Raw genomic sequence first — 113,501 nt, forward strand, 5'->3', positions numbered from 1 at the left:
GCGCGGCAGCTCTTGGGGAAGGGACGCTGCCCGTCCGCCAGAAGCTTCTCGACCAGCGGAAGGCCGAACGCAGCGGTCTTTCCGGTGCCGGTCTGTGCGAGACCCATGATGTCATGGCCTTCAAGAACGGCCGGTATGGCCGCTTTCTGGATTGGAGTGGGCGTATCGAAGCCTGACGCCGCGATGGATTTGAGGACACGGTCGGATAGGCCGAGGGCCTGAAACTGAGTCAATGGATATGCCTTTCATGGCATCGGCGCGCGGATTGTCCGGCGCAAATGAACGTACGAACGCCGCCGGCACGAAATGCAGGCAGACGCACAATGCGGTTGCGACCGAGATGCTCTCCGGGACCGAATTGTCCTGCGGATCATCTGATCGTCAGCACCCCGCGTGAATTGGGAACTTTTGGGAAAACCGAAGCGGAAAGGCTTCGGGAAGACACGCCTCCTGCACCATGCGAACTCATATCGCCAAAGAACTGGTGCGGGCTGCTCACGCGGCAGCCAATGCGTTGTCGTGAGCCGCATATCTGCGTTGTGCAGTGCAATGTCAACCCACGATGATGAGAGGATTGAGAAAATCGGGCGAATCAAATATTCAACCCACGAGTTGACAGTTTCGCCTTCGCGCTATATTCAACCAAATGGGTGAACAATTGCAGGACCACGATCTCTCGGAGATTCTGAAGGCGGTCAGCGATCCCACCCGCAGGTCTCTCCTGACGACCCTCGTCCAGGAAGGACCGCTGCGGGTGACGGAACTGGCCGGCCGGTACGCGATGTCGTTGAACGCGGTGTCAAAGCACATCAAGGTGCTTGAGGCCGCTGGCCTCGCCACGCGCCGGACCATGGGCCGCGTCCATTTGATCGAGGCGAACCTTGATCCGGTGCGATCCGTCGACGCGTGGTTCGGGGAACTCCGCTCGATATGGGAACTGCGGCTTGATCGCCTTGGTGAGGTCTTTTCAGAAGGAACGAGAAACAATGAGCGATCTGTCACTGACGCTAAGAAAGACGATCCCGGCGCCGGTTGAAACCGTATTCAACGCCTGGCTCGATGCGAAAATGCTTTCGAAGTTCATGATGCCCGGCAAAGACATGACCGTGCCACGCGCGGAAAGCGACGGTCGCGAGGGCGGACGCTTCATGGTGGTCATGGCGGCGGGCGAAAACGAGATCCCGCATGCCGGAACCTACCTCGAGGTCACGCCGCACGAGCGTATCGTTTTCACGTGGGAATCGCCGCATTCCGTCGACGGAAGCACCGTGACGCTCAACTTCAAGCCGGCCGGCCCTTCAGCCACCGACCTGACCCTGACGCATGTTAAATTCGCCAGCGAGGAGGCGCGCACCAACCATCAGGGCGGATGGGCCGGAATCCTCGAGAAGCTGGCGGAAGTCGCCGGCTGAGTTCAGCCGAACCCGGCGAAACGAATGCCGACGACGACCAGCACGCCGAGCGAGAAGCCGAAGGCGATTCGCAGCGCTGTGTACTTCCTGAGCAGCAGGCGGGCGACCGCCATGTTACTCAGTGAAAGCGACTGGATCATCTGGGAAACTTCGACTGTTCGCATGAAATCGGCGTAGTCCGCTGGACCGAGGCCGCCCGACGCCAGCGACGGCCATGACCAGCGGTCGCGCGCGACCAGCCAACGCCGGTCCGCCGAGGCGGGATAGCGCGGGAACACCGCCCAGAAACAGCAGAGCACGCTGGCCGCGCTGAAGCCGAGCAGCAGGTAGCCGAGGGTATCCGACACACTCCCCGTTTTTCCGAGAGACGGGTCGCCGAACACCGCCAGTCCGAGGATCGTCACCAGCGCCACGGCCTTGGCATCGGAGAATTGCGCCTGCGTCAACAGCACCTGATGCTGGTCGATTAGGTACTGGATGCGCGCCCGGGTGACATGATTGATGTCATGCCCCTCCGAGCCTGCAAGCGGCAGCGATAGATCGACATCTTCGAGCTTTTCCGGTTCGCGCATCCATCCAGCCTTTCGCCGCGAAAAATGTGCCGTACCCCGAAAGCGGCGTCAAATCGCCGGGTGGCGGCTTGCCGGTCCGCCTTCCGTTCATAGTTTCGTGAACTCCCCCGCTCCGCTTGACAGTCCGTTCCGTCCGGGACACCAAGCGTTCGCACATCGGGAAAGGACGCGCGCGTGACGCAAGCGATCGATTACTATTTCTACTCGGCCTCGCCATTCACCTACCTCGGCCACAAGGCGATCACCGAAGTCGCGGCCAGGCACGGCGCCAGGTTGAACTACAAGCCCGTCAACCTGATGGGCCTGTGGGAGGTGTCAGGCGCCGTCCCGCCGGCGAAGCGGCCTCCGGTACGCCAGCGCTACCGGCTGGTCGAACTCGCGCGGGTTGCCGACTTCCGTGGCCTCCCGATCAACATCAAACCGGCGCATTTTCCGGTCGACGCTACGCTTGCCGACCTGACGGTTGCAGCGATCGCCGATCCCGGCGGCGATCCGAACGGCTACATGGCCACACTCTTCTCTGCCTGCTGGGCCGAGGACAAAAACCTTGCGGATGAGGCCGTGCTGCGTGAACTGCTTTCGGCGGCTGGGCATGACGCCGACGGCGTGATCGAGCACGCAAAGACGGACAAGATCGCCGCGATCCGCGCAAGGAACACCGAAGAGGCAATTGCGGCCGACGCTGTCGGGGTTCCGGCTTTCGTTCTGAACGGCGAGGTATTCTGGGGCCAGGACAGGATCGAATATATCGACCAAGCGCTGACGAGCGGCCGCGGACCGTTCATTGTCACCGCCGAGTAAGAGGCTTGTGAAACGGCCGCCGCAGAGGTATTTATTCCTCATTGAGTTTCGGTCAGGACAATTATGCTTTCACACGCGCGCATTTGGGCGGCCATCGACGCGCTAGCCGCGCGTCACGACCTGTCGGCTTCCGGCCTTGCCAAGCGTGCGGGGCTGGACTCCACCACCTTCAACAAGTCGAAGCGCTTTGCCGCAGACGGACGTCCGCGCTGGCCGTCGACGGAATCGCTCGCCAAGATCATGGAAGCCACGGGCTCCTCGCTCGACGACTTCCTTGCGTTGGTCCGTCCACGGCGCTCGGCCGGGTCCATCGGGCGCCCCAACGGATCGCCCTCAGTTCAACCCGTGAACTTGCGGGAAGTCCCGCTGCTCGGACTCGCGCAGGCCGGCGATGGCGGCTTCTTCGACGACGCCGGGTTTCCCGCAGGACAGGGCTGGGACACCGTCTCCTTCCCGGGGAAGGATTTCGAGGACGGATGTTACGCGCTCGAGATATCGGGCGACAGCATGCTTCCGCTGTACCGCGAGGGCGACAAGATCATCGTCGCTCCGAGCGAGCAATTGCGCCGGGGCGACCGCGTCGTGGTCAAGACGCGCGACGGCGAGGTGATGGCGAAAACCCTGCTGCGGCGCACGCCCGAGCTCGTCGAACTTCAGTCCGCCAATCCCGATCACCCCGACCGGACGTTTCCGGCCGGCGAGATCGAGTGGATCGCCCGCATCGTCTGGGCAAGCCAGTAGAAGCCGTCGGCCGGGGATTTGCACGGCGCCCTGACAGCCCCCATATCGTCGCCGGAAACGCTTGATCACCATTCGGAGAAGACATGGCAAAGCCCGTTACCGTCACGATTTCACATGAACTGGGCCGCGCCGAGGCCGCGCAACGCATCCGCAACGGCTTCGACAAGGTCGGCGACGGGCTTGGCTTCGCCGTCAAGCTGAACCAGCGCTGGGAGGACGACACGCTGCATTTCGGCGCACGCACCATGGGCCAGGCGATCGACGGAACCGTGGTGGTCGAGGACGAACAGGTTACGATCACGGTCGTGCTGCCCGGCCTGCTCGCCGGTATGGCGGACAAGATCATGGGCAGCATCAGGAAGCAGAGCACCATCCTTCTGGAGAAGAAGTAGCACCCTAAATTCGGCTACACGATCAGTTCGCCCGCGAGCGCCTTGTTGATCAGCGCGACGGTTTCGCTCAGGCCATAAAGCGCGACGAACGAGCCGAAGCGGGGACCTCGATCCTGCCCGAGCAGGACTTGGTACAGCATTTGGAACCAGTCGCCCGTCACAGCGGGACCGCCGTCAGGTCCCTTCTTGACGGGATCCTGATACCGTTCGAAGCTGCGGCCGACGTCGAGCATGGCATCCTGGATCACGGCGCCGTCGCTGCCGTCGGGAAGCGCGTCGAGTGCGGCGGCGAGCTGGGCCAACGCGTCGCGTTCGACATCGTCGGGTGCACGGAAGGTCTTTGACGGCTTCACGAAGTCGTCGAAATACCGGATCGCATAGCCGACAAGTTCGTCGAGCTTTGGATGGCTCGCCGCCGTAACTCCGGGCGCGTAGCGCGAGATGAAGCCCCACAGCACGTTCTTGTCATGCGCGTTCGACGCGCTGACCAGATTCAGCAGCATCGCGAACGGCACCGGCATGTCGCCGGCAGGCGGGTTGCCGGAATGGAGGTGCCAGACAGGATTGTTGAGGCGTCCCGCCCAGTCCTGCCGCTCATAGGCGCTAAGGAAAGTGAAATACTCGTCGACGGCCTTGGGAATGACGTCGAAATAAAGGCGTTTGGCCGTGCGCGGCTTCTGGAACATGTAAAGCGAGAGGCTCTCGGTGGGTGCGTAGGTCAGCCACTCGTCGATGGTCAGGCCGTTGCCCTTCGACTTGGAGATCTTTTCGCCATTTTGGTCGAGGAAAAGTTCGTAGACATAGTGCTCGGGCGGACGGCCGCCGAGCGCCGCGCAGATGCGGTCATAGACCGGCATGTTCGGACCGTGATCCTTGCCGAACATCTCGAAATCGACGCCGAGCGCTGCCCAGCGCGCCCCGAAGTCCGGCTTCCACTGCAGCTTCACCTGGCCCCCTGTGACCGGCTGTGTGACTTCCTCGCCGTCTTCCACATAGGTGACGGTTCCCGCCTTCGCATCGACCGACTGCATCGGCACGTAGAGCACGCGACCGGTCTTCGGCGAGATCGGCAGAAACGGCGAATAGGTCGCGCGGCGTTCCTCGCCCAGGGTGGGCAGCATGATGTCCATGATCGCGTCGTAGCGTTCCGCCACGCGCAGCAGGATTTCGTCGAACCGGCCCGACTTGTAATAGTCCGTCGCACTGGCGAATTCGTAATCGAAACCGAACGTGTCGAGGAACCGGCGCAGCATCGCGTTGTTGTGATGGCCGAAACTCTCGTAACCACCGCCGAACGGATTCGGCACGACGGTCAGAGGCTTGTGCAGATGCGGTTCCAGAAAGGCTCTGTCCGGAACGTTGTCCGGAATCTTGCGCATGCCGTCCATGTCGTCGGAAAAGCAGAGAAGCTTCGTCGCCACCTTACCTTCCGTCAGCACGCGGAACGCGTTGCGCACCATGGTCGTGCGGGCGACCTCGCCGAACGTGCCGATATGCGGCAGCCCGGATGGGCCGTATCCGGTTTCGAAGAGCACCGTTTTGGGAAAGCCGCTCTTCTCGTAACGCTTGACGATCTTGCGCGCCTCCTCAAACGGCCACGCCTTCGATTTGGCGGCCGCCTCCAGCATTTCCGGATGGAGGTCGAGTTCGGGCAGGGGCGCGCTGGCGCTCATCGTCATGACTTTCTGGATTTCAGGATCGTTGAAACGCCGCTTTCTAGGTCAAGAACCTTCGCTTGAGAAGTCCCGCGGACATGCAGGCGCGATGCGTTGTTCCGCCGCGCCTGCTTGCGTGGCGGCATGGGCGGCATTACGTACGGACCAGCAAAACGAGAGGGGACCAATGAGCACCGTTTCGCAGCAGGAAGCGCTGGTATTCGTCATGGTGACGATGGCGGCGGCAGACTCCAACCTTTCCGAGCGCGAATTGTCGCGGATCGGCAATCTCGTCGACACGCTTCCGGTGTTCGATGGCTACAGCCGGGACCAGCTGGTCGACACCGCCAATCGCTGCACTGCGATTCTGAACGAGCCGAACGGCCTCGACAAGATTCTCGGCATCATCCGCGAAGGCGTTCCGGAGCGGCTCCACGACACGGCCTATGCCGTCGGAACCGAGATCGCCGCCGCAGATCTCCATGTCGAGCAGGAAGAGTTGCGTTTCCTGCAGATGCTGCGCGACGAACTCGACCTTGACAAGCTGGTCGTCGCGGCGATCGAGCGCTCCGCGCGTGCGCGTTTCCGGCTTCCCTGACCTGCCTGCGGCTGACGCAATCGTGAATTGCACGGTCATGCGGGCGGTCCGACATACCGGCTGTGATGATTGAATTTTCCGAAGCCACCATCCGGCTCGCTGCCTTTCTCGCGATCTTCGCGGCGATGGCGGCCTATGAGCTATGGTCGCCGCGCCTCGAACGGGCGGAGATGACGGGTGCGATGAAATCGAAACGCTGGTTCACGAATTTGTCCATGGTGGTGATCTCGTCGATATGCCTCAGGCTGCTGTTCCCGGCTGCCGCTGTGGGCACCGCGCTCTATGCGGAAAGCCGGGGCTGGGGCCTGTTTCGCCAGCTCGGTGCTCCCGCCGCGCTCGCCGGCATCGTCTCGTTCTTCATCCTCGACCTCGCTGTCTGGCTCGAACACCTTGCGAGCCACAAGATCCCGATCCTTTGGCGGATTCACAGGATGCATCACTCCGACAACGGCTTCGACGTGACGACAGCGTTGCGGTTCCACCCGCTGGAAATCGTGCTCTCGATGTTCTGGAAAGCGGCCGTGGTCATCGCGCTCGGCGCTCCGGTCGCGGCGGTTCTGGTTTTCGAGATCGTCCTCAACGGCACCTCGATGTTCAATCACTCGAACATCGACCTGCCGCAGCCGATAGACAAAGCCGTGCGCAAGATCATCGTGACGCCCGACATGCACCGCGTGCACCACTCCAGCGAAAGACGCGAAACCGATTCAAACTATGGCTTCAACTTCTCCTTCTGGGACCGGATTTTCCGCACCTATTTGCCGCAGCCGAAGCTTGGTCACAAAGACATGGAAATCGGCCTCAAGGACTACCGCGGAGCTTTCTCATCCGGTCTCGTCTGGACGCTCGGCCTTCCCTTCCGCCGGCGCTGAGCCGACGGGTCCATCGGAAAACGGATTGAGCGGGAAGTAGCGGGTGAAAATCTCACGATACGTCCCGTCCTCTTCGAGAGACTTCAGTGCCGAGTCGATTGCCTCCGCGAGGCTGGCGCTGTCCTGCCGCATGACGATGACCATGCCCCTGCCCAGGAAATGCTCCGACAGGAACGGGCCGGAGACGAAGTCGCAGCAGTCCTGCGAGGCGGTCGAGCCCAACCAGAACGCCAGGCCGACGCCGTCGGCAAAGATGAAATCGGCGTCGCCGGATAGAAGCGCCGCATGGGCATCCTCGATCGTGTCGACAGGAACCGCCGTCGCCTTGGGAAACCATGCGGCAAGCATCGCCGCATGGGCGCTCTGCGCGACAACGGCCACCTTCTTGCCAGCGGTCAGCGGCGTCATGTCGTCGGCGTCAGCGGCCCCGGCGTCCCTGCGTGCCGCAAACCGCGCGGGAAATCGGAAATAGGGCGCGGAAACCTCGCGCGTGGCGCGCAGCTCCGCCGTCACGCGATGTCCGGCGATGATCGCTTCGCCGCGCTTTCCCTCGAGGGTCGCATCGAGTTCGTCCCAGGGCATTGCCTGGATTTCGCACTTGTCCACGATATCCAGTTCCACGCACAACGCCCGGGCGAGATCGACATTGAACCCCGCCACACGGCCTTGCGCATCGGCGAAATTGAACGGCGGAAAATCGAGCGAGGTCAAAAAGCGCAAACGCGGAAGCCCAGCCAGGCTGGGCCGTGCGAGGCGTTCGTTCGGATCGAAAAACCGCGGTACGTCCTGAGCCGATGCGACACGGACATAGGGCGTCGCCGCGAGGGCAAGCGCGATCGCAAGGCCGGCGATTAACAGGGAGGGTCGATGGGTCATGATGTCGAGTAGCGCAGATTGGCGGCCCGATCCAGATCGAAGAAGGGTGTGAACCGTCACGCTGCAACCTCTGCTTGCATTTCTCTGCTTTCCTCATACACTTCTCCGCAGTATTTTTTGATGTTTGTGTGGGGATACGTTTCCGGGGGGTAGTAATTCCGGATCGAGCTGCAAGTCTGGCGCGGCGCAAGCCAAACGTCCTGATGCGTCATGAACCCATCACGGAGCGGTTGAAATCCGTGCCGCGGGCGGCTCCGCCCGACAATTCGGTTCCAGCGGCCAACCAGAATCGGCTCTGTCCCTCGGTCGCCTTTCTCCAGGAGTACAAGTTTCCCTATCGCTATCTTTCTACCGCGAACAGCGCCGCCATCAGGAACGGAACCACGGCGGCCACAGAGCTTCTGACGCGCGGCTTGATCTCCGAGGACGCGTATTATCGCACTTGGGCGGGACATCACGGACTCGACTATGTTGACCCCGAACTGGTCGGCGAGGCGCTTACGAGACGCGACCCCTCCGCTGCTCCTGCCCTCGCCCGCAGGGCGGCCTGGTGCGGGGTGGCCAACCGCGGAGTGCTGCCCCTACAGGCGCCGGCCCCGGGATCATACCATCCGGAAGCCTTCCGTTTCGGGGGAGGTCACGCGTGCGCTTCCCAAACCTCGATCACATCGCCATCGGCCCTGCGCAGCGCGCTGATCCGCAGAACCCGCCACGATCTTGCCGAGAGGGCGAGCGAGGAGCTGGCGACGAACATGCCCGAACACTCGGCAAAGTTCGGTGCGGGCGCGTGGCACGGATTTGCCATCGGCGGAGCCCTCGTCGCGACCCTTTCAGGACTGCTGATCGCGCCCGGAGGCACGCTGCTTACGGTCCATGCGGCCTTGTCGATCTTCTTCCTTTCCTGCGTACTCCTGCGCGTGGTCGCCGCGCTCGCCTATCGCCCGAGGGCCGTGTGTGAACTGCGGAAGATCCCCAACCACCGACGGCCCGTCTATTCCGTCATCGTCGCTCTTCACGAGGAAGCGCCGGTCGTTCCGGACCTTGTGCAATCGCTGAAAAGCCTTCGTTGGCCGGCATCGAAACTCGAGATCAAGCTGGTCTGCGAGGATGGAGACGCCGCCACGGCCAAGGCTCTCGTGGCCCAACGGCTGGATCGACGGTTCGAGGTCATCACCACGCCGCTTACCGGACCGCAGACCAAGCCTAAGGCCCTCAATTTCGCGATGCCGTTCTGCACCGGGGAATTCATCACGCTCTTCGACGCGGAGGACCGCCCGCATCCCGACCAACTCGAGGAGGCCTGGCAAATATTCCGAGAAAGCGACGCGGCGCTCGGCGCGCTGCAGGCGCCCCTGGTTATCGCCAACCCGCGCCACAATCTGCTGACCACCATGTTCCATCTCGAATTCGCGGCGCTGTTCCGCGGCATTTTGCAGTGGCTCGCGGATCGCGACCTTCCGATTCCCCTCGGCGGCACCTCCACCCATTTTCGGCGCGAGGCGATCGAGCGGGTCGGCGGGTGGGACGCCTACAACGTCACCGAAGACGCCGATCTCGGCTTTCGGCTTTGGCGATCGGGTTATCGTATCGGCGTCCTTACCCGGCCGACCTATGAAGACGCTCCGGAAACCGTTGCGGTGTGGCTCAGGCAACGCACGCGCTGGATCAAGGGATGGTTGCAGACCTGGATCGTCCGCACGCGCCGCGCAACGCTGCGGTGCCGCGGACAAAGGCTTTCCGCAAACCTGGTCATGCACACGCTTCTGGCGGGCACGGTGGTCTCGGCGCTGTTCTATCCCTTCACCATCGTGACGGTCGCAGCCGTGGCGCTGATTTCGGCGGCGAACGAAGGAATACGGCCCGCCTACGGATATCTGGCCATGCTCGACCTCGGCAACATCGTGCTCAGCTTCGGCGCATTCACCGCATTGTCTTTTCGCACTCTGGATCGCCGGCTGCGTGGCGTTGCGCTGAAGAGGCTGCCTGCCCTGCCCCTCTACTGGCTGCTCGGGTCGCTGGCCGGCTGGAGAGCGGTACGTCAGTATTTCTCGGAGCCGTTCCTGTGGGAAAAAACCCCGCACAAGGCGCACGACCCGGATGGCGATTTCCATCATATGTGCTAATCGAAAGCCCTGCGGGCGGGGTCATCCCGTTCCGGCCGATCCAGTTCCTGCCGTAATCCGGACCTAGCGCTACCGGCAATGTCCCGTCTCAAAGCACTTATCGAATCCCCGAAATTCGAACAGGCGATCGTTACGCTGATCATAATCAACGCCGTGACCCTTGGCTTGGAAACGTCGCCCGCCGTGATGAACGCCGCGGGGACGCTGATCGTCGCGTTGGATCGCGCGATTCTTGCCGTCTTCGTTGTCGAACTGCTCGCCAAATTCATCGTCTACCGGCTCGATTTCTTCCGCAGCCCCTGGCGGATCTTCGACCTTCTCGTCGTCAGCATCGCGCTGATGCCGGCCACCGGCGCGTTCTCGGTGTTGCGTGCGCTGCGCATCCTGCGCGTCATGCGCCTCGTCAGCGTCGTACCGTCGCTGCGGCGGGTCATCGGCGGCCTCCTCGCCGCACTTCCCGGCATGGGCTCGATCCTGCTGCTGCTCGGCCTGTTCTTCTACGTCTTCTCGGTGATGGCGACGAAGCTCTTCGGCGCCGCTTTCCCGGAATGGTTCGGCACCATCCCCGCGTCGGCCTATTCGCTTTTCCAGGTCATGACGCTGGAGAGCTGGTCGATGGGTATCGTCCGGCCGGTCATGGAGGTGTTCCCGTGGGCATGGGCATTCTTCATCCCGTTCATCCTCTGCACCACCTTCACCGTGCTCAACCTGTTCATCGGTGTCGTGGTGTCGGCGATGCAGAAGGAGCACGACGAGGAGGCTGCCAGCGATCGCGCGTCACTGCATGACGAACAGGCGGTCATTCTGGAGGAAATCGGCAAGCTGCGTACCGAGATACGGGCGCTGCGCGGCCGCGACCTTGCGGACTAGCGGAAGTGCTTTGACAGCTTCAGGCCCTGGGCCTGGTAGTTCGACTTGAGATCGACGCCATACAGCGCGTCGGGCCGCTTCTCCATCCTTTCATAGACGAGGCGCCCGACGGTCTGGCCGTCCTCCAGAACGAACGGTACCTCGTGACTGCGCACCTCGAGGACGGCGCGGCTTCCCGACCCTCCGGCGGCGGTGTGGCCGAATCCGGGATCGAAAAAGCCGGCATAGTGGACGCGGAATTCGCCGACCAGTGGATCGAACGGGGTCATCTCGGCGGCATAGAACGGTGGTACATGCACCGCCTCGCGCGACACAAGAATATAGAACTCATCTGGATCGAGGATCAGTTCCTTGCGGTCGCGCACATGCAGCGGCTCCCAGAAATCGAGCACGTCGTGGGCGCCGCGCTTGTCGACATCGACGACCGCCGTATGATGCTTTCCCCGGTAGCCGACAAGGCCGTTCTCGTCGCCGGTCAGATCGACCGAAACTGCGATCCCGGCATCGGTGATGATCGGATCGTCGCCGGCGACCAGCGTCTCGGCGGCGTGCAACTCGCCGAGCGCCGCAGCGCCGAGGATCGTTGCCGCCGATCGGAACCGCACCTGGGAAAGCCGCGAACCCGCCCGTACGACGATCGGGAAGGTGCGCGGGCTGACCTCGAGATAGAGCGGGCCGTGATAGCCGGCCGGAATCTTGTCGAACTCAATCCCGTGGTCGGTCATGACCCGGGTGAAGATGTCGAGCCTCCCGGTGGAACTCTTCGGGTTCGCCGAGGCGGCGATGCCGTCCGGCAGGGCCAGCGCCTCGAGCAGCGGCACGATGTAGACACAGCCGGTCTCGAGCACCGCTCCCCGGCGCAGGTCGATCTCGTGCAACTTCAGCTGGTCGAGCTTGTCGGTGACCTTGCACCCGCGGCCCGGCATGAAACTCGCTCGGACGCGATAAGCCGTCTCGCCCAGACGCAGGTCGAGGCTCGCCGGCTGAATCTGGTCGGCGTCGAGGGGCCGATCCGCCGTCAGCGCGGATGCGTCAAAAAGCGCCCGGATGGCGCTGTCCGGCAGGATGCCGCCAGAATGTTCCACACACAGGTCCTCCGTCGCGGCGCACCATCAGCGAGTGCATTTGTTGACGCAAGCGCCGCCAAGCCTTATGGACAGGTAAGTTTCGTGGTGATTTGGCCGGTCGGCTTGCAGCCACGTAAAACAACTCGCTAAAAGGCCGCGGACCATGCCATGGGGTATGTATCAACCGGTTTTGCGGCGACGCGAGGCCGGTTTTTTGTATGGAGAAGCGACATGGGAACTGATTGGCGCACACGGGGGCCGGCGACGCAAATGGTCCATGGCGGCACGCTTCGCTCGCAGTTCGGCGAGACGTCGGAGGCGATGTTCCTGACCCAGGGTTTCGTCTATGACAGCGCCGAGGCAGCCGAGGCACGCTTCAAGGGCGACGATGACGGCTTCATCTATTCGCGCTACGCCAATCCCACCAACGAGATGTTCGAGCAGCGCATGTGCGTGCTCGAAGGTGCGGAAGCCGCCCGCTCCACCTCTTCCGGCATGGCCGCCGTCGCCGCGTCTCTCCTCTGTCAGCTTTCCGCCGGCGACCATGTGGTCGCGGCCCGCGCGCTGTTCGGCTCCTGCCGCTGGATCGTCGAGACGCTGCTGCCGCGCTACGGCATCGAGACGACGCTAGTCGACGGCACCGATCCGGCCACATGGGAGCGCGCGGTGCGCATGAACACCAAGGTGTTCTTCTTCGAAAGCCCGACCAACCCGACCCTCGAGGTCATCGATATCGGTCATGTCGTGGCCGTCGCACGTTCGATCGGCGCCAAGGTGGTGCTCGACAATGTGTTCGCAACGCCGATTCTGCAGAAGCCGCTGGAACTTGGTGTCGACATCGTCGTCTATTCGACCACCAAGCATATCGACGGCCAGGGCCGGTGTCTCGGCGGCGTGGTTCTGGCGGACCAGGAATGGATAGACGAGAAACTCCACGACTATTACCGCCACACCGGACCGTCGATGAGCCCCTTCAATGCGTGGGTCATGCTGAAGGGCCTGGAAACGCTGCCGCTGCGGGTGAAGGCCCAGACCGAGACCGCCGGCAGGATCGCCGACTTTCTCGCCGAACGTAACGAGGTCTCGCGCGTTCTCTATCCCGGGCGGCCGGACCACCCGCAGGCCAACATCATTCCCAAACAGATGAAGGGTGGGTCGACCTTGGTCGCCTTCGAGCTGAAAGGCGGCAAGAAGGCGGCATTCGCGTTCGAGAACGCGCTGCGGATCGTCCGCATCTCCAACAATCTCGGTGACGCCAAGAGCCTCGTCACGCATCCGGCGACGACGACTCACAAGAACCTCGCCGAAGACGCCCGCGCCGATCTCGGCATCAGCGACGGACTGGTGCGGCTGTCGATTGGGCTGGAGGATACGGAGGATCTGCTGGCCGATTTCGACCAGGCGCTGGAAGCGGCGCGCTAGTCAGGAGCAGTGCATCCGCACGAGTTGCTCGAAGATCGCCAGGCCGGAGGGGATGATCGCGTCGGGGAAGTCGTAATCCGGATTGTGCAGTTGCGGGCATGTCTCGCCGGCCCCCAGCACGAAGAACGCTGACGGCGCAACCCCTGAAAACACGCCGAAATCCTCCGACCAGCGGAACGGCTTCCGGTTTTCGGTCGAGGGGGTGCCGGTCGCGTCGAGGGCGGTGCGCACCATGGCCGTCGCCGCAGCATCGTTGAAACAGGCCGCGAACCGCTCGGATCTCTCCATCGCAAACTTCAGGCAGGCGTCGGCAGCGACTGACCCGGCCAGGTCCTCGGCAGCCTCCATGAGCCGTTCCTGCAAGGCATCGGTTTCCGATCGCAGCGTCGCCATGATCCGCGCCTCGCCCGGCGCGATACCGAAGGCGGGATCGCCGAGACGGGCATGGGACAGCGTCACGAGCCCCTCGCCCGGCCGCATGCCGAGCTTCGCCGGAAGGTTCGGCAGGCCGGTCACAAGCTCGGTCATCGCCCGCGCCGGGCTGCGGCCGTCCTCCGGATGGGCCGCGTGCGACGTCCATCCCGTTAAGTCGACCGCCAGGCCTTCGGACGCGAAACAGAAGGCCCCGTCGCGAATGGCCGCATGGCCGAGCGGCATGCCGGGCAGATTGTGCAGGCCGAAGGCGAAATCCGGTCTGATGCCCGCAAAGCGAGCGTCATCGACCACCGCACGCGCGCCCGCCCCGGTTTCCTCTGCAGGTTGAAACAGAAGCACGACCCGTCCGCACTTGGGACGGTCGGCCTGCAACCGTTTCGCCAACCCGCACAGGATCGCCATGTGCCCGTCATGGCCGCACATATGTCCCTTTCCTGGAAGGTTGGAGCGCCATTCGGGCGTCCCGGTCTCGTGGATCGGCAGGGCATCGAGCTCGCAGCGAAACAGAACAGCCGGGCCGGGCGCCCCACTGTCGAAAATCCCTGCGACGCCATGGCCCCCGAGGCCTTCGACGATCTCGTCCGCTCCGCATCCGCGCAGCCAGTCCGCCATGCGGCGGGCCGTCGCCTTCTCCTCGCCGGAAATTTCCGGCGCGCGGTGCAGACTGTGCCGAAGCGCTGTCAGTTCCGCAATGAAATCGGCTTCATATTGCAGGGTCAGGGTCCCGGTCATGGTTCAACCCAACAGCCGTCCGGTCATCACGATGCGCGACAAGGCGGTGTAGAAGCATATCGCCGCGAAAAGATAGGCCAGCGCCGGAAACCATTCCGGAACGAGGCAGGCCAGCACGAACACCGCAAGCGTCTCGGTCGCCTCGGCGAGGCCGGTGCTGAAAAAGAAGGACTTCGCCGACTTCTCGCGCGAGGCGAGGTCGTTCTTCTCCGCCATGATCGCGAAGGCGAGAAAGCTCGCGCCGTTCACGTAGAACGAGAAGATCAGCACCGCGCCGGGGATCGCGTTGGCCTGCGGGTCGGCGAGAACGAAGCCGAGCGGAATCGCACCGTAGAAGGCGAAATCGAGGACGATGTCGAGATACCCGCCGAAATCCGTCTTGCCCTTGACCCGCGCCACCGCGCCGTCAAGGCCGTCGAAAAGGCGGCTGGCGAGCACCAGCGCCAGCCCGGCGAGATAGGCTTGTGCGGCGATCGAGGCGGCCGCCGCCAATCCGAGGACAAGGCCGGCGACCGTCACCGTGTTGGCGGTGACGCCTGCTGCGGCAACGCGTCTGGCGATAGGATCGATCAACAGGTCGATCTTGGGGCGCAGTCTGTCGTCCAGCATCTCGTCTGCTCCTAGCGCGATTGAACGGCCATACGCCGGGCGGCGGCAAATGTCATGCCCACCCTCCGCGTCACGCGCAAATCAGCAACGTGTGAGGGAGCGCCGTGTTGCCTTCTCATCCACCGGTCGATGGGCTAAGTCAGAAAAATGTACCGCGCCCAAACAGACGGGATCGAGATCACGGTCGAACCGCATTATCTGGACGAGCAGTCGGAACCGGAGGCGCATCGATATGTCTGGGCCTATACGATCGTGATCGTCAATGAATCCAACAGCACCGTGGAACTCGAGACCCGTTTCTGGCGGATCACGAACGCCGTCGGACAGGTCGAGGAAGTCGAGGGACCGGGCGTTGTCGGCGAACATCCCGTTCTCGCACCGGGGGACAGCTACCAGTACACGTCGGGATGCCCGCTCAACACGCCGTCCGGAACGATGGTCGGCTATTACGTGATGCGCCGCGACGACGGCACACGCTTCACCGTGAACATTCCCGCGTTCTCCCTCGATCTCCCCGACCCGATGCGGACGCTAAATTGATCTCTGCAATCGACGTCAGGCCGGTCATTCTGGTGACGGGCATCCTGCTGACCACGCTTGGGGCGGCGATGCTCATACCGGCCCTCGTCGACGCCATTGCCGGAAATCCGGATTGGCAGGTCTTTGCCGCCTCGTCCGCCGCGACGACGCTTGTCGGCGTGACGTTCTATGCGGCCACGCGCGGCCTGTCGCGAAGCCTTTCTACCCGCCAGGCCATGCTTATGACGGTCGTGGTGTGGGTGGCGCTCGTCACGGCCGGGGCGCTTCCGTTCCGCTGGTCTGGCATTGTCCCCACTTATACCGATGCTTTCTTCGAGGCGATGTCGGGGCTGACAACGACCGGGGCGACAGTCATTGTGGGTCTTGACGAAGCGCCTCCGGGCATCCTGCTCTGGCGCGGCATGCTGCAATGGCTGGGGGGGCTAGGCATCATCGTCATGGCGGTCGCCGTCCTGCCTATGCTGCAGATCGGCGGCATGCAGGTCTTCAAGGCCGAAGCGTTCGACACGCCGGAAAAGATCCTCCCCCGCGCAACACAGATTTCCGGCTCGATGACCCTCATCTTTGTGGCTTTCACGGCCGCCTGCGCCATTTCCTACATCGTCGCCGGGATGCAGCCGGGCGAAGCGCTCATCCACGCGATGACGACTGTTGCGACCGGCGGATTTTCTACCCGCGATTCCTCTATCGGTTTCTACCAGGCGCCCGCAATCGAATGGATTGCGATCGTGTTCATGCTGGCAGGCTCGATCCCCTTCCTGATCTATGTGCAGGTGCTCCAGGGGCGGCCCATCGCTCTGTGGCGGGATCAGCAGGTTCGAACCTTTCTTGCGGCGGTGCTGCTGCTCACACTTATCGGCTGGCTGATTGCAGTCGCCAGCCGGTTCTATCCGTCGCAAGGCGAGGCTTTCCGGACCGCCGCCTTCAACGTGGTGTCGATCATGACAGGCACCGGCTACGCCTCTGCGGATTACGGAAGCTGGAGCACGCAAGCGATCGCCTTCTTCTTCATCATCATGTTCATCGGCGGCTGCGCCGGCTCGACCTCGTGCGGCATCAAGATCTTTCGTTTCCAGGTCCTGTTTGGCGAAGTGCGCGAGCGGCTCGCCCGCGTGCTGTACCCCCACGGCGTGTTTGTGAAGCGTTTCAACGGGCGCGCGCTGGACGATCGCGTTCCGCTCGCCGTCACGACCTTCGTGTTTCTCTACCTGGCGGCCTTCGCCGTGATATCCGTAGCGTTGCGGGCAACAGGACTCGATCTTCTGACGGCCGTGTCGGGAGCGGGATCGGCGATCTCGAATGTCGGGCCTGGCCTCGGTCCGATCATCGGCCCGACCGGCACCTATCAGCCGCTGAACGACACGGCCAAGTGGCTGCTTTCCTTCGCCATGCTTCTCGGCAGGCTCGAATTGTTCACCGTGCTTGTGCTTTTCCTGCCGCGCTTCTGGCGGACATAGCGCGTCGGCTTTGGGTGGATAAGTTTTTTGCTTGTTTTTCTCTAACTCGTTGGCCCGTCTCGTTATTTTATTTTTTCCGCCCGGGTTCCATCCACACCTCTGACACCTCGTGCATACTTGCCGGACGTCCCTCCACGGGAAGCCGGGTTCATGGACCGGATGGCCAGGCGGAGGGATGCGGTGCCGGCTGGGGCGTGCGGTTCACGCCTGGCAAGAGCTTACGGCCGGGCCCTAGCCTTCAGCTTTTCGGCCGGTCCTACGGGACCGCGAGCCGTGGCCGGGAGGCGGGTGAGCAGCCGGCGGGCGGTCGATCCGATCGCACCAAACCATTCATAGAAGCGTGACGACGACCGCCCGCTTCCCATCCCGCCATGACGCCCCGGTTGGCGAAGCCGATCCGGGATAGCGAGTCATGGCCAGCAGGAAAATTTCAATGGCCAGACTGGAGACGGGGCGTGGCAATGGAGAGGCACGCCCTAAGGGGCCTGCCAGCAAGCGAAGCGAAGCTTAAGGGCGGGACAGATAACGGCCCATCAGCGAGGGCGTGGCCCGAAGCTTAAGGATGGGACAGACTCGGCCCGCCAGCGACGAATGGAATGAGGAGCTTAAGGGCGGGAAAAAGAACCGGTGTGGCAACGGAGCGGCGTGCGTCACTCCCCGGCGGACAGCGCCTTTTGGCCCTCGCGCCGGCCGTAGAGCGCGATCAGCGCAAGCCGGATGTCATAGCCGATGCCGATCAGGGCGGGCACCAGGAAGAGGACCAGCAATGTCGCCATCGCCAGGCCGAACACCATGGTTATCGCCATCGGCATCAGGAACTGCGCCTGCAGGCTCTTCTCGAAGAGCAGCGGAATCAGGCCGCCGATCGTCGTCAGCGATGTCAGCAGAACCGCACGCAACCGGTCGCGGCTTGCCCCGATACAGGCCTCGTCGACCTCCTCGCCCGATCGAAGCCGCTCGTCGTAGCGCGAGACGAGAATGATAGAGTCGTTCACGAGGATGCCGGCCAGCCCCAAAAGGCCGATCATCGAAAGGATCGTGAGTTGATAGCCGAGCAGCCAATGTCCGATGACGGCTCCAACCACGCCAAACGGGATGATCAGCATTACCGCGAAGGGACGGAAGTAACTGCCGAACACCCACGCCAAGATGATGTAAACCACCGAAAGCGCGACGAGCGTGCCCACGCCGAGGTCTTGGAAGGCCTCGCGCTGCTCTCGGCTGCGGCCGCCGAATTCGTACTCGATGCCATATTTGCGGGCGATCGCCTCGAGAGCCCCCCTCGCTTCGAGTTGCTCGACCACGCCGTCGGTGGTGTTGACGTCGTTGTCGATATCCCCGGTTACCGAGATCGTCGTCTTGCCCTCACGCCGCTGGATTGCCGCGAAGCCCTGTGTCTCGCGCAGATTCACGATCTCCGTCAGCGGCACGTATTCACCGCCCGGGCTCTTCAGCTGCATGCTGCGCAGCGCCGCCGTGCCCTCCTCGCGCATCACCTGATCGACGCGGATCGCCACCTCGTCGTCGCCGCGCGCGAAACGGTGCGGAACGACACCTTCGAATGCCGCTCGGATCTGCGACCCCACCGCGTCGAGGCTGAATCCGAGCGCAGCGCCGCGCGGCTTGAGGGTCATCACCAGTTCCGGCTTGCCGTAGGGCAGGTCATCCTCGACGCCGGACACTCCGCGAATCGCGCCGACCAGCGGAACGACCTCCGCCGCAGCCTGCTTGAGCACGCCGATCGACGTTCCCTTGAGCTCGACATCGATGTCGGCTCCGGGAGGCCCCCCGCGCGTCTGCTGGATCGAGAACCGCTGAACACCCGGGATCTGCGGCGCGGCCCTGCGCCAGGCACGCACGATATCGGGCGTACGCACCGTGCGTTCCTCCGATGTCGTCAACTGGACCTTGATGCGGCCGAGATTGTCGCCCTGCTGGCGGCCCGAAGAGCCCAATGTCGCGAAAGTCGCCCGGATGAGGCTCGGCCCTTCGCCCCGCAATTCCTCATCGGCCTGCCACAGCGCATCCTCGATCCGGTTCAGCGCCGCGACCGCATCGTCTTCCGGAATACCCGCATTGAAGATCACGCTGCCGCGAATGTTCTCCGACTCCGGCGAAGGGAAGAAGACGAAGCCGACATGTCCGCCGCCATAGAGGCCGCGCGCGAATATTAGAACCAGACCGACGGCGATCGCCACCGTGACGTAACGCCAGCGGAAGGAAAGCGTCACAAGGGCGTTGAACAGTCCGTTGCGGAACCGATCGAACCCGCGATCGAACCTGCGCCGGAACCAGCTTTCCTGCTCATCGGAATCTCCCCGGCTGCGTCCGAACGCCGCAAGTGCGTAGAACAACGCCTCGATCACCGTCGCGAGAACGAGCGCTCCGGCAGCCACGGCCAGCGACGCGGCAAACGGAGTCAGGCTCTGGCGCCATGCGTCCAGCTCCGCCAGAAGCGGCAGGCCAGCAAGCGCGCCACCTTCCCCACCCGCGCGAGTCACGAAGGCGACGGCAAAGGTCGTCAGAATGAGCGCAACGATGAACTGCCGCCAGTACGACCAGCGCAAACCGCGGCGTCCGTTCATCGAATGCGACAAATGCCCGGGAAGGATCAGGAAACACTCGATCAGGCTTGCCAGCGCGACGGCGATGACGACGAAGGGCATGGCCCCCATGATCTGACCGATATGGCCGGTGACGAGCAGGATGGGCGAAAAGGTCGCGATTGTCGTCGTTACTGCCGCCGTCACCGGGATCAGCATATGCCCCACGCCGTTTTCGGCGGCCGTCACCGGATCTTCCCCGAGACGTAGACGCGTGTCGGTATGCTCTCCGACAACGATCGCGTCATCGACGATGACCCCGAGCATCATGATCAGCGCGAAAAGCGAGATCATGTTGATGGACTGGCCGCTCACATACATCAGGCCAATCGTCGCCAGCAGCGCGACGGGGATTCCCGCCGCTACCCAGAATGCGATACGCGCATTCAGGAAGATGAAGAGGACGATGACCACCAGCACCAGACCGCCCATGCCGTTCTTGACGAGAAGCATGATGCGCTCGCCAAGCGCATCGGCGCGCACCTCGTAGATCTGGAGTTCAAGCCCGTCCGGCAATTGCGGCCGCAGTTCCGCAATGTAATCCTGAAGGATGCGGTTGGCGGTCAAAGTGTCGGTCTGGTCCGATCGCATGATGTCGAGTTCGATTGCGCCGCCGGACCGCGAGAGCCCGCGCACGCCACCGTCCTCGAAACCCGCGCGGATGCGCGCGATATCGGACAGGAGAACCTTCTCTCCGCCGGCGAAGGATTTGACCTCCACCAAGCCAAGACTTCGCGGGGATTCAACATCCGCGAGCGTACGCAGTTGGCGGTCGATCCGACCCTGGAGATTTCCGGATGGGCGGTCGCGGCTGTTCGAGCGAATTGCCTGCCCGACGTCCTCGACCGTGATCCCCAAGCGCCGCAGTTCACGTTCCGGAACCGATACCTGCAGTTCCGGATCGCGCAACCCGGTAAAGGTCACGCGGTCGACGCCGCGGGCGAGCAGATCGTCGCGGATCTTCTTCCCCCAGAAGCGTAGATCTTCCTCGGGAATATCGCCGCTGATCGACGCGGATGCGATGCGGTCGAACCACCGCGAGCGCGTAATTGTGGCGTCTTCGGCCTCTTCGGGAAGAGTCGCGAGAGCCTTCACGGCTGTCTCCACGTCGGCAACAGCCTTTTGCATGTCGTGGCCCTCGACGAAGGTCAGCGTGATCGACGCCGCTCCTTCCCGGGCATAGGAATTCATCTCCTTGACGCCGTCGAGATACCGGACTGCCGGCTCGGTCAGGGCAAGGATGTTGGTTTCCACATCCTCGGCGCTCGCGCCCGACCATGGAATGGAAATCGAAACGGTCGAGGTTTCGACGGTGGGAAAGAACTGCGTGTCGATGCGCGCCAATGCGAAGGCGCCGAACACGACCATCAGCACCATCAGCAGATTTGCCGCATTGGGGTGGCGAATGAAGGTGGAAACCAACCCCCGTCCGCGCGCGAACGGAGCGACGTTCATTCGTCCGCCCCGGATGCGCGTGGCTGCAAGTCGTCCGGCAAGGTCACTTTCAGGCCGTTTTCGATCCGCGAGAGCCTGCTCGTCAGTACCTGGTCGCCGGGTTCTAGCCCGGACTGCACGATGACGTCGGCGCCATCGAACGCCGCCACCTTCACTTCGCGGCGCTGCAACTCCCTTTCCACAACGAGGTACACACTATCGCCGTCGTAGATAGCAGTTTCCGGAAGACGGTAACCGTCCTCGTAAAGACGGTCGGGCAAGGACACCTCAACAAAGGCGCCCGGGCGGATCTGAACACCGGTATCGCCCCCGGTAAGACGGGCGTATACGTCCACGCCGCCCCGGGCCGAAGCCACTTCGGCGCCGATGCGAACAACCTCGGCATGATAGCTGTAATCGACTCCACCGACCGTCCAGATCAGTTCCACTCCGCGGCCGATCAGCGGATCGGTGTCGGTCGCGACACGGCCATATTGCGCGTCCGTCAGCGTGAAACGCGCTTCGAGCGCCTCGTCATCATAGAGCGAGACGGCTACATCGTTCGGCGAAACGATACGTCCGACTTCTACCGCCGAACTGCGGATCACTCCGGAGAACGGGGCGACAACGGTCGTTTTCTCGAGGTTCCGCTGGGCCTGACGCACGTTCCATGCGAGCCGGTCACGGGTCGCCAGTTGCTGTTCAAGGCCAGCCTGTTCGATCAGGAGGTTATTGCGGCGTGTGCTGACGGCTTGCTCCCGCTGGCTCACGATCAGCTCGCGGTCCTCGACCTGCTTTGCCGTCAGCGCACCCGTTTCGGAAAGCCGTGCGGCTCTTTCGAGATCACCGCGCGCCAGTTCAAGCTGGTTTTCTGCAAAGGCGAGTTGTTCGGTCTCGGCATTGAGACGTGCCCGGAACTGGGAAATGGCGGCTTCCGTTTGAGCTAGGTTAGCCTGCGCTTCCGTCAACTGGCCTTCGTAGCTGAACCTGTCGACTGTAAAGAGCGTCTCGCCCTCCGTGACGCGGGATCCGGCACGAAGGGACGGGTTGACGGATATCACCTCGCCGCCGACCGCAGGTCGGATATCGACGGAACGCGCCGCCAGTATTTCGCCGAAAAGCCTGATCGTGGGTCGTTCAGCCGCGGGAAAGGCCGCAACTGCGTCGACCGGTATGGCGTTCTCCGTCTGCGGCCGTGCGGTGCGTTCCGGCTTGGCAGCAAGAAGCATGTTCATGACCCACGCCGAAACGGCGAGTACCCCAAACATCAGGATTGCCTGAAAGATCGCGCGAACCAGACCGGTCGCTGCAAACCCGTGCGACTCCGACGGTTTCTTCCGGTCTCTCGATACGCCGGAAGACGTATCTCTGTCGCGCGATTCAACGGCTTTGAGCATCACAACGCCTTTCGCATGGCAGCATGTAACGCCCCAGCGGCTCGTTGCAAGTTAACAATGCGTCATCTTCGCAGGCGCAACGCAGATCAATGGGTGGTATCGAACTCGTCCGGGGCGAAGCTATATGTCGTCGAGCAGAACTCGCACTTGACCGAAATTTCGCCATTATCCACGGATTCAGACCGCTCCTCTGCCGTCAGCGACTGGAGCACGCCCGCCACGCGCTCGCGCGAACATGTGCACTGGTCACGAACCGGGCCGGGCTCGCTGACGGTCACGCCGCGCTCATGAAACAAGCGGTACAGAAGCGTGTGCACTCCGACCGACTCGTCGACCAGTTCGTCGTCCCCTACCGTCTCGATCAGGGCCTTGATCTCTGTCCACGCGTCGTCTTCGTCATGCTCCGGCAGATCTGCGCCGTCCGGCAGTTCGCCAGGGTGAAGGTCTGCGCCGCGCATTCTGTCCGGGCTGTCGGGCAGGAATTGTGCGAGAATGCCGCCGGCGCGCCAGTGTCCTGTGCTCTGCCCGTCCTCGCCGCGCACCAGGAGTCGCCCCACAGCAAGGCGCACCTCGGTCGGAATCTGTTCGGACTGGCGAAAATAGTTTCGCGCCACTTCCTCAAGATTGGATCCGTCGAGTTTTACGATTCCCTGATACCGCTGCATGTGCGCTCCCTGATCGACTGTGAGCGCAAGCGTACCCTTGCCGAGCAGGTCGGCGGGGTCGGCGCGGCCGCCATCAATCGCCCGGGAGACCGCGTCGTCATCCCACCGGGCGTAGGCGCGAACAGCATCGGGGGTGGAAAAATCGACGATAAGAAGCGAGACCGGACCGTCCGTCTGGCTCTGCACAATGAACTTGCCTTCAAATTTCAGCGAGGTGCCAAGGAGTACGGTCAAGACGATCATCTCGCCGAGCAGCCGCGCCACGGGTTCGGGATAGTCATGCCGCTCCAGTATTCCGTCCAGCATCGGGCCGATCATCACCGCTCGTCCGCGCGCATCAAGCGCGTCGACTTGATAAGGTACGACCGCGTCCAGCGGATCGGTTCCGTAAATGTCGGATCGTGCGCTCAGTCGGTTCATTCCGTCAGGTCTCCGCGCCCATGCACCATGCAATGATCGCCTTCTGGACATGAAGGCGGTTCTCGGCTTCATCGAATACCACCGACTGCGGCCCGTCGATCACCTCATCGGTGACTTCTTCGCCCCGGTGGGCAGGCAGGCAATGCATGAACAAGGCCTCTTTCTTGGCGTGCGCCATCAGCCGTTGGTTAACCTGATAGGGCATGAAGATGTTGTGCCCGCGCGCCCTCTCCTCCTGTCCCATCGAAACCCAGGTGTCGGTCACCACACAATCCGCACCGGCCACGGCGGCTTCGGGGACGTGACCGACATCCACTGCGCCCCCCTTTGCCCGCGACCAGTCGACGTAGCGTTCGGCGGGCTCGTTACCTTCCGGAACTGCCACCGCGAGATCGAAACCGAACATGGGTGCCGCTTCAATGAGCGAATGCAGGACATTGTTGCCATCCCCGGACCACGCAAGCTTGCGACCTGCGATGGAACCGCGATGTTCTTCATAGGTCATCACGTCCGCCATGATCTGACATGGATGGGTATCATCCGTCAGGGCGTTGATGACCGGCACGGTTGCCGCGTCCGCCATTTCCAGCATGCGCTCATGTTCTTTCGTGCGGATCATGATGATGTCGACGTAACGCGACAGTACCCGCGCCGTATCGGCGATCGTTTCGTCCCGGCCGAGTTGCATCTCCGTCCCCGTCAACATGATCGTCTCGCCACCGAGCTGGCGCATGCCGACATCGAACGAAACGCGAGTGCGGGTTGAGGGCTTCTCGAAAATCATCGCGAGCGCCTTGCCCTCGAGAGGCTTGTCAGCCAAACCCGCCTTGTGCGCGGCCTTGCGTGTTTTCGCGGTCTCGAGGATCAGCCGCAATTCGTCGGCCGCGAGCGCCGATATATCAAGAAAATTCCGATCGTTCATAAATCCGGTTCCAAATCGTTTGGCGTCCGTAGAAGCCCCCGTGTATTACGCGGCCTCTACCGACAGTTTCGCGGCAGCGGCCTCGAGTCGCTCCAACGCAGCTGCGATATCTTCGTCGGTGGAAGTCAACGGCGGCAGGATGCGCACGACATTGTCGCCAGCCGGAACGGTCAACATATGGTTTGCATAAAGTTCCTTCACAAGGGCCGTATTCGGGACCACGCATTTGAGCCCAAGCATCAAACCTTCTCCGCGAACCTCTTCGATCACGGCGGGAAATCTGTCGGCAATTGAGGCGAGCCCCTGCTTCAGCCGATTTGCCTTGTCGCGCACGCCCTCGAGAAACCCGTCCTCGAGCATGATATCAAGCACCGCATTTCCCACCGCCATGGCAAGCGGATTACCGCCATACGTGGTGCCGTGGACCCCAGGCTCCATCCCGCTCGCCGCCTCTCCGGTTGCGAGGCATGCTCCTATTGGAAAGCCTCCGCCCAAGGCCTTTGCAAGAGCCATAATGTCAGGAGTGATCCCCGCCCACTCGTGGGCAAACAGCTTACCGGTCCGCCCCATGCCGCATTGCACTTCATCGAAAATGAGCAGGATGCCGTGTTTGTCGCACAGATCTCGCAATCCACGCAGGCACTGCGGCGGCACTGAGCGGATGCCCCCCTCACCCTGAACCGGCTCGATCAGGATCGCCGCGGTTTCTTCTGTTACTGCCTTTTTCAGCGCTTCATGATCGCCAAAGGGTATCTGGTCGAACCCGTCGGCCTTGGGCCCGAAACCTTCCAGGTATTTCTTCTGGCCGCCAGCCGCGATGGTCGCAATCGTTCGCCCATGAAAAGCCCCCTCGAAACTGAGGATCCGCCAGCGCTCCGGGTGCCCTTTCACGTAATGGTACCGCCGTGCCGTCTTGATCGCGCACTCGAGTGCCTCGGCGCCGGAATTCGTAAAAAACACCTTGTCGGCGAAGGTGGCATCAACCAGTCTTTGAGCGAGCCGCGTCTGGTCGGGAATCTCGTAAAGGTTGGACGTGTGCCAGAGTCTTTCCGCCTGCTCGCGCAGTGTTGCAACGAGATGGGGATGCGCGTGTCCCAAGGCGGACACGGCAATACCTCCTCCAAAATCGAGATAGCGCTCGCCCTTCGTGTCGATGATCCACGCCCCTTCTCCTCGATCGAAGGCGATATCGGCCCGCGCATATGTCTCGAATAGCGGTGAGGGGTCGGTCATCGTTTTGTCCCAATGGTGCCGGAAATGAAAAAAGCCGCACGTGGTGGCGGCTGACCATTTTTATTGTGTGAGCAGTCAGTGTGTCAATTATGGCCCGGGGTCAGACTTTCGCTGCGAAAAACAGCGTCGAAACGCAAGTTGTTGAAAACCGGGAAATCGGATTCACCGCCGGACCGCGACTCTTGTCAGCGAGTCAGCAGCCATAGTAGTTAATGGGCGTGCGGGAAAACCGCGCAGAAAAAACTCCAAAGTTTCGCGTAAGGAAGCCGGTTTTTTGAGTAAACCGAGCATCGGAGGAGGATTCTGCGCTGAAAACTGAATGGAGAGGTCAGTGAGCTGGACAGACGAACGCGTTGAACTCCTGAAGAAACTCTGGACCGACGGCCTGAGCGCGAGCCAGATTGCGGCGCAACTCGGCGGGGTGACCCGCAATGCGGTTATCGGCAAGGTTCATCGGCTGAAGCTTTCCGGACGGGCGAAGTCGCCGTCCTCGGGGGCACCCAAAATGAAGCGCCCTTCCGCACCCAGGCCCTCCGCGCCACGCAATGGCGGCTACAGTGGCGGCGGCCGCGGCGGCACGACAACCGTCACGCATGCGGTAGGCGCAACAATGGTGAAAAGCGAGGTCGGGCTTCAGACACTTGCCAAAGCAGATCATCGGCCGATCGAAGACATTATTGTTCCAATCTCCAAGCATGTGGCATTGGTCGATCTAAACGAGAACACATGCAAGTGGCCACAGGGCGATCCGCTTACAGACGAGTTCCACTTTTGCGGGCACCAGTCGGAAGAATCGTCACCCTATTGCAAGTATCACGCGCGCTTGGCCTTTCAGCCCTCCTCCGAGCGCAAGCGCTCGCGCTGAACAAATATCCGAGATAGCGTTTCGGCGCCCTTCGCTCAGACGGCTTCGAGCGAGTACCCTGCTCCGCGCACGGTCCTGATCGGATCGCGGGTTTTGCCAATATTGATGGATTTGCGGAGACGGCCGATGTGAACGTCAACCGTGCGGTCGTCGACGTAAATATCCTCGCCCCAAACTCCATCCAGCAACTGCGCGCGAGAGAAGACGCGACCAGGCGCCTGCAAGAAGAACTCCAGCAGACGAAATTCCGTCGGTCCAAGCTTGATCTCGCGGCCGTTGCGGTAGACCCGATGGGTCTCGCGATCGAGTTCAAGTTCCCCGACCCTGAGGACGTTCGCCACGATTTCGGGTCGTACGCGCCGCAACATCGCTTTAACCCGGGCCATCAGTTCGGGCGTGGAAAACGGTTTAACGACATAATCGTCGGCACCGGTCGCCAATCCGCGAATGCGTTCGCTTTCCTCGCCGCGGGCCGTCAGCATGATGATGGGCAGGCGCTGCGTCTCAGTGCGCATTCGCAGACGCCGGCACAGTTCGATGCCGCTCAAACCGGGCAGCATCCAATCGAGGATGAGAAGATCGGGGACATGTTCGCGCAACGCGATTTCCGCTTCGTCACCCCTTAGTTCGGTGTCAACGCGGTACCCTTCCGATTCAAGGTTGTACTTGAGGAGAACTCCCAGCGCCTCCTCGTCTTCTACCACCATCACCTTGGGCTGATTGCTCATTCGGGTTCCTCGGTGCATCAGCCGTCCGCTTCGCCAATCACGATCCGGTGGGTCTTGTCCTCCTTTGGCCGGTCGGCGGCCAAGTGCTTACCGGTCACAATATAGTAGACGGACTCCGCAATGTTCGTGGCGTGATCGCCGATACGCTCAATATTTTTTGCGCAAAACAGCAAATGCGTGCATGTGGTGATATTACGGGGATCCTCCATCATGTAGGTCAGCAATTCGCGAAAGAGAGACGTGTACATGGCGTCGATCTCGTCATCCCGGTCACGAATCATGTTGATGCGCGTCACGGATCGGGAGCCAAATGCGTCGAGCACCTCCTTCATCTGGGCCAGCGCAAGGTCGCCCAGATGCTCGATCCCGCGAGCCAGATTGACCGAGTGGCCCCGTTCCGAAATTGCCACTACGCGCTTGGCTATGTTCTTCGCCAGATCACCAACGCGCTCAAGATCCGCAGCAATCCTGATCGTCGAAAAGACCTCGCGCAGATCGCTCGCCATCGGCTGGCGCTGAGCGATGATCAGTACGACCTTTTCATCGAGAAGCGCTTGCGCTTCATCCAGTTGGGCGTCGTCGGCGATGGTCTTTTGCGCAAGCTGGAGATCGGATTTGATCAAGGCGCGGATCGCGTTTTCGACCATGCGTTCGGCGAGACCACCCATTTCGGCGATCTTGTGGGCGAGGAATTTCATGTCCTCTTCGAATGCGGTTACCGTATGGCTCGATTGTACCATCGGTCGTTCCTTCCCTGGCGCTGTTGCCGGTGCGGCTCTCGGTCCGACCTGCCGATCAGCCGTACCGTCCCGTGATGTAATCCTGCGTCCGCTTTTCTGACGGATTGGTGAAGATGGTTTTCGTGTCGCCGACCTCAACCAGTTCGCCCAGATGGAACATTGCCGTTCGCTGCGAAACACGCGCAGCCTGCTGCATCGAGTGGGTCACGATAACGATCGTATAGTTTTCGCGAAGTTCGTCGATCAGTTCCTCCACCTTAGCGGTTGCGATCGGGTCGAGAGCCGAACACGGCTCATCCATCAGGATAACTTCGGGCGAAACTGCAATGGCGCGCGCAATGCAAAGACGCTGCTGCTGGCCGCCCGACAGGCCGGTTCCCGCCTCATGGAGCCGGTCTTTCGCTTCCTCCCAGAGGGCGGCATTGCGCAGACTCCGTTCGACCAGTGCATCCATGTCGGCCTTGCCCTTCACGAGGCCGTGAATGCGCGGGCCGTAAGCAACATTCTCGTAGATGGACTTGGGAAACGGATTCGGTTTCTGGAACACCATCCCGACGCGAGCGCGGAGTTCGACCACGTCGATATTGGGACCATAAATGTCTTCGCCGTCCAGCCTGATGTCGCCTGTCACCTGGCAGATGTCGATCGTGTCGTTCATGCGGTTAAGACAGCGCAGGAACGTCGACTTTCCGCATCCCGAAGGCCCGATCAGTGCCGTGACCTGATTCTTGTAAATGTCGAGGTCAATGGCGTACAGCGCCTGTTTCGCGCCATAGAAGACATTGACATTCCGCCCTTTCATTTTCGTTGGGCGGTTCGGCATTTCATCGAGCGCGGGTGCACCGGCAGATGTTTCGGCGGACTGAATCTTCATCTCACTCATTTCCATCATTCACCACCGGCGTTCGAAGCGCCGGCGCAGCAGCACGGCGACGGCATTCATGACCACCAGAAATACGAGAAGTAGCAGAATAGCGGCGGATGTCTTTTGTTGGAACGCAGGCTCGGGGAAATCAGCCCACATGTAGATTTGTACCGGCAACACGGTGGCAGGGTCGGTGAAGCCGCCCGGGATGTCGACGATAAATGCAACCATTCCGATCATCAGGAGCGGAGCGGTTTCGCCCAGCGCCTGCGCCATCCCGATGATCGTTCCGGTGAATATGCCCGGCATCGCAAGCGGCAGAACATGATGCATTACGGTCTGAATCCTTGATGCGCCGATACCAAGCGCCGCCTCGCGGATCGAAGGTGGAACGGCACGCAGCGCCGCCCGCGACGCGATGATGATGGTTGGAAGGGTCATTAGCGCGAGCACCATGCCGCCAACCAGAGGAGCCGACCGCGGCATCGCGAACCAGTTCAGGAATACCGCAAGACCGAGCAGTCCAAACACGATCGATGGCACGGCGGCCAAATTGTTGATGTTCACCTCAATCAATTGCGTGAAGCGGTTTTTCGGGGCGAACTCCTCAAGATAGATCGCTGCTGCAACGCCGATCGGAAACGACAGCAGCATCGTGACGATCATCGTCAGTGCGGATCCGACAGCCGCTCCCCATATGCCGGCAAGTTCCGGTTCGCGGCTCGCTCCGGTGCCGAGGAAAATGGTGTTCAAGCGGGACTCGATCCGTCCGTTGTCGTTTAGGCGATCAATCCAGACGATCTCCTTGTCAGTGATTTTCCTGAAAGATTCCGGCTTCGGGATCCGCACGAGACTCCATTCGCCGGACCGGGCAGACTCGACGCTGGAAAAAGGAATGACGACTTGGCCGCGTGCGACATCTGCTTCGACCTCCTTGACGATCATCACCCCGTCATTGATGTTGACCAGGTAGCTGGCGAATTGATCGGTCAGCGGCTCGCTTCCGGATGCCTTCGAAGCCCGCTCGCGCAGCGTCGCGGCGTCACGCTCGTAACGCTGCGCATCGGCTTCAAAGGAGGAGATGCGGGCACGCAAATCCTCGATCTGCTGCGTACGCCGCCGAAGAGCGTCCTGCTCCTCGGTTTCAGCCAGACGCTCCTCGAATGACGTCACACGGCTGGTATCGCGTTCGGCGGCCGCGGTGAGCCGCTCCGCATTGCGTTCAAGCAGTTCTGCCTGCCGGAGAAGATCGGCCTTGATGGCTTCCAGAACAGGCGCAAAACCGCTCCTCTCCGCCACAACCGAGACCTCGCCTGTCGTCGCTGACGGCGTTGCCTTTGCATCGGGGAAAAGGGGCGCGTCTTTCCTTGCTTCCAGACCCTTAAGATAAAGATCCGCAAAGTCGTCGAGCGGAACAGAATATTCGAAACTGGAACCGACGATCGACGGATTCGACTCGACCTCCTTCCGCAGCATGACGCCGGCGCCCGAAGTGATCAGACCACGCAACAACTTGCGGTCCTGGCGTCCTTCGACCTCCGGAAATCGGTCGTAAAGCGCATCCTGGACTATGCCCTGGAAGTTGCCTTCATCGACTTTCACCTGTGACAAATCCAGCGGAAGCGCGATGTAATTCTGACGAAATGCGGGTAGCGCCTGCGTGACAATCGTCGAGAGCAGGATCAGAAGAAAAAGTCCTGAGAGCACGACAGCGCCAGCCCCGATCCACTTGAAGCGGCTTTCGGCGCCATAGCGCGCCTTTAGACGCCGCCGCGCATTATCATTCGTATGCAGGTCGCCGGCCGGACGGGGGGGACTTGCGACGAGGGTGTCAGTCATATTGTTCCCGGTATTTCTGGACGACGCGCAACGCGACAATGTTCAGCGTCAAAGTGATCGCGAAGAGAACGAGACCGAGCGCGAAAGCGGCCAGCGTCTTGGCGCTATCGAACTCCTGGTCTCCGACAAGCAGCGTGACGATCTGCACGGTGACGGTCGTGACCGCTTCGAGCGGGTTGGCCGTGAGGTTGGCCGCCAAACCGGCCGCCATGACAACAATCATGGTTTCACCGATCGCCCGGCTTACCGCGAGCAAGAGCGCCGACACGATCCCCGGCAGCGCAGCCGGGAGAACAACCTTCCGGATAGTTTCGGATTTCGTTGCTCCGAGTCCGGCTGATCCGTCCCTAAGCGATTGCGGCACGGCATTAATCACATCGTCGGAAAGCGACGACACGAACGGAATGATCATGATGCCCATGACCACGCCGGCCGCCAGGGCGGACTCCGACGACACATCGAGTCCGACCGCCTCGCCTGTGCGCCGGAAGAAGGGTGCAACCGTCAGCGCGGCAAAGAAACCATAGACCACCGTCGGGATACCCGCGAGGATTTCAAGCATGGGCTTGGCAAAGGCACGGACCCGAGAAGAAGCGTAATCCGAAAGGTAGATGGCTGCCATCAGGCCTATCGGGGCTGCCACAGCCATCGCAATAACGGTGATCAAGAGCGTGCCGGCAAAGAGAGGTACCGCTCCGAACACGTCCGCGTTTGCACCTGTCGCCTCCGCGCCCGCGCCAGTGAACGCGCCTTGCGGGCTCCAATGCAGTCCGAAAAGAAAGTTGAAAAAGGGGACCTTCTGAAAAAAACGAATTGATTCGAAGAGTAGCGAAAGCACGATCCCGATGGTCGTCACGATCGCCACGGTCGAGCAAACAATCAGAAACACACGAAAGGTCCGCTCGACGACATGGCGGGCCCGAAAGGCAACGTCGATCCGTCCACGACCGTACACGAACCCCGCGAGGGCCAGAAACAGCGCCAGCGTGACAAGAATGGCGTTGCTCCAACGATGGAGATTGCCAAAGACCTCGGCCGCCGCTTCCTTGGTTTGATCGCTGAAGCCGACGATACCCCCGAACGCGAGAGCACGCGCATCGCGCAAGAAAGCTTCTTGCTGGGGCAGACCCATGTCGGCCAATTGATCGGCGAATAATGAGAGGACCGCCTTCCCTTCAACGATTGGCGCGAGCCAACTCCAGAACAAAATCAGCAGCAGTGCGGGTCCCGCAGATACAAGTGCGAGAAAAATGCCGTGATAGGAAGGTCGTGAATGAAGTTTGCGGCCTGCTCTGCCGGCCCTCATTATGGCCTGACGGCGGCCAAGAAAGAAAGCTACACACACGAACGCAAGCATTGCCAAGGTCAGCAAGGAAATCATCGAAGACTCGCGCCCGTTTCTTGTCTGCAGCCTCGCGGCTCAACCGAAGACGGGCGGCCAAGGCCGCCCGCGCAACATGCCTTACATGGACATACCTTCGAGCGCCCGCGCTTTCGCGGCAACCTTGGCGCGCTCATCGTCAGGAAGCGGAATCAGACCTTTATCTGCGAGGTAACCCTCGGGACCCCAGGCAGCGTCCGAGGTGTACTCGCTGATGAACTCCTCCATGCCAGGGATCACCCCGACGTGCTCTTTCTTCGCGTAGATGAAGAGCGAACGTGACACGCCGTAGTCGCCTGATGCGATGTTTTCGAAGGTCGGCTCGACGCCGCCGATCGATGCACCCTGCAGCTTGTCGGCATTCTGATCAAGGAAGGAAAAGCCGAAGATCCCGAATGCATCCGGATTTGCCTCGAGTTTCTGGACGATCAGGTTGTCATTCTCGCCGGCCTCGATGAAGGCGCCGTCTTCGCGGATTTCCGTGCAAGCGCCTTCTTCGATCCCGTCCTGACATGCCTCTTCCATCACCAGTTCGACGAACGCGTCACGCGTGCCGGAGGTCGGCGGCGGGCCGAGCACTTCGATCTTCGTGGCCGGAAGAGAAGAGTCGATATCCGACCAATCCACATTCGGGTTTGCAACGACGTTGCCGTCAACAACGACGTTCTTCGCCAAGGCCTGGAAGATTTGCTCCTTGGTGAGTTCGACTGCCGGGCCGTTCTTGGAGTTTGCCAACACAATGCCGTCGAACCCGACCTTAATTTCAATAGGGGTCGCGCCAGCGTCCAGGCAGCTCTTCAGTTCGGTGTCTTTGATCGCACGCGACGCATTGGTGAAATCAGGGGTACCTTCACCAACTCCTGCACAAAACAGCTTCATGCCACCGCCAGTGCCGGTCGATTCGACAACTGGAGTCGGAAACTGGCCGCCCTGACCGAGCTTCTCAGCAACTGCGGTCGTAAACGGGAACACCGTCGACGAGCCAACGATCTGAATTTGGTCGCGAGCCTGTGCAACGGTTGTCAGCGCCGAGGCGGCGACTGCTGCAGCAAGCGCAATTTTGAAGGTCTTCATAATTCTCTCCCATGTGGGCATTCGTGACACAACACCGGTCCAGCCGGACAATCGGGTTTCTATAGTTGGTCAAACGAGCTTTTATGACGGTATGACTACAGTTTTATGACAATTCAGCCTGTTGTTTTATCTACGCTTTTGGCGACCGCTCGCTTCATGGACAGGTTCTGTGGGAAGCGTTGCAACAAATGAGGCCCCCCTTCCCGGCACCGAGCTTATCGAAAGACGCCCTCTATGCCGGGTCAGAATGTGTTTGACGATCGCCAGGCCCAAACCGGTGCCTTTCTTTGCCCGGCTCGACTCGACGTCGACCCGATAAAACCGCTCGGTCAGCCGCGGAATGTGGTCTTCGGCGATGCCCGGACCATAATCACGGACGATGACGCGCACACTTTGCGCGCCACCATCGTCCACGCGCTCGGCGTGGAAATCTATCATTTTTCCAGTTGCCGCGTACCGGATAGCGTTTTCGAGAAGATTACTGAAGACTTGGATCAGTTCGTCACGGCTTCCGCGAACTCGGCATCCGGGATCTTCAACAGCGTCAAAATCAACATTCAGGGTCACATCTACCTCTTCGACCTGAGAGGCCAGCGAAGCAGCGACGTGACGAAGCACCTCGGCAATATTGAGGAGTTGGAACTCCGTGCGCCCGGAGGCCGTCTCAAGACGACTCAGAGACAGAAGGTCATCGATTAGCCGGGACATTCGGTTAGCCTGCTCCTGCATGATCGCCAAAAAACGGTCACGAGCGGTCGCGTCATTGCGCGCAGGTCCGGACAGCGTCTCAATGAACCCGCTCAATGAGGCGAGCGGCGTCCGCAGTTCGTGGCTGGCATTGGCGATGAAATCAGACCGCATACGATCGAGACGATGCATCTCGCTCAGATCGCGCAGGTATAGCAGGAACGGCTCGTCGTCCTCCCATTCGGCGGGAAGAGCAACGATCGCAGCCTGGAACCACCTTTCGATGGGGTACCTTTCGACGATCTCGACGGGCTCCGGGGTCTCCCCGGCAAGAGCGCGCTTTATCATCGACAAGAGTTCGGGATTGCGAAAACGGGTGAGCGCCGATGAGCCTGGCTGGATAGTGTTGTTGAACACCTGACGCGAGGCCGCGTTGAGAGACCGTACAGTGCCCTCGGAATCGAGAAGCAGGATTGGATCCGGCAAGCTATCGAGCAGCACGTCGCTGCGCTTGCGGTCATGGGCCAGAGGCACTTCCGGCTGACGTTCTTCCGGTGACGCCGCGACGATTCCGACCGGAGCAGCCCCGAATGCTGCAATTACAGCTACAACACATGCGAGGACCGCCAGGAGCGAAAGCGATCCGGCCACGTACAGCACTGCAAACAGCCCTGTTGCCACGGCCACCGGATAGCGGTTGGACCTCAAACGCCTGAGAAACATGCGGATAAGGGAGTGTCGGTCATCGGAATCGGGCGATGGGTTGTGTGTGTCGGATCGCTGAATGTTGGAGTTCTCCATCGCGTAATTAACCGACTGAGAACGGAAAGCTTGCAGATCTCTGGACGGCATATCCCGCAAATCGTACGCTTGATGACCGGCACTCAAGAGAGCATCGCAGGAACATGAAAGCAGACAACCGGCGCATTGAAGTCGAAGTCGACGGGGAAACGAAGGTGTTTGACATCGACGATCCGCAGTTGCCGGATTGGGTTGACGATCACGACATAACCGCAGGGGGCTATCCCTACAAGAAGAAGCTCAAGCGAAAGGATTACGAGAAAGAAATCGCCGCACTTCAGGTCCAGCTCGTCAACCTCCACACCCACATGCAGAACACGGGGGCACGTGTCATCGCCGTTTTCGAGGGGCGGGACGCGGCCGGAAAGGGCGGGTCGATCGGCGTCCTTCACGAATTTCTTAATCCGCGCACTGCACGAAATGTCGCACTTTCCAAGCCGTCAGACGTGGAGCGCGGCCAATGGTACTTTCAGCGCTATGTCGAGCATTTTCCCACTACCGGGGAACTCGTGAGTTTTGACCGGTCATGGTACAACCGCGGCGGCGTAGAGCCGGTGATGGGGTTTTGTACGCCGGCAGAGCATCAGGCTTTTCTGGCGGATGCGCCGGAATTCGAAAAGATGATCGTCGGCGAAGGCATTCATTTCTTCAAGTTCTGGCTTAACATCGGCCGGGAGACACAGCTGAAACGCTTTCATGACAGAAGGCACAGCCCGCTGAAACATTGGAAGCTCTCGAGCATCGATATCATCGGCATGCAGAAATGGGATGACTACACCCGCGCGCGCGACACGATGCTGGCGGCGACGCACTCGGAACACGGGCCGTGGACCGTGGTGCGCATGAACGACAAGCGCCGTGGCCGCATTGAGGTGCTTCGGCACCTTCTGATCAATATAGATTTCGACGGGAAGGATCGGAAAGCGATCGGCGAACCGGACGCCGCAATCATTGGCTCTGGGCCAATGGTTGCCGTAGCCAATCGCAGCCCGGACTAGAGCCTGCTACCCGTCGAATTCGCGAACTCGAACCGAGGAAAGATTCACCGCACGCGCTTCTTCGTCGAGGTCCGTCACAATGTGAAGTTCTCCAGCCCGCGATATGCTTGAAGATTCCGGTAATTCCACCCGGAACAGAAACTCATTGTCGGACTGGGTGACGTTGAAACGTAGCCGTCCGCAATCTCCGAGTTCGGCGAGATTGCAGGTAATCGAAATCTGCGTCGGCGCATCCTCACCCGATCTGGCGGTGACGGAAAACTGAGCCGTCCTTCCGGCTAGGCTCTGCAAAGTACCCGGTGGAATGTCGATGATGATCGCGCTCTCTTGATCCGGTGAAACAATACGCGCGAAATGTCCGAACGCATTCCCGTCAATTGCCGCAGTGGCGCTGCCTTCCAGCGAGATCGTTGTGGGGTCGGACGGTTCGAACAGCGAAATCCAGCCTTGACCATCTTCCGGGTCGAGCGAGACCCGCGCCGGCGCTGAAAGGTTCTCCGAGCGGCGCTCTCCTTCGAAACTCTCGTTTTCCAATTGCAGCGGGGGATTTGGAACCGACGCGTCGCGCTCGGCGATGGACCGGTACGCGCCCGTGGAAATGACCCACCACGCCCCGAGGATAGCCAGTCCCACCAGAACCGTTGCTGTCAGTATCGTGGCGAAGGGGGCTCGCCGAATTGCTGACTTTCTCCTCGCTGGAGAGGTGCCTTTTTCGTTCCCGCCGGATCGCTCGCGCTCTTCAGGACGAACGGCAAGGCCCCCAGGTGCCGTGTGCCTATCGCGCGGCGCAGCCGTAAGCACCGGCTCGTCTTTGCGCTCGGGCGCGGCGCTCACATCGGAACGCACCTCTGGCATCAGCTCCTCCGGTCCGAATGCCTGGGTTGAGAAGGGTTGGGAACGGTCCGCGGCGGCATATTCCGCCTCGGTTGAGCGAATAGCGGCGGCCAGTCTCTTCTGGCGGGCGGCGACTTCCTGAGGATCGATCTCGCCGCGATTCTCGGATCTGCGCTCCAAGGCGGTTGCGGCAGCGCGATAGACTCGCTTCCGAAAAGCCTCATTGGAGACGTCGCCCTTAGCAAGCGCATTTTTCAGTGCTGTTTCTAGATCACTCACCGGTCTCAATCCGTTTCGGTCTGCAGGAAGCCTCAACACGAAAAATGGTTCCGTGCGCAGCTGTCGTCGCGGAACCTTGCGGGCGCCGCTCGGGCATTTGCCATACTTGTCGGAGCAATGAAAGGCGCGGCGAGCGGCAGTCGTGTTCATCAAGCGCGTGCCGATGCGCCCGCCGTTATGGGTCACGACAGCATAGAATACCGCTTCATCCACTTGCCAGAGTTTCATAGTCTGATAGGCCTTACGTTTACGCAAACGTCAAAATACTGGAGTGGGAAATGGCGCTGTCGTCGGTTTTAAAGGACAATCTCAGGTTGCCGGTCGTCGGCGCTCCACTGTTCATAGTCTCTCATCCTCCGCTGGTGCTGGCGCAGTGCAAGGCCGGAATTGTGGGGTCGTTTCCCGCGCTCAATGCGCGTCCTGAGAGCCAACTGGATGAGTGGCTCGCCGAAATCACCGGAGCTTTGGCGGATCACAATCAGAAAAATCCGGATAATCCTGCTGCGCCCTTTGCGGTCAACCAGATCGTTCACACCTCGAACAAACGTCTCGAGCACGACCTCGGACTGTGCGTCAAATACAGGGTTCCAATCGTCATTTCCTCACTCGGCGCAGTGCCGGAGGTAAATCAGGCGATCCATTCCTATGGTGGGATCGTGCTGCACGATATCATTAACAACAGGCACGCCAACTCCGCTATCCGCAAAGGTGCGGACGGCCTCATTGCGGTCGCAGCAGGCGCCGGCGGCCATGCCGGGCCGTATTCTCCCTTCGCGCTCATCCAGGAAATTCGTGAATGGTTCGACGGCCCCCTGCTCCTCTCCGGGGCAATCGCCAATGGCGGTGCGGTCCTCGCCGCGCAGGCCATGGGGGCGGATCTCGCCTATATCGGATCGCCATTCATCGCAACCTGCGAAGCACGGGCGGTGGATGCTTACAAGGAAATGATTGTCGAGAGCGACGCAAAGGACATCGTCTACTCAAACTACTTCACCGGCATCCACGGCAATTATCTAAAACCGTCAATCGCAAAGGCTGGAATGGATCCAGAAAATTTGCCGGAGGCCGACCCCTCGAAGATGGATTTCTCGAAGGCGTCCCAGCCAGGCAGCAAGGCTTGGAAAGACATCTGGGGATGTGGCCAAGGCATCGGGGCAGTGAAGGAGATTCAGCCGGTCGCCGATCTCGTAGGACGACTTCACCGCGAATACCAAGCGGCAAGAACGATGATCTGCGGGTAGCCGCGATCCGCATGGTAACCTTGTGACGGTTCGATGCCTGGATACGAGTTAACGAACCGTTGACTGCCATCAGACGTTCGATCTTGTTTCCATGGGAGTCGGGTCATGTTTTTTCGAATTTGTCGACTTGGACGCAGGAAAACGGGTACGCGCCGATCCCGGTAACGCAATCACCCTTGAATTCGGGCGGCATTATCAGTAAATCGCGGCAGATCATTGGCGCGGACGACCGACGCCACGGGCCGCATTAGCTCAGTTGGTAGAGCACATCATTCGTAATGATGGGGTCAGGTGTTCGAGTCACCTATGCGGCACCATCAAGCTAACCCCCTGTCCATCTGTTGGGCTTTGACCTCTCCCAAGAGCAGGTTAGACGACAGATATTTCAGCACTGGTTCCGCTGGCGTCCGATTTTCGAAATTAAGTAATTGTGTCCGACCCGAATCAGAGCCGCCCGCGAGTTTGACCTCTCTGTTTCCGCTACAAGCGAAACGGATTAACCGGCCCTAGGAGCAGCAAAGAATCAAACCGCGCCAGCCTAAGCTCCAATGGCATGAGCCAAGCCGATCGCACGTGTCCTCCTTTGATTTAATCGATTACAGCGAAAAATCGCCCCGAAGCTAAGACTTTCGTCTAATCAAATGGGGTGCCGGCGAACTTGTCATCCGGACGACCTCATCTATTATCTCCCCGCCCGGCGAGATGTGCCACGGGGCAATGGGAGGATATATTATGGACAATCACACGAAACGCGACCTGTCGCGCCGCTCATTCTTGAAGAAGGGCGCACTTGCCGGCGGCGTTGCTGCAGGCACCACGCTCGCGGCGCCAGCCGTGCTCGCGCAGGCACCACTCGTGGTCAAGATGCAAACGTCATGGTCGGCGTCAAACATCTGGGACGAGTTCGCGAAAGACTACGGAACACGCGTCGAGGAAATGTCGGGTGGGCGCCTGAAAGTCGACGTTCTGCCGGCCGGAGCGGTGGTCGCGGCGTTCCAGGTTATGGACGCCTGCAATGACGGGCTTCTCGATGCCGCACACACTGTTCCGGTCTATTGGTACGGCAAGAACAAGGCTGCATCGCTCTTTGGGACGGGTCCAGTTTTTGGCGGATCTGCGACAACGATGATGTCGTGGTTCTATGAAGGCGGCGGCGCGGACTTTTACCGCGAACTGACGCAGGACATCATGGGCCTGAATGTCTACGGTTATATGGGCTTCCCGATGTTTGCGCAGCCGTTTGGCTGGTTCAAGAACGAGGTCAACACGGCGGCGGATCTGGAAGGTTTCAAATACCGGACCGTTGGCCTTGCTGCCGACCTTATGCAGTCGATGGGGATGTCTGTCGCGCAATTGCCCGGCGGTGAAATCGTTCCCGCGATGGAGCGCGGCGTTATCGATGCCTTCGAATTCAACAATCCATCGTCCGACAAGGATTTCGGCGCGCAGGACGTGGCGAAGAACTATTACCTTTCGTCCTACCACCAGGCCTCCGAAAGCTTCGAGTTCCTGTTCAACAAGGACTTTATGGACGATCTCGAACCGGATCTGCAGGCAATCCTGAAGTACGGAGTCGAGGCGGTGTCGACAGCCAATACCGCCAAGGCGATGCGCCGGTATTCCGATGACCTTCAATGGCTTCAGAACGAGGCGGGCGTCACCGTTCACAGGACGTCGAAGGAGATTCTTGATGCCCAGTTGAAAGCATGGGATGGGCTGATTACCGAACTGGAACAGGACGAATTCATGAAGCGATGCCTCGACAGTCAGCGCGAATGGGTAGAGAAAGTCGGCTTTTACGAGTTGATGAACGCGCCGGACTACGCCCTGGCCTATGATCACTATTTCCCGGGCAAGCTCAAACTCTAAAAGGCGTGCCAGCGGACTGATTTATCAAGGCCCCGGCGGCACGGCTGCCGGGGTCTTGCGATGAATACGGGGGAGAAATGACCGGTTTCATTCGTTTTGCGGACAGCCTTTCGGCATGGTTCGGCAAGGCATTTGCCTGGCTGATCATTCTGATGGCGGCCGGCACGGGCTATGAGGTGTTTGTTCGATACGTCCTCAACAGCCCGACATCGTGGTCGCTGGATGTCTCCTTCATCATGTATGGAAGCCTGTTCATGATGGGCGGTGCGTACACACTTTCGCGCGGGGGCCACGTCCGGGGCGACTTCATATACCGGCTTTGGAAACCCCAGACCCAAGCTTTGGTCGACCTTGTCCTATACCTAATCTTCTTCTTTCCAGGCATCACGGCGCTGATCCTGGCCGGGTGGAAATATTCAGCCCGATCGTGGAGCTACACCGAGGTGAGCGTCAACAGCCCGGCGGGCATTCCGATCTACCAGTTCAAGTCCGTCATGGTGGCAGCGGGAATCCTGCTGTTCATTCAGGGAATCGCCCAGGTGATGCGGTGCATAATCTGTATACGCACCGGCCAGTGGCTGGAGCCGGAGGATGACATTCAGGAGACCGAAGACGCCCTCATTGCCAAAGCAACCGCAGCAGAGAAGGACGGCCACGTATGACCGATCCCCAAATCGCCCTCCTGATGCTGGGGCTCTTCATATTCATGGTCTTTCTGGGGTTTCCCATCGCTTTTACGCTGATGGCGATGGGAATCGGCTTTGGCTACTACGCCTATTTCGACGGGGCGCGAATGTGGCGCGGTTTCAATCGGCTCGACGAGACGGCCACTTGGTGGGATAGCACGAGTCTCTGGATCGACGGCTTCTTCAACAACCGGATATTCGATCTATTCGTCAACCAAACCTACACCGTGATGTCGAACGAGGTGCTGACCGCGGTGCCGCTGTTCCTGTTCATGGGGTACATCGTCGAGCGCGCGAACATCGTCGATCGGCTGTTCACGACGTTGAACATCGCTTCAAAGAACGTGCCGGGGTCCATGGGCGTAGCAGCGCTGATCACATGCGCGCTCTTTGCCACAGCTACGGGCATTGTCGGCGCCGTCGTGACGTTGATGGGGCTTCTGGCCCTGCCGGCGATGCTGCGAGCGCGCTATGACCCATCGTTCGCCTCGGGGATCATTTGCGCTGGCGGCACGCTCGGAATTTTGATCCCGCCGTCCATCATGCTGATTGTCTACGCGGCCGCATCCGGCGTCTCGATCGTCCGGCTATATGCAGGTGCGTTGCTTCCAGGCTTTCTTCTCGTCGGACTGTACCTGCTCTATGTCGTGGGCCGGTCGATCCTCCAGCCGAGCGCGGCACCTCGTCCCAAGGACGACGAGGTTCCGGATGTGCCTAAACTGAAGCTTGTCGTTATGATCATGACGTCTTTTTTCCCGCTGGCATTTCTGATTCTCGCGGTGCTCGGATCCATCCTGTTCGGTCTGGCGACACCCACCGAAGCGGCATCCATCGGCGCGCTCGGGGGTATCGTGCTCGCCTTTGCCTATCGAGCGATGACGTTCCAGCGCATGCGCGAATCGGTCTATTTGACTGTGCGCACGACTGCGATGGTGTGCTGGTTGTTCGTCGGCTCCTATACGTTCTCGTCCGTTTTCTCCTATCTTGGCGGCGAGCACGTCATCACCGAATTTGTCACGGGCCTCGACATAACGCCATTACAATTCCTGCTGCTGGCACAGCTGATCATCTTCCTCTTGGGATGGCCGTTGGAATGGTCGGAAATCATCATCATCTTCGTGCCGATTTTCCTTCCCCTGCTGGAGATTTTCGGCATCGATCCGCTGTTTTTCGGCATCCTCGTGGCGCTCAACCTGCAGACTTCTTTCCTGACTCCGCCCATGGCGATGTCGGCATATTACCTCAAGGGGATAGCGCCACCTGAAATCCGCCTCACGCAGATCTTCAAAGGGGTCATGCCGTTCCTTTTCATGGTCTTCCTTTCGATGGCTGTGGTCTACCTGGCGCCGCAGATCGTGTTCTACCTGCCGGAACAGATATATGGCCGCTAAGGCGTCGGTCGCCGATCTTACCGCCCTTGAAATGCGCGACCGAATTGCGAGCGGAGCGCTGACGGCCGTTGAACTCGCGCATGCATGCATCGAGCGAGTGAAGGAACGCGATGACCATGTAGGCGCGTGGGCATGGTTCGACGCGGATTTTGTTGTCGCCCAGGCAGGATCCATGGATTCCTATCGGAAGACCGGGAAGCCGCTCGGCGCGCTGCACGGCGTTCCTGTCGGCCTCAAAGACATCATCGACACTGCCCGGATCCCTACCGAAAATGGCTGTCCGATCGACGAGGGTCGCATACCGGAAAACGACGCCGCTGTCGTTGAGAAGCTGAAATCAGCCGGCGCAATTATCTTCGGCAAGACCGTGACAACAGAACTTGCATTCATGCATCCGTCTGCCACACGTAATCCGGCAGGTCCGGAACACACGCCAGGGGGTTCATCTGCAGGATCGGCGGCGGCAGTTGCAGCCGGCATGGTGCCCTTGGCCGTTGCCACGCAGACCGGCGGTTCCATCATCCGGCCGGCCGCATTCTGCGGCGTGGTGGGCTTCAAACCATCGTTCGGTGCGGTCTCGAGGCGAGGCGTCCTCAATCAGTCGCCGAGTCTCGATACGGTCGGAGTGTTCGCGCGAAACATCGGCGACACCGCTTTCTTAGGGGACACACTATTCGGATCCGACCCCTCAGATCCGGCCACTAGACCCTCTCCGCCGCCAAAGCTCCTCGATCATGCCAAGTCCGATCCGCCGGTCCGTCCGACGTTCGCGTTTGTGCGCACACCGTTCTGGGAGGCCGCCGACGATGACACGCAAGCCGCCTTCGACGAATTGACCGCGTTATTGGGTAACCAGTGTTTCGAGATCGAGCTTCCCCCCATATTCGCCGATTCGCAGCGGATCCGGGAAACGATCAATCTGGCCGAGATGGCGAAATCATATGCCCGATACCTTAAGCTGGGACGAGACTCCCTTTCGCCAACGATTCTCGGGGCTATCGAGAGCGGTCGGGGCATTTGCGCGCCCGATTATATCGCCGCACTCGACTGGCCGAAGGTCTTCAATGCCGGGCTTAACGAGATTTTCGAGCGCTGCGATGCAATCATTACGCCGTCAGCGCCCGGCGCCGCTCCCTTAGGACTTGAGACAACTGGAGACCCGGTATTCAATGGTTTATGGACACTTTGCGGAACGCCGACAGTGACGATCCCTGTGTTTGAGGCTGAGAACGGGATGCCGATGGGCGTTCAAATTGTCGGCCCGAAAGGCCAGGACGGTCGCCTGTTGCGAACGGCGCGATGGCTGTTTGAGCGGATTGGCAATGGGGACTGAAACGGAGAAGACGATGCGCAACATGATACTGGCCATTGTGGCGTACGCAATCCTGACCGGTTTTCTGGCAATACTTTTCTTTACGGTGCCGAGGGCTGATCTCGGAGCGGTGATCGCGTTGACCTTGGGCTTGGCCGGCTACGATTTCATTCGCAATTTTCGAGAGAAAAACAACAACTGACCGTCTGTTGAATATGATCGCGAGTACCAGCTTCGATTGAATCTCCGCGAAGCGTGAACCCTGAACGAAAAAAGGGTGGATCGCTCCACCCCTAATTTCATGGTGCTGTTCGCCAACCCTCAGGCTGCAAGTTCTTCCAGTTCGACGCCAATCAAGGGATCAGGATCGAGGAAGCAAATCATCTGGTCGCCAGTGGCGACGATGGCCTTGGCGAGCGCGCGTTCTGATGGTGGGAGAACGTCCGGAACCGGCTGCATGTCCGACTGCTTGACGGTGATCATGTCCGAGACATTCTCGACCAGCAGTCCAACCAGCTTCTTGCCCTGATCAATAACGATGATCGCGCTGCGCTCGGTCGGATTGGCCGGTTCAAGTCCGATGCGCACGGCGACATCGATAACCGGGATCACCGATCCGCGAAGATTGATCACACCCAAGATATGCGAAGGCGCGTGCGGCATCGGGGTGCATGGAGCCCAGCCGCGAATTTCGCGGACCACCATGATGTCAACGCAGTAGACCTGCTCGCCCAGACGAAATGAAATAATTTCGACGGTCTGTTCGCGCGTGATTTCGTTTTCTGATTCCATAGATTTCTCCAATCCCGATCCTGATGCCACCGGCCAACGGCTCTAAGCCGAAATCGAAGCGAACTCCGATTCCGTGAAAGCACGGACGCTCGGGAGATTCGTCCCGCGACTTGAAATTGTTTGAGTTGGGTGCGCATTCGGGCCCGCCAAAGCGCTGTCAGCCTACATGACAGAGAGATGCCCGCAGCGCCAAATCTGACGAGAAAGGTTTAAGGAATTCATAATCTGACGGCGCCGGATCAACTCCCGAAACTTTCTCCATTGGCGCGTGGCGAAAGCCGGATCAGCCGGGAATCTTCCACCGCAGCCTGCCGATGGATAACCGCGTCTTGATAAGCGGGGTCCTTTACCATCGCGACAAATGCGCGCGCGGATGGATATTCCGCGATAAAGCAATGATCCCATACTTCGTCTTCTGGCCCGATCAGCATTAACGCGAAGTCTCCCGACCATACTATCCGTCCGCCGACGCGCTTGAAGATCCGCGCACTCTCGCGGCCATAAGCTTGGTACGCTTCCGCTCCGGTTGTCTCCCGCCCATCGGCATAGGCTGCGCGATTACGCAACCGAACGAGATTGAGCATATGGACGGGGCCGTCGTCGGGCAGTCGGCGAAACGCACCGAATCTCGCTCGCTCGGGGTCGACGTATCGCGTCATGCAGTCCTCCGGCGTTGCAAATGAATGTTCGACCACACGACCAAAGGGCCGAAAATCAGTAAACCTGAGATCTAAGAGATGGCGCGCCCGAAAGGATTCGAACCTCTGACCCCCAGATTCGTAGTCTGGTGCTCTATCCAGCTGAGCTACGGGCGCGCAACGGACGTTTGCGCCTCGTAGGACGCGATCCGCATAGAGGCGGCTTGGTAGTCCTTTGTCGTCTTGATTTCAAGCGATTTTGCCAAGAAAATTGAACCGCGCATTCACCGGTGTGATGGAAGTCCCGGGGACTGATTGCGTCGCTCACGTTCCTCCACGAGCGATACCGGCGCGTCGGGAAGGCGAATCTCGAAATGCGCGCCTACCGCGCGATCGTCGCGCAACTCGAGTGATCCGCCATGTGCCGCGACGAGTTCATGCGCAATGGCGAGCCCAAGTCCGGTACCGCCCGCGCGGGCAGAGCCTTTGAAGGCTGAAAAGAGGTTTTCACGAGCCTTGGCAGGTAGTCCCGGGCCTGTATCCTCGATACTGATGAGGGCTGTGGTTCCTATCCGCGCGGTCGAGATGGAGAGCCGCTTCACGGTCGCCGGCTCCCTGACGGATCGCATGGCTTCGACCGAATTTCGGCAGAGATTCATCAATATCCGGAAGAGCTGGTCGGAATCCGCATCGAGCTCGAAATCATCGGAAACGCTGGCCGAAAATTCGATCCCCGAATCCGGGTCGATGCCGAGCAATTCCTCAACATCATGGATGATTGAGGCAAGCCTTATGCGTTGGCGCTTGGGGGCCGCTTCACCAGCTCGTCCGTATGAGAGTACATTCTCCGAATAGCTGACCGCGCGGTCGAGGGTGCGAACCAGTTTCGGCGCGAAACGCTGGACAGCGGGATCGCTCACCGAGGACAACCTGTCAGACATCAGTTGGGCAGCAGCCAAAACGTTGCGCATGTCGTGATTGATCTTGGAGACTGCGAGGCCGAGATCAGCAAGGCGCTTTTGGCTCTTTAGAGTGCCTTGGAGCTGGATTTGCATGGCGGCTAATTCATGCTCGGCGATGCCCAACTCATCGTTTCGGTTCGAGGTCGTGATAACTGCTCCGGGATCCTCCGGTGTCCTCGAGAACTGCAACATACTTCTCGTCATGCGGCGGATCGGGCGGATCGCAATCCGGTTGATTGCCATAAACACCAATCCGGCAGTGATCAGGGAGATGATCAGCGACAGGATCGCCACATTGCGTGCGTATATCAGCATGGCGTCCCGCAACGGAACCTCGGACAAGATCATCTCAATGTGGTTTTCGCTTTCTCCAATCGGACCGTAGATGCGAATGTACCGGTCTCCTCCGAAGAGAAGGGTATCGAAAGCATCGCGAATCGCCACCAAAGCGCTAAAATCGGTGACCTGAACATGCGCGTACAGAGGCGGAATTTCGTCGCTCAGCCGGATGAACTTCGCCCGATCGCCGATTCTGAGGGCGATCGCCTTCGCTCCGGTCGCCATTAGCACGTCATCTTGCACCTTAAGCGGCACTTCCAGATCCGCGTCCGAGGAGATGAGAACGCTCGCGGCAGCGGCGATGTTGAGCTTTTCGCTAAGCCAGTTCATCCGGAAATTCGCCATTGACGGCACGAATATCAGCACTTCCGCTATCATGACGAAGAGGATCGTGAGCAGAAGGATTTTAGCGGAGAGGCGCCTGCGCGGCTCAGATATCCGCGGTTCCGATGTCAGGCCGTTCGCATTCTCCATTCGCAAACCTCCTTCTCCAGCCTAACCGAACTTGCGCAAAAAGCCGATTATCCGCCGAACCCAGGGATTGCGTGTCATTGGCGAGTAATAGGCCGTCGCCGCACGCTTTCCGATCTCTGCCATGGTTGGATAGGGCGGAACATATCCGCGAACGTCCGAGGCCGTCATTTTCCGGGCGATCGCGAGAGCAAAAATGTTGATCATCTCCCCCGCACCGGCGCCGGCAATTGCCGCACCTAGCACCCTCCCCTTCTTGTCGGTAACAAGTTTCAACAGACCGGTCGTTTTTCGTTCGGCCTGTGCACGATCATTTTCGGCATACGGCCACCGCAACACTCGGATATTGCCATCTCGTACTCTTGCCTGCTCTTCCGTCAGACCGACCTGAGCCAGTTCCGGATCGGTATAAGTCGCTACCGGGATGATGCCCCGATTTTGCTTCCCCGGAACGCGGAAAAGAATTGATTGAAGGACCAACCCCGCATGGTAGCCCGCAACATGAGTGAACTGCAGGCCGCCGGTAACATCGCCGATCGCGTAAACCCGCCGGTTGGATGTTCGAAGGGCGTCGTTGACCTTTATGCCGTGGCGATCGTAATCGACACCCGCGTTGCCAAGTCCCAGCCCGTCGACGTTTACGGACCTACCCGTTGCCACAAGCACATGAGTGCCGCGTACATCTTCGGCTCGGTTATCAGTATCGAAGCGAACAATCACCGACGACTGATTCCTCTTTTCCACGCCAGTGACCTTCGCATTTTCGCGAATGACAACCCCGTCGGCGCGCACCCGCTCAAGAACAATCTCGGCCAATTCGGGATCATCCTTCCCAAGAGCCTTTTCAGCCTCGATCACCGTGACCTCTGAACCCAATCGGCGGAACGCTTGCGCCATTTCCATGCCGATTGGTCCTCCGCCTATGACGATGAGATGGACCGGCTTGCGCGTCTGCTCAAAGAGTGTCTCGTTGGTCAGATACGGCACTTCATCCAGGCCAGGAATTGGCGGGACGAACGGTTCCGAACCAGTAGCGATCACGAACCGGCGTGCCTTGATCTCATACCCGCCTGCCACGACGGTTGCAGGGCCGGTAAATCGCGCATGGTCCTCGATGACCTTGACGCCAAGGGCGGCGAAACGCTCCACCGAGTCGTTCGGGGCGATGGCTTCGATCACCGAGTGGACGTGTTCATGGACCTTGCCGAAATTGACCTCTGGTTCGACTGAGCGAATTCCGAAGTTCGCTGCATGTCGCATTGTATCCGCCGCCCTGCCAGCGGCGATCATTGCTTTGGAGGGAATGCAGCCGTAGTTCAGACAGTCGCCGCCCATTTTTCCGCGCTCGACCAGTACGACCGGGACTCCAAACGCGGCAGCGGCAGCAGCTACGGTAAGGCCTCCTGATCCCCCGCCAATCACGCAGATGTCGGGCTTCAGGACTTCGGGCATACATTTTCTCCAGTATTGGCGCGATCGGACATCGGCAGTTGCGCTGAGTGCTATCTGCGGAGCCGCTTTACGGCGGTGGGTATCGCGGCGACAGTAGCAAGAGCAAGGAAAGCGATGGTTATTTCGGGCGTCACAAGATCACTAACCGAAATCTCGGTGCCAGCTTGTCGCGCGGAGACAAGCACACTATCCACGCCCTGACCAAGGTACGCGTACGCGAACGTGCCGGGAAGTATCCCTAGAAACGTAGCTGCAACATACGTACGCAACGGCACGTTGAAGAGCGCCGGTGCGATATTTACAACGAAGAAAGGGAATATGGGCGCGAGCCGCAAAACCAGCAAATAGCTAAAAGCATCCTCTTCGAATCCATCGGCCAGCTTCGTTGTCCTTCGGCCGACCCGCTCGCGCAAGAAGCTGCCGACCGCGCTGCGCGCAGCCAGGAACAACGTTGTGGCGCCCGCTGTCGCGGCAATCGCAACAAGAGCACCAGCGATCAACCAGCCAAACAGAAAGCCGCCGAAAATCGTCAAGACGGACGCGGCTGGAAACGAGAAGGCCACCGCAAGTGCGTAGAGAAGAGCGAAGCCCACTGCCGAAAGGACATAGTTGTCTGAAACGAAGTCGAGCAGCATTTCCCGGCTTTCCGCTAGATAGGAAAGTCTGAGATATTGGTGCCACCCCATCGCGTATCCGATCGCGAGCCCCGTCAAGATGACAGCGAGCGGCAAGAAGCGCATCCACGCGCCATCGCGTTTAGTTACCGGCGCGGCTTTGGGGTCTTGAGACATCGATATCGTTTCATCGGACACGCAACGCTTCCTCATAGCAGAACTGGCTCATTTGGCACCGCGTTGGGTCCCGTGAGGTGGTAGATCTGCTTGCATGTGATGAGCTTGACGATAAAGAACAATTCACAATGCCTTGATGCACACGAACACATCACACAGACCTAACCATCAGCCGAATGCAGCAGCGGGGCCGGTGGAGAGCTCACAATGTGCTGCGGGCATTGACTTGATCGGATGTTTCTATCATAAGCGCGCCACGTTCGGGCACGTATCCGGCGCGGTTGGCTTATTGTCCTGACCCGCTCATCGAGCTTCCGATTTGAGATGAATTGAGACCAAGGACCGTCCTTCTGGACGGGTACGATGATGAAACGCACATATCAGCCCTCGAAACTCGTTCGCAAACGCCGTCACGGCTTTCGTTCTCGCATGGCTACTCCCGGTGGCCGCAAGGTACTTGCCACGCGCCGAGCGCGGGGCCGCAAGCGTCTGTCGGCCTAATTTCGACCAAAATATTCGCCCCATGCCGGAACCGGCTAAAAACGCCGTGCCGGATGCTCCGCCAAGCTACGGGTTGCTACGACATCGCAGGGAATTTCTGAGTGTGCGCCGGGGAACGAGAGTTCGCGGCGCATATGTTCTTTTGGAGGCGGCCTGCCGTTCCGAGGGAGGAAGACCACGTCTCGGTCTGACCGTTTCGAAGAAAAACGGAAACGCTGTCAGACGCAATCGTATCAAGAGGCGTTTGCGGGAGGCGGTACGCACCCACGCCGCAGGTGACATGGCCGACGGAAATGACTATGTGATCGTCTCAACATCCAAGGCGCTTCACGCGCCCTTCGAAGCCCTGTGCGCTGACATATCTTCAGCCCTTAAGCAGGCAAATCTTAAACTGCAGCGCTGGCGTGACAGTGCAGAGAAGGACCGGACCTGACGCGATGGAGAACAGCCGAAATCTTTTGATCACGATTATTCTCTCCGTCATTATCCTGGCGGCGTGGCAGTATCTTTACATTGGGCCGAAGATAGAGGCCGAACGCCAAGCGCAACTCGAAACGCAGAAAGAGCAGCAGGTCGACACCGATCGACCGGCCTCCACCAGCGCAGACCAAGCGCCGGGGGAGGCTTTGCCTCAAGCTACAATCGATGGAACCTTCACCGATGCGCCGTCCGGTCCGGGTGTATCAACATCGACCGAGGTCGACGTCGACGCCGGGCGGATTATTATCGACACGCCAACGCTTGTAGGCTCCATTAATCTCAAGGGGGCACGCTTCGACACGCTGCAACTGAAAGATTATAAGGAAACGCTCAAGAAGAACTCCAATATCGTCACGCTCCTCGCCCCGTCAGGGCAAGCAAACGGCTACTTTGGCGAATTCGGTTATACCGGCTTCGAAGGCGCTCCAGGACCTGACACCGTCTGGCGGGTGGAAGGGGACGCAACTCTGACCCCGACTACCCCTGTGGAGCTGACCTACGAGGCTTCAAACGGTATCGTTTTCAAGCGGACAATTTCGGTCGATGACCAATATATGTTCGACGTCGAGGACGTGGTGACCAACGGCTCCGCCGGTGCAATCGGAATTCAGGGATATGGTCGTGTCACCAGGTTCTCCCGGCCGGAAAAGCAGCCAATCTTCGTGCTGCACGAGGGTTTGATCGGGGTCACTGGTGAGGAAGGGCTCGAGGAACTGACGTTCAACGAGATCGAGGATGACGGTCAAGTCATTCCCGGCAAGTCCACCGACGGCTGGCTCGGAATCACTGACAAATACTGGGCGACAGCCCTGATCCCGCAACAGGGCAGTTCCTTTCAGCCGCGGTACTCCTACTTCGCTGAAGGCCGCACGCGCTATCAAGCAGATTTTCTAACCGACCCGGTCATGATTAACGGCGGTCAGTCGGTTGAGTTCACCCACATGTTTTTTGCCGGCGCGAAGAAAACCTCCATCGTCGACAATTACGAAGCGGAGCGGGGCATCCGGCAATTCGAACTGATGATCGACTGGGGCTGGTTCCACTTCATCACCAAGCCGCTCTTCTATCTGCTCGACTGGCTCTACAATCTGTTCGGCAATTTCGGTGTCGCCATTCTCATCACAACGGTGATCGTGAAAGCGGTTTTCTTCCCGCTTGCCAACATGTCCTACGCCTCGATGGCGCGCATGAAGGTCATGCAGCCGAAGATGCAAGAGATCAAGGAGCGCTACGGGGACGATCGCGAAAAAATGCAGCGTGCAATGATGGATCTTTACAAGACGGAAAAGATCAATCCGGTTGCCGGCTGCTGGCCCATGCTCATTCAAATTCCGGTCTTTTTCGCGCTTTATAAGGTTCTCTACGTCACGATCGAAATGCGCCATGCGCCTTTCTTCGGCTGGATTCAGGATCTTTCCGCACCCGATCCAACGTCGATCTTCAACCTGTTCGGGTTGCTACCCTACGATCCTTCAGCCGTTCCGGTGCTCGGTTCGTTTTTGATGCTTGGCGTATGGCCGCTGCTAATGGGAATAACGATGTTCCTGCAGATGCGCATGAACCCGACCCCGCCGGACCCCACGCAGGCAATGATCTTCACTTGGATGCCGGTTGTCTTCACCTTCATGCTGGCAACGTTCCCGGCGGGGTTGGTTATTTATTGGGCCTGGAACAACACGCTGTCGATTATCCAGCAGGGCGTGATCATGAAACGAAACGGTGCCAAGATCGAACTTTGGAACAATCTACAAGGCCTGTTTCGTCGGAAGAACAAGGCCGGCGCGGCTGAATAGCAAAATCTCATGCCCGCCGAATCGAAACACGCCTCGGCGCTGACGGATTTTCCACTCCAGTGGGATTTCATCCGTGGCGTCCCGTCGATGAAGTTTCTTCCGCCGGAAGGTCCGGCGGAGGTGGCGTTTGCCGGGCGTTCCAATGTCGGCAAATCTTCGCTCATCAATGCAATCGTTTCAAGGAAGGGCCTTGCCCGGACATCCAATACGCCGGGGCGGACCCAGGAACTGAACTTCTTCGTGCCGAGCGGCTACTCGGGAGCAGACGGAGATCTGCCACCATTGGCGATAGTCGACATGCCGGGTTACGGTTTCGCGAAGGCCCCGAAATCGCAGGTCGATCAGTGGACGGAGATGGTCTTCGCCTATTTGCGCGGGAGGGTAACCCTGAAGCGGGTCTATCTGCTGATCGACGCACGTCATGGAGTGAAGAAGAACGACGAGAAGGTCATGGACCTGCTCGACAAGGCAGCGGTGTCCTATCAGGTCGTTCTGACGAAAATCGACAAGATAAAGGAAGCCGGTGTGCCGCGCGTCATTGCCGAAACCGCAGCGAAAATTAAAAAACGGCCGGCGGCCTTTCCGGTACTTCTGGCGACTTCTTCAGAGAAGAACACCGGAATAGACGAGTTGCGGGCGGCGATGCTCGAGGCCGCGAGCACATAATTGCTAGAGTTCGACCGGCTTGAATTGGAGCGCAACGCCATTCAGACAATGGCGTTTATCCGTGGGTTCGGGGCCGTCGTCGAATATGTGTCCGAGATGCCCGCTGCAATGGTGGCAATGAACTTCGGTGCGGATAGATCAGGTTGTACTCGGTTTCTGTCGCGACGGCGTCCGGTAGTGCATCCGTAAAACTCGGACAGCCAGTCCGCTGTCGTATTTGGCTTCGGACGGGTAGACCGGCAAGTTGCAGCCGGCGCAACGAGAGATCCCGGCGCACCTCTCGCGGGCAAAGGCTGCGCGGCCGTACAATCCATACCCGACCAACCATGGCTGGTCTGTGCCTTCGACTGCTTCGTCGGCCTGTCGCTGCAATTGCTCTTGGTCAAGCGAAGAGATAGACGAAAACCCGCCGAAGGAAAGCCAGCATTGGAACGCCGTTTCATGAGTAAGGAAAAATCCTCCACGACGCCCGAGGCGAAGGCACGGATTCTGGCGCAGGCGCTGCCCTACATGCAGCGCTACGAGAACAAGACCGTTGTCGTGAAATATGGCGGAAATGCCATGGGTGATGTTTCTCTGGGAGAGGCCTTTGCCCAGGATATAGCGTTGCTGAAGCAGTCAGGCGTCAATCCCGTCGTGGTGCATGGGGGTGGACCGCAGATCGGGGCGATGCTCAAGAAGATGGGGATCGAATCCAAATTTGAAGGCGGACTGCGGGTTACCGACAGGCCAACGGTCGAAATTGTCGAAATGGTGCTGGCCGGCTCCATCAACAAGGAAATCGTCGCGATGATCAACGCGGCGGGTGAATGGGCAATTGGCCTGTGCGGCAAGGACGGAAACATGGTCTTTGCGGAAAAAGCAAAGAAGACCGTGACCGATCCCGACAGTAATATCGAGCGCATTCTCGACCTTGGTTTTGTGGGTGAGCCCGTCGAAGTGGACCGCACGCTTCTGGACCTGCTTGCAAAATCTGAGATGATACCGGTCATTGCGCCAGTCGCGCCTGGGCGGGACGGACATACCTACAATATCAACGCAGACACTTTCGCGGGCGCCATTGCGGGATCGCTTGGCGCCTCGCGCCTACTCTTCCTGACGGATGTACCGGGCGTCCTCGACAAGCAAGGCGAACTGATCAAAGAATTGACCGTTTCCGAGGCCCGGGGGCTGATCAAAGACGGAACGATCTCCGGGGGGATGATACCGAAGGTCGAGACGTGTATCGATGCGTTGGACCGGGGCGTGGAGGGCGTGGTCATCGTGAACGGCAAGGTGCCTCATGCCGTGCTACTCGAGATCTTCACCGAGCACGGGGCGGGAACCCTCATCGTGAACGACGCCTAAGCGCGGCCGTACGCTGACTTCAGAGGTCGGTTTGCACGCAAGGCGGCGGGAAGTCCTTGTGGTCTTCACGCCGCACTCGGTAGGGGAGGCCTATACAGGTCTGCCTTCGGGATAAGTCGGGAATCTGTTACTGGATGTGGTCTGTCGTATAAAGCATGTCGTCCCCCGCAGACGCATGGCATGCGATGCAGCCTGCCTCCGCATTGCCCTTAACGACCCGACCAGCTAGTTCGACACCCGCAGGGTTCTTGTCGAGCGATCCATCGGGCAGGTACTTTGCCCAAAACCAATTCCTGTTTTCGTCGTCATAGCCGTCTTCACGCTTGAACATGACCGTCAGGGCGGCGAGATGACCTGCCGCGTCGGCCTGTACTTCCTCGACACTTACCCCTTCAGGTCCGTAATTGCGCTTCACCACCAAGGCGCCGGAATGGCCGTCAATCGTCGCGGTCGCGTATAGCGTATCCAGAACGAAACCGTGCGGCTCGATACCCTCATATGGGAACCCGCGTATGACATTTTCACCAGTAACGCCTGCAAGCCCCATTTCCTCCATCACCGACCAGAGTTTCGCAGCGTAATCAGTATCCTCCGCCTGGCCGAATGGCGGGCCGGATTGGCCGTATACGCCCCCAGTGACGCCAAGCACGGCGACCCCGCCAATCGCAAGCGTGGCAATCAAGTTTTTCATGCGCATGATGTTGCTCCTCCCTCGGTTGTACGGAGTGGAAAGATCGCACGGAAAACGGTCGCGATGTGTCACGATCCATCACCTGTCCGTGACAGAACGGACGCCTTTCGGCACGCCCCGATTCCTGCCATAGGGAGAAAATGCAAACTTCCTCGACCAACTCGTCGTCGTTCCGCCATGTCCGGGAATGGGTGTTCGATCTCGATAACACCCTTTATCCGCACCACAGCAATCTGTTTTCTCAGATCGACCAACGGATGACGGGTTATGTTTCGGAGCTGTTGCAACTGCCAAGGGAAGAGGCGCGACGGGTTCAGAAGGATTTCTATCTGCGATATGGGACCACATTAAAGGGTCTGATGGAGCATCACGGGGTGGATCCTGACGACTTTCTCGAGAAGGTCCACGACATCGACTACAGCTGGGTCGACCCCGATCCCGCGCTCGGCGCGGCGATCCGTGATCTTCCCGGCCGGAAGTTCATCTTCACGAATGGCGATAAGGGCCACGCCGAAAGAACCGCGCGGCAACTGGGAATCCTGGATCACTTCGATGATATCTTTGACGTGGTGGCTGCCGACCTGGTTCCCAAGCCGGCTTCGGAGTCCTATGACAAATTCCGCGCGCTGTATCGAGTCGACTGCACCCGAGCGGCGATGTTTGAGGATCTCGCCCGAAATCTGGTGGTGCCGAAGGAGTTGGGCATGACCACCATCCTCGTGGTCCCAAATAATTTTGAACCTACGTTCGCCGAAATTTGGGAATCTGATCGGCAGCGCGGCGATGTCGATCATGTGACCGATGATCTTGCAGGTTTCCTGAGAGGCGTAGCCCAGTCCCTTTAGAGGCAGTGGCGCGTTCGCGCCGGCAATAATATAACCGGTGAAACCGGGAAACGAAGCCGTTATCCGTCGCGCGGTGCGCGCCTTGCCTTTTCTGCAACCTCGCAAAGGCTTCTTTCTGTTCGCGATTTCTTCCCAGGCTTCGCGGACTGCATCCGGCCAATGCTGCGCGTATCCTGATCGATATCCCGTAGTGTCGCGCCGTGGTGTTCGAGAACTTCGCGGCGTAGCCGCTCTTGGTGTTCGATGACCACGTCATCCTCGGTGATCTGTTCGGCGGGCTTTTTCATCACGTTCTCCGTGAGTCGTAATTCGGTTTAACGCTCAATGCAGCCTACCGTTCCGCATTTCATTCCAGATCATAGAAGGTGCGTACACTTCCCCAAGCCTCTTCGGCGCTCTCCACCAGTTCAAACAGTTCGGTGTCGGCGGGCGAAATCGTGCCCTGTTCCGCGAGAAATTCGAGATTGATGGCCCTGGTCCAGAAATCCTTGCCGAAAAGGAGGATGGGGACCCGTTCCATCCTGCCGGTCTGAATCAACGTCAGAGACTCGAAAAGTTCGTCCATCGTGCCGAAACCGCCCGGGAATACGGCAATTACCCTTGCTCGCATCAGGAAATGCATCTTGCGGATGGCGAAGTAATGGAAATTGAAGCAGAGTTCGGGCGTCACATATTCGTTGGGCGCCTGTTCGTGAGGCAGAATGATATTGAGGCCGATCGACGAAGAACCGACATCGGCCGCGCCACGGTTACCCGCCTCCATGACGCCTGGTCCACCGCCTGTCACCACCACGAACTCACGATTATAGGTCGTCGATGAATAGCGTGAGCAAAGCTGCGCGAAGGTGCGTGCCTCGTCGTAATATTTGGCGTTCGCTTCCAGATTGCGTCGCTGGGTCTCGTTCTTGGCTGCCCATGCGAGGCCACCAGGTTCCGGAATTCGGGCTCCGCCGAACAGCACGACCGTGGATTTGATTCCGCGCTCCTGTAGCAAAAGCTCAGGCTTCATCAATTCGAGTTGAAGACGAACCGGGCGGAGTTCCTCGCGGCAGAGGAAGTCCTCGTCATCATATGCCAATCGATACGCAGCGGCGTTCGTCTGCGGCGTCTCGGGCACTGCTTTCGCCCGGTCCATATCCCGATGGGACGGGACAAGGGGATCCCAGATATCCCGGTTTCGCTTTGCGCTCATTCCTTCACCTCGTTGCCGTCCTTGCGCCGGCACAGATTGACCATAACAGTCCGCATCGCGTAGGGACTTCGCGATACACGGCATGCCGGAACAGCCTGCATAACCGATCCATCCTTAAGGAAACAGTTTATGACCGCTCACGATCTTGCAACGCTCGAACCGATCATCGAGGCAGCCTTCGAAGAGCGCGAGGGGATTTCCACCTCTACACGGGGTGAAATCCGCGACGCCGTCGATGCGGCCCTCGATCTTCTCGACAGCGGCAAGGCGCGTGTCGCGGAACGTCAAACAGATGGGTCATGGGCCGTCAATCAGTGGTTGAAAAAGGCAGTCCTGCTGTCGTTCCGGCTAAATCCAATGGAAGTCATCGAAGGTGGACCGGGCGATGCCGTCTGGTGGGACAAGGTTCCTTCGAAGTTCCACGGCTGGAACGCGGAGGATTTCGGAAGTGCCGGTTTTCGCGCAGTGCCTCATTGCATCGTCCGGCGATCCGCACATATCGGAAAAGGGGTTGTCCTGATGCCTTCCTTCGTCAATCTGGGAGCTTATGTCGACGAGGGGACGATGGTCGATACGTGGGCGACCGTGGGCTCATGCGCTCAGATAGGGAAGAACGTACATCTGTCCGGCGGCGTCGGCATAGGCGGGGTATTGGAACCCATGCAAGCGGGACCCACCATCATCGAGGACAATTGCTTCATAGGCGCCCGCTCTGAGGTTGTGGAAGGGTGCATCGTGCGCGAGGGGGCGGTTCTCGGCATGGGGGTTTTCATCGGCAAGTCCACCAAGATCGTGAACCGCCAGACCGGCGAGATCCATATCGGGGAAGTCCCGCCCTATTCGGTCGTTGTCGCAGGCTCGATGCCCTCGAAGAATCTGCCGGGGGAAAATTGGGGACCAAATCTGTATTGCGCAGTCATCGTCAAGACTGTCGACGAACAGACACGTTCGAAGACCGGCATCAACGAGCTTCTCAGAGACTGAGGCCGGTGAAGCCGACTGCAAATCACCCGGTGACCGTGCGATGGGTCCTGTTTGGTTTCAAGGGCAGGATCGGCCGGAAGAGCTTTGGCCTTGCCGCGCTCCTGATGATCCTCGTCCAGGCGGCAGTCATTTCACAGATTATCGGCACACCGGAAGACGATCCTATGGGCGCGCTCTGGGCGCTGGTTCTTATGGCAAGCTGGCTTGCCAGCGCATGGGCCGGCATCGCTCTCGCCGTAAAACGGCTGCACGATCTGGGAATGCCAGGCATTCTCGCAATCTGCCTACTTATTCCAGCAATCTCGCTGATCGCGTTCCTCTTTCTTGCAGCTATGCCGCCGAGCCAAGAGACCAACGAGCACGGACCGCCGCCATTTCCTAAAAAATGACGTCCTGCTGCAAAGCAGTCACTTGAGGATAGACGGATTGCTCGTCTTGCCGGTCACTTTCACCCAACTGCCCGCATCCACCGGAGACTGGATCTTGGAGAATCGCATTCCAGCACGTCTAACCGGCATTACTTGGTCTTCCATGTTATCCAGCACAAAATCGCCATCGACTGTTCGAACGACCAGCACGGCGTGGGCTTCACCTCGCTTGCGGCCGACCGCAATAAGAAGATCGCCGGGTTTGTATCCGTTCCGCAAAAGCGCCGCACGTTTGGCCAGAACATAATCTTCGCAATCTCCGGCGTCGGTGGGAAAGCTCCACACCTCACGCCTGCCGTAAAGTTTCGAGTCCGAAACCGGTTTTATCGCCCTGTTGACGCTGGTGTTGATGCTCTGGAGCATCTGCATGCGGCTAGGCGCCAAGCGCCCCGAACCGCCATGCGCCCGGCAGTCTGACGCCCGACCCCGGCAGTATGCCACGTGTCCGTAGGGTTTCGACGTCGCGCCTCCTGTTTTCAGCCAAGTTGCTGCCTGGGCGCTTAGCGGCACTGCGCTGGACGCCATCAATACGGCAGTCAGCAGGAAAGACTTCATGTCAGATTACCCCAGTTTACGTCGCCGTAAGATGTCTTGCCGCCTCGAAAAACGCAACCGCTTGCAAAATCTCTGGTTTCACGTTTCCTTGATAATCGCCTTTTCTGCCCTTCACCAAACACAAGGGGCGCGTGACAAGCACGCGCCCAGATCTATGTTGCTGGGTTCGTTTTAGTAGTAGAAGGGTGAACCATCCCCAAGGCGTCCGCGAAACGCATCCTGGCGCGCTTCGCGCCCAATCGAGGCAGTTGGGCTGAAGTCAACCGTAGATTGCAACGTCATATAGCGTGGAGAACCGTCTCCAAGCCGGCCGCGATGAACGGTAGCGAGACGCTCGCCTATGGATGCGGTGGCGGTGAAGTCGACTGACCCGCGATTGACAGGCTCCGGTGTGTAGACGTCAAGCGCGCTGGAATCCGCAAGAGCTGATACGGGTAGGGCGACTGCGATCGCTGCTGCTGCAAGCATGAACGTTTTCATATCTTTTCTCCTCGTGTTTCCGCCAGCGGGAGTTCTGCCGGTTGTTTCTCTCGGGCCGGTCAAGTCCGAGGCGCATCTGCGATTCCGACCTTCGATGACCGCACCGATGTCCATGAGATTGGCTTTTGTTCCGCTCTCAAACAAACAACAGAAATGTGAGACGGCTCACCCCATTGTGTCGCAGCCGTGAAACGCGATTTGCGTTCAGTCTTTAAGAATCTCCTATTTTCAATAGGTTATCTACTTGGCGCTATATCAAAACCCAGTGATCCTGCGGCACCCAGCCCTAGAAGCGCCTTGACCGCTCGCTCCATCGTGAAATCGGGTCTCAATCGCGTGACCGAATTCGGGACGTTCGTGATCGCTGGCGTGACGGCAAGTGCGTCGTCAGCACGCGTTGCAGAACCCAGACTGCGCGAACTACGATCGCGACACCCCCCGATACAAGGGAGTACTTGCACCGGCATGTGTCCACCAGACCGTCCGTTGACGCCTCGCGACGACGCCGATACAGCAGCATCATGAGTTCGCGTCCCGTCGACCCGGTATCCAACCTTCGAACCCTCATCCAGTGCCCGTCGGTCACTCCAGCCGAAGGCGGTGCGCTAGACGCGCTCGCGGCGATGCTCGCGCCATTAAAATTCGAGATCGAACGCCCCGTCTTTACTGAGGCAGGGACTCCCGACATCGAAAATCTTTATGCGCGGTATGGAAGAACCGGACCCCACCTGATGTTCGCAGGCCACACTGATGTCGTTCCCGTCGGCGACGACGCAGTATGGAGTCATCCGCCTTTCTCCGCCGATATTCAAGACGGGTTGATGTTCGGGCGCGGCGCCGTCGATATGAAGGGTGGAATTGCGTGCTTTGTTGCCGCGCTGGCACGCCATCTCGAGGCGAACGGCACGCTGCCCGGCTCAATTTCGTTCCTGATCACCGGAGACGAGGAAGGGCCGGCCCTCAACGGTTCGGTAAAACTGTTGAAGTGGGCAGCCGAACGCGGAGAACGCTGGGATGCCTGCATCTTGGGGGAACCGACGAATCCGGAAGCTCTCGGCGACATGATCAAGATCGGACGGCGCGGCTCGCTGTCCGCCACGGTCGTCATCAAGGGCGTTCAGGGTCATGTCGCCTACCCGCATTTTGCCGACAATCCGGTTCGGAGCGCCGTCCAGATGGCGACGGGGCTCTTGAGCCCTTCCCTGGATGAAGGCACGCCGGATTTTCAACCCACAAATCTCGAAATCACGTCGATCGACACCGGTAATTCGGCGGTCAATGTCATACCGGGAAAGACCACACTGTCATTCAACGTCCGCTTCAACGACCTATGGACCCCCGACAGTCTTAAAAGGGAACTCGAGCGCCGGCTGGAGCGAGCCGCAGCTATGCGAACCTTGCACAGTGGGGAACGGAAAGGTTCCGCTTTGTACGAAGTCCTGTGGAAGGAACAGCCCAGCCAGGCGTTTCTGACGCATGACGAAACACTCATCAGGATAGTCAAGGAGGCGGTGGCAGCCGTCACCGGACGATCGCCGGCGCTGTCGACCTCGGGCGGCACCTCCGACGCCCGCTTCATCAAGGACTATTGTCCGGTGGTGGAATTCGGGCTGGTCGGCAAGACAATGCATATGGTCGATGAAAACGTAGCGATCGAGGATCTCGAAACGCTGACCGAAATTTACGGCCAAATGATCCGGAACTGGTTTGCGAGCAAATGAATTTCTTCGACTACGCCTTCCACCATATCGGTTGCGTTGTTCGTATCATTCGCGGTGAGCAGCGCGCGATCAGTGATATGGACATCTCAGGCGACGGGTTCTGGCGTTCCTTCGAGGCCATTCCCGCCGCCTTTCCCGCCCTCTTGTTCGCCTGGGTCGTTGAGGCCCACCGGATGCAAATCGAAGGCGTCGCAGGTTCGACGGCCTCGCTCATAGCGCGGATGGCCCTACTTGAGCTCATCTTCTGGATCCTTCCGATCATCGCTCTGGCGATGGCGCTGCGTCCTCTGGGATTTGCTAGCCGCTTCCCGCATCTAATCATCGCCCGGAACTGGCTAGCCGCAGTGGCAAGCTATCTCTTCGTGGTCGTGCCGCTGTCCGAGGTTTTCAGCGGTGCCTCCGACATCGTCGGCTGGCTCACGCTTTTCATGCTGGCGCTCATACTCTGGTTTTCGGTTCGCATCACCAGAACCGCCCTCGACACGTCGGTAGGAATAGCAATCGGTTTCGTGGCCGCAGAAACGATGATTACCTTTCCGCTCGCAGTCACGCTCTACGAATTGGCTGGGATGTATCCAACGGCGTGAACGCGTGATCGTAGCCAACCCTGGTCAGATAAAGGCCGTGCGACGGCGCCAGCGCGCCGCAACGCTGATGGACGCGGGCGTTCAGCGCCGCAGACACATCCTCCTTCGTCCAGCGGCCCTCACCAACGAGTTTCAATGTGCCCACGATCGAGCGAACCTGGTTGTGCAGGAAGCTGCGCGCGGAGAGCCGGACTTCGACCAATTCACCCGAACGCGAGAACGAGACTTCGTCAAGCGTCTTGACCGGCGACTTCGACTGACATTGCGCAGCCCGAAAGGTGGTGAAGTCGTGGGTACCGATCAGCACCCAGGCGGCGTCCTGCATCGCCTCGACATCGAGCGGTTTCTTGACCCACCAAGCGCGCTCCCTCTCAAGCGGTATCGGTGCATGGCGGTTTATAATCCGATAGAGGTAATGGCGGGTGGTGGCCGAGAAGCGCGCATGAAAGGTCTCGTCCATCTTTTCGACGTCGATGACCGCGACACGCTCGTTCGCATCCAGCAGGTGCGCATTGGTCGCGTCCATGACGCGGATGGCCCCCCAGTCACGCGCGAGGTCGACATGACAGACCTGACCCAATGCGTGGACGCCGGTATCGGTGCGCCCTGCAACATGGAGCGTGACATCCTCTTGTGTGAACTTCCCGATGGCCCGTTCAATCGCCTCCTGCACCGCGTATCCGTTCCGCTGGCGCTGGAAGCCGACATAGGGTGTCCCGTCGTATTCAACTGTCAGGCGGTAGCGTGGCATGAGACCTTGGGAAACGTCGCTTCGAGGGCTGTGCTGTAGCTTCAGTCCATCACTGAGTCCATATTGCCTCCCGTGGTGAAATGACGGGTAAGAGCCGGTAGTGCGGCTATCTGATATCCATCAACCGCGCACCGCGGAGCAAATCGGCCGCCGGCATGGGCTTGCCGCCCGCTCTTTGCAAGGCCAGAAGTTCGACCGCGCCCTCCAAGCATGCGACCTGGATACGGGCATTGTCGGTCACGACTGATCCGGCTGCATGACTCTGTTCAATTTTGGCCAGTCGGCTTCGCAACAGTTTCACACGCTCCCACTTGTGGTCAAATCGCATCTCGCACCAAGCGCCCGGTACCGGTGACAGGCCGCGAATGTGATTGTGAACGACCTCCGCAGGACGCAGCCAGTCGACGCGGGTCTCATCCTTCGCAATCTTCTTGGCGTAGATCACGCCCTCGTCGGGCTGTCGAGACAGGGTGAGCGATCCGCGTTCGAGCGCTGCCATGGCGCGCACCATGAGATCGGCGCATAATTGTGCGAGCGCGTCATGCAACTCGCCTGCCGTCGTATCCGGCCCGATCGGGGTCCGGTCCTCGAGCGCGATATCTCCTGTATCGAGGCCTGTATCCATCTTCATGACCATCACCCCGCTCTCCCGGTCGCCTGCCATGATTGCCCGGTGAATCGGAGCTGCGCCCCGCCAGCGCGGCAACAACGAGGCGTGACCGTTGAAACATCCCCGCCTCGTTCCCTCCAGAACAGGCTCCGGCAGGAGGAGTCCATATGCAACGACGACTGCGGCGTCGGCTTCAAGGTCGCGAAATGCGGATTGCTCGTCTTCCGACTTAAGGCTGGAGGGCGTGCGAACCGGCAGGCCGAAAGCGTCGGCGTGCCGGTGTACAGGCGACTTGGTAAGCCCCAAACCTCTCCGCCCGCCCGGGCGGGGCGGCTGGCTGTAAACGGCACACACGTCATGACCTTGAGCGACCAGCCCGGTTAGTGTCGGGACCGCGAAATCCGGCGTGCCCATGAAAATAATTCTCACTGCAGTTTCCTCCCCGTATCCGGCATTTCGTTAAAATCCCGGGGAAATTATAAAGGCAAATTTGACAGGCAATGAGGTTAACTAGGTCCCTAGGTTATTGGTTACGAGGCGGTTATCGACATGACCCGCACAGCGTTTGGCCTTAGGCCACCAAAACAGGTTGCGCCGAGTCCAGCAGCCACCGCACTCACGGGCGGGACACAAGACAAGTGGAAGGCGATACCGGTGGACCGCCCGCTCATCTGGGTTTCACGCGCAACGCTCACATTCGCAGGCACGTTCGTCGTCGCCACAGGCGTTGGCATTTCCGCAATGCGCAGCATCGGATACCTCGTTGAGGTCGCCCTTTAGCGCCAAACTAAAGCCTCGTTGAGCCGCGCTGCTTTGCAAGCTTGGTGAATTTCTTCACGACCATATCGCGCTTCAATTTCGAAATGTGATCAATAAACAGTACACCGTTCAGGTGATCAATTTCGTGCTGGAGACAAGTTGCCAGAATTCCGTTGGCTTCAAGCGACTTCTCGCGCCCCTCTCTGTCGAGATAGTTGACGGTGACGTTGGCCGGCCGCTCGACCTCCGCGTAATAGTCCGGGATAGAAAGACATCCCTCCTCGTAGACCGACAAGCCGTCACCCGTGGCCACCACCTCCGGATTAATAAAGACCTGCGGGTTCTTTTCCTCGTCCTCTTTCGCCACGTCGATGACGAGCATGCGCAGCGGTTCGCCGACCTGGATCGCTGCGAGACCGATGCCAGGTGCGTCATACATGGTCTCAAGCATGTCGTCAGCAAAGCGCCGCAACTGATCGTCGACGCGTTCGACCGGCGCGGATGATTTGCGTAGGATCGGATCGGGAAGAAGGACTAAGGGTTTAACTGCCATGATAGCGCTCACCTAAGCACTGGCAGTTGCTCCGTCAATCTTCGCGAAGCACCTCGTGTTTATCTGACAGCGCCGCGCGAATCGCCTAGTTTCGAAGCATGGATTTCAACGAAGCAATCTCGCTGCCGCTCGTCGTGATCGGCGATATCCCAATTACGCTCGGGCTCGCATTGGCAGTATTCGGCGTGCTGTTCGGTCTGCTCACTGCAGTGTTGGTGGCCTCAGGCAAGGCGACCGCGCGGCGCCACGCTCAGGAGCGTGACGATGCCGCACGCCGGGCCCAAGAGAGCGAAGCCCGTATGGGCGAGATCCTCAAGGCGCAATCCGAGATGCAAGGACGAATGGCATCGATGGCCGAGATATTCGGTTCCCGCCAGTCGGAGCTGAACCAGACGATCCAACAGAAGCTCGACTCGATGACGAGCCGGATCGGCCAGTCGATGAGCGATCAACAAAAATCTACGCACGAGAACCTCGCCCGGCTGCAGGAACGATTGGCGGTTATCGACACGGCGCAGAACAACATTCAGCAATTGGCCGGGCAGGTGGTGGAGCTGCAGTCTATCCTGTCAAACAAGCAAACGCGCGGTGCGTTCGGCCAAGCGCGAATGGAAGCGATCATCGCAGACGGTCTGCCTATGGACGGCTATTCCTTCCAGGCAACTCTTTCAAACGGCAGCCGCCCGGATTGTCTCATTCATATGCCGAACGACTCCCCGGCGCTGGTGATCGACGCAAAATTCCCGCTGGAGGCATGGAACACGCTGCGAGGCGCTTCCGATCCCGCAGCGAGCGCCGAAGCCTCCAAACAGTTCCGCCGCGACATGGATGTGCATATCAAGGCGATTTCCGAGAAATATCTCATCACCGGCGAAACTCAGGACACTGCCTTCCTGTTCGTGCCGTCGGAATCAATCTTCGCCGATATCCACGAGAACCATGAGGCGATCGTCCAGCGCGCCCACAAGGCGCGCCTCGTCATCGTGTCTCCCTCGCTGCTGATGCTCTCCGTTCAGGTGATTCAGGCGCTGCTGAAGGATGCGCGGATGCGGGAGCAAGCGCATCTCATTCAATCGGAAGTGCTGCGGTTGATGGAGGACGTCGTTCGCCTCGATGAGCGGGTCCACAAATTGCAGACCCATTTCAGCCAGGCCCAAAGAGATATCGACGACATTCTGGTGTCGTCAGGCAAGGTGACGCGGCGCGGTCAGAAAATCGAGGCGCTGGAGTTCGAGGGCGATCGTCACGCCGCCACCAGCGAAAAAGCGCCCCAGCAGACACCAGGCCCATCCGCCGACAGCAAAACCGGCCAGTTGCGGCTTCGGGTCGTCGATTCTGATCCAGGTGAAGCCTAGTAGGCCAGCGGGTCGTCGAGAATCACCGCATCGATCGCCGATGTTATTGCTCGACGGAGACGCTCAACCTCTTCGCCGGATCGCTCACGCGCGGTAATGAACGGCAAGGCCGGGCGGGTTGCTGTCCAACCCGCCACATACAAGCAAGACGCGGCAGCATCGAACCGTCGAGCCAGATGCCAAGAAACGCAGTCGACCGCCGCAAAATCGGCTTCTGCGCTAGCGACCGCCGTAATCGAAGCCTGGTGTGATCCGGTCCATTTGACCGTCCGTCCTTCCAATGCGATTCCAAGCCGCTCGGCGTCGCGATTGAGCGCAACAAAGCCGGAAAGGGAATCTGCGCTGTTTGCCGCCCGCCGTCCCTCGACGGCCCAGCGATCAAAGGAGGGACCGGCCAATCGCGGAAGCCCCGTGCCGCCTCCTCCAACCCGTCTCACAATAACGCTCCTGTATGTCCCGCGTCCGCAACCCGGGGCGGCATGAACCGCGGTCGCGACATAACGCACCTTTCCTGCCAGCGTGGTGGCAAACGGGTAAGTGCATGTCTCGCCCAGAAGCAATGAAGGCGATGTCCATAGCGAGGCGGGGTCCACAGTGCGATCTAGTTTGTCGGGCGCGTCAAACCCCTCCCTGCGCAGCGCGGGACGCAAGACATCCCAGCGCGCATCGGTCGCGGCCCTGTTTTCCGGCCAGTCATACATGGGCAGGCCGACAAGTTCCCTTGCCGCGAGACGCGACCACGCTGGTCTACCGGGTGGAGTTAGCGAAACGGTCTCAACCATGGTCAGGCTTTGCGGGCACGACTGCGCCGCATCCGACCTGCGGCCCTGCAAGCGGACCCGAGGGATGGAAGCTTGCACCCGGCGCAGAATGTCCGACCCGGCCCAGGGCCGGATGCACGACCGGTTCCTTTCGGCGAAGGGCGAAGGTGCGGATGATGTCCCAATAGGTGGCAAAGACGTAGCCGCCATTCTCGACCCGCCATGCATCGCGCCGGGCGCGGTAGAGCGAAGGCAAGACGTACCATGCAGCGCGAGGAAGCTTGTGGTGAACAAGGTGAAGATTGTTGTTAAGGAAAAGCAGGCCGAGGAGCCCGCCCTTTTCGACAATGACAGTACGGTCGTCGGTTGCTTCCGCCCAGCGGTGTTCACAATAAGTTCTGATGGCAATCAGCGACAGTCCGCCATAGGCCGCGGTCGCCTCATAAAGCGCGAAATTGATTCCCATGACCCCGTGCACGATAAAGACGAGGCAGGACAGGCCGGCAAGATGGTTAAGCCAGGCCTGGCGCACACCACGCTCGCCGTGCATGAGCCGCGCAGGCTCGGTCGCCAAAAAACCAAGGACCATCAGTGCAGGGCCGAAGACGATCCGGCCGAGCAGGGTGTTGTTTGCCTCCAGAAGCCACTTGACAGGACGGGAAAGGCGGCCGTGATCCCGCGCCGCGCGATACCAGCTTTCGGGATCGTCATAAGGATCGGTCAGGCGCTCGTCGCGATGGTGGTGCAAGTGCAGATGTTTGAAGCGACGATACGGGTAGAAGACGCCGAGCGGCAGGGCGACCAGGAGTTCATTGACCGAGGCATTGCGGGTCGGGTGCCCGTGCAGGGCCTCGTGCTGCAATGAAGCGTGCAATGCGACCATGACCGTCATGATCGCCAGCGCTAAAACCGGGTGCGACGGATACACCGCCAGTCCCGCGACGCCCCACACGCCGTAGCACAAGCAAAGCATCCCGACCGTCGGCCACTCCAACTGCTTAAAAAACAACATGATTCGCCCCTTGCACGCCGATTAAGCAGCAAGGCGAACCCAATGCCTATGAGGGAATGGTGAATTTCATGAGCATTTGCGCATCAAATCGCTTATATGTTTACTAATATCATCACTAGTTGTTTTAATGCCCCGAAAGGCACATTTCGGATGGGTTTGGACAAGAGAGACGCATCACGGCTGTTTCGGGACCGCATGGAGCAATTGCTGTCGCGGTCCGGGCGGAACCGTTCGGGCTTCGCACGGGAGATAGGCGTCGACCGGTCGGCGCTCTCGCAGTTGCTGTCCGAAGAGGTGACACGGCTTCCGCGCGCCGAGACGCTCATCCGCATTGCCTCGACCTGTGATGTGAGCCTCGACTGGCTGCTCGGACTCAGCCAGGCCGAGGACGTGACCGCGGCGATCAAGCCGTCGCTGGAACTGGAAGAGGCGCAGAACGGGCAAGACACGACGCTGCTTTATGAATGGCACACGGAAGCCGCGGGCACCAAGATCCGGTACATTCCGACGACAATTCCCGACTTGCTGCGCACGGACGCCGTCATTTCCTACGAGAGCCGGGAGAACAAGCGGACGCTCGCATCGCGGATCGACGAGGCAAACAACCGGCTCGCCTATACCCGCAGGCCGGAAACCGACATGGAGGTGTGCATGCCAATGCAGCGCCTCGTCGATCTCGCGCAAGGCACGGGCACGTGGTCCGACCTCGCCGAACCGGCGCGCATGGCCCAACTGGACCACATGGCCAAGCTGATCGACGATCTCTATCCGAGCTTCCGGCTCTACCTCTATGACGGGCAGGTCAATTTCGCGGCACCCTACACGGTGTTCGGGCCGCTGAGGGCGACGGTCTATATAGGCGATATGTACCTCGTCCTGAATGCCAAGGAGGGGGTGACGGCGCTCACCCGCCATTTCGACAACCTGATCCGCGCGGCTAATGTGCAGGCGCACGAAGTGGCAGACTGGATCGCAGCCCTGCGGGACAATACGACCTAGCGGATCGCCGACACCAGCGATGACGAAGGAAAGCAGGAGGGCGCGCGACCATTGGAAAGCTGCCACTCGCCGATGGAACGGCGCGTCTTGAAGCCGGGCAGGCCATCGGCGCCCCCCACATCATAGCCCCTTGATTCCAACACCCGCTGCATCGCCGCGATATCCGAGCGAAGAAGTGGATCCGTGCGCTTCCAGCCACCGGAAAAACGGCTGTCACCCCACTGGATGCGATCACCGGCATGGCCGACGAACAGCGCATAGAGATCGCTCTCGTTGTATTCCTTGAGGACATAGAAGTTCGGCGTGACGATGAAAGCCGGCCCGGAGCGCCCGGCCGGCATGAGCAGGAAACCCTCCCTGCCGCGCTCGTCCGCGGGGAAGGGCTTTCCGGAAACGCGCTTTATGCCGAGATCGGCCCAATGGGCGATCTTCATTCCGCGGTCCGGCCCCTCCATCGAACAGGAAATCATCTCCGGCACGGTCACCTCGAAGCCCCAGTCCCTGCCGCTCTGCCACCCGAAGGTTTTCAGATAGGCGGCGATCGAGGCGAGCGTGTCCGGAACCGAATTCCAGATGTCCGCGCGCCCGTCGCCGTCGAAATCGACCGCGTGCTTGAGATAAGAAGAGGGCAGGAACTGCGGCTGCCCGAGCGCGCCGGCCCAGGAGGAGCGCATGGTGCCGGGCGTCGCCATGCCGCGCTCGACCATCTGAAGCGCGGCGACGAGCTCGGCCTGAAAAAGCTCCGGCCGTGTCGACATGAACGCCTTGGTGCCGAGCACCTCGAATGCGTCGTGGGGAATGTTCACCCGGCCAAAGCCGGACTCCCTGCCCCAGATCGCAAGAACGATCCGGCCCGGGACGCCATATCGGCGCTCAACGGCCGCCAGGGTGGAGGCATGTTTTCTCGCAAGCGAGCGGCCGGTCGCGGCGACTGAGCCGAGATTGCTCTCATTGAAATAGTTCGCGGGCGCGCTGAATTCCGCCTGTCCCATTTTTCTCGGCGTTCCGGACGAACCCGGCGTCACAAGGCCGGGTATCTTCGTGTTGAGCGTCTTGCCGCTCATTGCGCGATCGAAGGTGGCGCGCGAGACGTCGGCGCTTCTGGCCGCCGGCCATATCGTGTTTTCGAGAAAGGCCGCGTATTGCGCCTGGAGCCCGGACTGGGCGAATGCGCCGGTCGTGGTCAAAAGAACGGCGAGAATGGCGGTGATGCGGATCATCTGGGTCTCCTCGATTCGGGTGGAGGGTAGCAGCGCGTTGCGGAATGAAAAGGGCGGGAGTGTCGCCGCGCAGTGGCGTGGCAGGGTGTTGGTACTGTGCCCCGTTATCGTTCGCCTTCCCCCTCATCGGTCCATCTTGCTGGCCAGAAGATTGGCATGCTGCCCATCGTTTGAGCGCCCCGGAATGGATCCTCGGGTCAAGCCCGAGGATGACGAACTTGGGTTTGGTTTCCGCGGAAAACTTAATCATCGAGACGCGCCTCTCCGTTGCCACGCCCCGATGCCGGTCTGGCCATTGATACTTTCCTGCTGGCCATGACTCGCTGTCCCGGATCGGCTTCGCCAACCGGGGCGTCATGGCGCGATGGGAAGCGGGCGGTCGTCGTCACGCTTCTATGAATATGTTTGGTGCGATCGGATCGACCGCCCGCCGGCTGCTCACCCGCCTCCCGGCCACGGCTCGCGGTCCCGTGGGACCGGCCGAAAAGCTGAAGGCTAGGGCCCGGCCGTAAGCTCTTGCCAGGCGTGAACCGCACGCCCCAGCCGGCACCGCATCCCTCCGCCTGGCCATCCGGTCCATGAACCCGGCTTCCCGTGGAGGAACGTGCCACAAGTATGCGGGAGGACTCAGAGGTGTTGATGGAAAACGGGCGGAAAAAATAAAATAACGAGACAGGACAAAGAGTTAGAGAAAACCGGGCAAAAAACTTATCAACGTCAGTTTCCGGCGTGGAAGCGGTTCGGTTTTCAGAAGCTCGTTCGCGAACGAAGCGCCGCCGAGAGTGTGCCCTCGTCCAGATAATCGAGCTCGCCGCCGACCGGCACGCCATGGGCGAGCCGCGTGACCCGGACGCCGGTATCGCCCAGCTGGTCGGTGATGTAGTGCGCCGTGGTCTGCCCCTCGACCGTCGCGTTGACGGCAAGGATCAGTTCACTGGTGCCTTCCGCTCCGACGCGATCGACAAGCGAGCGGATGTTCAGATCATCCGGCCCGACGCCGTCGAGCGGAGACAGCGTGCCGCCGAGTACGTGATATTTCGCGTTCATCGCGCCTGCGCGCTCCAGCGCCCACAGGTCGGCAACATCCTCGACCACGATCAGGGTTGCCCCGTCGCGGCGCGGATCGGTGCAGATCGAACACGGATCGACCGTATCGGCGTTGCCGCAGACGCTGCAAACCGTGACCTTCTCGGCAGCCTCCGAAAGCGCGGCGGCGAGCGGCGCCATCAACTGATTCTTCTTCTTGATCATGTGCAGAGCTGCACGGCGCGCGGAACGCGGGCCGAGGCCCGGCACCTTGGCCAGAAGCTGGATCAGCTTTTCGATTTCGGGTCCGGTGATTCTCTTGGTAGACATGGAGGTCATTTAAAGGCAAACGCGCCGGGATGCATCGCATGACATATGAAAAACTGACTGTCGCTGCGGTGCTGACCGGCCCGTCAGCGCCGATTGCAACGAAAGACGGAAGGACGGGGATTTTCAAGCGGCCGCGGCAGGGGCCCGTAAGCGTCTCGACCACCGGTCTCGACGGCGACACAATCGTCGACACCGTGAACCATGGCGGCCCGGACCAAGCGGTGCTTGTTCCGGGCGGCAAGGACAGCGAATGGTGGGCGGAGGAGCTGGGGCCTGACACACCGCCCGGCACATTCGGCGAGAATCTTTATGTTGACGGTCTGGAAAGCGCCGACATCGCCATAGGCGATGTTCTTCAATGCGGGCCGGTTCGCCTTCAGGCGACGGCCCCGCGCATCCCCTGCGTAACGCTCGCCGTCCGCATGAAGGACGCCCGCTTTCCGAAACGTTTCTTCGCGGCAGGGCGACCGGGTTTTTATTGCAGGGTGCTCTGCGAGGGCGAAGTGGAAGCCGGGATGGATGTCCAGATTTCGCCTTTCGACGGCACCCGTGTCTCTGTCGCAACGATGTTCGCAATATCCGGGGGCGCCACGCCGGACGCCGAGACGCTGCGCGCGCTCATGGCTGCGCCCGCCCATCAAAAGACGGCGCCGTATCTGAGACAGCGTTTCGCGGACTGGCCCTTTTTTTCAACTCCCTGACAGGTTTCGGGTGGCCCGCACAACCTCAGCGCGTCTATCGAAAATGCCATGACCAGCCTGACGAGCAGAACGCGAACGACCATGACGAGCGCCGAATGGATCATGCTGTTCGCGCTTTCGCTTCTTTGGGGCGGATCGTTCTTCTTCAACGGCGTATTGGTCAAATCACTGCCCCCAACCACCATCGTCTTCTTTCGCGTTGCTATAGCGGCGCTGCTGCTGCACTGCGTGATCCGGATTGCGGGCCAACGGTTCCCGCTGGAGCGCAAGGTGCTGGCTGCCTTTCTCGGCATGGGCATACTGAACAACGTCATCCCGTTCTCACTGATCGTCTGGGGTCAAACGGAACTGGCGTCCGGGGTCGCCTCGATCCTTAACGCAACGACGCCGTTGTTCACCGTCCTCGTCGCGCACATCTTCACCAGCGACGAACGGCTGACGCGGTTGCGCATCGCCGGGATCATCGCAGGCTTCGCCGGCGTCGCCGTGATGCTTGGGGCCGGGGCGATCGCGGACGGACCCGTGCCGGTATTTGCCTATATGGCGTGTCTCGGCGCGGCCCTGTCCTATGGGTTCGCGGGGGTGTTCGGACGGCGCTTCGGCAGGATGGGCGTGCCGCCCTTGTCGGTTGCGACAGGCCAGCTCACCGCATCGTCGCTTCTGCTGCTTCCGGCCATGCTGATCGTTGACCGTCCATGGACGCTGGCCGCGCCGGACATGACGACCATTGCCGCCCTGCTCGGGCTGGCGGTCTTCGCCACCGCGCTTGCCTACATCCTTTTCTTCCGGATTCTCGCCGGGGGCGGCGCGACCAACATCTCGCTGGTAACGTTTCTGATCCCGCCGAGCGCCATCGTGCTCGGAATCCTGTTCCTCGGAGAGGCGCTGCTGCCGCGCCACATAGCCGGCATGGCGCTGATCGGGCTTGGACTAGCGCTGGTCGACGGGCGGGTGTTTCGGAACTGGCGGATGAAGCCCGCCTAAAACGGCAGTTTCATACCGGGCGGGATCGGCAGGCCGGCTGTCATTTCCTTGGTCTTTTCGGCGACCATTTCCTCGATCTTCGCCTTGGCGTCATTGTGCGCGGCGAGGATGAGGTCCTCGAGAATTTCCACATCGTCTTCCTTGAAGACGGACGGATCGAGCTTCAGGCCCTGCATCGCGCCCTTGCCGTTGAGCGTGACCGTGACCATGCCGCCACCGGCGGTGCCGTCGGCGGTCAGGGTCTCCATCTCCTCCTGCAGGGACTGCATCTTCTCCTGCATTTCCTTGGCCTTGCTCATCAGGCCCATGATGTCGCGCATTGTGCTGCTCCGTTGCTAGAGATCGTCGGCTTCGTCCGGGTCGACCGGAACGGCAGACGCATCGAACTGCGCTTCGATATCGTCCGCGCCGCCCTTGTCGGCAAGGCGGACGTCGATGATTTTCGAGCCGGGGAAGGCCGCAAGAAGGGCCGCGACTTCCGGATCGCGGCTGGCGTCGGCCACTGCCATGTCGCGGCGAAGGGTCTCGGCCTCCTCCAGCGTCTGTCCGCCGCCGCCATCACGCGACAGGGAGACGATCCAGCGCCGGCCCGTCCAATCCTGCAATTTGCGCGACAGATCTCCAAGAAGGCTGTGCGGCGCGTCGTCGGTCAACGAGACCGCGAGCCTGCCGTTCTCGACCGAGACCAGCCGCAGGCACTTGCGGATATTGACCTTCATCAGCGGATCGCGGTGGCGCTCGGCCAGTTCCGCCAGATCCTGCAGCGAATTTATCGGGACGGCGGGCTGTTCGGGTTCAGGCGCAGGGTCCGGCGCGGTCACGGGCGCAATTACGTGCGCCGGTTCGCTCTCGGCCGGGACGAGACGCATGGCAGTCGCGCCGGAAGAGCTGGCTCCCGAAGAAACGGTCTGGTGTGAAACCGCGGACGATCCGCCACCGCCGCCATTCGGGGATGGGGCTGCGGGCCGATCAGGCTCGGGACGCAGCTCGGCCGGCATCTCGGCAAGGGTCTTCAGGGCTTCGTCGAGGGTCGGGAGCGTCGCTGCATGGGCAAGCCGGATCAGCACCATCTCGGCGGCTGCCACCGGGCGCGAGGAAAGCTCGGCCTCGGGAATGCCTTTGAGCAGCATCTGCCAGGTGCGCGACAGAACCTTGACCGGAAGCTGCTTCGCGAATGCCAGACCGCGCTCCTTCTCGTCGGGCGAGAGCGAGGGGTCGTTGTCGGCTGCTCCGGGAACGAAGCGCAGGCGGGTCACCAGATGGGTGAAATCGGCGAGGTCGGTCAGCACGACGGCGGGGTCCGCGCCGACATCGTACTGGGCGCGGAACTCGTCCAGCGCCTCGGCGATGCGGCCGGCCATCACGTGCTCGAACAGGTCGATGATGCGCGCGCGGTCGGCAAGACCGAGCATGGCGCGTACGGCTTCCGCCGTCACCTCACCTCCGCCATGGGCGATGGCCTGGTCGAGGATGGAAAGCGAATCGCGCACCGAGCCTTCGGCGGCGCGGGCGATCATGGCGAGAGAACGGTCATCGGTCTGAACGGACTCCAGCCCGGCGATCTTCTTCAGGTGGAGCGCGAGTTCCGCCGTCTCGATGCGCCGCAGGTCGAAGCGCTGGCAGCGCGACAGCACCGTGATCGGCACCTTACGGATTTCTGTTGTGGCGAAGATGAACTTCACATGCTCGGGCGGCTCCTCGAGCGTCTTCAACAGGCCGTTGAAGGCCTGCGTCGACAGCATGTGAACCTCATCAATGATGTAGACCTTGTAGCGCGCCGAAACCGGCCGATAGCGAACCTGCTCGATGATCTCGCGAATGTCGTCGATGCCGGTGTGGGAGGCGGCGTCCATCTCGATGACATCGACATGGCGGCCTTCCATGATCGCATCGCAATGCTCTCCCGGCTCGCTCAGATCGATGTGCGGGCGGTCGATGCCGTCACGCGTGTAGTTGAGCGCGCGGGCAAGAATACGTGCGGTGGTCGTTTTGCCGACGCCACGGACGCCCGTCAGCATCCAGGCCTGCGCGATGCGGCCCGCCTCGAACGCATTGGTCAGGGTGCGCACCATCGGCTCCTGGCCGATGAGATCGGAAAAGTCGCGCGGCCGGTACTTGCGGGCGAGAACGCGGTAAGGGGCGGACGGTGCGGCGGTGTCGCTCATGCGGAGGTTCTATCCCAAAGCGAAAGCGCTTGACCAGAAGGCCGGGTCCGAATGAACGGCCATGCAGAGAAAAAGAGGGTGGGAGGCTGGCACGGTGACCCGTGCCGTGGCTCGTTAGGGCTGCTTCCTTCCGGACCTGACCCGGTTGGCGAGTGGCTCGTCCACCACCAACCTCCCAGGCGCGATATCGTATGACGGGCCAGCAAATGCAAGTCGCCAGCGGCAAAAAAGCTGCTACAGTCGCGCTCATGACCGTTTTCAGGCTCGATCCCACGCTGAAGGCCGACACGCTTCCCGTCGCCAGCATCGGGCTGTGCGCGGTCCGGCTTATGAACGACCGGCGGTTCCCATGGCTGATCCTCGTGCCGCAACGCGCCGGCGTCACCGAGATCCACGATCTGACGCCGCTCGACCAGACGATGCTGACCTTCGAGATTGCCACCGTATCGGAGCATCTGAAGCAGGTAACGAACTGCCACAAGATCAATGTCGCGGCGCTCGGCAACCAGGTGAGCCAGTTGCACGTGCATGTCATCGCCCGCGAGACCGCCGACGCGGCGTGGCCGAAGCCGGTCTGGGGCGCCGGAACGCCTGTATGCTACCGGGATGGCGAGGCCGAAGCCTTCATCGCGAAATTCTCCGACGCGTTCTGACCGGCGGATCCGATGGGACGGTTTGACGGACCGCCGCCCGCGCGACTATCACTTGCGCCATCAGAGGAGCCTGCATGACGACCCGACTGTCCGGCGCGCCGCATCCCGACCCGTCAAGCGAGACGGGTTTTGCGAGAAACCGTCTGCAACGCCGCTCCGAAAAGCGCTCAGCGAACAGCACGCGCGACGCCCTGAAGCACGATCACGCGCGCATGTATCTCCTCACCGAGGGCCGGGTGCTGCTCAAGCATGACGAGGAGGTGTTCGACCCGCTGTTCGCGACAAGCGAGATCCACGATCTGGACGTCGATCTGGGCCAGTCGGTGCTGCTCGGTTTCGAAGCAGACGAAACGCCGGTTCTCGCCGCATTTTCCGGCATCGACACCAACTCGCTTCCGCATTACCTGAAAGCGATCGATTTCCGTTCGGTCTATGTCCAAGAGCTGCTTCCGCCGGACAAGCTGGGGGCGCTGGCGCAGGCCGCGTCGCTGGTGTCGTGGAACCGCAGCCACCGTTTCTGCGCGCGGTGCGGGCAGGAAAGCGAGATCGCCGACGGCGGTTACAAGCGGTCCTGTCCCAGTTGCAATGCACAGCATTTTCCGCGCACCGACCCGGTGGTGATCATGCTGGCGGTCACGCCGGAAAACGACGCCTGCCTGCTCGGGCGCAGCGCGCATTTTCCCGAGAAGATGTATTCTTGCCTGGCCGGGTTCGTCGAACCGGGCGAAACCATCGAGAGCGCGGTCCGGCGCGAAACCGAGGAGGAATCGGGCATCCGGGTCGGCAAGGTGGCCTATTACGCAAGCCAGCCCTGGCCGTTTCCGCATACGCTAATGATCGGTTGTCACGCGGTTGCCGAAAACACAGACATCCGCACCGACGACGAACTGGAGGACTGCCGCTGGTTTTCCCGCGAAGAGGTGCGGCTGATACTGGACAGGGAACACCCGGAGGGGTTCTGGTCGCCGCCGAACGGCGCGATCGCATCGCATCTGGTGCGCGCGTGGATGAACGAGGGGGGATAGGCCCGTGACGCAGGAAAACTGGGAGAAGGACGTGCTCGATTTCTGGTTCGACGAACTGGAGGCGGAGCAGTGGTTCAAGAAGGACGAGGCGCTCGACAAAACGATCGTGGAGCGTTTCGGCGCGCTGCACACCAAGATCGCGGAGATGCCGGTTGCCGACCTCGCCAGAACGCCGCGGCGGGCGCTTGCCGCCATCATCGTGCTCGACCAGTTCTCGCGCAACATGTTCCGCGGCTCGGCAAAATCCTTCGCCAGCGACGCCAAGGCGCGCGACCTAGCCGCGACGGTCATCGCCGCCGGAGACGACGCGGACATGACAGTCAACGAGCGCCACTTCCTCTACATGCCGTACATGCATTCCGAGACGCTGGACGATCAGGATCGAAGCTGCGACCTTTTCAGGAAACTGGGGAAGGAAAACGGAATCACCTACGCGGAAAAGCATCGCGACGTCATAAAGCAGTTCGGTCGCTTCCCACACCGGAACGACGTTCTGGGACGCGAAACCACCGGGGAAGAGCAGCGATGGCTCGACGACGGAGGCGGGTTCTAGAAGCGAAATTCAGACGTTTACGTTTACGTCAAAAAAACTTGCATCGCCCCCAGCTGCGAAATATGTCAACCTGATCGAGTTCAGTTGACCTGGCGCAGCCACGGCGGATGTCCACGCATCCAGGCCCGCAGTGGCGGCCAGGTTTTTTAGGGAGGAGGCCTGAATGACGACGACACCCAAGTCCACCAGCGGCAAGGCGAAAAAACCGACTGCGGCGCGGAAGACGACGACCGCAGCGAACAAGTCCGCCGAGGGGAAGGCGAGCGGCGCGCCTGCGAAGAAGGGCACCGCGGCAAAAGCGGATGCTTCCAAGCCAGGCGCGGCGAAGAGCCCGGCTGCAAAAACGGCTCGAAGCAAAACCGCTGCTGCAAAGAGCCCGACATCAAAGTCGGCGCCATCGAAGGGTGGTACAACCAAAAGCGCTGCCGCCAAGCCGGCCGGTGCGAAAGGCGCGGCCTCCAAACGCTCGACTGCCAAGACATCGGCGAAGCCGGTCGCCAAGCCCTGGCTAAAATCCTATCCCAAGGACATGCCCGCAGAGATGGGACCGCCACGCTACTCGTCGCTGGCGCAAATGATCGACCGATGCTTCAAGGAATATGCCGCCCGGCCAGCCTTCACCTGTATGGACAAGACGTTGACCTATGCGGATCTGGATGCCGCATCCAAGGCGTTCGCCGCGTACCTGCAGTCTGTCGGCCTGAAGAAGGGCGACCGCGTTGCGCTGATGATGCCCAACATCCTTCAGTACCCGGTCGCCCTGGCCGGGGTGCTGCGCGCTGGCATGACCGTGGTCAATGTCAATCCGCTCTACACACCGCGCGAACTGGAGCACCAGTTGAAGGATTCCGGGGCTAGTGCGATCGTGATCCTCGAAAACTTCGCGCATACGCTGGAGCAGGTTGCCGGAAAGACCGACGTCAAGCACGTGATCGTTACCGCCATGGGCGATCTGATGGGCCTAAAGGGCCACATCGTCAATTTCGTCGTGCGCAAGGTCAAGAAGATGGTGCCGGCGTGGTCACTCCCAAACCACACGAGCTTCAAATCGGCGCTCTCGGAAGGGCGCGGCAAGACGTTCAAGCCTGCTACCGTGGCGATGGATGACATCGCTTTCCTGCAATATACCGGTGGCACGACGGGCGTCTCCAAGGGCGCAACCCTGACGCACGGCAACGTGCTGGCAAATGTGCAGCAGAACTCCCATTGGGTCAGTGTCGCCTATGCGGCGCGCGGGAAGCCGGAGCAGGTCGTATATATGTGCGCGCTGCCGCTCTACCACATCTTCGCGCTGACAGTGAATGCGATCATGGGGATCGATCAGGGCGGCCACAACGTCCTGATTCCCAACCCGCGCGACATTCCGGCCTTCGTCAAGGAGATGGGCAAATACGAATGGAACTTCTTTGCCGGCCTCAACACCCTGTTCAACGCGCTGCTGAACAATGAGGATTTCCGCAAACTCGACTTTTCGCATGTGCGACTGGTCATGGGCGGCGGCATGGCGGTTCAGAAGCCGGTTGCCGACCGCTGGAAAGAAGTGACCGGTACGGTGATCTACGAGGGGTACGGACTTTCGGAAACATCGCCGGTGGCGACCGCCAACCGCTTCGACGAGCCCGAGTTCACAGGTACGATTGGCCTTCCCCTGCCCTCGACCGAAATCGCCATCCGCGACGATGACGGGAAGGACCTGCCGCTCGGCGAGGTTGGCGAAATCTGCATACGCGGCCCGCAGGTGATGGCCGGGTACTGGAACCGGCCCGACGAAACCGCCAAGGTGATGACCAAGGACGGCTTCTTCCGTTCCGGCGACATGGGTTTCATGGACAAGGAAGGCCGCACCAAGATCGTGGACCGGAAGAAGGACATGATCCTTGTCTCCGGCTTCAACGTCTATCCGAACGAAGTCGAGGAAGTGGCAGCCGGACACCCCGGCATCGTCGAGGCGGCGGCTGTTGGCATGCCGGACGAGCATTCGGGTGAAGCGGTGAAGCTGTTCGTCGTGCGCAAGGACCCCAAACTATCGGTCGACGACATCAAGAAATATTGCGCCGAGAACCTGACCAACTACAAGCGACCCAAAGCGATCGAATTCCGCGACGAGCTGCCGAAGACGAATGTCGGCAAAATTCTTAGACGCGAATTGCGGTAGCAGAGAAGGCGCCGCGTCGAAATCTTGGACGGCCCCGAGAAGCGGCGCCGTCCAGTCATCGCTGGCGGTATCCGATCGATTTTCGGCGAACCTTCGCCCTCAGTGGCGCGGGGTTTCGCGTGGGTCGACGATATGACCCGAAACGTTGCGCTTCTTCTGCAGGAGGCGTTTCCCGGATCCATAGTAAGCAGCAATCTCATCGTCGGACATACCGAGATTCGACAAGGCCTCCCATCCGCTGCGATGTATTTCCGCCGCCATGGGGCCACGGAGATAGGTTACGGGACGGTCGAATTCCCGCTTGAGCCGGTTCGCGCTCTGCATGACGTCCTCCTGATCTTCCGCCGTTGCGAATTCCTCCTCCAAGATAGGCGAGGAAGATGCCAATTCGATGAAGAAAACGGGGCCGAAAAAAGATAGGGCAGAATCTTCCGCAGCGGCAATCACCGACTCACCGCGGGTCAATTCTGACCAACCAAAATTCCGCTGATGTTGCCGATCCACCAAATGGCGATAGCCCCCTGGACAAACGGGGCTTCCAACCTCGCAGCCAGGGGTGGATATCAGGCGTACCAGCTACCCATCCTGACCTCGGCGGCATCGCCGACGAGGCGCGCGAATTCCTCCGGATCCTGGGTACCGCCATCGCGTCCGCGATAATGGTAGGGATAGACATAGGTGGGCTGGAACTCGATGACCGCCGAGGACGCCTGGTTCACGTCCATCGTGAAGGGCAGGTTCATGCACACAAAGGCAAGATCGATGTTCTCGAGCGCGCGCATTTCCGGGATGTCCTCCGTGTCGCCGGACACATAGACGCGGAAGCCTTCGAAGCCGAGCACGTAGCCGTTGTCGCGGCCCTCCGGGTGGAAGTTCTTGCGCTCCTCAGTCAGATTGTAGGCTGGAATGGCGTCGATGCCCAGACCGTTGAAGTCAGCGGACTCGCCGTTGGCGACCGCCGTTGCCCTGGCCTTCAGCGCATCGGGCAACATCCCGTGAACGGCCGGATTGGTTATCATCGTCGTCCCGTCCGCGAGGATACCGGACAAGGTGTCCGTGTTGTAGTGGTCGCCGTGTTCGTGGGTGATCAAGACGAGGTCAGGAGCCGGGAATTCCGAATATGCAGACACATCGCCCACGGGATCGACATAGATCACGCCTGCCGGCGTCTCCAGCACCACCGACGCATGGGAAACAGGATGAACAGCGATATCGCCACCGGGGGTGGAGAACATGTGAGCGCCGTGCCCCTCGGCACTCGCCCTGAAAGGCAGGAAGGTGATGCTGCCGGCAGCCGCGGCAGTCACGCAGAAATGTCGTCTGGTCAGTGACATCTGGATCTCCCATTCTCGATGAACGCGACGGAATCAATGCGCGGGACGGCGAAACCGCCGCGATTTCGCCTCCGGCCCGCGCGCCGGTCTCCAGCGATAAAGGATCAGAGCGATGTTACCACCGGGATTCCCGTCGCGGTAGAGTTCTCCATTCCTGCCAGAACATCAATCGACTGTTCGAGCGTAAGCCGCTTACCAATCATCCTTTCCGGCCGCAGCCGGCCCGACGCGATCATGTTGAACGCTGCGTCGTAACGAAATGCCTGCATGCCATGGCTGCCATGCAACTCCAGTTCGAGCGCAATCACCCGCGCCATCGGGGCGGGCGGATTCCGGTGTTCGCCGAGCAGAAGTCCGACCTGCACGTGGCGGCCGCGTGTTCGAAGGCACTTGACCGAGTTCTGGAAGGTGTCGGTAGAGCCCAGCGCATCCAGCAACAGATGCGCGCCGCCAGACGAGATTTCGCGAATGGCCTTCACGGCGCTGCCGGTGGCTGCATCGACGGTGAATTCCGCTCCGAGTTTGCGGGCGAGCTTGAGCTTTTCCGCGGTGATATCGACCGCGATGACGCGGGCGCCTGCCGCGGACGCGATCATTATCGCCGACAAGCCCACGCCGCCGCAGCCATGCACCGCTACCCATTCGCCCGCCGAAACACGGCCCTTGTCGACAACGGCCCGGAACGAGGTCACGAAACGGCAGCCGAGGCTGGCGGCGGTCTCAGAGGCCATGTCGTCCGGCAAACGCACGAGATTGGCGTCGGCGTAGCGCAGCGCGACGAACTCGGCGAACGATCCCCAACCGGCAAAGCCGGGCTGATACTGATCCGGGCAAACATGCTGGTTGCCCGAGGCGCACTCCCCGCAATGCCCGCAGCCGGCGACGAAGGGTACCGTCACCCGGTCGCCATCCCGCCAGCGGCGCACATCCCTTCCAACGGCAACGACGGTTCCGGCGAGTTCGTGGCCCGGAACATGCGGCAGCGCGATCGAGGTGTCGTGACCGATCCAGCCGTGCCAATCGGAACGGCACACGCCGGTTGCCTCCACCTTGACCACGACGCCATCGGGCGACGGCTCCGGATCGGGAACCGTCTCGAGTGACGGGCGCACCCCGAATTCCCGGATGACAACTGCTTTCATCACGTTTTCCTTCTGCGAACCGGCGGAGCGTATGAGCGCGAGCCCTCGCACACAAGCCGCGAAACGGAGCTATGAGATACGGGACCCCGAATGCCGCGTGTTGACTATTTGCCGGCCGCGTTTCTCACTGTGCCTCACCAGAATTCACGATCAGCAAGGGACGGAGTCGCACAATGGACATTCTGAAAATCATACTCGCGGGCGCGGCGGTTCTCGCCTACACCTCGGTTGCCATGGCGCAGCAAATTCCCGTTCAGGAAAATCGAATTGACCTTGTCCGTCCCGACGCCCCGGAACTGGCGGCATATGGCGACACCCGGATAGGCGTCCGCACGATCGAGGCCACAAATCCCGACCAGATCGACGTCGTCAACGTGACCGGCGAAGCCGACATGCCGCGCTACGACCGTCCGCTCACGCTGGAGGTCTGGTACCCGGCGGCCGACGATGCGGAGCCTTCCGACGATGCCGCCTACCAAGTGTTCCTGCGCGACGGAAAGACAGAAGCAGACATTCACGGCAAGGCCATCCGCGACGCAGAGCCGGCCGACCTCGACGCGCCGCTGCCGGTGGTCGTCATCTCGCATGGCTATCCCGGCAACAGGTACCTGTTGTTGCATCTTGCCGAGAACCTGGCGTCGAAAGGCTACGTCGCGGTTTCTGTCGACCATACCGATTCCACCTATAACGACCAGGCAATGTTCGGCTCGACGCTGGTGAACCGGCCACTCGACCAGATTTTCGCCCTGAACGAGATCGCCCTTATGAACGAAGACGAAACGAGCTTCCTCCACGGACTTGCCGACGCTTCTAACGCCGGCCTCCTCGGGTATTCGATGGGCGGATACGGGGCGGTGATCACGGCGGGGGGGGGCGTGACGCAGGCCTCCACCGAACTGTCCTGGGGCGCGCCGGCGGGAACGCTCGAAATCCACCTGGCAGGCAGCGAGACACATGAGGAACTGATCGACGAACGGTTCAAAGCCATCGTCGCGATCGCGCCATGGGGCATGGAACGCGGCTTCTGGGACGCCGAGGGTCTGGCCGGCGTGCGCAAGCCGATCTTCTTCATCGCCGGAAGCGATGACGATGTTTCCGGCTACGAGAACGGCGTCAAGGCAATCTACGAGGGCAGCGTGAACGCCGAACGCTACCTGCTGACATTCGACAACGCCAACCACAACGCCGCCGCTCCGATGCCCGCACCGGCCGAATCCTGGAAGCCTGTCGAAACCCTCGATTTCGTACCCTTCGACCATTATGCGGATGCCGTGTGGGACACGGTGCGCATGAACAACATAACCCAGCATTTCGTCACCGCGTTTTTCGGAGTTCATCTGAAGGGCAACGAGGAGATGGCGGGCTATCTCGATCTGGTGGAGAATTCCAATGACGGTGTTCATGCACTCGAGGAGGACGGGACGCAGAAGCCCGAACACACCTATTGGCGGGGATTTGCCAACCGCACAGCCAAAGGACTGAGCCTGTCGAGCGCGGCCCCCTGACCGGAACGACTCACTTGAAATATCGCGCGTGCCTCCGTTTATGAGAAACGCCATATCCGGAGACCTGCAATGCCCTCCAAGACAGAAGCCATCGCCGCGCTAAGAGCGCATGCCTCAACAGGTGCGCCGAATGACATGCGCGCCGCCTTTGCATCCGACGAAGGACGGTTCGCCGCGCATCACGCGGTGCTGGACGACATGCTGCTGGACTGGTCGAAGTGCCGGGTGAACACCGAGACGCTGGGCCTGCTGGAGGCGCTTGCAGCCGCGAGTAAAGTCGAGGAGCGCCGCGACCGAATGTTCGCCGGAGAGCGCATCAACGCCACCGAGGATCGCGCGGTTCTGCATACAGCGCTCCGCAATCGCTCCGGCGAAGCCGTGACGGTCGACGGGTCGGATGTCATGTCTGATGTCAACGCGGTGCTCGCCGCCATGGCCGATTTCTCCCACGGGATCCGCGCCGGAACGCTGACCGGCTCGAATGGCGGCGCGATCACCGATGTTGTCAATATCGGCATCGGCGGATCCGATCTCGGGCCGGCGATGGCGGTTCTCGCGCTCGCGCCCTATCACGACGGTCCGGGCTGCCATTTCGTCTCCAATGTCGACGGGGCGCATATCGCCGATACGCTGGACGGTCTCGATCCGGCGACGACTCTGTTCATCGTTGCGTCGAAAACATTCACCACCATCGAGACGATGACGAACGCGAAAACGGCGCGCAGCTGGGTCGTCAACGCGCTCGGCGAGGCCGCCGTCTCATCGCATTTCTGCGCCGTCTCCACGGCGCTCGACAAGGTCGATGCGTTCGGCATCCCCGAAGACCGCATCTTCGGGTTCTGGGACTGGGTCGGCGGACGGTATTCGCTGTGGAGCGCGATCGGCCTGCCTCTGATGCTGGCGATCGGACCGGAAAAGTTCGGCGACTTCCTCTCTGGCGGCTACGCGATGGACCGGCATTTCCGCGAGGCGCCGACACGCGAGAACCTGCCGATGATGCTGGGCCTGATCGGCTATTGGCACCGCGCCATCTGCGATTATCCTTCGCGCGCGGTAATCCCTTACGACCAGCGGCTCGCCCGCCTCCCGGTCTACCTTCAGCAACTCGACATGGAGTCGAACGGCAAGGGCGTGACGGTCACCGGCGAGCCGGTTGACGGGGTGTCCGGTCCGGTTGTCTGGGGTGAGCCGGGCACCAACGGCCAGCACGCCTTCTTCCAGCTCATCCACCAGGGGACCGACATAATTCCGGTAGAGTTCCTTGTCGCGGCGAACAGCCATGAGCCGGGACTGCGCCATCATCACGACTTGCTGCTAGCCAATTGTTTCGCCCAATCAGCGGCATTGATGGCCGGGAGGACGCTGGAGGAAGCGAAGGCGCAGATGGCGTCGAAGGGGGTCGACGGGCGAGCCATCGACGAGATCGCACCGCATCGCGTCTTCAGCGGAAACCGTCCTTCGCTGACACTCGTCTACGACAAGCTCGATCCGTTCACGCTCGGACGCATCATCGCCCTTTACGAGCACCGCGTCTTCGTCGAGGCGCAGCTCTACGGCATCAATGCATTCGACCAGTGGGGCGTCGAACTCGGCAAGGAACTCGCGACAGCGTTGCTGCCGGTCGTCGAGACCGGCGAAGGCGCAAGCGAGCGCGACGGATCCACCGCCGCCCTCGTCGCCCACGCGCGCTCCCTGTCCGGGAAATAACCGAACCGCCCGGACGCGGGGGTGTGACCTTGCGGCAAAACGCGGCTTGTCCTATCGCTCGGCGCAAAGATCGCGAGGACCTCATGACCGGAAATTCCCGCAAGACGCTGCGCAGCCAGGAATGGTTCGACAATCCCGACAATCCGGGAATGACCGCGCTCTATCTGGAGCGGTATCTGAACTACGGTCTGACCCGGGAGGAGTTGCAGTCGGGAAAGCCGATCATCGGTATCGCGCAGACGGGCTCCGATCTTTCGCCGTGCAACCGGCATCACATCGAACTCGCCAAGCGGGTGCGCGACGGGATCGTCGCGGCGGGGGGGATCCCGCTCGAATTTCCTGTGCACCCGATCCAGGAGACCGGCAAGCGGCCGACGGCAGCACTGGACCGCAACCTCGCCTATCTCTCCACGGTGGAGGTCCTTTACGGCTATCCGCTCGACGGAGTCGTGCTGACGATCGGCTGCGACAAGACCACACCCGCCATGCTGATGGCCGCCGCAACGGTCAATATTCCTGCGATCGCGCTGTCGGTTGGGCCGATGCTGAACGGCTGGCACCGGGGAGAACGCACCGGCTCCGGCACGATCGTCTGGAAATCGCGCGAGCGTCTCTCGGCGGGCGAGATCGATTACGAGGAGTTCATGGACCTCGTGGCTTCCTCGGCACCGTCCGTCGGCTACTGCAACACGATGGGAACGGCGACGACGATGAACTCGCTCGCCGAAGCGCTCGGCATGCAACTTCCCGGGTCGGCGGCCATTCCCGCGCCCTACCGCGAGCGCGGGCAGATCTCATACGAGACAGGACGGCGTATCGTAGAGATGGTCCGCGAGGATTTGAAGCCGTCTGACATCATGACGCGCGAAGCCTTCGAAAATGCCATCGTCATCAACTCGGCAATCGGCGGCTCGACCAATGCGCCGATCCACCTCAACGCGATCGCACGTCATCTCGGCGTCGGTCTGGACAATGACGACTGGCAGAAGATCGGCCACGAGATACCGCTGCTCGTCAACCTGCAACCGGCTGGCGAATATCTCGGCGAAGATTACTTCCACGCGGGCGGCGTGCCTGCCGTGGTGATGGAACTCATGAAGGCAAAGCTGCTGCCCAACCCGGACGCGATCACCGCGAACGGCCGCGGCATCGGCGACAACTGCAAGGATGTCGAAAACCTCAACGAGAATGTCATCCGCACGGTTGCCAGTCCCCTGAAGGAGCATGCCGGGTTCATCAATCTGAAGGGTTCGCTGTTCGATTCCGCGATCATGAAGACCAGCGTCATCTCGCCGGAATTCCGCGAGCGCTATCTTTCAAATCCGGACGACCCGGAAGCATTCGAAGGCCCGGTGGCCGTCTTCGACGGACCGGAGGATTACCATCACCGGATCGACGATCCGGCGGAGGGCATCGACGAAGGCACGATCCTGATCATGCGCGGGGCCGGACCGATCGGATATCCGGGCGGCGCGGAAGTGGTGAACATGCAGCCCCCGGATTACCTCATCAAACGCGGCGTGCACGCTCTGCCCTGCATCGGCGACGGCCGCCAGTCGGGCACGTCCGGATCTCCGTCGATCCTGAACGCCTCGCCGGAGGCGGCGGCGATGGGTGGCCTGGCATTGTTGAAAACCGGCGACCGGGTGCGTGTCGATCTGCGCAAGGGCGAGGCCAATATCCTGGTTTCGGACGAGGAACTGGGGGCACGGCGCAAGGCGCTGGAGGAGGCTGGCGGCTATCACTACCCCGATCACCAGACACCCTGGCAGGAAATCCAGCGCTCGATGGTCGATCAGCTCGCCAACGGCATGATCCTCAAGCCAGCAGTCAAATACCAGAAGATCGCCCAGTCAAAGGGTCTGCCGCGCGACAATCACTGATTGCGCACGGCATGTTCGCAGCCGTCAGGCGGCAGCCCTGCGAGCGGCCGACAACGAATTTCCGTCGCCGTCGAACAGGTGCAACGCCTCCGGCGCCGCGACCAGATTGACCGTTTCGCCGCGCTTGATACTCACGTCGCCGGCCAGCTTGGCGATGACCGCATCATCGTGCCCGGCAACGCGGACATAGAGCAGAGTCACCTCGCCAAGGGCCTCGACAATGTCCACCTCGCCGACGATCATCGGCTCCTCGCCCGAGGCCGCAAGCTTCAAGTCTTCCGGGCGCACGCCGAGCTTCACCGACTTTCCCTTCAGCCTGGCATCGCCAGCGAGGGGCAGATGCGCCACACCGGAGCTTGTAATATCGACGTCGATCTTCGCACCGGAGACGTCTGTCACCGTAGCCGGAAGGATATTCATCGCAGGGGAACCAATGAACTGCGCTACGAAAAGGTTCGCAGGCCGGTGATAAAGTTCCATCGGCGATCCGACCTGCTCGATGTAACCGCCGCGCAGAACCACGATGCGATCTGCCAGCGTCATCGCCTCGACCTGATCGTGGGTGACGTAAATCATCGTCGTGTCGGGCATCGTCTCGTTGAGCTTGGCAATCTCGATGCGTGTCGCAACGCGCAGCGCGGCGTCCAGATTGGAGAGGGGTTCGTCGAAGAGGAACACTTTCGGATCGCGGCAGATCGACCGGCCGATTGCCACACGCTGGCGCTGGCCGCCGGACAGGGCTTTCGGGAGACGGTCGAGATAGGGCGTCAACTGGAGGATATTCGCGGCGTTCTGCACCCGTTTGTCGATCTCGTCCTTGCTCATCTTCGCGAGCCGCAGGCCAAAGGCCATGTTGTCGTAGACCGTCATGTGCGGGTAGAGCGCGTAGGTCTGGAACACCATGGCGATGCCGCGCTGAGAAGGCGGCACGTCGTTGACGACCATTCCGTCAATTTCCAGCGTTCCGCCCGTGATCTGCTCGAGACCGGCAATGCAGCGAAGCAGCGTCGATTTTCCGCAACCGGACGGACCGACGAAGACGATGAACTCGCCCTTCTGAATGTGCAGATCGATACCGTGCAGCACCTTCACCGTGCCGTAGGCCTTCTGCACATTGGTCAGCTTCAACTCAGCCATCGCCACTCCTCCCTCGCGAGTTCCGCCGCAGCGGTTATTGAATGCGCCCGACAAATCCTCCAAGCGCCTCGAGTTTCAGGGTTTTACCCTCGAACCGTCCATTGAGCCGTGATGCCTGCATCGGCTCCGCCTCGACCCCGGGGGCGAACTCGACCGGCCCGTGAGTCAGATTAAACACACACAAGATGCGATCGCCCTCGAATTCGCGGATATAGGCGACCACATCCTCGGGCGTATCCAGAAAGCTGATGCTGCCCTTCGCGAAGACCGGATATGCGCGCCGGAACTCGAGAAAGTCGCGATAGAATTCAAACACGCTGTCGTCGCGGCCCTGCTGCGTATCGACGGCCATCGCACGGTGAATGTCCGGAACGGGAAGCCAAGGCTTTTCGGTCGAGAAACCGCCGTTGGGCAGATTGCTCGCCCACACCATCGGCGTGCGGCAGCCGTCGCGACCCTTGAATTTCGGCCAGAAGCGAATTCCGTAAGGATCTTGCAGATCCTCATAGGCTATGTCGGCTTCGGGCAGGCCGAGTTCCTCGCCCTGATAGAGACAGACCGAGCCGCGCAGGGTGAGCAGGATCGCCGTTACGATCTTCAGATAGCGGTCGGGATCGCGCTCGAATGCGCCCCAGCGGCTGGCATGACGCACAACGTCGTGGTTCGAAAACGCCCAGCAGGACCATCCGTCGGGGGCTACCTTCTCGAAAGCCTCCACCACGGCACGGATCTTCGCTGCCGAAAGGGGTTCGGGGGAAAGGAAGTCGAACGAATAACACATGTGGATGCGCCGTTCGCCGGCGGTGTATTGCGCCACGATCTCGGTCCCGCGCTGCGCATCGCCGACCTCTCCGACAGCCGCGGCAGCCGGGAACTCGTCCAGAACCGCGCGGAAGCGTTCAAGGAATTTCAGGTTTTCCGGCTGGCTCTTGTCGTAGAGATGGTCCTGGTAGTTGTAGGGATTGACGTCCGGTGCGATCGAGGCATTGCGGCCTTCGGGGGCAAGAGCCGGATTGTCCTGGAGACTTTCAGCATGAAAATAGAAATTGATCGTGTCGAGCCGGAAGCCATCCACGCCCAATTCCAACCAGAACCTGACGACGGCCAGAAGCTCGTCCTGAACTTGCGGATTATGAAAATTCAGGTCCGGCTGGCTCGCGAGGAAATTGTGCATGTAATACTGGCGGCGGCTCGTGTCCCATTCCCAGGCTGACCCACCAAAGATCGACAACCAGTTGTTGGGCGGTGACCCGTCCGGTTTCGGATCGGCCCAGACATACCAGTCGGCCTTGCTGTTCTCCTGCCCCGATCGGCTTTCCGCGAACCAGGGATGTTGGTCCGAGGTGTGAGAAATCACCAGATCGATCATCACCTTCAAACCGAGCGCGTGCGCGTCTTCGACGAGGACCCGGAAATCCTCGAGACTGCCGAACATGTGGTCAACGCCGTAATAGTCGCTGACGTCGTAACCGAAATCCTTCATCGGCGAGGTGAAGAACGGCGATATCCAGATCGCATCGGCGCCCAGATTGGCGATGTAGGGCAGCCGCTGGCGGATGCCGGTCAGATCACCAATGCCGTCGCCGTTGGAATCCTGAAAGGAACGCGGATAGATCTGGTAGATCACCGCGCCGCGCCACCAGTCGGGATCCGGCTTGACAGCCTCCTCGGGGGGCGTGGCGACGGAAGTGAAGACATTCATAAAGACACATTCCCAAATTTCTATTTCACCGAGCCGGCGAGAAGGCCGCGCACGAGATATCTCTGCATGGCGAAGAACACCACCAGAGGAACGGCGATGGACACGAAGGCGGCGGTGGCCAAGATTTCCCAGTTGCCGCCCCTCGTACCGAGCAGTTCGACGATCTGGTTGGTCATCACGGTCGTTTCCCCGGTCGCATCGATGAGGAACACCTTTGCGACGAGCAGATCGTTCCAGGTCCACAGAAACTGGAAGATCGCGAAGGAGGCGAGCGCCGGAAACGACAGCGGAAGGATGATCTTCGTGAAAATCTGGAAGTCGGTGGCGCCGTCCACCTTGGCATTCTCGATGATGTCGCGTGGCAGGCCGACCATGTAGTTGCGCAACAGGTAGACCGCCAGCGGCAAGCCGAAGCCGGTGTGGGCAAGCCAGACGCCGAGATAGCCCTTGCCGATGCCAATGCCGAGATGCAGGCGCAAGAGCGGAATGAGGGCAAGCTGCAACGGCACCACCAGGAGCGCGACGACGGCTGCAATCAGGAGGGCGCGTCCCGGAAACCGCATCCAAGCCAGTGCGTATGCGGCAAAGGCCGCGATGACGATGGGGATCACGGTTGCGGGAATGGTGACGGTCAGTGTGTTGAAGAACGCCTTGGCCATCGAGTCAGTGGTGGACCCGCTGAAGAGAATCCTCTCGTAATTCTGCAGCGTAAACTCCGGCGGCGTCTTTGCTGTGACGAAGACGCGCTCGCCGCGCCGCGAGGTCAGTTCGGCGTCGCTTTCGAGCCGATAGTCGCCATTTGCCCCAACGGTGAGACGGCCGTCGTCGCCGAGATCGGCCGTCTCGCCGGGTTCGTAAGCCGAAATGTCGCGAGACGACGTGCCCCAGGTCGAGATCGTTGCATCGGTGTTCTCATCATTGTCCGCGAACAGATTGCCGCTGACGACGAAGAGATTGCCGTCCTGCACCTGATCGGCGGCGGTGCCGGTCCGAAGTACGAGGCCCTGTTCGGCCGGGAACAGTGCGTTCCACCATCCGCTGGTGGAAATCTGGTCCGCGGTGCGGAACGACGAAATGAACAGGCCGACGGTGGGAAAGAGCCAGAGAAGCACCAGCGCCAAAACCGAAAGATGGACCGCCCATGTGAGGCCGGATTTGCTGCCTGCGATTGATGACATCCTGTCCCCCCCTCAGCGCATTTCCTTGCGCGCGTTGTAGACGTTCCAGATCAGGATCGGCGACACGAGCAGCATGATGACGATCGCGCTGGCCGAACCGACGCCCCAGTCGCTGGCGCGGAACAGCTTGTCGAACATGTAGTTCGCAAGCACCTGCGTCTCCCACTGACCGTTGGTCATGGCGAAGACGATATCGAAGACCTTGAGCACCACCAAGGTAATCGTGGTCCAGACGACGACGATCGTGCCCATGATCTGCGGCACCTTGATCTTGAAGAAGATGTCGAACGGGTTGGCGCCGTCGATGACAGCAGCTTCAACCGTTTCTTCCGGGATGCCACGAAGGGCCGCGGAGAGGATCACCATGGCAAATCCGGTCTGAATCCAGATCAGCACGACCATCAGGAAGAAGTTGTTCCAGAAGGGAATTGTCAGCCAGGTCTGCGGCTGGCCATAGGGAAGGCTTACGGTCAATAGCGAGAAGATGGACTTGACCGACAACCACAGGAGCCAAGCGCCTCCAAGCGCGACCACGGCGCGCAGCGGAATTGCCCACCACGAACCGCGTCCGCGGCGGTTTTCACCCCAAATGAGCGGTCTGAGCGAGAGATAGACGCCGTAGGCCATGAAGGCTCCGAACGCCAGAACTAGCAGCGCCGGGACAATGCGCAGGAAAAGGAACGAGAGCGGCCCGCCTTCGAAAGAGAGCCAGACAGCGTTCAGGACGCCGATCTGCTCCTGATCGGCAGCGCGTGTATCGTAGATCAGCTTGAAGATGACTGACGCGCCAACGAAGGAGATCGCCATCGGCATGAAAACCAGCGATTTGGCGATATTGCCCCAGCCGATCCGGTCCGTCAGCTGCGCGGCGAGCAGGCCGAAGGCGGTCGACGCGGCCGGAACAACGATCAGCCAGAGCATGTTGTTGCGCATGGCTTCCCAGAATTTCGGCTCACTCATCATCTGGGAATAATTGTCAAAGCCGACAAAGGCGCCGCCGGCATCACGGTCGGTGAACGACAGGCGCAACGTCTCAACGACGGGATATGCGAGATAGAGGCCGAGAGCGAAGATCGCCGGGAACAGGAAAAGCCAGGGGCGGACCATGTTCGCGCGGTTGATGTTGCGGCCCGCGTTGTCCCCGGTTGGCGGGAATATGAATCTGTCCAGTATCTGGTTCGACAGGTAGAAGTAGCCGATACAGCCGCCGACGCCGACGATGATGGTGATCAATCCCTGTAAAGCCGGATGCATGGCGTCCTCCCGATCCCCCAGTCCACATTCTGGCAGTCTGGCCGTCCGGGGCAAGGTGCCCCGAACGGTCGTGGTTCAATAAGACGAGCCTATTTGAGTGCGTCCCAGGAAGCCTGGATTTCGGCTGCGACTTCTTCAGCAGGCTTGCCGCCCGCGTAGTCGACCATGCCGGTCCAGAACGACCCGGCGCCGACACCGCCCGGCATCAGATCGGAACCGTCGAAACGGAACGTCGTCGCCGAGGTCAGGATCTCGCCGAGCGCCCGTTTGGTGTCGTCGGAATAAGTCTCGGGATTGGCCGACGTCAGCGGGGTCAGGAAGCCCTGCCCGGGGATCGCCATCCAGACCTCATGGGCAATCGGCGTCTGCAGAAACTCGATCAGGGCCTTTGCGCCCGGGCTGTCGTTGGTGATCGCGAACAGTGTTCCGGCACCGAGAAGCGGGTTGCCGAGATCCTTGCCTTCATAGGCAGGGAAATAGAAGAAATCCGCGTCCAGACCCACTTCCGTGCCTTCCGGGAAGAACGCCGGAATGAAGGATGCCTGGCGATGCATGTAGCACTGCGGCGGTACGGCGAAGAGGCCCTTCGGGCTGTCGCGGAAGTCCGTCGATGCGACAGCGCCTGCGCCGCCGGCGACAAAGTCCTCGTTGCGGGCGAACCAGCCGAACTCCTCGATCGCGCCTATGACAGCCGGATCGTCGAACGGTATCTCGTTGGTCACCCACTGGTCATAAACCTCGGGCGTCTGGGTGCGGAGCATCATGTCCTCGACCCAGTCCGTCGCCGGCCAGCCGGTGGCACCGCCGGAGCCCAGTCCTATACACCACGGGGTTTCGCCATCAGCGACGATTTGCTCGGTCAGGGCCTTCAGATCCTCCATGGTCTCCGGGACCTCGTAACCGGCATCCTCGAAGTTTTCCGGTACGTACCAAACCAGCGATTTCACGTCCGCCTTGTAGGGGAAGGCGTAGAAGGCGCCCTCGCCGTCCTTGCCCGCATATGTGCCGAGATCGACCCAAGACTGCCCAGCGGCATAGTTTTCGGCCATCCAAGAGGCCGCATCCTCGCCGAGCGGAGTCAGGAAACCGCGTCTGGCGAGATCGGCAGCCAGGCCAGGCTGTGGAAACACCGCGACGTTGGGTGCCGAACCCGCTTCCGCATCGACAACGATCTGCTGCTCGAAACTGTCCGAACCAGTGTAGCGGACGTCCGCGCCGGTCGCCGCTCCAAAGTAGGCAAGAACGGCCTCAATCGCCTGCTGATCCGGGCCAAGCCATGGCCCAAAGACCGTAACCTGCTCCCCGGCGAGATCGTTATCGGCTTTAAAGGCCTCGTAACTGTCCCAGTTAAAGGCGCCCTCGCCGACCGGGAATTGAAGGTCCTGTGCCTGCGCGGAAAGCGCAGACAGGACCAAGGCGGCAACGCCCGCCGTCAGTGTCTTCTTCATTGAAAATCCTCCCAGGATTGAAACAAGCAAGCACAAAATGATTAGGCCATTCGCACAGACAAAGCCAGTCAAAGCGCTTTGGCTACCAGACCCTTGGACTTGACGCCGACGGAGTCAAGGGAAATGTTTCCCGGTTCCCGGGTGCTCAAGAACCACGCCGCAGCGGGGTGCGGCGTAAGTCCCTCAAAGCGAAACTCTTTTTTTCGAAATTTGAAAAAATCGAGCTTACTCATTATCCAAAGCCCTTTGACTGGCCTTCGAGGAGGCAAACGTTGAACCTGAAGGAACTATCGCGAAGACTCGGCCTATCGCAGACAACAGTCAGCCGCGCCCTCAACGGGTACCCGGAAGTCAGCGAGAAGACGCGCCGGCGCGTGGCGGAATATGCCGAGCGCCTGAATTATCAGCCCAACCCGAATGCAACGCGGCTTGCGACTGGCAAGTCGAACACCATCGGCCACGTCATCCCGCTTTCCGGGCATGACATGATCAATCCGCATTTCAGCGACTTTATTGCCGGCGCGGGAGAAGTCTACAACCGTCGCGGCTACGACATGCTGATTTCGGTGGTCAACGCCGCCGAACAGTCAATGACCTACAAGACATTCCATCGCAACAAGCGTGTCGACGGGGTGATAGTCCACTCGCCGACCATTGATGACGACCGCATCGCGATGCTCAACAGGATGCGCATTCCATTCGTCGTCCATGGACGAACCGGCGACCCCGAAGACAGTTACTCCTGGGTCGACGTGGACAATGCGGATGCCTTTCAGAAGGCGACCCGCTACCTGCTGGAACTCGGTCATCGTCGCATTGCCCTGATTAACGGTCTCGAACCCATGACATTTGCTGCCCGCCGGCGGGAGGGCTACGAAGCAGCACTTGTCGGCTTTGGCCTAAAGCCGGACAAGGGACTGGTCGGCTCCGCTGAAATGATCGAGCCCAACGGGCACAAGTGGATGGGCCGGCTCCTCGATTCTCCCGCCCCGCCCACTGCCGTGCTGTGCTCAAGTATCCTGACAACGATGGGTGCAATGCGTTTGCTGCGGGAACGCGGACTGACGCCGGGGCGGGATATGTCCATCGTGGGTTATGACGATCGGCTGTCATTCCTTCCGTCGTCAGGGGAGGACAAGGCGCTGACGGCGGTGCGGTCGGGCATTCGCCTCGCCGGGAGCCATTGCGCCGACATGCTGATCGACCAGATCGAGGGCAAGACGGGAAACCGGCACCTACTGCTCGAAGCGGAATTCGTAATCGGGAACTCGACCGGCCCGGCTCCGCGAAATTAAGGCTCGCCGGCAACGCAGAGGCCCAGACCAACTGAAGGCAATCGTCCATCTGCGCTGCGGCAGGGCTGTTCCGACCCGCCAAAGAGCACGCCACCGAAACCAGATTTGGCCCGCTTGGATTTTCGCCTCGATCCATCTAGGTTCCCGCCGAAATCAAGAGGGGATATCACCACCATGAAACTGGTACGCTTCGGCCCGATCGGGCGGGAAAAACCCGGACTCGTCGACGGTTCCGGCACGATCCGCGATCTTTCCGCCCATATCGACGATATCGACGGTACGAATCTCGGCAAGGATTCCCTGGAGCGGCTCAGGTCACTCGACGTGTCGACGCTTCCCGAGGTCGATGCCTCTACCCGGCTTGGCGCGTGTGTGGGCAATATCGGAAAATTCCTCTGTATCGGCCTGAACTATTCTGACCATGCAGCGGAATCGAACCTTCAGATCCCCGAACATCCGATCCTGTTCATGAAAGCGACGTCCGCCGTTGTCGGGCCGAACGACACGGTTGAAATTCCGCGCGGCTCCAAGGCAACCGACTGGGAAGTCGAACTCGGCGTCGTCATCGGCACCAAGGCCAAATACGTCAAGAAGGAAGACGCGCTTTCCCACGTCGCCGGTTATTGCGTCATCAACGATGTCTCGGAGCGGGACTATCAGACCCGCCTCAGCGGCCAGTGGACGAAAGGAAAGTCGTGCGACACGTTCGGCCCGACCGGCCCGTGGCTTGTCACCGCCGATGAGATTCCCGATCCGCAATCGCTGGACCTTTATCTCGACGTCAACGGCAAGCGAATGCAGACAGGCACGACTGCCAAGATGATCTTCGACGTCGGGACAATCATCGAGCACCTGTCATCGCTGATGACACTACATCCCGGCGACGTGATTACCACCGGCACGCCGCCCGGCGTCGGCATGGGCATCAAGCCGGAACCCGTGTACCTCAAGCCCGGCGACACCATGGAACTGGGGATTTCCGGTCTGGGCGTGCAACGCCAAAACGTCGTCCAGGGCTGACTTTCAGGCGCCGATACCTTCACGGTTTTCCGCGGCGCGGTACACGCCGAGAATGCGGAAATGCTCCGAGAAGAAGCCGAGTTCCTCAAACGCCAGCTTGACGTTGCGGTCGTCCGGATGCCCCTCGATGTCGGCGTAGAACTGCGTTGCGAAGAACTTCCCGCCAAGCTGGTAGCTCTCCAGCTTGGTCATGTTGACGCCGTTGGTCGCAAAGCCCCCCATCGCCTTGTAGAGTGCGGCGGGAATGTTACGGACGCGGAACACGAATGTTGTCATCATCGTCTCGCCGTCCTCTGCGCGCGCGGTATAATCCTCGTTCTTAGACAGCACGACGAACCGGGTAATGTTGTTCTCGTGATCCTCGACGTTGCGGCTGAGAATATCGAGGCCGTACATCTCGGCTGCGAGTTCGGGAGCCAGCGCGGCCATTGACCTGTCGCGTGTCTCGGCAACCAGCTTGGCGGCGCCGGCCGTGTCACCGGCCACCATCGGTTTCCAGCCATTTTCGCGGATCACGTTGCGGCACTGACCGAGCGCGTGAATGTGGCTGTGCACCGTGCGAATGTCGTCTTTCCCGGCGCCGGGAAGAACCATGAGTTGGAAATGGATCGGCAGGAAATATTCACCGACGATGTGGAGGCGCGATTCCGGCAACAGATGGTGGATGTCGGCGACCCTGCCTGCGATGGTGTTTTCGATCGGAATCATGGCGAGCGCCGCGGCGCCGCTTTCGACCGCATTGAACGCATCCTCGAAAGTGGCGCATGGCATCGGCTGCATGTCCGGATACATGTTGCGGCAGGCCGTGTCCGAGTTGGCGCCGGGCTCGCCCTGAAAGGCGATGAGGTTCAATGCTTCCGTCATGTCCGTTTCCACTATGTCGCAAGAATGGCGCGAGCGCGCTCGAGGTCCGCCTGCGTATCCACGCCGAGTGGAACAGTGTCAATGATGGCGACGTGTATCGCCATGCCCGCCTCGAGCGCGCGCAGCTGCTCCAGTTTCTCGCGGGTTTCGAGCTGGGACGGCGGCAGGGCAACGAACCTCTCGAGCGCGGCGCGGCGATAGGCATACAGCCCGATGTGGTGGTAGAGCGGCCCCTCTCCCCACGGCGCGGTGGCGCGAGTGAAATACAGCGCACGCAGCAGGGTTGCGCCGAGCGGCGTACCGACGATCTTGACGACATTGGGGTTCGTCTTCTCGCGCTCGTCGGAAATCTCGGCGCCGAGCGTGGCAATATCGCAAGCCGTGTCGGCAAGGGGCTCGATCGATGCACGAATCGACGCCGCGTCGATGGTCGGCAGATCGCCCTGTACGTTGATGATAACGTCGTGGAGACGATCGGGGTCCACCATCCCGGCCGCCTCGCTGATGCGATCCGAGCCGGATGCATGATCGTCCCGTGTCATGACGGCGCGCACTCCAGCGTCCGTAACAGCGTCAAAGACGCGCGCGTCGTCAGTGGCGACGGCGACCAGGCCACAGTCGGCTTCAAGCGCCCTTTCGGCTACCTGTACGATCATCGGTTTTCCGGCAATCTCGGCGAGCGGTTTGCCCGGCAGGCGCATCGACGCCATGCGCGCCGGAATGAGAATCAGGGGATGCATTCAGTGCGGTTCCAGAGGGCGGCACGGGTGTCAAAAGGTCTCAAGGCTGCGACCTTATATGTGTTGCAAGGCCGGATCAAAAGACCTAGGTTCCGCGCGAATTCGCGCAGGGCCTCCCTGCGCGATCTTGCATGATATGGGATTTGGTTGAGCAATGAATTCGTCGAAGTTGAATATGTATGCCGGCACCTTTCTGGGTGCGGTCTTCGTCGTGATGACGGTCGGCATTCTCGGTGACGCGATTTTCCACAGCGAAGAGCCGGAACAGGAGGGCTTTGCAATCGCTGTTTCCGAAGGCGCCGCGACAACGGACGAAGGCGGCACCGAGACGGCTGGCCTTGAGCCGATCGGACCGCTGCTGGCGAGCGCTGACCCAGCGGCCGGCGAGAACGGATTCAAGAAGTGCGCGGCCTGCCATACCGTCGAAGAGGGCGGCGCCGACAAGGTCGGACCGAATCTCTGGAATATCGTCAACCGGCCCGTGGCAGCTGTGGACGGTTTCAAATATTCGTCGGCCCTTCAGGAGTTCGCCGCCGACGGTGCCGTCTGGGACTACGAGCATCTAGACGGCTTCCTGCACAAGCCAAAGAGCTACGTGCCCGGCACGGCGATGGGTTTCGCCGGCCTTTCAAAGGCCGAGGACCGCGCAGAGATGATCGCCTATCTGCGGACCCTTTCGGGCGATCCCGCCCCCCTGCCCAGCGCTGAAGCCGCCGTACCGGAGGCTGCCACGCCAGAGGCGGTAGAACAGGCAAGCGGCGAAACCTCGCCGGAACCGGCAGCCGAGACAGCGACAGCCACGGCGGAAGCGACGGACACGACGGAAGCCACCGGCGGAACTGAAACGGCCGCCGAGGGCGCCGCGGCAGGCGGCTTTGCAGCGCTGGTGGCGTCGGGAGATGTCGCAGCGGGCGAGAAAGATTTTCGCAAATGCGCGGCGTGCCACACGGTCGAGGAAGGCGGCGCCAACAAAGTCGGGCCGAACCTCTGGAATGTCGTCAACCGCCCGGTCGCCGCGCATGAGGACTACAAATATTCGCCGGCACTTCAGGAGTTTGCCGCTGGTGGCGCGGTCTGGGATTATGACAACCTCAGCGCCTTCCTTCAAAAGCCGAAGGATCTGGTGAAGGGAACGAAGATGTCGTTTGCCGGCATTCGCGATGACGAGGACAGGGCAAACATGGTCGCCTACCTGCGCAGCCTAGCAAGCGAACCCGCACCGCTGCCCTGACCAGTGACCGGCGGTGTGAACGCCGCGGGACGATTGACGATGCATAAACAGCCGGGCGCCTCGCCCGGCTTTTTTTGCCTTTGATTCCCCGCATTCGGCCTTAAGTTCGAAGGAGCAAAGGAAAAGGAGCGATCGTGCCAAACCAGAGCCTATTCGTCCATATTCTCCTCGCCGCCAGTTTCGCCCTCGCCTTACCGGGGTTTTCGAGCGCCCAGGATGGCGGATGGAGGCACGCGACCAGCCTAATCGGCGAACCGAAATACGCGGAAGGCTTCGAGCGGTTCGACTACGTCAATCCCGACGCGCCGAAGGGCGGCTCGCTGCGTCTTTCGGAAACGGGCAGCTTCGATACCCTCAATCCCATCCTTTCCAAGGGCGAAGTCGCATCAGGGCTCGGAGCGTTCGTCTACGAGACATTGATGAAAAGCTCCCTCGACGAAGTCTCTGCAGAGTACGGTCTCCTTGCTGAAGCCCTTTCCTATCCCGACGATTTTTCCGAGGTCAGCTACCGGCTGCGCGCCGATGCGCGCTGGCATGACGGCGAACCGGTCACCGCCGAAGACGTTGTCTGGTCGTTCGAAAAACTCGTCGAGTTGAACCCGCAGCGCCGCTTCTACTATCAGCACGTGACCGGCGCGGAAGCAGTCGATGAACGAACCGTGCGCTTCACCTTCGACGAGAAGGACAACAAGGAGCTTCCGCACATCGTCGGCCAGGTGCCGGTGCTTCCGAAGCATTGGTGGGAGGGCAAGGATGCCAGCGGTGAACAGCGGGACATCTCGGGTTCGACGCTGGAGCCGCCGCTCGGGTCGGGTCCGTATCGGGTTTCCGCGATGAATCCCGGATCCACGCTCACCTTCACAAGGGTGGCGGATTATTGGGGAGCCGAACTTCCCGTAAACGCCGGTCAGCATAACTTCGAGACCATCACCTACAATTACTATCGTGACCGGAACGTCGAGTTCGAAGCCTTCAAAGCCGACGAATTCGACTTCTGGAACGAGAACGAAGCCAAACGCTGGGCGACAGCCTACGATTTCCCGGCGGCGCGTGACGGGAGTATCGTGAGGGAGGAACTGGAGAACCCCTATCGGGCACAGGGCGTGCTCGTGGGGTTTGTGCCGAACCTGCGCAAACCGATGTTTCAGGATGCGAGAGTGCGCCGCGCTCTCAACCTCGTCTTTGACTTCGAGACGCTGAACAAGACAATCTTCTACGACCAGTATGAGCGGGTGGACTCGTTCTTCTACGGCACGCCTCTGCGCTGGGAGGGGTTTCCGGAAGGTCGCGAACTGGAGATTCTCGAGACGGTCCGCGACCAGGTTCCATCGGCGGTCTTTACGAAGGAATACACCAATCCGGTGAGCGGGGGCGGGCGACAACAACGGCAGAATCTGCGCGAGGCGCTGCGGCTTCTTCTGGAGGCAGGGTACGAGCAGAGCGACGGCGTGATGGTTCACAAGGAGACCGGACAGCCGCTGTCTTTCGAACTGCTTTTGAACGGTCCGACGATCGAGCGGGTAGCGCTGCCATTCGCGGAAGACCTGCGCAAGATCGGCGTGGAAATGCGGGTGCGCAGCGTCGAGCCGTCGCAATACGTCGCCCGCGCCCGGAGCCGGGACTTCGACATGATCTACACCGGCTGGGCCCAGTCGCTGTCCCCCGGAAACGAACAATTCGATTACTTCGGTTCGAAAGCAGCGGACAGCGAAGCCTCGCAAAATTTCGCGGGGATCAAGGATCCGGCGGTCGATGCGCTGATCAGGCGCGTGGTGTTCGCCAAGGACCGCGACGAACTGATCGCCGCGACGAAGGCGCTCGACAGGGTACTGATGGCCAACCAGTATGTGATCCCGAGCTACACCTCACGAGAAGCCCGGATCGCCTATTGGGACCGCTTCGCCCACCCCGAGCCGCTGCCCGAATATTCGATCGGCTTTCCGGAAATCTGGTGGTACGAGGCGGAGAAGGCCGCTGCGATCCAGTGAGATTCGGGCGGAGAGAATTTCTCGCCCTGGCAGGCGGCTTCGCCTCAAGTGCCGCCCTCCCGAAACTGTCGCTCGCCGAAAATCCGCCCGGGAGGCCGCTGCACGGGTTATCGGCTTTCGGCGACCTCGGATACGAAGCCGGGTTCAGCCATTTCCGGTACGCATCGCCGGACGCGCCCAAGGGTGGGACCTTCAATTTCCAACCTTCCTATTGGTTCTTCAATCAGAACACACAGACCTTCAACACGCTGAACAGCTTCGTGCGCCGTGGCGACGCACCGCCCCGCATGGAAAACTGCTTCGACAGCCTGATGGTCACGGCGTGGGACGAGCCGGACGCAATCTATGCCCATCTGGCCGAAAGCGTCACCATCTCTGCCGATGGCAACCGGTTCACGTTTCGATTGCGGCCGGAGGCGCGCTGGCACGATGGTTCGCCGATCACCGCCGCGGACGTCGCGTTCTCCTACAGGACGCTGAAGAAGGACGGCCACCCACAGCTCTTGCTGCCATTGCGGGTGCTCGAAGACGCGGTGGCCGAGGACGACAGGACAGCGATCCTGATTTTCGACGGGACTCAATCGGCGCAAGCAATCCTCACGATCGCGGCCACGTACCCGATCCTCTCGTCAGAATGGTACGAGCCGCGGGACTTCCTTGCCTCGACGCTCGAACCGCCGCTTGCATCCGGTCCATATCGCGTCGGCCGCTTCAGTGCCGGGAGTTTCACCGAATATGAGCGCGTCGAGAATTACTGGGCCAAGGATCTGGGCACCGTTCGCGGTCTCGATCATTTCGACACGATCCGCATCGAGTTCTATCAGGAGCGCCAAGCCGGGTTCGAAGCCTTCAAGAAGGGCAACATCACCTGGCGGGAGGAGTTCACCTCGAAGAGCTGGGTGACAGAATACGACTTTCCCGCAATCGCCGAAAAAAAGGTGGTGAAGCGGCTCTTCGACGACGAGGCCCGCCCGTCGATGCAGGCGATGGCGCTCAATCAACGCCGCGAGCGGTTCCGCGACCGCCGGGTCCGCGATGCGATCTCACGGTGTTTCGATTTCGAATGGACCAATCGCAACCTGTTCTACGAGGCCTACCAAAAGAGCCACTCACTGTTTTCCGGCTCCCCCTACGAGACGGCCGGACCACCGGTCGCCTTGGAACGGGCACTGATAGAGCGGCTCGGCGCAGCCCACGAACTGCCAGAGGGAATTTACGACGACGCCTATCAGGAAGCTCCGAGCGACGGTTCCGGGCGCGACCGGACGCGCCGGCGTACGGCCATCGGGCTTCTGAACGCTGCAGGCTGGAGCAACGACAACGGAACGCTGCGCAACGCATCGGGCGATACGCTGGACCTCGAGATCCTGATCCGGTCCAGCGTCTTTGAACGGGTGTACAATCCGTGGGTTACGACCATGCGGTCGATCGGCATCAATGCATCGCTTCGGCTCGTCGATCCGGCGCAATACCAAGCAAGAACGGCTTCATTCGATTTCGATATGGCCGGCTACGCCCTGAACTGGGAGGCGACGCCGGTGAACTCCGGATTGGAGAACGCCTTTGGCAGCGGCTCGGCAGACGTGGAGGGCTCACGCAATTGGCCCGGCACGGCCGACCCGCTGGTCGACGCAATTATTCACGAGGTGGGCGCTGCCGCCAACCGGGAGGATCACAGGACCGCGATGCGCGTGCTCGACAGGGTCTTGCGTCTGAGGCGAGACTGGATTCCTAGTTGGACATCGGCGAATCACCGTGTCGCCTACTGGGACATGTTCGGCTTCAAGGAGCCGAAGCCCGACTATTTCTGGCCGGTGGAACGGCTCTGGTGGGTCGACCAGGAAAAAGCAACGACGCTTGGAAAGGCTTGACGTGATGACATCGACCGCCGGGAGGGCCGCCTGACATGGGCGCCTATATCCTGCGCCGCCTGTTGCTCATGGTGCCGACCATATTCGGTATCATGGCGATCTCCTTCGCCGTCATCCAGTTCGCGCCGGGGGGGCCCGTCGAACGGGTGATCGCCGATCTGACCGGTCAGGGCGGGGACGCCACAGACCGCATCACGGGCGGCAGCGGCGACTTCGGCGGCCAGGAGGATCTCGGCTCCTCGGTGGAAAGCAGTTCATCATCGTCCGAATATCGCGGCGCGCAGGGTCTCGATCCGGAGTTCATCGCCGAGCTGGAAAGGCAATTCGGTTTCGATAAGCCACCGCTGCAGCGTTTCGGCCTTATGATCTGGAACTACATCCGGTTCGACTTCGGCGAGAGTTATTTCCGCGACATCGCGGTCATCGACCTGATTCTCGAAAAGATGCCGGTTTCGATCTCGCTCGGAATCTGGATCACGCTGATCTCCTACGGCATCTCGATACCGCTGGGCATCCGTAAGGCGGTGAAGGACGGCTCGACCTTCGATGTGTGGACAAGCGGGGCAATCATCGTCGCCTATGCCATTCCAGGCTTCCTGTTCGCGATCCTGCTGATCGTGCTGTTTGCGGGCGGGTCGTTCTTCGACTGGTTCCCGCTGCGCGGGCTGACATCGGACAACTGGTCCCAACTTTCCTGGCCGGCGCGCATCGTGGACTATTTCTGGCATCTGACACTCCCCTTGACCGCGATGGTGCTGTCGGCATTCGCAACGTCGACGCTGCTCACCAAAAATTCGTTCCTCGACGAGATCCGCAAGCAATACGTGATCACGGCCCGCGCCAAGGGCCTGAACGAGCGTCAGGTGCTCTACGGCCACGTGTTCCGCAATGCCATGCTGATCATCATCGCCGGTTTTCCGGGCGCGTTCATTTCAGCTTTTTTCACCGGATCTCTGCTGATTGAAACGATCTTCTCGCTCGACGGGCTCGGCCTGCTCGGCTTCAACTCCGTTGTCGGGCGCGACTACCCCGTGGTTTTCGCGACGCTCTACATCTTCTCGCTGATCGGTCTGCTGGTCGGCCTTCTCTCCGATCTGATGTACACGTGGATCGACCCGCGCATCGATTTCGAACGGAGGGACGTCTGAGAATGGATCAGTCCGCTCCCTTATCCGGCACCAAGGCGGCGACTCGCCCTGCTCGCCGGCCGTTTCTTTCGCCGCTCAATCAACGGCGCTGGCAGAACTTCAAGGCGAACCGTCGCGGCTACTGGTCGCTCTGGATTTTCCTTGCGCTTTTCATCCTGTCGATGTTCGCCGAGTTCATCGCCAATGACCGGCCAATCCTGGCGTCATACAAGGGAGAACTTCTGACGCCGGTTTTCCGGAACTATTCCGAGCGGGTGCTGTTTCCAGACGATCCGCTGGCGCTGCCGCGCATAGATTTCACCGACCCCTTCATCCAGGACGAGATCAAGGCCGAGGGCTGGATGATCTGGCCCCCGATCCGCTACTCCTACAGGACGGTCAACAAGGAAGTCCCAACCGCGGCGCCGTCGAAGCCGGCCTTTCTGTTCGACGGCCGCGAGGAACTATGCGGACGATATCTCGACGGCGTCGAGGATCCCAACTGCACTGGGGGTAACTTCAACTGGCTCGGGACCGACGACCAGGCGCGCGACGTTCTGGCACGGCTGATTTACGGGTTCCGGATATCCGTGCTTTTCGGACTGATCCTGACCGCGGCCTCAGCGGTGGTGGGCGTCACCTTCGGCGCGATCCAAGGATATTTCGGCGGCTGGACCGACCTGATTGGCCAACGGATGATCGAGATCTGGTCGTCGATGCCGGTTCTCTACCTGCTGCTGATAATCGCCGCCATCCTGCCTCCGGGATTTTGGATTCTCCTCGGAATCATGCTGCTGTTTTCGTGGGTCAGCTTCGTCGGCATCGTCCGGGCCGAATTCCTGCGCGCGCGCAACTTCGAGTATGTGAACGCGGCGCGGGCGCTCGGCGTGCGCAACAGGACGATCATGTTCCGGCATCTGCTGCCGAATGCGATGGTCGCCACGCTGACCTTCCTGCCTTTCATTCTGAACGGCTCGATAACAACGCTAACAGCGCTCGACTTTCTCGGCTTCGGCCTGCCCCCCGGCTCCGCCTCGCTTGGCGAACTGATCCTGCAGGGCAAGAACAACCTGCAGGCGCCATGGCTCGGTTTCTCCGGGTTCATCGTCATCTCGCTGATGCTGTCGCTGCTGATCTTCATCGGCGAAGCGACGCGCGACGCCTTCGATCCGAGGAAGACCTTCGCATGAGCGGAACGCCCCTTCTCTCCGTGCGAGACCTCTCCGTGGCATTCACGCAAGGTGGCGAGACCAGCGTGGCCGTCGACCGGGTATCGTTCGACATCAATGACGGCGAGACCGTCGCGCTGGTCGGCGAATCCGGATCGGGCAAGTCGGTCTCCGCCCTGTCCATCCTGAGGCTGCTGCAGTATCCGGCGGCCAGCCACCCGTCCGGCCAGGTCCTCTTCCAGGGGAAGGATCTGCTTAGCGCCCACGACAAGACCTTGCGCAAGGTCCGTGGCGACGACGTCACGATGATCTTCCAGGAACCTATGACCTCGCTCAATCCGCTTCATCCGATCGAGAGGCAGATCGGCGAAATCCTGAAACTGCACGGCGCCGGTCCGGATACCGATATCCGAGCACGCACGCTTGAGATGCTTGAGCAGGTCGGAATCCGCGACGCCGAGAAGCGGCTAAAGGCCTATCCACACCAACTGTCCGGCGGGCAACGTCAGCGCGTGATGATCGCCATGGCGCTCGCCAACCGGCCGAAGCTGCTGATCGCCGACGAGCCGACAACCGCGCTGGACGTGACGGTGCAGGCGCAGATCCTGCTGCTGCTCGACACGTTGAAGCGCGAGCACCGCATGTCGATGCTGTTCATCACCCACGATCTCGGCATTGTCCGCAAGATCGCCGACCGGGTCTGCGTCATGACAGATGGCAAGATCGTCGAAACCGGTGCGACGGAAGAGATCTTTCAGAATCCGCAGCACGACTATACCAAGCACCTTCTCGCGGCGGAGCCGAAGGGCAAGCCGATTCCGCTCAACGACAATGCGCCTGTGGTAATGACGGGCGACGGTGTCAGGGTTTGGTTCCCGATCCGAAAGGGTTTCATGCGACGCACAGTCGACAACGTAAAGGCGGTCGACGAGATCGACGTGCGCGTTCGCTCCGGACAGACCCTCGGCGTCGTCGGCGAGTCCGGCTCGGGCAAGACAACGCTCGGCCTGGCGCTGACCCGGATGATCTCGTCAGACGGACAGATCAATTTTAACGGACAGGATATCGGCGAGTACTCGTTCAGCGACATGCGGCCGCTGCGCAGCGATATCCAGATCGTCTTTCAGGATCCGTTCGGATCGCTGAGCCCGCGCATGTCGATTGCGGAAATCGTCGGAGAAGGACTGTCTATCCATGAACCTTCGTTGACGCGCGACGAACGTGACAGCCGTGTCGTCGCAGCCCTGGAGGAGGTCGGCCTCGATGCGTCAACACGGTTTCGCTATCCGCACGAATTCTCCGGCGGCCAGCGCCAGCGCATCGCCATCGCGCGCGCGATGGTGCTGAAGCCGAAATTCGTTATGCTGGACGAGCCCACCTCAGCGCTCGACATGAGCGTGCAGGCCCAGATCGTCGACCTGCTGCGCGATCTGCAGCGCAAATATGACCTTGCCTACCTGTTCATCAGCCACGACCTGAAGGTCGTGCGCGCGCTGGCGAACGAGGTGATGGTGATGCGCAACGGCAAGATCGTCGAATTCGGTCCGGCCGAGCAGATATTTGACGATCCGCAAACCGAATATACGAAGGCGCTGATGGCGGCCGCGTTCGAGATCGAAGTCGCTCCGAGCGGAGTGGTCAATGAATAGGGACGGGGAACGGGGCAAGGTTCTCCTGTCGGTCACCGGATTCGACCCCGCTGCATGGCATGACGCCCTGAAACAGGCCGCGCCGCAGCGCGACATCGTCTTGCGTGCCGACAAGGCCGGTGACCCGGACATTACCTATGCCGTGGTCTGGAAACAGCCGCCCGGCGTATTGCGCGATCTGCCGAACCTGAGGGCGGTGTTCTCGATCGGCGCTGGCGTTGACCACATCTTTTCCGGGGACGAGGTTCCGGACGTGCCGATCGTGCGCGTGGTCGCTGACGACCTGACCGAACGGATGAGCGAATACGTCGTCTGGCAGGTGCTCGACCATCACCGGAAAGGCCCGCTCTACCGGGAGCAGCAATCGAAGACGATCTGGCATGAGGTGCGAATGCAACCGGCTGCCAAGGAAGTGTCGGTCGGCATTCTCGGCCTTGGCACGCTTGGACGCGACGCCGCCAACAAGCTGCGGATGCTCGGTTTCAAGGTTGCCGGTTGGAGCCGAACGCCGAAGCAAATGGAGGGCGTGCAAACATATGCGGGCCGGTCTGGGTTGGACGAATTCCTCGCCGTGAGCGATGTCGTGGTCTGCCTGCTGCCGCTTACACAAGAGACACATGGCATTCTGTCAGCGTCATTCTTCGAAAAGATGAAGCGGCATGGCGCACTTGGCGCGCCGGTGCTGATCAATGCCGGGCGCGGCGGCCTGCAGGTCGAGACCGACATCATCGAGGCGCTGGACGCGGGACGGCTCGGCGCGGTGACGCTCGATGTCTTTCAGACGGAGCCGCTTCCTGCGGACAGTTCCCTGTGGCGTCACCCGAATATAACGATTACGCCGCATTGCGCGGCAACCTCCGACCCGAGGGCGCTTGTTCCGCCGATGGTCGCGCAGATGGACGCGCACGATGCGGGCAAGCCGCTGGTCAATCTCGTTGACCGAGAAGCCGGCTACTGACCAAGGACCGAACGCGGCATAATGTTCCTGCAAGCCAAGAGGCACTGGAATGGCCACGACACCGGACGCAACGTTGCCGATCACAGGGAAGGTGTTCATCGCATGTAGCCTCGACGGCTTCATCGCACGTGAGAACGGCGACATAGACTGGCTGAACCGCTATCCCGATACGGGCGACGATTATGGCTACGCCAGCTTCATGGATACGGTCGACGGTCTCGTCATGGGACGCGCCAGCTATGAAGGTGTGCTTCGCTTCGAAGACTGGCCATACACCAAACCTGTGGTGGTTTTGTCGTCCAGCCTGGACGACACGTCCGTACCACCCAGATTGAGGGGGAAGGTTCGCATCAGCAACCGTACACCGCGCGCCATCATGCAGGAGTTGGCGAAGGAGGGGTGGCGAGCCGCATATGTCGACGGAGGCAGGTTGATCCAGTCCTTCCTCGCCGAAAGGCTGATCGGCGAAATGACCATCACGCAGATTCCTGTGCTGCTTGGACGCGGCCGACGCCTGTTCGGTGTGGTGGAACAGGATATCGAACTTTTCCTGGAAGAAACGCGCCGGTACCCGGCCGGCTTCGTCCAGTCGCGGTACCGGGTCGGAACATGATTCCAATCAGGGGCGACGCACGCTTGTCGGGCGGCCGTACAGCGGCTCGATCCGGGCGATGGCGTCGTCCAGCGATTCAAGCGCCACGGTCATCGTGCTGCCGTTCGCGTGCAACATGTGACGAGCGTCAGTCATGATCCCGACATGGCCTTTCCAGAAGACGAGGTCGCCGCGTCTCAATCTGCTGTAGCCGTCCTTCGTCTCGATAGACTCGCCGATGCTCGCCTCCTGCATATCGGTGTCGCGTAGAACCGTTCTGCCTGTCATATGCATGGGCAGTTGCACGAGACCGGAGCAGTCGATCCCGAAAGCCGTCGTCCCGCCCCAGAGGTAGGGTGTGTGGAGCAGCGTCTCAGCGACGGCAACATAGTCCTTCGCCGGCTTATCGATGGCTGCTAGATGCGACTCGATGATCGCCGAACCGTCCGCCAGCACGGCGTACCGGTTTCCGCGGCGCTCTTCAGATCTGCTTACACAAACGGCCGACCCCATCGACAGGACTTGTCTCGGCGGCGAGCGGAGCTCCGGCTCCGAGTAGAGGAAGGTGCGCGGCGCCGTCACGCGATGGGTCGCGGCTGGCACTTCTTCTCCCAAGGAGGCAGAGCGCACATAACCGACATAGCCGTCGCGTTCGCCCTGAACCCACGCCCAGCCGTCCTGCGCATCGAAGACGCGAACGCCGTCGCCGAGCAGGAACTGGGTGTCGAGCCCCGCATCCCCGGACGGATCACGCCGGACGTCGCAGACCGGGACGACAACAACCGATTTCCGGCCTTCCACGAAACGAGGTGCCTCGACCAAACCCCGAAGACGGGCATCAGCGAGATCCTCCCGAAAGGCATTGAGGCGGCGGTCCAGGCCCTGCGTTTCGGCGATGGCGGTCACAATGGCAACTCCGCGGCCTTTCCGATTATCACGTCCGCGAAACGTTCAAGATAAAGTGCGCCATCCACGGTGCGCGAAATCACCACGTTGCGCTTGTCACGCGGGTCGCGATGTCGTGAGACGAGCTTGCGCGCACCCATCGAGTCGAGCGCGCGGGTAATCACCGGCTTGGTCACATTCAGCTTCGCCGCGAGCCCGCGCACAGTGTGCGGTGGAGGCTCGAGATAGATGGACAGCAATATCGCGCTCTGGCGCAAGGTGAGATCGGGCGCATCGTCCCGCACTTCGGAAACTGCGACGTGATGCCACAAAGCGAGCGCCTGACTCGGGCGCAACCGGATCGACATGATACCGCCAACGAACTTGTTTCGGTTCCGGCACAATACTTGTGAAACAGGGAAAAGCCAATCAGTTCCGCGTTACCCCATAACGCTGGCGAAGGGCCGCGAAGATGGCCCGGATGGCGTGCGCCTCACCGCCGACAGGCGCATGCGGCTTTGCGACCGGATTCCACGCAAAGATGTCGAAATGCGCCCAGCTTTTTGCGCCGGTCACAAATTGCTGGAGGAACAGGGCGGCCGTCACCGATCCGGCAAAGCCATCCGTGGTCACGTTGCAGAGATCCGCGACGCCGGAGGACAGACCGCGTAGATAGGGCGCCCACAAGGGCAATCTCCAAACCGGGTCGTGTTCAATCAGCGATGCGGCGGAGAGACTGTCGGCGAACGCGTCGTCGGTCGTAAAGAACGGAGGAACGTCGGGGCCGAGGGCGACACGCGCGGCGCCCGTCAGGGTCGCCATGTCGAGGATCATGTCGGGTTTCTCCTCGTCTGCGAGCGCGATCGCGTCAGCGAGCACAAGCCGCCCTTCAGCGTCCGTATTGCCGATCTCGACGGTCAATCCCTTGCGGCTGCGATAGATGTCGCCCGGGCGAAACGCGCTGCCCGAGATCGCGTTCTCCACCGCCGGGATGAGCACACGCAAGCGAACGTCGAGGCGTGCGTCAATGACCAGTCTGGCGAGCGCCAGAATGTTCGCTGCGCCGCCCATGTCCTTCTTCATATTCCTCATGCCGCTCGCCGGCTTGATGTCGAGGCCTCCACTGTCGAAGCTGACGCCCTTTCCTACCAGCGTGAGACGGGGCGCGCCGCGTCGTCCCCAGCGCATGTCGATCAGGCGAGGTGCAGATTGCGAAGCCTGACCCACCGCATGAATCAACGGGAAGTTCTTCTTCTGAAGTTCGCCGCCCTTCACCACGCGGACGGACATCTTGCGGTCCTTTGCGACCAGCCGCGCCGCCGCCTCGATTCCGTCCGGGCCGAGATCGTTGGCCGGCGTATTGACGAGATCGCGCGCGAGCCAGACCGCTTCCGCCAGCGCGACAAGCTCCGACCGATCAAGGGAACCGTCGAGAATCAGGCTGGGCCGTTCCTCCGGGAATTTGCGATAGCGCGCAAAGCGGTAAGCTCCCATCAGGAACCCGAGCGATGCGAGGCGGATGTCGGCGGTGGACGGGCTGTCGAAGAACCAGTCTCCGGCCGGCAATTTCGACGCCAGCGCACCGGACACGAACGGATCATCGCCGTCGCCCAGACCCAGTACAGCCCCGGCTATGCCTCCGGGCTTTCTGTCTGGAACGACCAGCACGGTTCCAGCGCCGGCCTTGAAGGCGCTTGCATCGACCCAGTCCTGAACAGACGTTTCCAGTTCCGACGCTGCGCCCGCCCGCATGAGCCAGATAGGTTTCGCATTCTTTCGCGTGGTTTTCTCGGGTTTGAGAACGTCGGTAAGCATTGTTTTTCCGTGGTTGGACGCATCACGAATATGCGCGTTGCGATCGGGGGTCTTAACGATGCGTTAGGGTTAACAGAATATTTCTGTTTCGAAAGAACATCTTATCGTCGGCAGTTATGTTCGGAAAACCACTGCCCCGGGAGCGAAGCATGGAACCAACTTCAGGCAAAGCCCTCGCCGGGCCCTATGCGCGGAGAACGGCGCGCACCCCAGTCAGGTTCCTGGCCGTCCTGTTGGCCGCGACGGCCGTAACGGCATGCGCCAACCGGTCGCTGACCACCGGCTCCATCAACCGCAGCGCTCAGAAGCCGGTCGAGCAGTTGACCGCTGTGGAACTTCAGAGTGCCTTGGGCTCATACTCCAAGGCTTATGAGCGCGACCCGAAGGACAAGAACGTCGCGATGGCCTTCGCTTCGGTTCTGCGCATGAACGACCGCAACGAACAGGCGCTCGCCGTGATGCGCAAGGCTGCTATCGACCATCCTAAGGACCGGGATGTGCTGGCCGCCTATGGCAAGGCGCTGGCAAGCGCCGGCCAGTTCAACGCCGCGCTCGACGCCATCCAGCGCGCCCAGGATCCGACCCAACCCGACTGGCGACTGCTGTCTGCCGAAGGCGCGATTTACGATCAGACGAGCCGCCCCACTGAAGCGCGGGACCGGTATCAAAAGGCCCTCACGCTGCGGCCGGGCGAGCCAACGATTCTCTCCAACATGGGAATGAGCCACTTGCTGGAGGGCAGTCTTCCGCAAGCGGAAACCTACCTGCGAGAAGCGGCAGGACATCCGGCAGCCGACAGCCGAGTTCGGCAGAATCTTGCGCTCGTTATCGGATTGCAGGGACGTTTCGACGAGGCTCAGACCATTGCGCGCAATGAACTCTCACCTGAACAGGCGCAGGCCAATATTGCCTATCTGCGCGAGATGCTGTCGCAGCAGAACGCTTGGAACCTGATTGAGCAGGAGGAAAAGGAAAAGGCCGCCCAGTAGCCCTCGCGCAGGCCCACCTCGTTCACCTTAGCCAAAGCCAGCCGATGCTGGAAAGCGCGAGCAACCAGACGCCAATGATGACTACCGCCGCGGTCCTGCTGACCGGTCTGCCTTCTGCCGAAGCTGCCGACCGACGGTGTTCATCCAGAAGGTGCGGCGGGATCATTCGGATCGCCAGCCAGATTCCCAGGGGAACTATCACGATATCGTCGAGGTAGCCGAGCAGGGGAATGAAATCGGGAATCAGGTCGATCGGCGATAATGCATATGCGGCGACAAGAGCCGCGACCGTCTTCGCCGCATACGGCACCCGCGGATCACGCCCTGCCAGATAGAGCGCATGTATCTCGCGCTTGAGAGATCGAGCCCAGTCCTTGAGGGGAAATGCCATCTGCCAGCCGCCGGAATGAGCCGCGATCGCCAACGCAGATCAGAAGATGCCGCCGCGCTGCGAAATCTGAATGCCGGCCGGCCCTAGAATGACCCCAAACAGGACCGGCAGGAAGAACAGGATCATCGGAACCGTCAATTTGGGCGGGAGGGCCGCAGCCTTCTTCTCGGCCTCGTTCATTCTCTGGTCCCGGCTTTCGGCCGCAAGCACCCGGAGCGCCTGTCCGACCGGCGTTCCGTACCGCTCAGCCTGAATTAGCGCCTGGGAGACGGATTTGACGCTTTCGAGACCAGTCCTGTTCGCCAGGTTTTCATAGGCCAAACGGCGCTCCTGCAGAAAGGAAAGCTCCGCGCCGACGAGAACCAGTTCCTCTGCCAAGGGAATGGATTGCGTTCCGATTTCCTCCGATACCTTGCGAAACGCAGCCTCGATGGACATTCCAGATTCCACACAGATCAGCATCAGATCAAGTGCGTCAGGCCAAGCCTTCTTGATGGACGTCTTGCGCTTGCCGGCCTTGTTGGAAATGTAGATGTTCGGCGAATAAAAGCCGAGGTAGGCGAAACCAATGCAGGCCAGCAAACGTATGGCGGTCGGCTGTTCGGAGAGCCCGCCGAGACCAAACACGTACAGCAAGGCGACAATCAGGAAAGCGAAGGGCAGGACCAGCCGGAGAAACAGAAACACATTGAGCGGCTGTTGACCTCTGAACCCGGCGGCGCGCAGCTTTTCGATTGTCGCTGCGTCGGCGAGCGCCTTCTTCAGGTCCAGCCGCTCGACAACGGACCGCATGCCCCCGCTTTTCGCCTCCATACGAAGCGAGCCGCGATTCTGCTGTTTCTCGGAAGCTAGACGCGCGCGCTCCCGCGCCCGGATTTCATCGCGCTCGGTCGCTACGGTCTTCATCCGGGAACGGAGTTCATTGCCCCCCAGCAGTGGCGTGAGGAGCGTAAACAACGTCGCGAACACACTGATTGAAACCAGAATAGCCACGACGAATTGCGGCGAGGTGAGGAGTTCGACGATACCGTCAGACATGGCCGTTCACACCTCGAAGTTGATCATCTGGCGCATAACGAACACGCCAATGGCCATCCACACAGCGGACACGCCGAGGATCATATAACCCGTGTTCGTCGTGAACAGCAGCATGATGTAGGCGGGGCTGGTCAAGTAGACGAGTCCCGTGACTATAAAGGGCAGCGCGGCAATGATTGCCGCGGAGGCCTTCGCCTCCATCGACATGGCCGCAACCTTCGCCTTCATCTTCTTGCGGTCCCGCAGCACGCGCGACAAATTCCCAAGAGCTTCGGCGAGATTACCACCGGCGCTGGCCTGAATCTGGATGACGATTGCAAAGAAGTTGGCTTCGGGCAAAGGCATCGACTGATACATGCGCCCACACGCCTCCGGGGTGCTAAGACCTAGTTGCTGTGCCTCGACAATCCGCCGGAACTCGGCCTTCACCGGTTCGCGGGCTTCCGCGGCGATCAACCGCAAGCCGTCATTGAGCGGAAGACCGGATTTGATGGCGCGGACGATAACGTCGATCGCATTCGGAAATTCGTTCAGAAACGCTTTCATGCGGCGATTGCGCAAGAAGCCTACCGCCCAGCGCGGAACACCGACCGTTCCGACAAAAAAGACTCCGACAAGATAGAGAAACGGAACGCCAACCATCGCCATAAGAAGCGACAGAGCGGCACCACTGACCACCGAATAAAGATAGAATTGCTTGGTATCGATGCGCAGTCCGGCCTGCGTCAGCATCTGTTTCAATGACGGGCGTGTGGCGCCTTGCTCGCGCTTGGCGTTACGCTCTTCCAGTTCGCTGAGCGAATCCTGGATCTGCTTCTTTCGCT

Annotated in this window: 108 protein-coding genes, 2 tRNA genes, 1 other RNA gene, 3 pseudogenes and 1 riboswitch (2 of these 115 cut by a window edge); of the genes and pseudogenes, 55 read left to right on the forward strand and 59 right to left on the reverse strand. The window is 60.6% G+C overall.

Annotated features, from left to right (window positions below):
* On the reverse strand, positions 1-233 hold the start of the coding sequence (locus LC298_RS01020; protein ID WP_131565462.1) for a DEAD/DEAH box helicase. It extends 1,111 nt beyond the left edge of the window; 233 of the gene's 1,344 nt are visible here — the first part of the coding sequence; it begins with the start codon at positions 231-233; its stop codon lies beyond the left edge, outside the window.
* 413 nt (positions 234-646) lie between these two features.
* Between LC298_RS01020 and LC298_RS01025 the strand changes: the two genes are divergently transcribed.
* Positions 647-1,036, forward strand: a complete 390-nt coding sequence (locus LC298_RS01025) for an ArsR/SmtB family transcription factor (RefSeq protein ID WP_223385483.1) — start codon at positions 647-649, stop codon at positions 1,034-1,036.
* Positions 987-1,412 carry an SRPBCC family protein gene (locus LC298_RS01030; protein WP_131565460.1) on the forward strand — a complete coding sequence of 142 codons (426 nt, stop codon included), beginning with the start codon at positions 987-989 and terminating at the stop codon, positions 1,410-1,412. Before LC298_RS01025 ends, LC298_RS01030 begins: the two co-directional genes overlap by 50 nt.
* Positions 1,413-1,414: 2 nt before the next feature.
* On the opposite strand, the gene LC298_RS01035 is transcribed toward LC298_RS01030, so the two are convergent.
* Positions 1,415-1,984, reverse strand: a complete 570-nt coding sequence (locus tag LC298_RS01035) for a Pycsar system effector family protein (protein ID WP_131565459.1) — start codon at positions 1,982-1,984, stop codon at positions 1,415-1,417.
* A gap of 174 nt (positions 1,985-2,158) precedes the next feature.
* Between LC298_RS01035 and LC298_RS01040 the strand changes: the two genes are divergently transcribed.
* The 4 genes and pseudogenes from LC298_RS01040 (at position 2,159) to LC298_RS01050 (ending at position 3,918) form a co-directional block, all read left to right on the forward strand.
* Positions 2,159-2,785 carry a 2-hydroxychromene-2-carboxylate isomerase gene (locus LC298_RS01040; RefSeq protein ID WP_131565457.1) on the forward strand — a complete coding sequence of 209 codons (627 nt, stop codon included), beginning with the start codon at positions 2,159-2,161 and terminating at the stop codon, positions 2,783-2,785.
* Positions 2,786-2,848: 63 nt separating this feature from the next.
* Positions 2,849-3,053 (forward strand): annotated as a pseudogene (locus LC298_RS18150) (helix-turn-helix domain-containing protein); the annotation flags it as partial.
* A gap of 92 nt (positions 3,054-3,145) precedes the next feature.
* Positions 3,146-3,526: pseudogene (locus tag LC298_RS18155) on the forward strand (S24 family peptidase); the annotation flags it as partial.
* 83 nt (positions 3,527-3,609) lie between these two features.
* Positions 3,610-3,918: a polyhydroxyalkanoic acid system family protein gene (locus LC298_RS01050; protein WP_131565453.1), complete on the forward strand. Its 309-nt coding sequence runs from the start codon at positions 3,610-3,612 to the stop codon at positions 3,916-3,918.
* A 14-nt stretch (positions 3,919-3,932) separates the two neighbouring features.
* On the opposite strand, the gene LC298_RS01055 is transcribed toward LC298_RS01050, so the two are convergent.
* Entirely contained in the window at positions 3,933-5,591 is a 1,659-nt protein-coding gene (locus LC298_RS01055) for a lysine--tRNA ligase (protein WP_131565451.1), read from the reverse strand.
* Between the two features lie 169 nt (positions 5,592-5,760).
* Here LC298_RS01055 and LC298_RS01060 point away from each other — a divergent pair, with 169 nt between their 5' ends.
* Together LC298_RS01060 and LC298_RS01065 are read left to right on the forward strand one after the other, a co-directional pair.
* The gene (locus LC298_RS01060) at positions 5,761-6,171 is read left to right on the forward strand and encodes a tellurite resistance TerB family protein (RefSeq protein WP_223385484.1); all 411 of its coding nucleotides are present in this window, start codon (positions 5,761-5,763) and stop codon (positions 6,169-6,171) included.
* A 65-nt stretch (positions 6,172-6,236) separates the two neighbouring features.
* The gene (locus tag LC298_RS01065) at positions 6,237-7,043 is read left to right on the forward strand and encodes a sterol desaturase family protein (RefSeq protein ID WP_131565448.1); all 807 of its coding nucleotides are present in this window, start codon (positions 6,237-6,239) and stop codon (positions 7,041-7,043) included.
* Here the strand turns inward: LC298_RS01065 and LC298_RS01070 are convergent.
* Complete coding sequence (locus LC298_RS01070; RefSeq protein WP_131565446.1) at positions 6,996-7,979, reverse strand: transporter substrate-binding domain-containing protein; 984 nt, start codon at positions 7,977-7,979, stop codon at positions 6,996-6,998. The genes LC298_RS01065 and LC298_RS01070 overlap by 48 nt on opposite strands.
* A gap of 143 nt (positions 7,980-8,122) precedes the next feature.
* Between LC298_RS01070 and LC298_RS01075 the strand changes: the two genes are divergently transcribed.
* Positions 8,123-10,042, forward strand: a complete 1,920-nt coding sequence (locus LC298_RS01075) for a glycosyltransferase family 2 protein (RefSeq protein ID WP_131565444.1) — start codon at positions 8,123-8,125, stop codon at positions 10,040-10,042.
* Positions 10,043-10,120: 78 nt separating this feature from the next.
* Positions 10,121-10,912, forward strand: a complete 792-nt coding sequence (locus LC298_RS01080) for an ion transporter (RefSeq protein ID WP_131565442.1) — start codon at positions 10,121-10,123, stop codon at positions 10,910-10,912.
* Here LC298_RS01080 and LC298_RS01085 read toward each other — a convergent pair.
* Positions 10,909-11,997, reverse strand: coding sequence for a 2'-deoxycytidine 5'-triphosphate deaminase (locus LC298_RS01085; protein WP_199223178.1), 1,089 nt, complete (start codon positions 11,995-11,997; stop codon positions 10,909-10,911). The genes LC298_RS01080 and LC298_RS01085 overlap by 4 nt on opposite strands.
* A gap of 74 nt (positions 11,998-12,071) precedes the next feature.
* Positions 12,072-12,149: riboswitch (SAM riboswitch) on the forward strand.
* Positions 12,150-12,210: 61 nt separating this feature from the next.
* On the opposite strand from LC298_RS01085, the gene LC298_RS01090 reads away from it, so the two are divergent.
* Positions 12,211-13,401: an O-succinylhomoserine sulfhydrylase gene (locus LC298_RS01090; protein WP_131565438.1), complete on the forward strand. Its 1,191-nt coding sequence runs from the start codon at positions 12,211-12,213 to the stop codon at positions 13,399-13,401.
* On the opposite strand, the gene LC298_RS01095 is transcribed toward LC298_RS01090, so the two are convergent.
* Entirely contained in the window at positions 13,402-14,568 is a 1,167-nt protein-coding gene (locus LC298_RS01095; RefSeq protein WP_131565437.1) for an amidohydrolase, read from the reverse strand.
* A 3-nt stretch (positions 14,569-14,571) separates the two neighbouring features.
* Entirely contained in the window at positions 14,572-15,177 is a 606-nt protein-coding gene (locus LC298_RS01100) for a CDP-alcohol phosphatidyltransferase family protein (RefSeq protein ID WP_131565435.1), read from the reverse strand.
* A gap of 147 nt (positions 15,178-15,324) precedes the next feature.
* Here LC298_RS01100 and apaG point away from each other — a divergent pair, with 147 nt between their 5' ends.
* Complete coding sequence (gene apaG / locus LC298_RS01105) at positions 15,325-15,717, forward strand: Co2+/Mg2+ efflux protein ApaG (RefSeq protein WP_131565433.1); 393 nt, start codon at positions 15,325-15,327, stop codon at positions 15,715-15,717.
* A complete protein-coding gene (locus LC298_RS01110; protein WP_223385485.1) occupies positions 15,714-17,174 on the forward strand; it encodes a TrkH family potassium uptake protein in 1,461 nt (486 codons plus the stop codon). Before apaG ends, LC298_RS01110 begins: the two co-directional genes overlap by 4 nt.
* 650 nt (positions 17,175-17,824) lie before the next feature.
* Here LC298_RS01110 and LC298_RS01115 read toward each other — a convergent pair.
* The 5 genes from LC298_RS01115 to LC298_RS01135 form a co-directional block, all read right to left on the reverse strand.
* A complete protein-coding gene (locus tag LC298_RS01115; protein ID WP_131565431.1) occupies positions 17,825-21,232 on the reverse strand; it encodes an efflux RND transporter permease subunit in 3,408 nt (1,135 codons plus the stop codon).
* The gene (locus LC298_RS01120) at positions 21,229-22,608 is read right to left on the reverse strand and encodes an efflux RND transporter periplasmic adaptor subunit (RefSeq protein ID WP_131565429.1); all 1,380 of its coding nucleotides are present in this window, start codon (positions 22,606-22,608) and stop codon (positions 21,229-21,231) included. The genes LC298_RS01115 and LC298_RS01120 overlap by 4 nt, the downstream gene beginning before the upstream one ends.
* Before the next feature lie 86 nt (positions 22,609-22,694).
* A complete protein-coding gene (locus LC298_RS01125; RefSeq protein WP_223385486.1) occupies positions 22,695-23,693 on the reverse strand; it encodes an Hsp33 family molecular chaperone in 999 nt (332 codons plus the stop codon).
* Positions 23,694-23,697: 4 nt separating this feature from the next.
* Positions 23,698-24,615 carry an ornithine carbamoyltransferase gene (argF, locus tag LC298_RS01130; RefSeq protein WP_131565426.1) on the reverse strand — a complete coding sequence of 306 codons (918 nt, stop codon included), beginning with the start codon at positions 24,613-24,615 and terminating at the stop codon, positions 23,698-23,700.
* 45 nt (positions 24,616-24,660) lie between these two features.
* Positions 24,661-25,848 (reverse strand): aspartate aminotransferase family protein, encoded by a 1,188-nt coding sequence (locus LC298_RS01135; RefSeq protein ID WP_131565424.1) that lies wholly within the window; start codon positions 25,846-25,848, stop codon positions 24,661-24,663.
* Positions 25,849-26,179: 331 nt separating this feature from the next.
* Here LC298_RS01135 and LC298_RS01140 point away from each other — a divergent pair, with 331 nt between their 5' ends.
* Positions 26,180-26,713, forward strand: a complete 534-nt coding sequence (locus LC298_RS01140; RefSeq protein ID WP_131565422.1) for a GcrA family cell cycle regulator — start codon at positions 26,180-26,182, stop codon at positions 26,711-26,713.
* Between the two features lie 35 nt (positions 26,714-26,748).
* Here the strand turns inward: LC298_RS01140 and phoB are convergent, their stop codons facing one another.
* The 7 genes from phoB to LC298_RS01180 all read right to left on the reverse strand — a co-directional run bounded on the left by phoB (position 26,749) and on the right by LC298_RS01180 (position 34,750).
* Positions 26,749-27,441: a phosphate regulon transcriptional regulator PhoB gene (phoB, locus tag LC298_RS01145; protein ID WP_131565420.1), complete on the reverse strand. Its 693-nt coding sequence runs from the start codon at positions 27,439-27,441 to the stop codon at positions 26,749-26,751.
* Between the two features lie 17 nt (positions 27,442-27,458).
* Positions 27,459-28,181, reverse strand: coding sequence for a phosphate signaling complex protein PhoU (gene phoU / locus LC298_RS01150; RefSeq protein ID WP_131565418.1), 723 nt, complete (start codon positions 28,179-28,181; stop codon positions 27,459-27,461).
* Positions 28,182-28,236: 55 nt separating this feature from the next.
* Positions 28,237-29,004 (reverse strand): phosphate ABC transporter ATP-binding protein PstB, encoded by a 768-nt coding sequence (gene pstB / locus LC298_RS01155; protein ID WP_223385537.1) that lies wholly within the window; start codon positions 29,002-29,004, stop codon positions 28,237-28,239.
* A gap of 69 nt (positions 29,005-29,073) precedes the next feature.
* Positions 29,074-30,885 (reverse strand): phosphate ABC transporter permease PstA, encoded by a 1,812-nt coding sequence (pstA, locus tag LC298_RS18160; protein WP_131565414.1) that lies wholly within the window; start codon positions 30,883-30,885, stop codon positions 29,074-29,076.
* The gene (gene pstC / locus LC298_RS01170; protein WP_131565412.1) at positions 30,878-32,266 is read right to left on the reverse strand and encodes a phosphate ABC transporter permease subunit PstC; all 1,389 of its coding nucleotides are present in this window, start codon (positions 32,264-32,266) and stop codon (positions 30,878-30,880) included. The genes pstA and pstC overlap by 8 nt, the downstream gene beginning before the upstream one ends.
* Before the next feature lie 81 nt (positions 32,267-32,347).
* Complete coding sequence (locus LC298_RS01175) at positions 32,348-33,340, reverse strand: substrate-binding domain-containing protein (protein WP_131565410.1); 993 nt, start codon at positions 33,338-33,340, stop codon at positions 32,348-32,350.
* Positions 33,341-33,466: 126 nt separating this feature from the next.
* The gene (locus LC298_RS01180) at positions 33,467-34,750 is read right to left on the reverse strand and encodes an ATP-binding protein (protein ID WP_158284684.1); all 1,284 of its coding nucleotides are present in this window, start codon (positions 34,748-34,750) and stop codon (positions 33,467-33,469) included.
* A gap of 182 nt (positions 34,751-34,932) precedes the next feature.
* Here LC298_RS01180 and ppk2 point away from each other — a divergent pair, with 182 nt between their 5' ends.
* Positions 34,933-35,826, forward strand: coding sequence for a polyphosphate kinase 2 (gene ppk2 / locus LC298_RS01185; RefSeq protein WP_131565406.1), 894 nt, complete (start codon positions 34,933-34,935; stop codon positions 35,824-35,826).
* A 6-nt stretch (positions 35,827-35,832) separates the two neighbouring features.
* Here ppk2 and LC298_RS01190 read toward each other — a convergent pair whose 3' ends face one another.
* Entirely contained in the window at positions 35,833-36,939 is a 1,107-nt protein-coding gene (locus LC298_RS01190; protein WP_131565404.1) for a hypothetical protein, read from the reverse strand.
* A gap of 278 nt (positions 36,940-37,217) precedes the next feature.
* On the opposite strand from LC298_RS01190, the gene LC298_RS01195 reads away from it, so the two are divergent.
* The 7 genes from LC298_RS01195 to LC298_RS01225 all read left to right on the forward strand — a co-directional run bounded on the left by LC298_RS01195 (position 37,218) and on the right by LC298_RS01225 (position 43,640).
* Entirely contained in the window at positions 37,218-38,180 is a 963-nt protein-coding gene (locus LC298_RS01195; RefSeq protein ID WP_131565402.1) for an NAD(P)H-dependent flavin oxidoreductase, read from the forward strand.
* 241 nt (positions 38,181-38,421) lie between these two features.
* Positions 38,422-38,497: transfer RNA gene (locus tag LC298_RS01200), tRNA-Thr, on the forward strand.
* A 415-nt stretch (positions 38,498-38,912) separates the two neighbouring features.
* Positions 38,913-40,049: a TRAP transporter substrate-binding protein gene (locus tag LC298_RS01205; RefSeq protein WP_131565400.1), complete on the forward strand. Its 1,137-nt coding sequence runs from the start codon at positions 38,913-38,915 to the stop codon at positions 40,047-40,049.
* A gap of 77 nt (positions 40,050-40,126) precedes the next feature.
* Positions 40,127-40,711 carry a TRAP transporter small permease subunit gene (locus LC298_RS01210; RefSeq protein ID WP_131565398.1) on the forward strand — a complete coding sequence of 195 codons (585 nt, stop codon included), beginning with the start codon at positions 40,127-40,129 and terminating at the stop codon, positions 40,709-40,711.
* Positions 40,708-42,126 (forward strand): TRAP transporter large permease, encoded by a 1,419-nt coding sequence (locus LC298_RS01215; RefSeq protein ID WP_131565397.1) that lies wholly within the window; start codon positions 40,708-40,710, stop codon positions 42,124-42,126. Before LC298_RS01210 ends, LC298_RS01215 begins: the two co-directional genes overlap by 4 nt.
* On the forward strand, positions 42,116-43,459 hold the full coding sequence (locus tag LC298_RS01220) for an amidase (RefSeq protein ID WP_131565395.1): 1,344 nt from the start codon (positions 42,116-42,118) through the stop codon (positions 43,457-43,459). Before LC298_RS01215 ends, LC298_RS01220 begins: the two co-directional genes overlap by 11 nt.
* The gene (locus LC298_RS01225; protein WP_131565393.1) at positions 43,449-43,640 is read left to right on the forward strand and encodes a hypothetical protein; all 192 of its coding nucleotides are present in this window, start codon (positions 43,449-43,451) and stop codon (positions 43,638-43,640) included. Before LC298_RS01220 ends, LC298_RS01225 begins: the two co-directional genes overlap by 11 nt.
* Positions 43,641-43,759: 119 nt before the next feature.
* Here the strand turns inward: LC298_RS01225 and LC298_RS01230 are convergent, their stop codons facing one another.
* From LC298_RS01230 to LC298_RS01255, 6 genes are all read right to left on the reverse strand, one after another.
* Positions 43,760-44,230 (reverse strand): chemotaxis protein CheW, encoded by a 471-nt coding sequence (locus tag LC298_RS01230; RefSeq protein WP_131565391.1) that lies wholly within the window; start codon positions 44,228-44,230, stop codon positions 43,760-43,762.
* 239 nt (positions 44,231-44,469) lie between these two features.
* The gene (locus tag LC298_RS01235; RefSeq protein WP_131565389.1) at positions 44,470-44,889 is read right to left on the reverse strand and encodes a DUF1330 domain-containing protein; all 420 of its coding nucleotides are present in this window, start codon (positions 44,887-44,889) and stop codon (positions 44,470-44,472) included.
* 79 nt (positions 44,890-44,968) lie between these two features.
* A tRNA-Arg gene (locus tag LC298_RS01240) sits at positions 44,969-45,045 on the reverse strand.
* 107 nt (positions 45,046-45,152) lie between these two features.
* Positions 45,153-46,643, reverse strand: a complete 1,491-nt coding sequence (locus LC298_RS01245) for a sensor histidine kinase (protein WP_131565387.1) — start codon at positions 46,641-46,643, stop codon at positions 45,153-45,155.
* Positions 46,644-46,664: 21 nt separating this feature from the next.
* Positions 46,665-48,092: a dihydrolipoyl dehydrogenase family protein gene (locus tag LC298_RS01250; protein ID WP_131565385.1), complete on the reverse strand. Its 1,428-nt coding sequence runs from the start codon at positions 48,090-48,092 to the stop codon at positions 46,665-46,667.
* A gap of 50 nt (positions 48,093-48,142) precedes the next feature.
* Positions 48,143-48,904: a TVP38/TMEM64 family protein gene (locus LC298_RS01255; protein WP_223385487.1), complete on the reverse strand. Its 762-nt coding sequence runs from the start codon at positions 48,902-48,904 to the stop codon at positions 48,143-48,145.
* A 345-nt stretch (positions 48,905-49,249) separates the two neighbouring features.
* Here LC298_RS01255 and rpmH point away from each other — a divergent pair, with 345 nt between their 5' ends.
* Genes rpmH through yihA form a run of 4 tightly spaced genes read left to right on the forward strand, consistent with a single transcriptional unit; the run spans position 49,250 to position 52,323 of the window.
* Complete coding sequence (rpmH, locus tag LC298_RS01260) at positions 49,250-49,384, forward strand: 50S ribosomal protein L34 (RefSeq protein ID WP_131565898.1); 135 nt, start codon at positions 49,250-49,252, stop codon at positions 49,382-49,384.
* 22 nt (positions 49,385-49,406) lie between these two features.
* Complete coding sequence (gene rnpA / locus LC298_RS01265; RefSeq protein WP_131565383.1) at positions 49,407-49,817, forward strand: ribonuclease P protein component; 411 nt, start codon at positions 49,407-49,409, stop codon at positions 49,815-49,817.
* A gap of 4 nt (positions 49,818-49,821) precedes the next feature.
* Entirely contained in the window at positions 49,822-51,657 is a 1,836-nt protein-coding gene (gene yidC, locus LC298_RS01270; protein WP_131565381.1) for a membrane protein insertase YidC, read from the forward strand.
* A gap of 9 nt (positions 51,658-51,666) precedes the next feature.
* Complete coding sequence (yihA, locus tag LC298_RS01275; RefSeq protein WP_131565379.1) at positions 51,667-52,323, forward strand: ribosome biogenesis GTP-binding protein YihA/YsxC; 657 nt, start codon at positions 51,667-51,669, stop codon at positions 52,321-52,323.
* A 3-nt stretch (positions 52,324-52,326) separates the two neighbouring features.
* Here the strand turns inward: yihA and LC298_RS01280 are convergent.
* Positions 52,327-52,668: pseudogene (locus LC298_RS01280) on the reverse strand (peptide-methionine (R)-S-oxide reductase); the annotation flags it as partial.
* Between the two features lie 96 nt (positions 52,669-52,764).
* On the opposite strand from LC298_RS01280, the gene argB reads away from it, so the two are divergent.
* The gene (argB, locus tag LC298_RS01285) at positions 52,765-53,670 is read left to right on the forward strand and encodes an acetylglutamate kinase (RefSeq protein WP_131565377.1); all 906 of its coding nucleotides are present in this window, start codon (positions 52,765-52,767) and stop codon (positions 53,668-53,670) included.
* Positions 53,671-53,797: 127 nt separating this feature from the next.
* On the opposite strand, the gene LC298_RS01290 is transcribed toward argB, so the two are convergent.
* Positions 53,798-54,367, reverse strand: coding sequence for a cytochrome P460 family protein (locus LC298_RS01290; protein ID WP_223385488.1), 570 nt, complete (start codon positions 54,365-54,367; stop codon positions 53,798-53,800).
* A gap of 134 nt (positions 54,368-54,501) precedes the next feature.
* On the opposite strand from LC298_RS01290, the gene LC298_RS01295 reads away from it, so the two are divergent.
* Complete coding sequence (locus LC298_RS01295) at positions 54,502-55,206, forward strand: pyrimidine 5'-nucleotidase (RefSeq protein WP_131565376.1); 705 nt, start codon at positions 54,502-54,504, stop codon at positions 55,204-55,206.
* 59 nt (positions 55,207-55,265) lie between these two features.
* Here the strand turns inward: LC298_RS01295 and LC298_RS01300 are convergent, their stop codons facing one another.
* Positions 55,266-55,493 carry a hypothetical protein gene (locus LC298_RS01300; RefSeq protein WP_131565374.1) on the reverse strand — a complete coding sequence of 76 codons (228 nt, stop codon included), beginning with the start codon at positions 55,491-55,493 and terminating at the stop codon, positions 55,266-55,268.
* Between the two features lie 59 nt (positions 55,494-55,552).
* Positions 55,553-56,398 carry an LOG family protein gene (locus LC298_RS01305; protein ID WP_131565372.1) on the reverse strand — a complete coding sequence of 282 codons (846 nt, stop codon included), beginning with the start codon at positions 56,396-56,398 and terminating at the stop codon, positions 55,553-55,555.
* Between the two features lie 129 nt (positions 56,399-56,527).
* On the opposite strand from LC298_RS01305, the gene dapD reads away from it, so the two are divergent.
* Complete coding sequence (gene dapD / locus LC298_RS01310) at positions 56,528-57,382, forward strand: 2,3,4,5-tetrahydropyridine-2,6-dicarboxylate N-succinyltransferase (RefSeq protein WP_131565370.1); 855 nt, start codon at positions 56,528-56,530, stop codon at positions 57,380-57,382.
* 5 nt (positions 57,383-57,387) lie between these two features.
* Complete coding sequence (locus tag LC298_RS01315) at positions 57,388-57,771, forward strand: DUF805 domain-containing protein (protein WP_158284683.1); 384 nt, start codon at positions 57,388-57,390, stop codon at positions 57,769-57,771.
* Positions 57,772-57,789: 18 nt separating this feature from the next.
* Here the strand turns inward: LC298_RS01315 and LC298_RS01320 are convergent, their stop codons facing one another.
* Positions 57,790-58,365, reverse strand: a complete 576-nt coding sequence (locus tag LC298_RS01320) for a transglutaminase-like cysteine peptidase (RefSeq protein ID WP_131565367.1) — start codon at positions 58,363-58,365, stop codon at positions 57,790-57,792.
* A gap of 171 nt (positions 58,366-58,536) precedes the next feature.
* Positions 58,537-58,845 (reverse strand): hypothetical protein, encoded by a 309-nt coding sequence (locus LC298_RS01325; RefSeq protein WP_131565365.1) that lies wholly within the window; start codon positions 58,843-58,845, stop codon positions 58,537-58,539.
* A gap of 521 nt (positions 58,846-59,366) precedes the next feature.
* On the opposite strand from LC298_RS01325, the gene dapE reads away from it, so the two are divergent.
* Complete coding sequence (gene dapE, locus LC298_RS01330) at positions 59,367-60,566, forward strand: succinyl-diaminopimelate desuccinylase (protein ID WP_131565364.1); 1,200 nt, start codon at positions 59,367-59,369, stop codon at positions 60,564-60,566.
* Entirely contained in the window at positions 60,563-61,153 is a 591-nt protein-coding gene (locus LC298_RS01335) for a hypothetical protein (RefSeq protein ID WP_131565362.1), read from the forward strand. Before dapE ends, LC298_RS01335 begins: the two co-directional genes overlap by 4 nt.
* On the opposite strand, the gene truA is transcribed toward LC298_RS01335, so the two are convergent.
* Entirely contained in the window at positions 61,113-61,904 is a 792-nt protein-coding gene (truA, locus tag LC298_RS01340) for a tRNA pseudouridine(38-40) synthase TruA (protein ID WP_131565360.1), read from the reverse strand. The genes LC298_RS01335 and truA overlap by 41 nt on opposite strands.
* 106 nt (positions 61,905-62,010) lie before the next feature.
* On the reverse strand, positions 62,011-62,943 hold the full coding sequence (gene fmt, locus LC298_RS01345; protein WP_131565359.1) for a methionyl-tRNA formyltransferase: 933 nt from the start codon (positions 62,941-62,943) through the stop codon (positions 62,011-62,013).
* 225 nt (positions 62,944-63,168) lie between these two features.
* On the opposite strand from fmt, the gene LC298_RS17950 reads away from it, so the two are divergent.
* Positions 63,169-63,294, forward strand: a complete 126-nt coding sequence (locus LC298_RS17950) for a hypothetical protein (RefSeq protein ID WP_263288971.1) — start codon at positions 63,169-63,171, stop codon at positions 63,292-63,294.
* 7 nt (positions 63,295-63,301) lie between these two features.
* On the opposite strand, the gene def is transcribed toward LC298_RS17950, so the two are convergent.
* The gene (def, locus tag LC298_RS01350) at positions 63,302-63,826 is read right to left on the reverse strand and encodes a peptide deformylase (protein WP_131565357.1); all 525 of its coding nucleotides are present in this window, start codon (positions 63,824-63,826) and stop codon (positions 63,302-63,304) included.
* 98 nt (positions 63,827-63,924) lie between these two features.
* Between def and LC298_RS01355 the strand changes: the two genes are divergently transcribed.
* Entirely contained in the window at positions 63,925-65,181 is a 1,257-nt protein-coding gene (locus LC298_RS01355; protein ID WP_131565355.1) for a DNA recombination protein RmuC, read from the forward strand.
* Here LC298_RS01355 and LC298_RS01360 read toward each other — a convergent pair.
* Together LC298_RS01360 and LC298_RS01365 are read right to left on the reverse strand one after the other, a co-directional pair.
* The gene (locus LC298_RS01360; RefSeq protein WP_158284682.1) at positions 65,178-65,963 is read right to left on the reverse strand and encodes a PhnD/SsuA/transferrin family substrate-binding protein; all 786 of its coding nucleotides are present in this window, start codon (positions 65,961-65,963) and stop codon (positions 65,178-65,180) included. The two genes, LC298_RS01355 and LC298_RS01360, sit on opposite strands and share 4 nt — an antisense overlap.
* A complete protein-coding gene (locus LC298_RS01365) occupies positions 65,956-66,954 on the reverse strand; it encodes a fatty acid desaturase (RefSeq protein WP_131565352.1) in 999 nt (332 codons plus the stop codon). Before LC298_RS01365 ends, LC298_RS01360 begins: the two co-directional genes overlap by 8 nt.
* A 150-nt stretch (positions 66,955-67,104) precedes the next feature.
* Here LC298_RS01365 and LC298_RS01370 point away from each other — a divergent pair, with 150 nt between their 5' ends.
* Positions 67,105-67,953, forward strand: a complete 849-nt coding sequence (locus tag LC298_RS01370) for a helix-turn-helix domain-containing protein (protein WP_317851167.1) — start codon at positions 67,105-67,107, stop codon at positions 67,951-67,953.
* Here LC298_RS01370 and LC298_RS01375 read toward each other — a convergent pair.
* Complete coding sequence (locus LC298_RS01375; RefSeq protein WP_131565349.1) at positions 67,950-69,173, reverse strand: lytic murein transglycosylase; 1,224 nt, start codon at positions 69,171-69,173, stop codon at positions 67,950-67,952. The genes LC298_RS01370 and LC298_RS01375 overlap by 4 nt on opposite strands.
* 747 nt (positions 69,174-69,920) lie before the next feature.
* Complete coding sequence (gene recR, locus LC298_RS01380) at positions 69,921-70,529, reverse strand: recombination mediator RecR (RefSeq protein ID WP_131565347.1); 609 nt, start codon at positions 70,527-70,529, stop codon at positions 69,921-69,923.
* Between the two features lie 38 nt (positions 70,530-70,567).
* On the opposite strand from recR, the gene LC298_RS01385 reads away from it, so the two are divergent.
* Both LC298_RS01385 and LC298_RS01390 read left to right on the forward strand, forming a co-directional pair.
* Complete coding sequence (locus tag LC298_RS01385; RefSeq protein WP_131565345.1) at positions 70,568-71,230, forward strand: MOSC domain-containing protein; 663 nt, start codon at positions 70,568-70,570, stop codon at positions 71,228-71,230.
* A 48-nt stretch (positions 71,231-71,278) separates the two neighbouring features.
* Positions 71,279-72,214 (forward strand): DMT family transporter, encoded by a 936-nt coding sequence (locus LC298_RS01390; RefSeq protein WP_131565343.1) that lies wholly within the window; start codon positions 71,279-71,281, stop codon positions 72,212-72,214.
* Here the strand turns inward: LC298_RS01390 and LC298_RS01395 are convergent.
* The 3 genes from LC298_RS01395 to ffs all read right to left on the reverse strand — a co-directional run bounded on the left by LC298_RS01395 (position 72,211) and on the right by ffs (position 74,555).
* On the reverse strand, positions 72,211-72,534 hold the full coding sequence (locus LC298_RS01395) for a YbaB/EbfC family nucleoid-associated protein (protein WP_131565341.1): 324 nt from the start codon (positions 72,532-72,534) through the stop codon (positions 72,211-72,213). The two genes, LC298_RS01390 and LC298_RS01395, sit on opposite strands and share 4 nt — an antisense overlap.
* A gap of 15 nt (positions 72,535-72,549) precedes the next feature.
* Positions 72,550-74,379, reverse strand: coding sequence for a DNA polymerase III subunit gamma/tau (locus LC298_RS01400; protein ID WP_131565339.1), 1,830 nt, complete (start codon positions 74,377-74,379; stop codon positions 72,550-72,552).
* A 78-nt stretch (positions 74,380-74,457) separates the two neighbouring features.
* An RNA gene (gene ffs, locus LC298_RS01405) (signal recognition particle sRNA small type) lies at positions 74,458-74,555 on the reverse strand.
* A 72-nt stretch (positions 74,556-74,627) separates the two neighbouring features.
* Here ffs and LC298_RS01410 point away from each other — a divergent pair.
* The 3 genes from LC298_RS01410 to LC298_RS01420 all read left to right on the forward strand — a co-directional run bounded on the left by LC298_RS01410 (position 74,628) and on the right by LC298_RS01420 (position 76,610).
* The gene (locus LC298_RS01410; protein ID WP_131565892.1) at positions 74,628-75,032 is read left to right on the forward strand and encodes an HIT domain-containing protein; all 405 of its coding nucleotides are present in this window, start codon (positions 74,628-74,630) and stop codon (positions 75,030-75,032) included.
* A gap of 74 nt (positions 75,033-75,106) precedes the next feature.
* Complete coding sequence (gene nudC / locus LC298_RS01415; RefSeq protein ID WP_131565337.1) at positions 75,107-76,057, forward strand: NAD(+) diphosphatase; 951 nt, start codon at positions 75,107-75,109, stop codon at positions 76,055-76,057.
* A gap of 4 nt (positions 76,058-76,061) precedes the next feature.
* Positions 76,062-76,610: a DUF924 family protein gene (locus tag LC298_RS01420; protein ID WP_131565335.1), complete on the forward strand. Its 549-nt coding sequence runs from the start codon at positions 76,062-76,064 to the stop codon at positions 76,608-76,610.
* Between the two features lie 9 nt (positions 76,611-76,619).
* On the opposite strand, the gene LC298_RS18165 is transcribed toward LC298_RS01420, so the two are convergent.
* Positions 76,620-77,111: a hypothetical protein gene (locus LC298_RS18165; protein WP_223385489.1), complete on the reverse strand. Its 492-nt coding sequence runs from the start codon at positions 77,109-77,111 to the stop codon at positions 76,620-76,622.
* 40 nt (positions 77,112-77,151) lie between these two features.
* Here LC298_RS18165 and LC298_RS01430 point away from each other — a divergent pair, with 40 nt between their 5' ends.
* Complete coding sequence (locus tag LC298_RS01430; RefSeq protein WP_428977522.1) at positions 77,152-78,765, forward strand: long-chain-fatty-acid--CoA ligase; 1,614 nt, start codon at positions 77,152-77,154, stop codon at positions 78,763-78,765.
* Positions 78,766-78,864: 99 nt separating this feature from the next.
* Here the strand turns inward: LC298_RS01430 and LC298_RS01435 are convergent, their stop codons facing one another.
* The 3 genes from LC298_RS01435 to LC298_RS01445 form a co-directional block, all read right to left on the reverse strand.
* Positions 78,865-79,089 carry a hypothetical protein gene (locus LC298_RS01435; RefSeq protein WP_131565331.1) on the reverse strand — a complete coding sequence of 75 codons (225 nt, stop codon included), beginning with the start codon at positions 79,087-79,089 and terminating at the stop codon, positions 78,865-78,867.
* A 239-nt stretch (positions 79,090-79,328) separates the two neighbouring features.
* Positions 79,329-80,099, reverse strand: a complete 771-nt coding sequence (locus tag LC298_RS01440) for an MBL fold metallo-hydrolase (RefSeq protein WP_131565329.1) — start codon at positions 80,097-80,099, stop codon at positions 79,329-79,331.
* A gap of 104 nt (positions 80,100-80,203) precedes the next feature.
* On the reverse strand, positions 80,204-81,241 hold the full coding sequence (locus tag LC298_RS01445; RefSeq protein WP_131565327.1) for a zinc-dependent alcohol dehydrogenase family protein: 1,038 nt from the start codon (positions 81,239-81,241) through the stop codon (positions 80,204-80,206).
* Positions 81,242-81,414: 173 nt separating this feature from the next.
* Here LC298_RS01445 and LC298_RS01450 point away from each other — a divergent pair, with 173 nt between their 5' ends.
* From LC298_RS01450 to LC298_RS01460, 3 genes are all read left to right on the forward strand, one after another.
* On the forward strand, positions 81,415-82,746 hold the full coding sequence (locus LC298_RS01450; protein WP_131565325.1) for an alpha/beta hydrolase family protein: 1,332 nt from the start codon (positions 81,415-81,417) through the stop codon (positions 82,744-82,746).
* Positions 82,747-82,815: 69 nt separating this feature from the next.
* Entirely contained in the window at positions 82,816-84,453 is a 1,638-nt protein-coding gene (gene pgi / locus LC298_RS01455; protein WP_131565323.1) for a glucose-6-phosphate isomerase, read from the forward strand.
* A gap of 83 nt (positions 84,454-84,536) precedes the next feature.
* Positions 84,537-86,336 carry an IlvD/Edd family dehydratase gene (locus LC298_RS01460; RefSeq protein WP_131565321.1) on the forward strand — a complete coding sequence of 600 codons (1,800 nt, stop codon included), beginning with the start codon at positions 84,537-84,539 and terminating at the stop codon, positions 86,334-86,336.
* A 24-nt stretch (positions 86,337-86,360) separates the two neighbouring features.
* On the opposite strand, the gene LC298_RS01465 is transcribed toward LC298_RS01460, so the two are convergent.
* The 5 genes from LC298_RS01465 to LC298_RS01485 all read right to left on the reverse strand — a co-directional run bounded on the left by LC298_RS01465 (position 86,361) and on the right by LC298_RS01485 (position 93,055).
* Positions 86,361-87,473 carry an ABC transporter ATP-binding protein gene (locus tag LC298_RS01465; protein ID WP_131565319.1) on the reverse strand — a complete coding sequence of 371 codons (1,113 nt, stop codon included), beginning with the start codon at positions 87,471-87,473 and terminating at the stop codon, positions 86,361-86,363.
* 34 nt (positions 87,474-87,507) lie between these two features.
* A complete protein-coding gene (gene bglA / locus LC298_RS01470; RefSeq protein WP_131565317.1) occupies positions 87,508-89,175 on the reverse strand; it encodes a beta-galactosidase BglA in 1,668 nt (555 codons plus the stop codon).
* Positions 89,176-89,195: 20 nt separating this feature from the next.
* The gene (locus LC298_RS01475) at positions 89,196-90,353 is read right to left on the reverse strand and encodes a carbohydrate ABC transporter permease (RefSeq protein ID WP_131565315.1); all 1,158 of its coding nucleotides are present in this window, start codon (positions 90,351-90,353) and stop codon (positions 89,196-89,198) included.
* Positions 90,354-90,365: 12 nt separating this feature from the next.
* Complete coding sequence (locus tag LC298_RS01480) at positions 90,366-91,607, reverse strand: carbohydrate ABC transporter permease (RefSeq protein ID WP_131565313.1); 1,242 nt, start codon at positions 91,605-91,607, stop codon at positions 90,366-90,368.
* A gap of 89 nt (positions 91,608-91,696) precedes the next feature.
* The gene (locus LC298_RS01485) at positions 91,697-93,055 is read right to left on the reverse strand and encodes an ABC transporter substrate-binding protein (RefSeq protein WP_131565311.1); all 1,359 of its coding nucleotides are present in this window, start codon (positions 93,053-93,055) and stop codon (positions 91,697-91,699) included.
* A gap of 272 nt (positions 93,056-93,327) precedes the next feature.
* Between LC298_RS01485 and LC298_RS01490 the strand changes: the two genes are divergently transcribed.
* Positions 93,328-94,350: a LacI family DNA-binding transcriptional regulator gene (locus LC298_RS01490; RefSeq protein ID WP_131565309.1), complete on the forward strand. Its 1,023-nt coding sequence runs from the start codon at positions 93,328-93,330 to the stop codon at positions 94,348-94,350.
* A gap of 174 nt (positions 94,351-94,524) precedes the next feature.
* Entirely contained in the window at positions 94,525-95,370 is an 846-nt protein-coding gene (locus LC298_RS01495) for a fumarylacetoacetate hydrolase family protein (RefSeq protein WP_131565307.1), read from the forward strand.
* Between the two features lie 3 nt (positions 95,371-95,373).
* Here LC298_RS01495 and LC298_RS01500 read toward each other — a convergent pair whose 3' ends face one another.
* The gene (locus tag LC298_RS01500) at positions 95,374-96,234 is read right to left on the reverse strand and encodes a prephenate dehydratase (protein WP_131565305.1); all 861 of its coding nucleotides are present in this window, start codon (positions 96,232-96,234) and stop codon (positions 95,374-95,376) included.
* Between the two features lie 11 nt (positions 96,235-96,245).
* Entirely contained in the window at positions 96,246-96,974 is a 729-nt protein-coding gene (locus LC298_RS01505) for a 3-deoxy-manno-octulosonate cytidylyltransferase (protein ID WP_131565303.1), read from the reverse strand.
* Positions 96,975-97,128: 154 nt separating this feature from the next.
* Here LC298_RS01505 and LC298_RS01510 point away from each other — a divergent pair, with 154 nt between their 5' ends.
* The 8 genes from LC298_RS01510 (at position 97,129) to LC298_RS01545 (ending at position 107,580) form a co-directional block, all read left to right on the forward strand.
* Entirely contained in the window at positions 97,129-98,205 is a 1,077-nt protein-coding gene (locus LC298_RS01510; protein ID WP_223385491.1) for a c-type cytochrome, read from the forward strand.
* A 134-nt stretch (positions 98,206-98,339) separates the two neighbouring features.
* On the forward strand, positions 98,340-100,193 hold the full coding sequence (locus tag LC298_RS01515; protein WP_223385492.1) for an extracellular solute-binding protein: 1,854 nt from the start codon (positions 98,340-98,342) through the stop codon (positions 100,191-100,193).
* Positions 100,157-102,064 carry an extracellular solute-binding protein gene (locus LC298_RS01520; protein WP_223385493.1) on the forward strand — a complete coding sequence of 636 codons (1,908 nt, stop codon included), beginning with the start codon at positions 100,157-100,159 and terminating at the stop codon, positions 102,062-102,064. The genes LC298_RS01515 and LC298_RS01520 overlap by 37 nt, the downstream gene beginning before the upstream one ends.
* Positions 102,065-102,099: 35 nt before the next feature.
* Positions 102,100-103,212 carry a microcin C ABC transporter permease YejB gene (locus LC298_RS01525; RefSeq protein WP_131565299.1) on the forward strand — a complete coding sequence of 371 codons (1,113 nt, stop codon included), beginning with the start codon at positions 102,100-102,102 and terminating at the stop codon, positions 103,210-103,212.
* A gap of 2 nt (positions 103,213-103,214) precedes the next feature.
* Complete coding sequence (locus LC298_RS01530; protein WP_131565296.1) at positions 103,215-104,381, forward strand: ABC transporter permease; 1,167 nt, start codon at positions 103,215-103,217, stop codon at positions 104,379-104,381.
* The gene (locus LC298_RS01535; RefSeq protein ID WP_131565294.1) at positions 104,378-106,009 is read left to right on the forward strand and encodes an ABC transporter ATP-binding protein; all 1,632 of its coding nucleotides are present in this window, start codon (positions 104,378-104,380) and stop codon (positions 106,007-106,009) included. Before LC298_RS01530 ends, LC298_RS01535 begins: the two co-directional genes overlap by 4 nt.
* Positions 106,002-106,967 (forward strand): 2-hydroxyacid dehydrogenase, encoded by a 966-nt coding sequence (locus LC298_RS01540; RefSeq protein WP_131565292.1) that lies wholly within the window; start codon positions 106,002-106,004, stop codon positions 106,965-106,967. The genes LC298_RS01535 and LC298_RS01540 overlap by 8 nt, the downstream gene beginning before the upstream one ends.
* Positions 106,968-107,016: 49 nt before the next feature.
* Complete coding sequence (locus LC298_RS01545) at positions 107,017-107,580, forward strand: dihydrofolate reductase family protein (RefSeq protein ID WP_131565290.1); 564 nt, start codon at positions 107,017-107,019, stop codon at positions 107,578-107,580.
* Positions 107,581-107,586: 6 nt separating this feature from the next.
* Here LC298_RS01545 and LC298_RS01550 read toward each other — a convergent pair whose 3' ends face one another.
* The 3 genes from LC298_RS01550 to LC298_RS01560 all read right to left on the reverse strand — a co-directional run bounded on the left by LC298_RS01550 (position 107,587) and on the right by LC298_RS01560 (position 110,259).
* Entirely contained in the window at positions 107,587-108,456 is an 870-nt protein-coding gene (locus LC298_RS01550; RefSeq protein ID WP_131565885.1) for a C40 family peptidase, read from the reverse strand.
* A gap of 5 nt (positions 108,457-108,461) precedes the next feature.
* A complete protein-coding gene (locus LC298_RS01555) occupies positions 108,462-108,812 on the reverse strand; it encodes a MarR family winged helix-turn-helix transcriptional regulator (RefSeq protein ID WP_131565288.1) in 351 nt (116 codons plus the stop codon).
* Between the two features lie 61 nt (positions 108,813-108,873).
* Positions 108,874-110,259, reverse strand: coding sequence for a leucyl aminopeptidase family protein (locus LC298_RS01560; RefSeq protein ID WP_131565286.1), 1,386 nt, complete (start codon positions 110,257-110,259; stop codon positions 108,874-108,876).
* Between the two features lie 149 nt (positions 110,260-110,408).
* On the opposite strand from LC298_RS01560, the gene LC298_RS01565 reads away from it, so the two are divergent.
* Positions 110,409-111,248 carry a tetratricopeptide repeat protein gene (locus tag LC298_RS01565; RefSeq protein ID WP_131565284.1) on the forward strand — a complete coding sequence of 280 codons (840 nt, stop codon included), beginning with the start codon at positions 110,409-110,411 and terminating at the stop codon, positions 111,246-111,248.
* A gap of 22 nt (positions 111,249-111,270) precedes the next feature.
* On the opposite strand, the gene LC298_RS01570 is transcribed toward LC298_RS01565, so the two are convergent.
* The 3 genes in view from LC298_RS01570 to LC298_RS01580 are tightly spaced (at most 39 nt apart) and all read right to left on the reverse strand, a layout consistent with a single transcriptional unit that may run on beyond the window.
* On the reverse strand, positions 111,271-111,639 hold the full coding sequence (locus LC298_RS01570) for a YkvA family protein (RefSeq protein WP_131565282.1): 369 nt from the start codon (positions 111,637-111,639) through the stop codon (positions 111,271-111,273).
* Between the two features lie 39 nt (positions 111,640-111,678).
* Entirely contained in the window at positions 111,679-112,677 is a 999-nt protein-coding gene (locus LC298_RS01575) for a type II secretion system F family protein (protein ID WP_131565280.1), read from the reverse strand.
* A 6-nt stretch (positions 112,678-112,683) separates the two neighbouring features.
* On the reverse strand, positions 112,684-113,501 hold the 3' portion of the coding sequence (locus LC298_RS01580) for a type II secretion system F family protein (protein WP_131565883.1). The gene runs 196 nt beyond the window's last position; only the last 818 of its 1,014 coding nucleotides appear in the window; its start codon lies off the right edge, out of view; the stop codon is at positions 112,684-112,686.

Origin of the sequence: Oricola cellulosilytica (genome assembly GCF_019966575.1) — a bacterium.
GTDB lineage: Bacteria > Pseudomonadota > Alphaproteobacteria > Rhizobiales > Rhizobiaceae > Oricola > Oricola cellulosilytica.

What these genes read in the sequence shown, in the direction of transcription:
- pstB (WP_223385537.1), bottom strand. Translation starts at nt 29,004, where the DNA reads ATGCCGAACCGCCCAACGAAAATGAAAGGGCGGAATGTCAATGTCTTC.
- LC298_RS01510 (WP_223385491.1), top strand. Translation starts at nt 97,129, where the DNA reads ATGAATTCGTCGAAGTTGAATATGTATGCCGGCACCTTTCTGGGTGCG.
- LC298_RS01115 (WP_131565431.1), bottom strand. Translation starts at nt 21,232, where the DNA reads ATGAACGTCGCTCCGTTCGCGCGCGGACGGGGGTTGGTTTCCACCTTC.
- LC298_RS01535 (WP_131565294.1), top strand. Translation starts at nt 104,378, where the DNA reads ATGAGCGGAACGCCCCTTCTCTCCGTGCGAGACCTCTCCGTGGCATTC.
- yihA (WP_131565379.1), top strand. Translation starts at nt 51,667, where the DNA reads ATGCCCGCCGAATCGAAACACGCCTCGGCGCTGACGGATTTTCCACTC.
- LC298_RS01565 (WP_131565284.1), top strand. Translation starts at nt 110,409, where the DNA reads ATGGAACCAACTTCAGGCAAAGCCCTCGCCGGGCCCTATGCGCGGAGA.
- apaG (WP_131565433.1), top strand. Translation starts at nt 15,325, where the DNA reads ATGTACCGCGCCCAAACAGACGGGATCGAGATCACGGTCGAACCGCAT.
- LC298_RS01505 (WP_131565303.1), bottom strand. Translation starts at nt 96,974, where the DNA reads ATGCATCCCCTGATTCTCATTCCGGCGCGCATGGCGTCGATGCGCCTG.
- LC298_RS01390 (WP_131565343.1), top strand. Translation starts at nt 71,279, where the DNA reads ATGACCAGCCTGACGAGCAGAACGCGAACGACCATGACGAGCGCCGAA.
- LC298_RS01080 (WP_131565442.1), top strand. Translation starts at nt 10,121, where the DNA reads ATGTCCCGTCTCAAAGCACTTATCGAATCCCCGAAATTCGAACAGGCG.
- def (WP_131565357.1), bottom strand. Translation starts at nt 63,826, where the DNA reads ATGGCAGTTAAACCCTTAGTCCTTCTTCCCGATCCGATCCTACGCAAA.
- LC298_RS01530 (WP_131565296.1), top strand. Translation starts at nt 103,215, where the DNA reads ATGGATCAGTCCGCTCCCTTATCCGGCACCAAGGCGGCGACTCGCCCT.
- LC298_RS01125 (WP_223385486.1), bottom strand. Translation starts at nt 23,693, where the DNA reads ATGAACCGACTGAGCGCACGATCCGACATTTACGGAACCGATCCGCTG.
- LC298_RS01205 (WP_131565400.1), top strand. Translation starts at nt 38,913, where the DNA reads ATGGACAATCACACGAAACGCGACCTGTCGCGCCGCTCATTCTTGAAG.
- LC298_RS01215 (WP_131565397.1), top strand. Translation starts at nt 40,708, where the DNA reads ATGACCGATCCCCAAATCGCCCTCCTGATGCTGGGGCTCTTCATATTC.
- LC298_RS01120 (WP_131565429.1), bottom strand. Translation starts at nt 22,608, where the DNA reads ATGCTCAAAGCCGTTGAATCGCGCGACAGAGATACGTCTTCCGGCGTA.
- LC298_RS01295 (WP_131565376.1), top strand. Translation starts at nt 54,502, where the DNA reads ATGCAAACTTCCTCGACCAACTCGTCGTCGTTCCGCCATGTCCGGGAA.
- LC298_RS01050 (WP_131565453.1), top strand. Translation starts at nt 3,610, where the DNA reads ATGGCAAAGCCCGTTACCGTCACGATTTCACATGAACTGGGCCGCGCC.
- LC298_RS01385 (WP_131565345.1), top strand. Translation starts at nt 70,568, where the DNA reads ATGACATATGAAAAACTGACTGTCGCTGCGGTGCTGACCGGCCCGTCA.
- pgi (WP_131565323.1), top strand. Translation starts at nt 82,816, where the DNA reads ATGCCCTCCAAGACAGAAGCCATCGCCGCGCTAAGAGCGCATGCCTCA.
- argB (WP_131565377.1), top strand. Translation starts at nt 52,765, where the DNA reads ATGAGTAAGGAAAAATCCTCCACGACGCCCGAGGCGAAGGCACGGATT.
- argF (WP_131565426.1), bottom strand. Translation starts at nt 24,615, where the DNA reads ATGAACGATCGGAATTTTCTTGATATATCGGCGCTCGCGGCCGACGAA.
- dapD (WP_131565370.1), top strand. Translation starts at nt 56,528, where the DNA reads ATGACCGCTCACGATCTTGCAACGCTCGAACCGATCATCGAGGCAGCC.
- LC298_RS01055 (WP_131565451.1), bottom strand. Translation starts at nt 5,591, where the DNA reads ATGAGCGCCAGCGCGCCCCTGCCCGAACTCGACCTCCATCCGGAAATG.
- LC298_RS01090 (WP_131565438.1), top strand. Translation starts at nt 12,211, where the DNA reads ATGGGAACTGATTGGCGCACACGGGGGCCGGCGACGCAAATGGTCCAT.
- LC298_RS01320 (WP_131565367.1), bottom strand. Translation starts at nt 58,365, where the DNA reads ATGAAGTCTTTCCTGCTGACTGCCGTATTGATGGCGTCCAGCGCAGTG.
- LC298_RS01335 (WP_131565362.1), top strand. Translation starts at nt 60,563, where the DNA reads ATGAATTTCTTCGACTACGCCTTCCACCATATCGGTTGCGTTGTTCGT.
- LC298_RS01570 (WP_131565282.1), bottom strand. Translation starts at nt 111,639, where the DNA reads ATGGCATTTCCCCTCAAGGACTGGGCTCGATCTCTCAAGCGCGAGATA.
- LC298_RS01575 (WP_131565280.1), bottom strand. Translation starts at nt 112,677, where the DNA reads ATGTCTGACGGTATCGTCGAACTCCTCACCTCGCCGCAATTCGTCGTG.
- LC298_RS01060 (WP_223385484.1), top strand. Translation starts at nt 5,761, where the DNA reads ATGAGCACCGTTTCGCAGCAGGAAGCGCTGGTATTCGTCATGGTGACG.
- LC298_RS01480 (WP_131565313.1), bottom strand. Translation starts at nt 91,607, where the DNA reads ATGCATCCGGCTTTACAGGGATTGATCACCATCATCGTCGGCGTCGGC.
- LC298_RS01435 (WP_131565331.1), bottom strand. Translation starts at nt 79,089, where the DNA reads ATGCAGAGCGCGAACCGGCTCAAGCGGGAATTCGACCGTCCCGTAACC.
- LC298_RS01475 (WP_131565315.1), bottom strand. Translation starts at nt 90,353, where the DNA reads ATGTCATCAATCGCAGGCAGCAAATCCGGCCTCACATGGGCGGTCCAT.
- LC298_RS01210 (WP_131565398.1), top strand. Translation starts at nt 40,127, where the DNA reads ATGACCGGTTTCATTCGTTTTGCGGACAGCCTTTCGGCATGGTTCGGC.
- LC298_RS01555 (WP_131565288.1), bottom strand. Translation starts at nt 108,812, where the DNA reads ATGTCGATCCGGTTGCGCCCGAGTCAGGCGCTCGCTTTGTGGCATCAC.
- LC298_RS01065 (WP_131565448.1), top strand. Translation starts at nt 6,237, where the DNA reads ATGATTGAATTTTCCGAAGCCACCATCCGGCTCGCTGCCTTTCTCGCG.
- LC298_RS01465 (WP_131565319.1), bottom strand. Translation starts at nt 87,473, where the DNA reads ATGGCTGAGTTGAAGCTGACCAATGTGCAGAAGGCCTACGGCACGGTG.
- LC298_RS01245 (WP_131565387.1), bottom strand. Translation starts at nt 46,643, where the DNA reads ATGGAGAATGCGAACGGCCTGACATCGGAACCGCGGATATCTGAGCCG.
- LC298_RS01075 (WP_131565444.1), top strand. Translation starts at nt 8,123, where the DNA reads ATGCGTCATGAACCCATCACGGAGCGGTTGAAATCCGTGCCGCGGGCG.
- truA (WP_131565360.1), bottom strand. Translation starts at nt 61,904, where the DNA reads ATGCCACGCTACCGCCTGACAGTTGAATACGACGGGACACCCTATGTC.
- LC298_RS01195 (WP_131565402.1), top strand. Translation starts at nt 37,218, where the DNA reads ATGGCGCTGTCGTCGGTTTTAAAGGACAATCTCAGGTTGCCGGTCGTC.
- LC298_RS01230 (WP_131565391.1), bottom strand. Translation starts at nt 44,230, where the DNA reads ATGGAATCAGAAAACGAAATCACGCGCGAACAGACCGTCGAAATTATT.
- LC298_RS01325 (WP_131565365.1), bottom strand. Translation starts at nt 58,845, where the DNA reads ATGAAAACGTTCATGCTTGCAGCAGCAGCGATCGCAGTCGCCCTACCC.
- bglA (WP_131565317.1), bottom strand. Translation starts at nt 89,175, where the DNA reads ATGAATGTCTTCACTTCCGTCGCCACGCCCCCCGAGGAGGCTGTCAAG.
- LC298_RS01355 (WP_131565355.1), top strand. Translation starts at nt 63,925, where the DNA reads ATGGATTTCAACGAAGCAATCTCGCTGCCGCTCGTCGTGATCGGCGAT.
- LC298_RS01485 (WP_131565311.1), bottom strand. Translation starts at nt 93,055, where the DNA reads ATGAAGAAGACACTGACGGCGGGCGTTGCCGCCTTGGTCCTGTCTGCG.
- LC298_RS01095 (WP_131565437.1), bottom strand. Translation starts at nt 14,568, where the DNA reads ATGACCGGGACCCTGACCCTGCAATATGAAGCCGATTTCATTGCGGAA.
- LC298_RS01560 (WP_131565286.1), bottom strand. Translation starts at nt 110,259, where the DNA reads ATGCTTACCGACGTTCTCAAACCCGAGAAAACCACGCGAAAGAATGCG.
- LC298_RS01360 (WP_158284682.1), bottom strand. Translation starts at nt 65,963, where the DNA reads ATGGTTGAGACCGTTTCGCTAACTCCACCCGGTAGACCAGCGTGGTCG.
- LC298_RS01545 (WP_131565290.1), top strand. Translation starts at nt 107,017, where the DNA reads ATGGCCACGACACCGGACGCAACGTTGCCGATCACAGGGAAGGTGTTC.
- LC298_RS01030 (WP_131565460.1), top strand. Translation starts at nt 987, where the DNA reads ATGAGCGATCTGTCACTGACGCTAAGAAAGACGATCCCGGCGCCGGTT.
- phoU (WP_131565418.1), bottom strand. Translation starts at nt 28,181, where the DNA reads ATGGTACAATCGAGCCATACGGTAACCGCATTCGAAGAGGACATGAAA.
- dapE (WP_131565364.1), top strand. Translation starts at nt 59,367, where the DNA reads ATGAGTTCGCGTCCCGTCGACCCGGTATCCAACCTTCGAACCCTCATC.
- LC298_RS01540 (WP_131565292.1), top strand. Translation starts at nt 106,002, where the DNA reads ATGAATAGGGACGGGGAACGGGGCAAGGTTCTCCTGTCGGTCACCGGA.
- LC298_RS01365 (WP_131565352.1), bottom strand. Translation starts at nt 66,954, where the DNA reads ATGTTGTTTTTTAAGCAGTTGGAGTGGCCGACGGTCGGGATGCTTTGC.
- LC298_RS01225 (WP_131565393.1), top strand. Translation starts at nt 43,449, where the DNA reads ATGGGGACTGAAACGGAGAAGACGATGCGCAACATGATACTGGCCATT.
- LC298_RS01300 (WP_131565374.1), bottom strand. Translation starts at nt 55,493, where the DNA reads ATGAAAAAGCCCGCCGAACAGATCACCGAGGATGACGTGGTCATCGAA.
- LC298_RS01460 (WP_131565321.1), top strand. Translation starts at nt 84,537, where the DNA reads ATGACCGGAAATTCCCGCAAGACGCTGCGCAGCCAGGAATGGTTCGAC.
- LC298_RS01525 (WP_131565299.1), top strand. Translation starts at nt 102,100, where the DNA reads ATGGGCGCCTATATCCTGCGCCGCCTGTTGCTCATGGTGCCGACCATA.
- LC298_RS01430 (WP_428977522.1), top strand. Translation starts at nt 77,152, where the DNA reads ATGGGACCGCCACGCTACTCGTCGCTGGCGCAAATGATCGACCGATGC.
- LC298_RS01410 (WP_131565892.1), top strand. Translation starts at nt 74,628, where the DNA reads ATGACCGTTTTCAGGCTCGATCCCACGCTGAAGGCCGACACGCTTCCC.
- LC298_RS01035 (WP_131565459.1), bottom strand. Translation starts at nt 1,984, where the DNA reads ATGCGCGAACCGGAAAAGCTCGAAGATGTCGATCTATCGCTGCCGCTT.
- LC298_RS01305 (WP_131565372.1), bottom strand. Translation starts at nt 56,398, where the DNA reads ATGAGCGCAAAGCGAAACCGGGATATCTGGGATCCCCTTGTCCCGTCC.
- LC298_RS01450 (WP_131565325.1), top strand. Translation starts at nt 81,415, where the DNA reads ATGGACATTCTGAAAATCATACTCGCGGGCGCGGCGGTTCTCGCCTAC.
- rnpA (WP_131565383.1), top strand. Translation starts at nt 49,407, where the DNA reads ATGCCGGAACCGGCTAAAAACGCCGTGCCGGATGCTCCGCCAAGCTAC.
- LC298_RS01445 (WP_131565327.1), bottom strand. Translation starts at nt 81,241, where the DNA reads ATGAAAGCAGTTGTCATCCGGGAATTCGGGGTGCGCCCGTCACTCGAG.
- LC298_RS01025 (WP_223385483.1), top strand. Translation starts at nt 647, where the DNA reads ATGGGTGAACAATTGCAGGACCACGATCTCTCGGAGATTCTGAAGGCG.
- LC298_RS01250 (WP_131565385.1), bottom strand. Translation starts at nt 48,092, where the DNA reads ATGCCCGAAGTCCTGAAGCCCGACATCTGCGTGATTGGCGGGGGATCA.
- LC298_RS01375 (WP_131565349.1), bottom strand. Translation starts at nt 69,173, where the DNA reads ATGATCCGCATCACCGCCATTCTCGCCGTTCTTTTGACCACGACCGGC.
- ppk2 (WP_131565406.1), top strand. Translation starts at nt 34,933, where the DNA reads ATGAAAGCAGACAACCGGCGCATTGAAGTCGAAGTCGACGGGGAAACG.
- LC298_RS01180 (WP_158284684.1), bottom strand. Translation starts at nt 34,750, where the DNA reads ATGTTTCTCAGGCGTTTGAGGTCCAACCGCTATCCGGTGGCCGTGGCA.
- LC298_RS01175 (WP_131565410.1), bottom strand. Translation starts at nt 33,340, where the DNA reads ATGAAGACCTTCAAAATTGCGCTTGCTGCAGCAGTCGCCGCCTCGGCG.
- LC298_RS01440 (WP_131565329.1), bottom strand. Translation starts at nt 80,099, where the DNA reads ATGTCACTGACCAGACGACATTTCTGCGTGACTGCCGCGGCTGCCGGC.
- pstA (WP_131565414.1), bottom strand. Translation starts at nt 30,885, where the DNA reads ATGACTGACACCCTCGTCGCAAGTCCCCCCCGTCCGGCCGGCGACCTG.
- yidC (WP_131565381.1), top strand. Translation starts at nt 49,822, where the DNA reads ATGGAGAACAGCCGAAATCTTTTGATCACGATTATTCTCTCCGTCATT.
- nudC (WP_131565337.1), top strand. Translation starts at nt 75,107, where the DNA reads ATGACGACCCGACTGTCCGGCGCGCCGCATCCCGACCCGTCAAGCGAG.
- LC298_RS01135 (WP_131565424.1), bottom strand. Translation starts at nt 25,848, where the DNA reads ATGACCGACCCCTCACCGCTATTCGAGACATATGCGCGGGCCGATATC.
- phoB (WP_131565420.1), bottom strand. Translation starts at nt 27,441, where the DNA reads ATGAGCAATCAGCCCAAGGTGATGGTGGTAGAAGACGAGGAGGCGCTG.
- LC298_RS01100 (WP_131565435.1), bottom strand. Translation starts at nt 15,177, where the DNA reads ATGCTGGACGACAGACTGCGCCCCAAGATCGACCTGTTGATCGATCCT.
- LC298_RS01500 (WP_131565305.1), bottom strand. Translation starts at nt 96,234, where the DNA reads ATGACGGAAGCATTGAACCTCATCGCCTTTCAGGGCGAGCCCGGCGCC.
- LC298_RS01290 (WP_223385488.1), bottom strand. Translation starts at nt 54,367, where the DNA reads ATGCGCATGAAAAACTTGATTGCCACGCTTGCGATTGGCGGGGTCGCC.
- rpmH (WP_131565898.1), top strand. Translation starts at nt 49,250, where the DNA reads ATGAAACGCACATATCAGCCCTCGAAACTCGTTCGCAAACGCCGTCAC.
- pstC (WP_131565412.1), bottom strand. Translation starts at nt 32,266, where the DNA reads ATGATTTCCTTGCTGACCTTGGCAATGCTTGCGTTCGTGTGTGTAGCT.
- recR (WP_131565347.1), bottom strand. Translation starts at nt 70,529, where the DNA reads ATGTCTACCAAGAGAATCACCGGACCCGAAATCGAAAAGCTGATCCAG.
- LC298_RS01495 (WP_131565307.1), top strand. Translation starts at nt 94,525, where the DNA reads ATGAAACTGGTACGCTTCGGCCCGATCGGGCGGGAAAAACCCGGACTC.
- LC298_RS01220 (WP_131565395.1), top strand. Translation starts at nt 42,116, where the DNA reads ATGGCCGCTAAGGCGTCGGTCGCCGATCTTACCGCCCTTGAAATGCGC.
- LC298_RS01400 (WP_131565339.1), bottom strand. Translation starts at nt 74,379, where the DNA reads ATGAGCGACACCGCCGCACCGTCCGCCCCTTACCGCGTTCTCGCCCGC.
- LC298_RS01370 (WP_317851167.1), top strand. Translation starts at nt 67,105, where the DNA reads ATGGGTTTGGACAAGAGAGACGCATCACGGCTGTTTCGGGACCGCATG.
- LC298_RS01235 (WP_131565389.1), bottom strand. Translation starts at nt 44,889, where the DNA reads ATGACGCGATACGTCGACCCCGAGCGAGCGAGATTCGGTGCGTTTCGC.
- LC298_RS01395 (WP_131565341.1), bottom strand. Translation starts at nt 72,534, where the DNA reads ATGCGCGACATCATGGGCCTGATGAGCAAGGCCAAGGAAATGCAGGAG.